The 86,197-nt window shown below is 45.1% G+C and carries 80 protein-coding genes and 1 other RNA gene; 28 read left to right on the forward strand and 53 right to left on the reverse strand.

What is annotated here, in order from left to right:
* Positions 1-25: 25 nt before the first annotated feature.
* The 3 genes from JNK13_01755 to ndk all read right to left on the reverse strand — a co-directional run bounded on the left by JNK13_01755 (position 26) and on the right by ndk (position 3,274).
* Entirely contained in the window at positions 26-1,459 is a 1,434-nt protein-coding gene (locus tag JNK13_01755) for a serine protease (GenBank protein MBL7661453.1), read from the reverse strand.
* 106 nt (positions 1,460-1,565) lie between these two features.
* Positions 1,566-2,651, reverse strand: coding sequence for a 23S rRNA (adenine(2503)-C(2))-methyltransferase RlmN (rlmN, locus tag JNK13_01760; protein ID MBL7661454.1), 1,086 nt, complete (start codon positions 2,649-2,651; stop codon positions 1,566-1,568).
* A gap of 212 nt (positions 2,652-2,863) precedes the next feature.
* Complete coding sequence (gene ndk, locus JNK13_01765) at positions 2,864-3,274, reverse strand: nucleoside-diphosphate kinase (GenBank protein ID MBL7661455.1); 411 nt, start codon at positions 3,272-3,274, stop codon at positions 2,864-2,866.
* 345 nt (positions 3,275-3,619) lie between these two features.
* Here ndk and JNK13_01770 point away from each other — a divergent pair, with 345 nt between their 5' ends.
* Entirely contained in the window at positions 3,620-5,464 is a 1,845-nt protein-coding gene (locus tag JNK13_01770) for a DUF3413 domain-containing protein (protein MBL7661456.1), read from the forward strand.
* 132 nt (positions 5,465-5,596) lie between these two features.
* Here JNK13_01770 and JNK13_01775 read toward each other — a convergent pair whose 3' ends face one another.
* Positions 5,597-6,118, reverse strand: coding sequence for a hypothetical protein (locus JNK13_01775; GenBank protein MBL7661457.1), 522 nt, complete (start codon positions 6,116-6,118; stop codon positions 5,597-5,599).
* A 197-nt stretch (positions 6,119-6,315) separates the two neighbouring features.
* On the opposite strand from JNK13_01775, the gene JNK13_01780 reads away from it, so the two are divergent.
* Positions 6,316-7,371: a hypothetical protein gene (locus JNK13_01780; GenBank protein MBL7661458.1), complete on the forward strand. Its 1,056-nt coding sequence runs from the start codon at positions 6,316-6,318 to the stop codon at positions 7,369-7,371.
* A gap of 151 nt (positions 7,372-7,522) precedes the next feature.
* Here JNK13_01780 and JNK13_01785 read toward each other — a convergent pair whose 3' ends face one another.
* From JNK13_01785 to JNK13_01830, 10 genes are all read right to left on the reverse strand, one after another.
* The gene (locus tag JNK13_01785; protein MBL7661459.1) at positions 7,523-8,512 is read right to left on the reverse strand and encodes a hypothetical protein; all 990 of its coding nucleotides are present in this window, start codon (positions 8,510-8,512) and stop codon (positions 7,523-7,525) included.
* A gap of 250 nt (positions 8,513-8,762) precedes the next feature.
* The gene (locus JNK13_01790; GenBank protein ID MBL7661460.1) at positions 8,763-9,080 is read right to left on the reverse strand and encodes a hypothetical protein; all 318 of its coding nucleotides are present in this window, start codon (positions 9,078-9,080) and stop codon (positions 8,763-8,765) included.
* A gap of 287 nt (positions 9,081-9,367) precedes the next feature.
* Positions 9,368-9,916: a hypothetical protein gene (locus JNK13_01795; GenBank protein ID MBL7661461.1), complete on the reverse strand. Its 549-nt coding sequence runs from the start codon at positions 9,914-9,916 to the stop codon at positions 9,368-9,370.
* A complete protein-coding gene (locus JNK13_01800; protein MBL7661462.1) occupies positions 9,913-10,548 on the reverse strand; it encodes a 1-acyl-sn-glycerol-3-phosphate acyltransferase in 636 nt (211 codons plus the stop codon). The genes JNK13_01795 and JNK13_01800 overlap by 4 nt, the downstream gene beginning before the upstream one ends.
* A 1-nt stretch (position 10,549) precedes the next feature.
* Positions 10,550-11,488 (reverse strand): phosphatidate cytidylyltransferase, encoded by a 939-nt coding sequence (locus JNK13_01805; GenBank protein MBL7661463.1) that lies wholly within the window; start codon positions 11,486-11,488, stop codon positions 10,550-10,552.
* A gap of 12 nt (positions 11,489-11,500) precedes the next feature.
* Positions 11,501-12,097 carry a CDP-alcohol phosphatidyltransferase family protein gene (locus tag JNK13_01810; GenBank protein ID MBL7661464.1) on the reverse strand — a complete coding sequence of 199 codons (597 nt, stop codon included), beginning with the start codon at positions 12,095-12,097 and terminating at the stop codon, positions 11,501-11,503.
* Positions 12,097-13,281 (reverse strand): hypothetical protein, encoded by a 1,185-nt coding sequence (locus tag JNK13_01815; protein ID MBL7661465.1) that lies wholly within the window; start codon positions 13,279-13,281, stop codon positions 12,097-12,099. Before JNK13_01815 ends, JNK13_01810 begins: the two co-directional genes overlap by 1 nt.
* Positions 13,282-13,475: 194 nt before the next feature.
* Positions 13,476-14,033 carry a TPM domain-containing protein gene (locus JNK13_01820; GenBank protein MBL7661466.1) on the reverse strand — a complete coding sequence of 186 codons (558 nt, stop codon included), beginning with the start codon at positions 14,031-14,033 and terminating at the stop codon, positions 13,476-13,478.
* A 2-nt stretch (positions 14,034-14,035) separates the two neighbouring features.
* Positions 14,036-14,869 (reverse strand): TPM domain-containing protein, encoded by an 834-nt coding sequence (locus tag JNK13_01825; protein MBL7661467.1) that lies wholly within the window; start codon positions 14,867-14,869, stop codon positions 14,036-14,038.
* A 171-nt stretch (positions 14,870-15,040) separates the two neighbouring features.
* Positions 15,041-15,625 (reverse strand): LemA family protein, encoded by a 585-nt coding sequence (locus JNK13_01830; GenBank protein MBL7661468.1) that lies wholly within the window; start codon positions 15,623-15,625, stop codon positions 15,041-15,043.
* Between the two features lie 173 nt (positions 15,626-15,798).
* Between JNK13_01830 and JNK13_01835 the strand changes: the two genes are divergently transcribed.
* Both JNK13_01835 and JNK13_01840 read left to right on the forward strand, forming a co-directional pair.
* Positions 15,799-16,068, forward strand: a complete 270-nt coding sequence (locus tag JNK13_01835; protein ID MBL7661469.1) for a DUF4160 domain-containing protein — start codon at positions 15,799-15,801, stop codon at positions 16,066-16,068.
* Between the two features lie 9 nt (positions 16,069-16,077).
* On the forward strand, positions 16,078-16,326 hold the full coding sequence (locus JNK13_01840) for a DUF2442 domain-containing protein (GenBank protein ID MBL7661470.1): 249 nt from the start codon (positions 16,078-16,080) through the stop codon (positions 16,324-16,326).
* Between the two features lie 119 nt (positions 16,327-16,445).
* Here JNK13_01840 and sucD read toward each other — a convergent pair whose 3' ends face one another.
* Genes sucD through mdh form a run of 3 tightly spaced genes read right to left on the reverse strand, consistent with a single transcriptional unit; the run spans position 16,446 to position 19,447 of the window.
* On the reverse strand, positions 16,446-17,318 hold the full coding sequence (gene sucD, locus JNK13_01845) for a succinate--CoA ligase subunit alpha (protein MBL7661471.1): 873 nt from the start codon (positions 17,316-17,318) through the stop codon (positions 16,446-16,448).
* Between the two features lie 6 nt (positions 17,319-17,324).
* Positions 17,325-18,491, reverse strand: coding sequence for an ADP-forming succinate--CoA ligase subunit beta (sucC, locus tag JNK13_01850; GenBank protein MBL7661472.1), 1,167 nt, complete (start codon positions 18,489-18,491; stop codon positions 17,325-17,327).
* A 23-nt stretch (positions 18,492-18,514) separates the two neighbouring features.
* Entirely contained in the window at positions 18,515-19,447 is a 933-nt protein-coding gene (gene mdh, locus JNK13_01855; GenBank protein MBL7661473.1) for a malate dehydrogenase, read from the reverse strand.
* Positions 19,448-19,761: 314 nt separating this feature from the next.
* On the opposite strand from mdh, the gene JNK13_01860 reads away from it, so the two are divergent.
* The 4 genes from JNK13_01860 to JNK13_01875 all read left to right on the forward strand — a co-directional run bounded on the left by JNK13_01860 (position 19,762) and on the right by JNK13_01875 (position 20,905).
* Entirely contained in the window at positions 19,762-20,001 is a 240-nt protein-coding gene (locus tag JNK13_01860) for a hypothetical protein (GenBank protein MBL7661474.1), read from the forward strand.
* Positions 19,998-20,219 (forward strand): hypothetical protein, encoded by a 222-nt coding sequence (locus tag JNK13_01865; GenBank protein MBL7661475.1) that lies wholly within the window; start codon positions 19,998-20,000, stop codon positions 20,217-20,219. The genes JNK13_01860 and JNK13_01865 overlap by 4 nt, the downstream gene beginning before the upstream one ends.
* Before the next feature lie 5 nt (positions 20,220-20,224).
* Entirely contained in the window at positions 20,225-20,479 is a 255-nt protein-coding gene (locus JNK13_01870) for a hypothetical protein (protein ID MBL7661476.1), read from the forward strand.
* A 228-nt stretch (positions 20,480-20,707) separates the two neighbouring features.
* Positions 20,708-20,905, forward strand: a complete 198-nt coding sequence (locus tag JNK13_01875; protein MBL7661477.1) for a hypothetical protein — start codon at positions 20,708-20,710, stop codon at positions 20,903-20,905.
* Positions 20,906-20,978: 73 nt separating this feature from the next.
* On the opposite strand, the gene JNK13_01880 is transcribed toward JNK13_01875, so the two are convergent.
* From JNK13_01880 to JNK13_01915, 8 genes are all read right to left on the reverse strand, one after another.
* Entirely contained in the window at positions 20,979-21,287 is a 309-nt protein-coding gene (locus JNK13_01880) for a heavy-metal-associated domain-containing protein (GenBank protein ID MBL7661478.1), read from the reverse strand.
* Between the two features lie 266 nt (positions 21,288-21,553).
* Complete coding sequence (locus tag JNK13_01885; protein ID MBL7661479.1) at positions 21,554-22,192, reverse strand: hypothetical protein; 639 nt, start codon at positions 22,190-22,192, stop codon at positions 21,554-21,556.
* Positions 22,193-22,203: 11 nt separating this feature from the next.
* The gene (locus JNK13_01890) at positions 22,204-25,365 is read right to left on the reverse strand and encodes a CusA/CzcA family heavy metal efflux RND transporter (GenBank protein MBL7661480.1); all 3,162 of its coding nucleotides are present in this window, start codon (positions 25,363-25,365) and stop codon (positions 22,204-22,206) included.
* 11 nt (positions 25,366-25,376) lie between these two features.
* The gene (locus tag JNK13_01895) at positions 25,377-26,639 is read right to left on the reverse strand and encodes an efflux RND transporter periplasmic adaptor subunit (GenBank protein ID MBL7661481.1); all 1,263 of its coding nucleotides are present in this window, start codon (positions 26,637-26,639) and stop codon (positions 25,377-25,379) included.
* A gap of 12 nt (positions 26,640-26,651) precedes the next feature.
* Positions 26,652-27,881, reverse strand: coding sequence for a TolC family protein (locus JNK13_01900; protein MBL7661482.1), 1,230 nt, complete (start codon positions 27,879-27,881; stop codon positions 26,652-26,654).
* 115 nt (positions 27,882-27,996) lie between these two features.
* A complete protein-coding gene (locus tag JNK13_01905) occupies positions 27,997-28,389 on the reverse strand; it encodes a hypothetical protein (GenBank protein ID MBL7661483.1) in 393 nt (130 codons plus the stop codon).
* Between the two features lie 80 nt (positions 28,390-28,469).
* The gene (locus JNK13_01910) at positions 28,470-29,519 is read right to left on the reverse strand and encodes a glycosyltransferase family 4 protein (GenBank protein MBL7661484.1); all 1,050 of its coding nucleotides are present in this window, start codon (positions 29,517-29,519) and stop codon (positions 28,470-28,472) included.
* Positions 29,520-29,522: 3 nt separating this feature from the next.
* A complete protein-coding gene (locus JNK13_01915) occupies positions 29,523-30,908 on the reverse strand; it encodes a class I SAM-dependent methyltransferase (GenBank protein ID MBL7661485.1) in 1,386 nt (461 codons plus the stop codon).
* A 51-nt stretch (positions 30,909-30,959) separates the two neighbouring features.
* Between JNK13_01915 and JNK13_01920 the strand changes: the two genes are divergently transcribed.
* Positions 30,960-31,349 (forward strand): hypothetical protein, encoded by a 390-nt coding sequence (locus tag JNK13_01920; GenBank protein ID MBL7661486.1) that lies wholly within the window; start codon positions 30,960-30,962, stop codon positions 31,347-31,349.
* Here the strand turns inward: JNK13_01920 and JNK13_01925 are convergent.
* From JNK13_01925 to JNK13_01935, 3 genes are all read right to left on the reverse strand, one after another.
* Positions 31,346-31,918: a hypothetical protein gene (locus JNK13_01925; protein ID MBL7661487.1), complete on the reverse strand. Its 573-nt coding sequence runs from the start codon at positions 31,916-31,918 to the stop codon at positions 31,346-31,348. The two genes, JNK13_01920 and JNK13_01925, sit on opposite strands and share 4 nt — an antisense overlap.
* 74 nt (positions 31,919-31,992) lie before the next feature.
* Positions 31,993-33,147, reverse strand: coding sequence for a tRNA epoxyqueuosine(34) reductase QueG (gene queG, locus JNK13_01930; GenBank protein ID MBL7661488.1), 1,155 nt, complete (start codon positions 33,145-33,147; stop codon positions 31,993-31,995).
* Positions 33,148-33,274: 127 nt separating this feature from the next.
* A complete protein-coding gene (locus JNK13_01935) occupies positions 33,275-34,843 on the reverse strand; it encodes a methylmalonyl-CoA mutase (GenBank protein MBL7661489.1) in 1,569 nt (522 codons plus the stop codon).
* A 170-nt stretch (positions 34,844-35,013) separates the two neighbouring features.
* On the opposite strand from JNK13_01935, the gene JNK13_01940 reads away from it, so the two are divergent.
* From JNK13_01940 to JNK13_01950, 3 genes are all read left to right on the forward strand, one after another.
* The gene (locus JNK13_01940) at positions 35,014-36,552 is read left to right on the forward strand and encodes an acyl-CoA carboxylase subunit beta (protein MBL7661490.1); all 1,539 of its coding nucleotides are present in this window, start codon (positions 35,014-35,016) and stop codon (positions 36,550-36,552) included.
* A gap of 102 nt (positions 36,553-36,654) precedes the next feature.
* A complete protein-coding gene (locus JNK13_01945; protein MBL7661491.1) occupies positions 36,655-37,950 on the forward strand; it encodes a citrate synthase in 1,296 nt (431 codons plus the stop codon).
* 149 nt (positions 37,951-38,099) lie between these two features.
* Positions 38,100-38,702, forward strand: coding sequence for a hypothetical protein (locus JNK13_01950; GenBank protein ID MBL7661492.1), 603 nt, complete (start codon positions 38,100-38,102; stop codon positions 38,700-38,702).
* 94 nt (positions 38,703-38,796) lie between these two features.
* Here JNK13_01950 and JNK13_01955 read toward each other — a convergent pair whose 3' ends face one another.
* The 5 genes from JNK13_01955 to JNK13_01975 form a co-directional block, all read right to left on the reverse strand.
* A complete protein-coding gene (locus JNK13_01955) occupies positions 38,797-39,948 on the reverse strand; it encodes an acyl-CoA dehydrogenase family protein (protein ID MBL7661493.1) in 1,152 nt (383 codons plus the stop codon).
* A 10-nt stretch (positions 39,949-39,958) separates the two neighbouring features.
* On the reverse strand, positions 39,959-41,479 hold the full coding sequence (gene zwf, locus JNK13_01960; protein MBL7661494.1) for a glucose-6-phosphate dehydrogenase: 1,521 nt from the start codon (positions 41,477-41,479) through the stop codon (positions 39,959-39,961).
* 24 nt (positions 41,480-41,503) lie between these two features.
* Positions 41,504-42,409 (reverse strand): decarboxylating 6-phosphogluconate dehydrogenase, encoded by a 906-nt coding sequence (gene gnd, locus JNK13_01965; GenBank protein ID MBL7661495.1) that lies wholly within the window; start codon positions 42,407-42,409, stop codon positions 41,504-41,506.
* A gap of 3 nt (positions 42,410-42,412) precedes the next feature.
* Positions 42,413-43,519 carry a transaldolase gene (gene tal, locus JNK13_01970; protein ID MBL7661496.1) on the reverse strand — a complete coding sequence of 369 codons (1,107 nt, stop codon included), beginning with the start codon at positions 43,517-43,519 and terminating at the stop codon, positions 42,413-42,415.
* A gap of 131 nt (positions 43,520-43,650) precedes the next feature.
* Positions 43,651-43,812: a hypothetical protein gene (locus tag JNK13_01975; GenBank protein ID MBL7661497.1), complete on the reverse strand. Its 162-nt coding sequence runs from the start codon at positions 43,810-43,812 to the stop codon at positions 43,651-43,653.
* A 191-nt stretch (positions 43,813-44,003) separates the two neighbouring features.
* Here JNK13_01975 and pepF point away from each other — a divergent pair, with 191 nt between their 5' ends.
* Entirely contained in the window at positions 44,004-45,806 is a 1,803-nt protein-coding gene (pepF, locus tag JNK13_01980) for an oligoendopeptidase F (protein MBL7661498.1), read from the forward strand.
* A gap of 501 nt (positions 45,807-46,307) precedes the next feature.
* Here pepF and JNK13_01985 read toward each other — a convergent pair.
* The 11 genes from JNK13_01985 to nusB form a co-directional block, all read right to left on the reverse strand.
* The gene (locus JNK13_01985) at positions 46,308-47,048 is read right to left on the reverse strand and encodes a hypothetical protein (protein ID MBL7661499.1); all 741 of its coding nucleotides are present in this window, start codon (positions 47,046-47,048) and stop codon (positions 46,308-46,310) included.
* A 203-nt stretch (positions 47,049-47,251) separates the two neighbouring features.
* Positions 47,252-49,078 (reverse strand): HD domain-containing protein, encoded by a 1,827-nt coding sequence (locus JNK13_01990; protein MBL7661500.1) that lies wholly within the window; start codon positions 49,076-49,078, stop codon positions 47,252-47,254.
* Positions 49,079-50,561: 1,483 nt separating this feature from the next.
* On the reverse strand, positions 50,562-51,308 hold the full coding sequence (locus JNK13_01995) for a hypothetical protein (protein MBL7661501.1): 747 nt from the start codon (positions 51,306-51,308) through the stop codon (positions 50,562-50,564).
* A gap of 459 nt (positions 51,309-51,767) precedes the next feature.
* Positions 51,768-52,166: a 30S ribosomal protein S9 gene (rpsI, locus tag JNK13_02000; protein ID MBL7661502.1), complete on the reverse strand. Its 399-nt coding sequence runs from the start codon at positions 52,164-52,166 to the stop codon at positions 51,768-51,770.
* A 26-nt stretch (positions 52,167-52,192) separates the two neighbouring features.
* Positions 52,193-52,630: a 50S ribosomal protein L13 gene (gene rplM / locus JNK13_02005; protein MBL7661503.1), complete on the reverse strand. Its 438-nt coding sequence runs from the start codon at positions 52,628-52,630 to the stop codon at positions 52,193-52,195.
* 84 nt (positions 52,631-52,714) lie between these two features.
* Positions 52,715-53,080, reverse strand: coding sequence for a hypothetical protein (locus JNK13_02010; protein MBL7661504.1), 366 nt, complete (start codon positions 53,078-53,080; stop codon positions 52,715-52,717).
* 13 nt (positions 53,081-53,093) lie between these two features.
* Positions 53,094-53,666 carry a hypothetical protein gene (locus tag JNK13_02015; GenBank protein MBL7661505.1) on the reverse strand — a complete coding sequence of 191 codons (573 nt, stop codon included), beginning with the start codon at positions 53,664-53,666 and terminating at the stop codon, positions 53,094-53,096.
* A gap of 23 nt (positions 53,667-53,689) precedes the next feature.
* Positions 53,690-54,439 carry a sigma-70 family RNA polymerase sigma factor gene (locus JNK13_02020; GenBank protein MBL7661506.1) on the reverse strand — a complete coding sequence of 250 codons (750 nt, stop codon included), beginning with the start codon at positions 54,437-54,439 and terminating at the stop codon, positions 53,690-53,692.
* Positions 54,436-57,156 carry a DNA polymerase I gene (polA, locus tag JNK13_02025; protein MBL7661507.1) on the reverse strand — a complete coding sequence of 907 codons (2,721 nt, stop codon included), beginning with the start codon at positions 57,154-57,156 and terminating at the stop codon, positions 54,436-54,438. Before polA ends, JNK13_02020 begins: the two co-directional genes overlap by 4 nt.
* Positions 57,157-57,605: 449 nt before the next feature.
* Positions 57,606-58,460 carry a hypothetical protein gene (locus JNK13_02030; GenBank protein ID MBL7661508.1) on the reverse strand — a complete coding sequence of 285 codons (855 nt, stop codon included), beginning with the start codon at positions 58,458-58,460 and terminating at the stop codon, positions 57,606-57,608.
* A 269-nt stretch (positions 58,461-58,729) separates the two neighbouring features.
* Positions 58,730-59,188 carry a transcription antitermination factor NusB gene (gene nusB, locus JNK13_02035; protein ID MBL7661509.1) on the reverse strand — a complete coding sequence of 153 codons (459 nt, stop codon included), beginning with the start codon at positions 59,186-59,188 and terminating at the stop codon, positions 58,730-58,732.
* A gap of 451 nt (positions 59,189-59,639) precedes the next feature.
* Between nusB and JNK13_02040 the strand changes: the two genes are divergently transcribed.
* The 3 genes from JNK13_02040 to JNK13_02050 are packed head-to-tail and all read left to right on the forward strand — an operon-like array spanning position 59,640 to position 61,176.
* Positions 59,640-60,086 (forward strand): hypothetical protein, encoded by a 447-nt coding sequence (locus JNK13_02040; GenBank protein MBL7661510.1) that lies wholly within the window; start codon positions 59,640-59,642, stop codon positions 60,084-60,086.
* Positions 60,077-60,532 (forward strand): pilus assembly protein, encoded by a 456-nt coding sequence (locus JNK13_02045; protein MBL7661511.1) that lies wholly within the window; start codon positions 60,077-60,079, stop codon positions 60,530-60,532. Before JNK13_02040 ends, JNK13_02045 begins: the two co-directional genes overlap by 10 nt.
* Positions 60,532-61,176 carry a hypothetical protein gene (locus JNK13_02050; GenBank protein MBL7661512.1) on the forward strand — a complete coding sequence of 215 codons (645 nt, stop codon included), beginning with the start codon at positions 60,532-60,534 and terminating at the stop codon, positions 61,174-61,176. The genes JNK13_02045 and JNK13_02050 overlap by 1 nt, the downstream gene beginning before the upstream one ends.
* Before the next feature lie 7 nt (positions 61,177-61,183).
* Here the strand turns inward: JNK13_02050 and JNK13_02055 are convergent, their stop codons facing one another.
* Positions 61,184-62,893 carry a hypothetical protein gene (locus tag JNK13_02055; GenBank protein MBL7661513.1) on the reverse strand — a complete coding sequence of 570 codons (1,710 nt, stop codon included), beginning with the start codon at positions 62,891-62,893 and terminating at the stop codon, positions 61,184-61,186.
* A 105-nt stretch (positions 62,894-62,998) separates the two neighbouring features.
* Here JNK13_02055 and JNK13_02060 point away from each other — a divergent pair, with 105 nt between their 5' ends.
* Together JNK13_02060 and rnpB are read left to right on the forward strand one after the other, a co-directional pair.
* The gene (locus tag JNK13_02060; GenBank protein ID MBL7661514.1) at positions 62,999-64,435 is read left to right on the forward strand and encodes a sugar transferase; all 1,437 of its coding nucleotides are present in this window, start codon (positions 62,999-63,001) and stop codon (positions 64,433-64,435) included.
* 228 nt (positions 64,436-64,663) lie between these two features.
* Positions 64,664-65,074: RNase P RNA component class A (gene rnpB / locus JNK13_02065), an RNA gene on the forward strand.
* 144 nt (positions 65,075-65,218) lie between these two features.
* Here rnpB and JNK13_02070 read toward each other — a convergent pair.
* On the reverse strand, positions 65,219-66,256 hold the full coding sequence (locus JNK13_02070; protein ID MBL7661515.1) for a glucokinase: 1,038 nt from the start codon (positions 66,254-66,256) through the stop codon (positions 65,219-65,221).
* 788 nt (positions 66,257-67,044) lie between these two features.
* Between JNK13_02070 and JNK13_02075 the strand changes: the two genes are divergently transcribed.
* From JNK13_02075 to JNK13_02085, 3 genes are read left to right on the forward strand one after another with little or no spacing between them, the layout of a single operon-like run.
* Positions 67,045-68,067 (forward strand): TerC family protein, encoded by a 1,023-nt coding sequence (locus JNK13_02075; GenBank protein MBL7661516.1) that lies wholly within the window; start codon positions 67,045-67,047, stop codon positions 68,065-68,067.
* Positions 68,068-68,069: 2 nt separating this feature from the next.
* A complete protein-coding gene (locus JNK13_02080; protein MBL7661517.1) occupies positions 68,070-68,531 on the forward strand; it encodes a tRNA (cytidine(34)-2'-O)-methyltransferase in 462 nt (153 codons plus the stop codon).
* Between the two features lie 31 nt (positions 68,532-68,562).
* Entirely contained in the window at positions 68,563-69,882 is a 1,320-nt protein-coding gene (locus JNK13_02085) for a sigma 54-interacting transcriptional regulator (GenBank protein ID MBL7661518.1), read from the forward strand.
* Positions 69,883-70,008: 126 nt separating this feature from the next.
* Here the strand turns inward: JNK13_02085 and JNK13_02090 are convergent, their stop codons facing one another.
* The 3 genes from JNK13_02090 to sufC are packed head-to-tail and all read right to left on the reverse strand — an operon-like array spanning position 70,009 to position 72,412.
* Positions 70,009-70,314 carry a Rieske 2Fe-2S domain-containing protein gene (locus JNK13_02090; GenBank protein ID MBL7661519.1) on the reverse strand — a complete coding sequence of 102 codons (306 nt, stop codon included), beginning with the start codon at positions 70,312-70,314 and terminating at the stop codon, positions 70,009-70,011.
* 9 nt (positions 70,315-70,323) lie between these two features.
* Positions 70,324-71,649 (reverse strand): Fe-S cluster assembly protein SufD, encoded by a 1,326-nt coding sequence (gene sufD, locus JNK13_02095; protein ID MBL7661520.1) that lies wholly within the window; start codon positions 71,647-71,649, stop codon positions 70,324-70,326.
* A 13-nt stretch (positions 71,650-71,662) separates the two neighbouring features.
* Complete coding sequence (gene sufC, locus JNK13_02100) at positions 71,663-72,412, reverse strand: Fe-S cluster assembly ATPase SufC (GenBank protein ID MBL7661521.1); 750 nt, start codon at positions 72,410-72,412, stop codon at positions 71,663-71,665.
* 746 nt (positions 72,413-73,158) lie between these two features.
* On the opposite strand from sufC, the gene JNK13_02105 reads away from it, so the two are divergent.
* Positions 73,159-76,416 (forward strand): hypothetical protein, encoded by a 3,258-nt coding sequence (locus JNK13_02105; GenBank protein ID MBL7661522.1) that lies wholly within the window; start codon positions 73,159-73,161, stop codon positions 76,414-76,416.
* Positions 76,417-77,192: 776 nt separating this feature from the next.
* On the opposite strand, the gene JNK13_02110 is transcribed toward JNK13_02105, so the two are convergent.
* The 3 genes from JNK13_02110 to JNK13_02120 form a co-directional block, all read right to left on the reverse strand.
* Entirely contained in the window at positions 77,193-77,699 is a 507-nt protein-coding gene (locus JNK13_02110) for a prepilin-type N-terminal cleavage/methylation domain-containing protein (protein MBL7661523.1), read from the reverse strand.
* Between the two features lie 154 nt (positions 77,700-77,853).
* On the reverse strand, positions 77,854-78,201 hold the full coding sequence (locus JNK13_02115) for an SCP2 sterol-binding domain-containing protein (protein MBL7661524.1): 348 nt from the start codon (positions 78,199-78,201) through the stop codon (positions 77,854-77,856).
* Between the two features lie 32 nt (positions 78,202-78,233).
* Entirely contained in the window at positions 78,234-79,232 is a 999-nt protein-coding gene (locus JNK13_02120) for a tetratricopeptide repeat protein (GenBank protein ID MBL7661525.1), read from the reverse strand.
* A gap of 204 nt (positions 79,233-79,436) precedes the next feature.
* On the opposite strand from JNK13_02120, the gene rplU reads away from it, so the two are divergent.
* From rplU to JNK13_02150, 6 genes are all read left to right on the forward strand, one after another.
* On the forward strand, positions 79,437-79,748 hold the full coding sequence (rplU, locus tag JNK13_02125) for a 50S ribosomal protein L21 (GenBank protein ID MBL7661526.1): 312 nt from the start codon (positions 79,437-79,439) through the stop codon (positions 79,746-79,748).
* Positions 79,749-79,771: 23 nt separating this feature from the next.
* On the forward strand, positions 79,772-80,029 hold the full coding sequence (rpmA, locus tag JNK13_02130; GenBank protein MBL7661527.1) for a 50S ribosomal protein L27: 258 nt from the start codon (positions 79,772-79,774) through the stop codon (positions 80,027-80,029).
* Between the two features lie 182 nt (positions 80,030-80,211).
* Complete coding sequence (gene obgE / locus JNK13_02135) at positions 80,212-81,246, forward strand: GTPase ObgE (protein MBL7661528.1); 1,035 nt, start codon at positions 80,212-80,214, stop codon at positions 81,244-81,246.
* Positions 81,247-81,383: 137 nt separating this feature from the next.
* Entirely contained in the window at positions 81,384-81,818 is a 435-nt protein-coding gene (gene rsfS / locus JNK13_02140) for a ribosome silencing factor (protein ID MBL7661529.1), read from the forward strand.
* On the forward strand, positions 81,800-83,116 hold the full coding sequence (locus JNK13_02145; GenBank protein ID MBL7661530.1) for a DUF1049 domain-containing protein: 1,317 nt from the start codon (positions 81,800-81,802) through the stop codon (positions 83,114-83,116). The genes rsfS and JNK13_02145 overlap by 19 nt, the downstream gene beginning before the upstream one ends.
* Before the next feature lie 23 nt (positions 83,117-83,139).
* Positions 83,140-84,702 carry a 2,3-bisphosphoglycerate-independent phosphoglycerate mutase gene (locus tag JNK13_02150; GenBank protein ID MBL7661531.1) on the forward strand — a complete coding sequence of 521 codons (1,563 nt, stop codon included), beginning with the start codon at positions 83,140-83,142 and terminating at the stop codon, positions 84,700-84,702.
* A gap of 422 nt (positions 84,703-85,124) precedes the next feature.
* On the opposite strand, the gene JNK13_02155 is transcribed toward JNK13_02150, so the two are convergent.
* Positions 85,125-85,349 (reverse strand): hypothetical protein, encoded by a 225-nt coding sequence (locus JNK13_02155; protein MBL7661532.1) that lies wholly within the window; start codon positions 85,347-85,349, stop codon positions 85,125-85,127.
* Positions 85,350-86,197 lie beyond the last annotated feature (848 nt).

The raw sequence follows: 86,197 nt of genomic DNA on the forward strand, positions 1-86,197 counted from the left end.
TAATTGAGTAAAATCTAAAAAGTAATCACTTCTTTTTGATCTTAATCTTTGTCTTTACTTCCGGGCTTAGATTACCAGCGTTGTCAGTTGCATGTAGCTTTAAACTATACGATCCAATCGCCCGTGGTCGAAGCTTAACTTCATAAATACCCGACCCAACATATTTGGCCGCTACGCGATTAATTTTCTTACAACCAGAACCTAATTTTCTGCACTCTGCTTTACTCATTTGATAGAGTGCTCGTCCAATCACGCGCGCAATGCCGAGCGAATAGCCCGGATCAATTGCTCGATAGCGCAGACTACATGAGCCAACCTTGCAATCAGCAGAAAGAAAAGATAGTTCAGGCGCCCTAATATCATTGATCACGACACGGTAAGACCAATCTGAATCAGCAGACACTTCACCTCCACCATTACTTGCTGTTACTCGACAAGAAATAAACTTCCCAAGAAGATTTTCGACGATAGTTAATTGTGCCTGGTTTTGGCCATCAATTTTGGCCTCTTCAGAATTTTCATCATCTTGAAACCAGCTGTAGGTAAATTGGATATTTTCGCCAGTCCATGCACCGGAATCACACGTCAAAGTTTCTCCGACATATGGGTCGCCGAATAATGTAACATCAGTTTCAAGATATGGAGCTGGTGGTGGAAATGTATAGACCCAGTCGCTGTAGGCCGCGATACGCGTATAAACACCGTAGGCAAATGAACTTGCACAACCAAATCCCCAACTTGTGATACCTGCTATTTTCCATGATCCATTGCCATCAGGCACAACCAATGGGCCTCCGGAGTCGCCATTACAGGTATCAACTCCATTTAATTCGCCTGGATCGGATAAAATTCCAGCGCAAAGATGTTTTTGCGGATTGAAAAATCGGCCAATACTATCACGACAGGTAGTATCATCTTTGATCGGAATTAGTGCTTGCTGCAGCGTATCTGGCAAAACTGGATAGTCTGGATTTTTTGTCCCCCACCCTAAAATCGTTGAAATTGTTCCAGCTGTCCATAAGGATTCATCGCCACTTTCGACCAAGGGCACTGCCGGATATGCTACAGGATTTTCAAGCTTGACTAAGGCAATATCATTAATCTTAAGATAGCTGTCATATAATGGATGCACTGAAATACCCGAAACATTCTCGATTGTTCCATTTTCATTGCTCAACGTCGTGCGTCCGACAAGAACCTGGATGTCGCTTGGCCGAGCCCACGCGACACAGTGCCCTGCTGTTACAACATATTGCGGCGCAATTAGTGCGGCCCCGCAAAAGTGCGCATAGAATGGATTTGTTCCTTTATAAGAGATACTGGCCATCCACGGATACTCACCCTCCGGAGCATTTGACCCATTGATGATAAATGCTCCCCGGTCAGCAACCGCTGCGGATGCTCCACAGAATGCAAAAAAAGCTGCAAGAATTAATCGAAAAGTCCTATTTTTTAGCATATACCCCCCTTACTGCTTGGCGATAGTTAGATGTGCTTATTGCACATCTAACTTCCCAACGCAAACGTTCCCCCTTATGTTTTTCTCAATAAACTTTAAGAGTGGTTTACTGAACTATATCTAGTTTCTTCTTCCGTGAGCTTTCCGTCACAAGCTGGCCGCAAGCGGCAGCAATATCCTGCCCTTTGGACCAACGAATCGTCGCGTTCATTCCCTTAGAAAGTAGCGTTTCTTGCCAGAGTCCAATGCGGTCTCGGTCGGGCGGATAAAAACCCAGACCTGTATTTTCGTTATAAGGAATCAAATTAATCTTTGAAGGAATATCACGCAACAATCCAGGCAAACGCTTGAGGTCTGCATCAGTGTCATTGACATCTTTCAAGAGCACATATTCAATCGTGATACGCTTGCCCGCCTTAAGCGGAAAACGCCTGAGCGCGCCGAGCAATGTCTCCAGTGGCCATTTCTTATTAATCGGAATTAATTTCTCGCGCACTTCATCAGTCGTAGCGTTGAGAGAAATCGCCAGATTTGCTGGGATATTTTCCTCCCCAAAACGATCAATTGCTGGCACAAGTCCAGAGGTAGAAATTGTTACTTTGCGTGATGAGAAATTATGCCCGAGGTTATCATTCAAAAGTCGTGCAGCTTCAAAGACATTTTCGACATTATGCAAAGGCTCGCCCATGCCCATAAAAACGATATTGGAAAAAGAATCCCTTTCCGGGTCATCCCCGCGCTCGACCACATCATCCTGCACAGCTAAAACTTGGCCAATAATTTCTGCAGCAGTCAGATTACGCGTCAGACCCATCGTTCCAGTCATGCAAAAACGGCAACCAATCGCACAACCAACCTGTGAAGAAATGCAAAGGGTGTTACGCTTTTCTTGCTTGATAAAAACACTTTCAACCTGCATGCCATCGGTAAGCTTAAACAGATATTTGCGTGAGCCATCCTTAGAAAGCAGCACTTCGGCCTTTTCCGGCCGGGAAATCAGGCACTTTTCCTTTAATTCTTCGCGAAGTTTTTTTGAAAAATCCGTCATCGCATCAAAGTCGGTAACGCGCTGACGATGAATCCATTGAATCATTTGACGCGAGCGATAAGCTGGGACTTGGAAGTTTGTCGATAAGTACTCACCGAGCTTAGCCCGCGACAAACCAGTAATGTCAGTTTTTTCAGTATTCATAGTTGCTTCAACGATACTACTATTTCTTTTTCAGCTTAGGCTTAACCCTACGCTTACGCCAAATGGGAAGGGTAAGGGAAAGTTCAAGCCTAAGCCTAAGTTTTCCTCGCAAGCCGATCTGTTGAATTAAAGAAAACGACTAACAATATAATTGCGAGCGAATTACAACAGAGAAAAAATCCCCGCAACGACGTATTTAGCCAAAATCACACTTAAAACTCTGGGAAGAAAAATTGGATTTCCTTGCGTGCGTTTTCCAAACTATCTGAACCGTGCACAGTATTGGCATCGATACTGGTCGCAAAATCCGCCCGGATTGTTCCTGGAGCTGCCTCTTTCGGGTTAGTTGCACCCATAATTTCACGGTTAAGCGCGACAGCATTTTCGCCTTCAAGCACGCTGACCACCACAGGACCAGAAGTCATAAATTCAACTAAGTCTTTAAAGAATGGACGCTCGCGGTGAATATCATAAAATGATCCCGCCAGGTCCTTAGAAAGTGTCAGCATTTTTGTAGCAGCAATTTTCAGACCGCGATCTTCAAAACGAGTAAAAATCTTACCGATCACGTTCTTTTTAACGCCATCTGGTTTAATAATTGAGAGTGTTCTTTCAGTAGCCATTTTCCTTCCTTTCTATTCTTTTTGAGGCGCATTATTATACCAGTTTGCAAAAAGATTCTGAATAAAATCACGATTTTTGCAAACCGGTATAATAGTTGTGTCGGAGACGCAACTAGCCAATTAATAGCGTTCCCCTCCATTAAAAACATGCAGATGCAAAGTTCATACATATAGAAGGACTGCGTTTTGCGTTTTGTAGCTCAGATATGATGTTTGCTACAAAATACGAATATTTACGGGGAAAGCTATAATCTTTTTTGTCATAATCGGCAAGTATGGTTCAAAAAACTCATAAATGTTAGAAACTTAACAAAAATAACGCATCGATCATTAAGCAATAACTTTATGAAATCTGTCTTTAAACCATCGCCACAAACTAGAGAGTTGATTGTCTTTGCCTTGCTCAACATGCTGGCTTTGCTGCTTATCGCTCGACGCTACAGTGCTGTTTCTAGTGAGCACACTAAGTTTAGCGCACAAGCGTTTTCATACTTAATGACAGTCGGGCATTTTTCGACTCTGAGCTTGATTGCTGTATTACCTAGTCTCGCGTTGTCTTCATTGAGGAAGATTCCCGCAGTAATCCCTTGGCTGCTCGCCCTAGCTTTGTGCTGGTTTTTAGACGTCTTTGTGATCATCGATAGCTACGCATTTCAACTTTTTCGTTTTCACCTCAATGCGGCAGTGCTGGGCATGCTCTTTGGCGACGCTTCCAGCGAGATTTTTATTTTCTCTGACAAAATGCTTTATAAATCACTACTGATTGTTCTGGCTTTATTAATTACACTACTAAGTTTTATTTGGCTGGCTCGGAAGATCGCCGCAATGCAATTCCAGCGGGGCACTAGCCGCGGCATTCTGACTTTAATTTGCCTGTCAGCAATTACACATAATTTGTTTTTTGCTTGGGCCGATGCTGTGGCTTATGCACCAGTGACAATTCAGGCTCAGCTTTATCCGCTTTATCCAGCGTTTACTGCAAGAAAGTTTCTTAAGAAACTGGGGATTAGCACCGATCTCGGTCAGCAAGATATTGTAATTACGCACACTGAAGGTAATTTACACTACCCATTAAGCCCTCTGATCTGCACGACAAATCCAACAAGATTGAATGTGATTTTTATTGTGATTGACGCTTTACGTTTTGACGTAATCAATGAAATTGCAACACCACAAATCAAAGCTTTTTCCAGCCAAACTTCAAAGTTTACTAATCATTGGAGCGGGGGCAGCGCGACGCGCACAGGAATTTTCAGTATTTTTTATGGTATTCCTGGCACATACTGGCAAGCATTTTTACGTCACCAACAAAGTCCTGTGCTGATCGATAAATTCCTTGAGCAGGGTTACCAGATGGCAATTTTTGGTAGCGCGCCTTTAAGTAGTCCCGAATTTGACCGCACAGTTTTTGCGAAAATTCAAAATTTGCGCCGCCGCTCTAGTGCTAAAACCCCGGATCAGCGCGACCAAGAAATTACTAGAGGTTTTAATAATTTCCTTGAGACGCGTAATCCAATAGAGCCCTTTATGGGATTTTTGTTTTACGACTCAACGCACTCTTTCGATTTTCCGGAAGATTCGCCGCAGGTCTTTACACCAAGCATTACCGACGTTGATTACCTAGATTTAAATCAAGACTTTGACCCGCTTCCGCTTAAAAACCGTTATCTTAACGCTGTGCATTTTGTCGATAGTGAAGTTGGGAAAGTCTTAAACAAATTACGCGAGAAAAATTTAATTAATAATTCTATTATCTTCATCACCGGTGACCACGGCGAAGAGTTTAATGATACAAAAATGAACTTTTGGCGCCACACTGGAAATTTCACTAAATTTCAAACACAAGTGCCCTTGCTGGTAGCCTGGCCAAATCAAGAAATCAAGGAGTATCCGCATTGGAGTAGTCACTACGACATCGCACCGACGCTTTTAAGCGAACTTTTTCAGTGCACTAATCCGCCGCGAGACTATGCTGTCGGTCACAACCTTTTTAGGCCTGAAAAAAGAAAATTCATGCTTGTTTCTAACTATGGAAACTCAGGAATTATTGAACCTGACCGACTGACGACGATATTTCAATTCGGCGGAATGCATATTACTGACCCGCTAATGCAACCACTTACTGAGGCCGTTTCGCGCTCAGATATTTTGCAGCAGACTTTTGAGCAGCAAAGTAGATTTTACAAGTAGGCTAGCGCGCACTCACTATCTAGTGTGCAATCAAAGGCCGCGCCGACGACGAAAAAAAAATATCCCTAAAAGGCGGGCAAGGTAGAGGAGGAAATGTGCCTACAAAACCTTGCCCAGAACGATTATCGGAAATTAGGCTTCAACCCCAACGTCATACTCTTCCATCCCTGCTTCGTGAGCCTGGATTTTTGCGCGAAGTCCTTCAACGAGGGCATCAATTTGAGCCTTCATATTAGACTCGAGCTCAGGTAGCGCTTGCGCTGCTTCGGCGATTGCCAGGCAATATGCAAGAAAAGCGCTGTGTCCTTCTCTCTGCCGCTCTCCATACGACGGCGAATGCTCGGCCCCGAGTAGAGCTTGCTGACAGCGCAGATACTCTTTATGCTTTTCAGCAACAGCTTCGGGTAATTCTTTGCCTGCCAGCAAAGTCGCGCAAATTGCAACCAGAAAGTTAACCGCATTGCGCTTCGAGGCTTGGTTTTCTTTTCGCAGCGCCTCACACTGTTCCTCTAGTTGTCCTAATTGTTTGTTCGTGAAAGCAAGAAGTTCCGCAAGTCTTATTTTGTCAGTCCAGATGTCAACAATCGCGATCAGAATTGCGAATAACAAAACACCGGATACTACGATCACTAGTAACCATTGCCACCAGTTCATTATTTACTCCAATGCCCAGGTTGGGCAGCCTAAAGTCGCAAACACACCTTAAGCCACCTAACTCATGGCACTGGGAACAAAACCTTTAACTTCTCTACCTACCCATAAGTTGATTAGAGCTTGTCTAGATATCATTTCGGGCTTAAAAAATAAAGTCATGGCTAGATGACAACCTGCGGCAATGCTAAAAACTAACGATGTTTAAACTACTCTTCACACTTCTCTGGTTAATTGCTCTCCCCTGCATACTCACAGCAACCTCCCTCTATGCGCGCATTGGCTGGACAGCAATTGCTTTTATCGGACTTTTTTTTGAAAAATTTTCCAGTCGTATGTTTGGAGCAGTTTGTGTGGCGGCAGCATTCTATGCAGGTCAAACCATGGTTCCGGCAATGCTCAATGTCGATACTTACCAGCCCAAAGTAAAAGTTGAAGACCGCTTCTTTAACTCACCAAAGGTCAAGGCACATCCGCTCTTGCCTGTAGCTGAAGCCGAGATCTCTCGTTTAGGTATGCTCTTCAGTCAGCCCTTACTTTTTGGTGGCACGCTGCAGCGCGGCTTTGATTTATTTTTAAAAACAACTGCTACGTATACAGGGTGCAATCTACAAAATATTTCCAGCCAAGGACTTGTTGAGTTGGTGCAAGATCGTTCTAGCAAGTTTGAGTACAATCACTACTACGAAATCGTCCCCACAGTAGCGCTGGACCGCTCAAAAGGCATTTTTGTCTTCAACCATGGAGCAATGGGAAATTTCAAGATTTACACCTGCCTTTTAACCGAATTAGCCGAAGAGTTAAGACAAGTTATTGTGGTGCCGAGCCGCGGAGTTGGGCCATGCGACCCTGAGGCAAGTGCAGAATTTATTTCTAAAATTGTTGATGCTGCCGCAGATCGTAACGCCATTTCTAGCGACAATCACGTCCTGATGGGTTTATCCAACGGAAATTGTGGTGTGCTTGCTGCGGCCGATCCTGATTTTTCTCGTGCTCAGTTTGCTCGTTCTAGACTGATTCTTTCTTCGCCTGTTTTACCTAAGCCATTAATTAATAACGTTAGAAATGCAGAAATCCTTGTTCTAACAGGGGAAGACGATAAGCAAACCGACTTTGAGTATGTTAAGCAAGGCGTTAACGACCTTAAAAAAGCCGGGGCAGATGTAACTTTTCATCATTTCCCCAAAGAAGATCATTTCCTGATGCTCTCTAACTGGAGAGAGTTATTGCCCATCATCAAAAATTGGTTGGAATAAGCAAGAAAGAAGAAATTTATAAATCTCAAAAAAATACTGCAAAAAAAATGCTGCGGGAAATGCTGTGAAAAAAGTAATGTAAAAAAAGTGCTGTGAGAAAGTTATCTGGGGCAGTTACGACTGTAGACTGCCCCAGATGATGTGTTAACGCTTACTTTCCCCGACCGACTTCCATGCGAACAAACAAGACAAGCCTGTCTCCGGGAGGCACCGCCCAAGGGCCGCCTACAAGTTCGTCTCCGAAATGCCTGTTGAGCCAGAAGGCGTTAGCCGGGCCAGTGCAAAGCTCGACAGCGATTCGCTGAGGATCGCCGTTGTAGACATGTGCAACTGGAACAGGCCTGCGTTTGGCCGAATCGAGTTTTTGACCAGGACCGACAAGTCCGACCCACGCCTTCATCAGGACTGAAAACGTGCAATAATCGACAACCACAGGCTTCTTGGTCAGATCTACGTTGAACGAATGATCTAGTGTTCCAACTTCAGCAAAATGCGGGAACCAGGTAACCGGATTTTCGATAGCTTGAGCTAGGCGCTTTGACAAGGGGATACTCCCCTCATAACCGTATACTCCCGTAAGCGGCATCCGAATTTCTGGGCGATATTGAGACTTGATCCGAAGATCAATCCCCCCGCGGCTGAAAGATGGGTGCCAAGCTGGTGCGTACCACCCGAGTTCATTGCCGATGTTTTCGATTTCTAGCGTCGCATAGAGGAAGTGACCACGCACTTCGTAGGTAACGGTGTAAACCGCTCGAAACGGATAGTGCGCGGTTTCGCGCATCTCGTGCCGCATCTGAACTACGGATGGAGTTTGGCTAACAATCTCCCACTCGTAGTCGATCGCCGATCCGTGAAGGGCGTGAACATCTCCATGAGAGAGCCTGTAATCGGTTCCATCTGGGGCAGGCAGTACGCCGCCTTCTTGTCTGCCGAAAAACTCGCAGCAAAAATGAGCTCCGGCATTGCGAGCAGTCGGGTCAAACTCAAAAGCATTTCCCGGCTGAATCACAGGGTCACCAAAGCCTGGCCGATGAAGAGAAACAAGAGCAGCCCCAAGCGGGCTGATTTTAACGTCGAGACCCGGCTTAAGCGGGTTTTGCTCTCCTAGCGTGAGGAGTCGCGGTGTGATTGATACCATCGTGGTTAACTTTGACTCAGTGATTTGAGTCGAGAAAGCTTATCTCTCGACTCAAATCTAACTTAAATCTACGGCTAAAATTTGGAATCAAATAAAACCTTAAAATTTCTTCTTTCTCGCTAAAGTAGTTAGCGAGAAATTAAAGACTTCTACGAAAAATTAAATGTCAAAGAACAAAAATGCAGGATACATAAATCCCAAGAAAATGAGAAGCGCGGAGCTTCTCTGAAGAACCTGAAACGACGAGATGCTAGCCCGGGTTTCCACCTCCAGCAAGAGATGTTCCAAAAAAGGCCTGCAAAATAGCATCAACAACAAGTGTGACGCGCCCGCGGAGATCACCTCCGTTTTCGTCAGCCAAAATGGCAGAATCAACTCGCCATCGAGCTTCTCCAACTCGGCCGTTCCTGATCGCATACTGAGCGCTCCCGTATCGAATCACGATGCAGTCATGTGCTTGTGGATGCGAATCTTCATGAGCAGTAACTTCGAGGTGACCAGCAAAGTCTTCCTTAAGTTCGTTGACGCAATCGATGACTTCTTTTACAAGTGCTACACACCTAGACATTTTTTTCCTCCTGGAGCCGCTTGGCCCGCTTACTTGGAAGAATTATTTCCAACTAAGCAGGTCAAGACCGATCGAGAGGAGCCGATAAAAAACCGTTCTAGCTCCGCGCTTTAGCCGGCGAATTTAGGATTACGCCGATAAAACGAGCTAGAGTTACTTCTACCCCTGATTACTTTTCATTCCAGATAAGGTCAGTGATTATATAGGAAAATCAGCGGATTTCAAGCCGCTTATGGTACGGGGTTACTTTTTCTCAAATTCCCCACAAAAACACCTTGGATTTTAACTCAGTTCTGAAAATAAACTGCGTAGAAAACGACCCAGAAAATGCAGAATACTAGCGTCTGGTGCTGGACAGAAGCGTATGGACTAAGAAAATTAGAAACTATCCTAGATACAAAAACACTCAAAATAAACCTAACAAACCTAGCCGGGACACTAACCAATAAAAACAGCAGCAAATCTAAAGGCCCCTGATGCAGAGCTCCGATATTTACAGCGTAAATTTTATAGGGCACCCCGGAAAATGCTCCCTGAAGGAGTGAAAAATATCCGAGTTCTGCAATTTGTACCTGCACTAACTGGATTAACTTAAAATCAATTGCAGGAATATTGCTCAGCAGATTAAAGGCCAAAGACTCGTCGTAAAATCCAAAGCCATACATCAGAACTCCACCGAAAGTAGCAAAGAGCGCGGCAATAAAACTTAATTTTAGTGCCAGTCTTAAATCCCTGAGTGCAACGAAACTCAGCAAAATGTCTGGCACAAGAAAAAATAGCGTCGCTTCACCAAAACCCCAGAACGCTGCCAAATAAAAAATAGGATTTATTGTCATTCCGGGAAATGTCCAATTTTAACAAGCGCACTAAACGCTGCATTTAAATCTTGCATTAATTGTTTCTTGTCCGTCCCTCCCGACAAAGCAGCGCCAATAAAAACATCGCAAAAGAAGGGCACTAAAATCGCTTCGCCTCGCGGCAAGGACTTACCCAGGCCATGCATAAAAATAGGAATGATTGGCACGTCAGGGTGCCTTGCCCCGAGATGCGCAATCCCGGTCTTAAACTCTTGTAGCTGCTCCGGCTCTCCACGTGTGCCTTCAGGAAATAAGATCGCAATCTGCCCAGCGCTAAGCGCTTGCTCAATCGGCTCGAGCGGGTCCTGCTTCACCGACCCCAGCTTACGATCAATCGGAATAATATCGATAACATTTTGCGAAAAAAATTTGAGCCATTTGTTTTTAAAGAAATAATCTGCTGCCGCAACTGGACGAACAATTTTAAGCATCCTCAGCGGAAAAAGCGACAAAAGCACAAGCGCATCTAGGTGGCTATTATGATTAGCTACAACTAAAGCCGGCCCCTTTTTGGGCAGTTTGTCCCGACCGCTGATATTCAAGCCAATTACAATCAACACAAGTGGACGAACGATCAGCAGGAAAAAAAGTATTTTTAACGCCGCCCGCATGTTAATAATAAAGATATCTTATATAGTGGAAAAATAGCGGCGCAGTATAAGTCAAACTGTCAATTCGATCTAAGATGCCACCATGTCCAGGCAGCAAGGTCCCGCTGTCCTTAATCCCTAAGTCGCGCTTAATCGCAGAGATTGTTACATCACCAATAAAACCAAAACCAGCAATGATTAATCCTGCGATAGCGCCTTCACTAGGAGAGAGTGGCGTTAGAAACGTACTCAGCACAGTCGCTAAAACAGTTGTCGTCAATACTCCCCCACTAAAGCCTTCCCAAGTCTTCTTAGGACTGACTTTGGGGATAATTGGGGTTTTGCCAAACATTTTCCCGGAAACGTATTGAGCCACGTCATTTAATTGCGTGAGCACGACTAGGAATAAAACCAACCCTGCTCCGCCAACTTGCCCCGCGCCATCAGGCGGCAAAACCAAAAGAAAACCAACGTGGCTGATACAATAAACTGTGACCATCAGGCCCCAGTGCAAAGTTGCCATGGCATTTAGATATCCACTTGTCTCACCAATTGTCACAGCACGAAAAGGTAAAAATAAAAACACGTAGACGGGAATAAAAATTGCAAACATCCCATACCATTCGATCCCAATGAAATAATATTGAATCGGGATTGCTAGATATGCCCAAAAAAGCACGCGATGGTCCGCGCGGCGAGTTGGGATCAACGAGAGGTATTCTTTAAGCGCTAAAAAACTAATCAGTGCAAAAAATACGATAGAAATCGTTTTATTGAGCGCGATCGCAACACTAAAGACCGCAACCATTATCCACCAAGTTTTAATTCGTGAAGCTAGTTCGTGGTAGTCTTTTTCTGGGTTTTGCTTGGTGAGAAAATAGGTAATTGCAGAGCTTATAATTAAGACTGCAAAAATCCCAATTAAAGAATATTTCACTACTGGGTCAATGGCACTAAGCATTAACGGTCCCTTTTATTGTAAAGACTTTTTAGCGCGATTCCAAATCGTAAGCACCAAGAGAACAATTCCTACAATAAAAATCAGATTTAACCAAAAGTGCCCCAGGCCTTGAGTAACGAAAATTGCAGTTAGCCCGTACAAAAATGCTCGATCGCTTTTCCCCAACGGACCATCGTAGCGCCGCAGATCGCCAACAACTTGGCCTAGAATTCCAACAAACTCAGTTAATATTGCTAGAATCACGCTCGTGATCACTAACGGTTGCCAAAGGCCAGACACAACCACAAACGGTAAGTATAAAGCACTATCCGAAATTACGTCCCCTACTTCGTTCAAGATGCCGCCGAGTTTTGACTGCATCTGATGCTCACGAGCAAGCATGCCATCAATGGCATTAAGTGCCATGCGTATAAAAAGCACTATCGGTAAAAGCCAAAAAATTCCGGGGTATTTCCCGCCAAGAAGATAAGCTAATAGACCTGTAAAAATACTAATCACAAGCGCCAGGAGTGTAACTTGGTTTGCTGTCCAGCCGCGTTGAGCCAGAGTATTTGCAAGTGGTCTAAGTAGGCCCTGGAACTTCGGCTTGAAATCGTAAATTGACCCCATTAGTTACTGATCATCACCTCAGATGGATTGCCAAACGCCAAGTTACGTAACTCCTGTAAACGGCGTTGAGACTTTGCATCCAGATTCAAACCTGCGCTTCCCGAATATTGAAACTCGAGATAGCTTTGATACATTAGGAATGCGCGTTCCGCTTCGCGAGTATGTGGAAATTCTCTGATCGTTTGTTCCAAATAAAGCTCGCGAAAGGCATCAAAGGTTTTAATCGGCAAATGGAAGTAGGCAAGTGCTAAAAGATAAGTCGCTTGACGACGACTTCTCAGATCCGCATTACCAGGTTGAAGCTTCCCAGCGCTAGCTTTAACTGCGCGGTCGATTAAAAGCTCTTGATGTAATAGTGAGCTGGCATAAAGAGTCTTAATCAAATTCTCCTCATCAATTGTCAGTAGTTGCTGACCAGCAACTGGTTTTAATAAAGTCCGGGCACGCTCTAGGTTTGCGCCGCGGGCACTTATTCCAGCAAAATTATTAAGATCAACAATCCATCTTTCAACAAGTTTACGGTCGTCACTTGTTAGCTGCGCGGCTAGCAAAAACTGAGTTAATTTCTCTGCAGCACTAGTATAGGTATTCTTCACGCGCACTTGAATTACTAACCATAGCTTTATCGCCTGCAGCGCATGATGTGAAGTCTCAACCGCCTTCGCTTCGCCTACTGCTAGAGTGATTAAACTTTCTGAGGCTTGGTCAAATTGGCGAGTTGCAAATAGAAACTCGGCTTGCGCCATTTGCGCCTCGAAATCCTGCCCTAATTGGACAGGTAGTTTACCAACGAAATCAACCGGTACTTCATAGCGTGAGTGACAGGCCACGCAATTTGCGGTCAATCCACGTAGTTTCCAATTCGCATACTCTTTATCACCCTTGGCAAAACTATCACGGATATCTTTAATCATTTCTCGATGAGTCTGTAATGTTACGCGAAAGCCTGGCTCAAACATCGTCAGTGGGGCAGCAATCTCAACCTTATGAAAATCATTACTTAGCTGCTCAAGCAGCGCCGAAATTTTCGCAGTATTCTTCTGATCCAAAAAAGCATCCGGGGACCAAACGTAAGGATAAAGTTTACGCGCAACGGCATAGACGTCGCGCATTTCCCCCTGCAAAGTAGTTGGCGCCGCATGTTCATTTGGCTTACGACAGGCAAAGATTACAAGAACTGTCAAAACTAATAGGAGAATTCTTAGATGGAGTTTTCTGTTCATAGCTAGAGTCAGTAAAATTTTTATGCTGAATTATGGAAGCTCCGATGAAGAGAACTTCCTTAAGTCCATAGATTCCCCTAGATAGAGCGCCCGCGCAAGTAGATTAAAACATTCTAGTCCTACAATCTAGCATAGAAAACTCAACTACACCTAAATCAACGTTTAAAAATGGGCTGATCTGATAGTTCATTGATAGAACGTTTTACAGTCCCTGAATCGTTCGGAAAATGTTCAGCCAGAATTTTGCTGACTGAGTTAAGGCACTCAATAATCCCTTGAGTAAAATCACCAGACTGAAAAGTTGTCTTCGTTAGCTCGCAAATTTCGTGCCATTGTTGGTCATTAACTTTTGTAGCAATGCCACGGTCAGCAAGAATCTCGAGGGATCGATCGGCCAAATTAATGTATATGAGGACGCCAGCGTTTGTCTCGGTATCCCAAACTCGTAGCGAGCTAAACAGCATCTCGGCTTTTTCGCGAACCGTAATCCCACGTAAGAAATCTAACAGATCAAGTGCCGCTTCTACACAAATGCAAATCTCCCCGGTATGTTGTCTTTCAGAAAGAGAAATCGACTCGGCAATTCTTGCCCGGTTACTTTCAGGAAATATTTGATTTAATTCCCAGTAACCGAAGAAAAAGCATTTCAAGAAATGCACTTTAAAGAATTTCGAGAAAACTTCTGTGAAGAATTTAGAAAGTTCGGCTTGCATAGTTACCACCTGCCCGAGGCACCTCCTCCACCAAAACTCCCTCCTCCCCCACTAAAGCCGCCACCCCCTGAACTCCAACCTCCACCTGAACTTGTTGAATACCTGCCAGTCCCCCAAGTCCGGTTATTCTCCAGGGAGGAAAAAATGAAAACTATCAGGCCGGCAATACACGCTGTAAGAAAAGAGAGCGCAAACAATGAAAGCACGCATGTGACAAGCGCAGCAATTGTCGCGCCACGTTTGCGGCCCAGTGAATATTTGAGGATCGAAGCTAAAAACAAGCCAAGAACTACAAAGACCGGGAATAAGTCTACCAATGTTGAATCGTATTGGGGCAGAGGGAGTTTCTCGCCAGCAATGGCTTTCTGCATCGCCCAAACACCTTCCGTTATACCTTGTCCGAATTCGCCAGCTTGAAATCGGGGAGTGATAATTTCCGAGATGATGCGTTTACAAATTGCATCCGGAAGTGCCCCTTCAAGGCCGTAACCAACTTCAATCCGCATACTACGGTCTTGCTTAGCAACAATCAGAATCACGCCATCATTGATTTTTTCACGACCAATTTTCCAAGTTTCTGCAAGTCGGATCCCAAAACTTTCGATTGCCTCGCCTGCTGTAGTCGGAAGAATTAAGACAGCAATCTGCGATCCTTTTTCTTTTTCAAACTGAGCAAGACCATTCTCGAGCACTGCTTTCTCAGGGCCAGTCAGCGTCGAGCTTAAGTCGACAACACGCCCAGTCAGTTCGGGAATTTCAATCAGTGCAAAGGCAGAGAGTGGTAGCGTGAAGCAAAGTGTGGCAAGAAACAATTTACAGATTAAACTACGAATCATTTCCTTTTCGCTTTATTTAGAACACGTCAGGGAAGTTTTGATTATGTTCGAGGTTGAGACGAGTTCGAGGAACGGGAATTGCGAGCAGCAGAGTTTATTGTAATAAATGAGCAGCGCAGCAATGTCCCGTTCTGAAGAAATCGGCCAAGATCGGACATAAGCAGAGCTTCCTTAAAATGAAACCTTCGGCGGCACACTTACCGCTTTTTCATTTTCAACTGCAAAATTTTCTTTAGTCGAGTAACCAAAAATCTTTGCGGTTAAGTTTGATGGGAATTTGCGCACCAAAACGTTATAGGACTTGACGGCTTCGATATAACGCAAGCGCGCTACAGCAACGCGGTTTTCTGTACCTTCAAGTTGTGCCTGTAAATCTCTAAATACTCCGTCTGCTTTAAGCTGCGGATAATTTTCAGAAACGGCAATCAAACGCGAAAGCGCCGAAGATAATTCACCTTGAGCTGCTTGGAATTTCTGCATGGCAGCAGCATCGCCAATTGAATCAGCATTAACTTGAATGCCCCCTACTTTGGCACGTGCATTAGTGATTGATTCCAAAACCTCTTTTTCGTGATCGGCATAACCCTTCACGACATTAACGAGATTCGGAATCAAATCAGCGCGGCGCTGATATTGATTGAGAATTTCACTCCAGGCTGACTTTATTTCTTCGTCAAATAATTGGAAGCGGTTGTATCCACAGCCGGCTGTGGATACGATTAGGAATAACATTACTAATCTAATAATATTTTTCATAAAGAAAGCCTCCGAGAAAAGAATCACCTGAAAACAATTACGACAGATACAGATCGAGAAATCTGGCAAAATTATACATCAATAAGCAACAACTCCCGATAAGTGGCCGATAATTATGATGTAATTCAAAATTTTTCTAACCAGAAACCCAAAATAACTAAAGAGGATAATTTATGCCAGTCATTTCAATGTTTTACGGCCTGATTGTTACGATGTATTTTTTAGATACCAAAAAGCACAATTTGCCCCACATACATGTACGCTATCAAAATTACGAGGCAGTGTATGGTATTGAAACATCAGAGTTGCTCGAAGGTTCCCTACCAATTAATAAAGAACGGATTTTATTAGCTTGGATTGAGCTGCACCGTGACGAACTATTGGCAAATTGGAGTTTAGCCATTGAGGCGCTACCACTGTTCAAAATCGACCCATTAAAGTAAAATACCTACATGAACCCAAGAGTTGTATCAGTCAAAGCAAATGATGATTATACCTTAGTATTGGTCTTTACTAACGGAGAAACTCGTATTTTTGACGCAGCTAATTTGTTAGATACTGGTGTATTTAAGGCACTAAAAGATATAACCCAATTCAGGCAAGCAGCTGTTGCTTATGGAACAGTAATCTGGCCCGGTGAGATTGATTTGTGCCCAGATACCCTTTACGAAGACAGTAAACTATTAGCGACTCTAGGCTGAGTGCCCAAATAAATACATATCCGTTGAGGTTCAACAAAAATCTCCCGCGACGACTTGTCCGCCGTAGTCGGCGAAACTGCGTAGGCGGAAGAAATTTGGCCAAGAACGGACTTAAATACTTAGCGATTGAGCAACTCCCGCATAGCCACCCCAATCGTCGCCGGGGATCGCGTTGTTGCCACACCGGCTTTTTCCAGAGCTTTGAACTTTCCTTCGGCAGTTCCCGAACCACCGCTGATGATTGCACCAGCATGGCCCATGCGTCGCCCCTCAGGAGCTGTCGCTCCACCGATAAAACCAACAACAGGCTTTTTCACGTGAGACTTAATATATTCCGCGGCCTCTTCTTCAGCAGTTCCACCAATCTCACCAATCATCACGATCGCATCAGTGTCGCGATCTTCATTGAAAAGCTTCAAGCAATCGATAAAGTTTGTGCCATTTAATGGATCGCCACCAATACCAATACAAGTCGATTGACCAATCCCGAGCGAAGTCAATTGATCAACAGCTTCATAGGTGAGTGTTCCTGACCTGGAAACAACACCGACTCGACCAGGCAAGTGAATGTGGCCGGGCATGATACCAATCTTACAGGCGCCAGGTGTAATAATTCCTGGACAGTTTGGACCGATCAGGCGCGTGTTAGAATTTTTAAGATAGGTTTTGACTTGGAGCATGTCACGCACGGGAATACCTTCAGTGATACAGACAACAAGCGGTACTCCAGCATCGCAAGCTTCAAGAATTGCATCTGCGGCGAAAGGAGGAGGGACATAGATCACGCTGGCGTTGGCCCCTGTGGCCTTAACAGCATCCTTAACTGAATCAAATACAGGGATGCCTTCTGCCGTTTCGCCACCTTTGCCGGGACTTACCCCCGCAACCATTTGCGTGCCGTACTCTTTACAGGCCTTGGTATGAAACATGCCGGTTTTGCCGGTCATGCCTTGTGTTAGTACTTTTGTATTTTTATCAACTAAAACAGCCATTTTCTTTTATCCTTTCGCAACCTCAGCAACAATCTTCTTTGCCGCATCCGCCATATCGTCAGCTGGAATGATTTTTAATCCTGAATCAGCAAGCATTTTTTTGCCAATATCAACGTTTGTACCCTTGAGGCGCACTACCAGTGGAACTTTAATCGAGAGTTCCTTGGCCGCTTCAATAATACCCCCGGCAATTACATCGCAGCGCATAATGCCGCCAAAAATATTGACTAAAATGCCTTTGACACTTGAGTCGCTAAGAATCAGCTTAAAAGCTTCGGTCACCATTTCCTTAGTTGCACCACCACCGACATCGAGGAAGTTAGCTGGTGAACCGCCAGCCTGCTTGATGATGTCCATGGTTGCCATCGCTAAGCCTGCGCCATTTACCATACAACCGATGTTGCCATCTAAAGCGATATAGTTAATGCCTAGTTCGCCGGCGCGGATTTCACGCTCATCGATTTCATCATAATCGAGGCGATCAAAGCCATCCTTTTGGCGATACAAAGCGTTATCGTCGAGTGCCATTTTAGCATCAAGACAAATGAAATTTCCTTCCGTAGTTTCAATCAAGGGATTAATTTCTAGCATCGAACAATCAAGCTCGAGAAATGCACGATAGAGGTTTTTTACAACCGGCGTTAATTTCTTTTGCAAATCCTTATCAAGCTTTAAGAACTGACCAATCGAGCGGATATGGAAATCCTGTAGGCCCGTTTCGGGAAGCACGTTCACTGTCAAAACTTTTTCTGGATTTTTGTGGGCGATTTCCTCAATCTCCATTCCGCCTTCGGCGCTGATGATAAATGAAACACAAGTACTTTCACGGTTCATAATCAAACTGAGATAAAACTCACGTTTGATATCCGAAGCTTTTTCGACCCAAACCTTGCGCACTAAGCGACCTTGTGGACCAGTTTGTGGAGAGACTAGAGTCATGCCGATAATTTTTTCACCTAAACTGAAAGCCTCGTTAGGAGTTTTGGCAAGTTTAACACCGCCACCCTTTCCACGACCACCAGCGTGAATTTGGGCTTTGACCACAGTCAGTCCGCCACCTAAATTAACCGCCGCCTTTTTAACTTCTCGCGGCGTATAACAAAGAAATCCTGGATTAACTGGTAATCCAAATTTTCCTAAAAAATCCTTGGCTTGATACTCATGTAAATTCATTGATTAGTACCTTAATTAATCACTTACTTATTTAAACTTGCTACAAGATCACGCACATGCGAGGCGCTCACAGCTAGTTCTTGCTTTTCTTTTTCAGTCATTTCGATTTCAACGACTTTCTCTACGCCCTTCGCGCCGATAATTGTGGGAACGCCCATGTAGAGATCCTTAAACCCGTATTCGCCACGGAGATAAGCTGCGCAAGGGATCACTTTCTTTTGGTCGAAAAGATAGCTCTCGGCCATTTCGATCGCTGAAATTGCTGGCGAGTAGAAGGCTGAGCCAGTCTTGAGTAGCGCTACAACTTCGCCACCCGATCCACGCACGCGTTTCTCGATAGCATCGAGACGATCTCCAGGAATCAGCTGCGCAACTGGAACGCCATTAACAGTAGTGTAGGATCGGATCGGCACCATATCATCGCCATGTCCGCCAAGCACGAAAGCTGAAACCGATGTCGGAGAAATTTTTAATTCTTCGGCAATATGCGCACGATAACGCGCTGAATCAAGAACGCCAGCCATACCCACAACGCGCTCATGTGGGAAGCCAGTTTCCTTTTGGCAAAGAGTTACCATCACGTCTAGCGGGTTAGAGACAACAATTACAAAAGCGTTAGCGGCGTATTGTTTAACGCCTTGCGCTACGGTTTTCATGATGCCCGCATTTGTCGCAATTAAATCATCGCGGCTCATTCCAGGCTTACGTGGAATTCCCGCTGTAATGATCACGACGTCTGCGCCTTCGATATCTTTATAATCTGTGGTGCCTTTGACTGCTACAGAAGTGCCAAGCACTGGTGCTGCATGCGTGAGATCGAGCGCTTTCCCGGCGGCAACTCCATCGGCAACGTCAAACATCACAACGTCCCCAAGTCCACGCTCGAGGGCAAATAAAGCAAGTGTTCCACCAATATTTCCAGCACCGATCAGGGCAATTTTACGACGTGTTTTCATAATTATTTTGCAGTCTCCAATTAACGTACAACGCCGGTTTGTATACAGAATTAGATCTGGCCGCAACTGTAGAGATAAATAGTCCGTAATTGCTTAATTTAAAAATCTTGAGTAATAATGAGCCCCTTTCGGGTAGTAGGGGATTATTAATAGGTTTTGAAACTGTTTTCAAAAGTTAATTTATTAACTTTTAGAAAACACTTCATCGCACCGTAGTCCCAATTTTTAATTGGGCGAAGGCGGATAAGCCTTGCGAATCTGTTGGTTCAAGTTGCTCGCCATGATGCGGGCAAGTTCAACCAACAGGTGAAGTTATGGGGAAATTTAATCCAGAAGAAAGCCGTCTCTATCGGCAGTTCCGCACGGGCGGACTCGTTCTCGTCATTTGTGCAGTGCTAATTGGCATGCTTGGCATGAGTCCGATCGCCCAGCGACTTGATGCCTCAGTCTTTGGAATGCTGGCACTGCTATGCCTTTTTGGCGGGGTGATGCTGATCTTGATCGGCCTCGGGCTTTTCCTCCTGACAATACTCAAGGGGAGCAAAAGACTGTGAAGTGCATCAGTTTAGCGCTACTCGTTGCTCTAACATTGAGCGCAATCGTTGCAACAAAGCTCAATCTTAACACGGTCGCAGAGTCTCTCTTGCTACTCTCTGCCTTGGGCTGGATTATCGTTTTGGCGATTTTTCATGCTCAGGCCAAAACCAAATTTTGGGAGGAAAACGCTGCGCGGCTGTTCCCTAACAGCTCCAAAGGCATTCCCAAAGACTAAACACTATGAACGATCAAGGAACGCAAGAAAACTTAAAGGCAGAGTCCGGTCACATTCCTGGCTGGCTTTTACTTTTGCTCGTCGTGGTGATGTTGTTGTGCTACCTTGATGGATCGATCTTGAACCTGGTCGATCCAAGCAATGCTCCACATCAATCAACAGGGGAAAAATTGATCGAGTCATTCGAGGCTGGAGCTAATCGATTTTCCCGAGACCCAAGTCTTGATGGCATCAGCCCAGAAGAAGCAGGTGAAAAGTAACTGCGACTACGACCATGCTTGGGCCTAAGGTTGATCAAAATCCCCTACGGCCCTCTTTGAAAATTTTCTATAAACATCTTGAATGACCTGTTGCATTAATTTATAATCGTGAACTCGGGCAGTAGAGAGAATTAACCGGTTTTACGAAGGATGATATCCTCGAGGTAATGATTTAAGTCGGCGGCGCTTTACTGTTGCCAGCTTAAATCATTGCCTCGAGGTAAACTCATGAAACGTAGCATCAAACTCGAAATCGCAGCAGCTGTAGTTCTATTTTTGGGCTTTGCTACAACAGTTGTTGCCCATCACTATCACGCCCCGTACGCGATCCAGCAGGCTTGCGGCAAGTTCGCCTTGCTCTGTATGATTTCTGCGGGAATCTTGTTCGGCATCTTTGCAGAAAAATTTCGCATAGCGGAAGACTAAACGCAAAGGTCTAAGTTGGCAAAGGTTGCAAGCAATTCTCTCTACTGCCAACTTCCTTCCCCAGAGAACAATGTTACTTACTATTAGGCGCAGCTTTTGTTGTCCGAGCAATTGAATCCACCTCGTACCCTGCGTCTGTGACATATTTTTTAATTTGCTCATCGGAAAGCGTCTGACCGTCTTTGATTTCAAGGTGCATATTCTTCTTTTCTAAACTGACTTCAACTTTAGAAACTTGGGGCATATCAGAGAATGTCTTGGTCAGTCCTTGCGAGCAAAATGAGCAGACCATGCCATTGACGCCGACCTCAATTGTCTCGGCCAAAGCTTGAGTAGCGCCTAAAAACAATAAACATGTGGTAAGAATTATTTTGTGTTTCATGGTTTATACCTCGTTATCTAAGTTAACAGATTGCCGCGGTCGCATGAAATAAAATTTCATGCTCCCTCGCAATGACTGACGGCCCCGTTCGCCATCTCTGAATACGGTTGAGATTGAGTCGATGTCGAGGAACGGACCTTAATACAGAGCAAGAAGCGCGCTTTATTGTAATAAATGAGCAGCGCAGCAATCTCCCTGACGACTTGTGCGCCGTAGTCGGCAAAGCCGCATAGGCGGAAGAGATCGGCCAATCTCGGCCGTATTCCCTAGAAATGCACCATCAAAGTCCCCATAACCTTACCTCGTGTCGTAACTCCCAATTCCCAAAAAACGTTAGATTTAAAAAATCTCAACAGTGGGCCGCCTTCGATTTCGTCCTCACTATCTGGTTTATAATTTATTTCGGCAAGTATCCAGGAATTTAACTCGTCAAATTCTGCGAGATATGGAGCAGCTCCCAGACGCAGCTTAAGACGATGTACATCGAGACTTCCTTCACTTTGTAGTTCGTTGATTTCAAAAGCCGAATAAAGTCTGCGACTCTCGGCATCAAGTTGTAGACCAGCAAAGCTTGCGAGCTTAATGTCACCATCAAAATCAGCAAGTCCGGCACCGGCCATCAGATAGAAGTTAGCTTGATAGTCAGGGGCATTTTCCCGGTAAATTAGAAAGTTAAAATGTGGATAGATAAAATTTACGTCTCGGTCGGCGATTTCCACCCGCGATACTCCTAGGCCAACTGACTGCCGAGCGGAAAATGAATAATGCAGCATCAAGTCGTTACGACCAGGTGAGATATAATCCATTACGGCAATGCCCCCCTTGAAGGTAACCGGGTGCGCCTTAACGTATTGAGGCAGCAAAAAAATAGTCAATACAAACAAATTTTTTAAAGCACTTCTCATGCAGAAAGTTTCTATGTTCGATTAATTTTAAGAATGCCAAACAATTTGCATAAAGCAGGCAGCACCAGCAATGTCAATAAGGTAGAGGTAATCACCCCTCCGATTACCACCGTAGCCAGTGGCCTTTGCACTTCAGCGCCTGCGCCGGTTGCTAAGGCCATTGGCAAAAATCCTAACGCTGCCACTAATGCTGTCATTAAAACTGGACGAAGTCTGGAAAGCGATCCTTGGGTAATTGCCACAACGAGATCCTCTCCGCGGTCAAATAAATTACGAATCACGGTTAACATCACCAAACCATTCAAGACTGCTACCCCTGACAAGGCAATAAAGCCTACTGCGGCTGAGACAGACAGCGGTATACCACGCAAGAGCAAGGCAAAAACTCCCCCAGACAGTGCTAGCGGAACTCCAGAAAATACCAAAAGCGCCATGCGCAAACTAGCAAATGAATAATAAAGTAATAGCAAGATTAAGCACAACGTAATTGGAACAACGATTGATAAGCGCTTTTGCGCTGAGATCATTTGCTCAAATTGACCGCCCCAGACCAGCCAGTAACCTACAGGCAGTTTCAGTTTAGCGTTTAATAGCTCCTGTCCTGACGCAACAAAACTCCCTAAATCACGCTCCCGGACATTTGCGGTCACGACAACGCGACGTTTTCCATTCTCTCGACTAATCTGATTTGGCCCAGTAGTGAATTTAATTTCAGCAACACTGGAAAGCGGCACAAAAGATCGGAGCGGCTGATCTTCATGGTCAATCGAGACTGCTTGATCACTCTGCCAAACTTCAGGAGGAAGCGGGATGGGCAGCCGCGACAAGGCATCAATATTTGAACGAAGATTCTCCGGCAGGCGAACAATGATTTGGAACCTTTGGTCACCTTGATATAACTCGCCAGCAACTTGTCCACCAATTGCAGCACTGATGGTATCTTGCGCCTGTTTCATATCAATTCCGAAACGGGCTAAACGTTGGCGACTAAGCTCAATGCTGATCATCGGCAGCCCAGTTACTTGCTCAATCTTCACATCCTGGGCACCGGGAACACTTTCAAGTAGCTGCGCGACCTGCGTGCCGCTCTGCAAAAGTTCCTCGAGATCCTCACCAAAAACCTTCACCGCAATGTCACTACGCACTCCGGCAATGAGCTCGTTCATGCGCATTTGAATTGGTTGGGTAAACTCGTAGTTATTACCAGGAATCTCCGCGACAACTTGCTCGACTTGTTCAACAAGCTCAGTTTTCGACTTAGCTGGATTGGGCCATTCACGGCGTGGTTTCATGATCACAAATCCATCTGCCACGCTCGGTGGCATTGGGTCTGTCGCAATTTCAGCCGTGCCGATTTTAGTAAATGTATGCGAAACTTCGGGTATGGTGCGAATGCGTTCTTCTAGAATCTTCTGCATTTCAATCGCTTGCGTCAGCGAAGTGCCCGGAATACGCAGCGCATGCAAGGCCACATCACCTTCATCTAAGCTCGGAATGAACTCGGTGCCCAGACGTGATGCCACAAGTAAGCTAATCAAAAATAAGGCGGCGGCAACGATGATTACTCTGAGGGGCCGAGCAAGGGCATGCGTTAATACTCGGGCATAAACCTCGGAGATTTTCGAGATCAGTTTACCCTGCTGATGTTCGGGTGCTTTTTTAATAAAAATCGCAACTGCCGCAGGAATAAAAGTTAAGGAGAGCAACATTGCCCCAAATAAGGCAATCATCACCGTAATCGCCATGGGGTGAAACATTTTTCCCTCAACTCCAGTCAAGGCTAGAATTGGTAAATAGACAATCATGATAATCAGCTCACCAAACATCGTCGCCTGTCGAACCTCGATTGAAGCTTCGTAGGTTACGCGCATACGTTCAGTCAAACTTAAAGCTCTCCCGAGCTGACGCTGCATTTGCGACAAACGCGTCATGCAGTTTTCTACGATAATTAATGAGCCATCAACGATTAATCCGAAATCTAGCGCCCCAAGACTCATTAAATTGGCGCTAACTTTAGAGTTGACCATGCCGGTAATCGTAAACAGCATCGACAAGGGTATGACTAAGGCAACAATTAGCGCGGCTTGAATATTGCCCAGAAATACAAAGAGTACCGCAATGACAAAAGCTGCACCCTCGAATAAATTCTTCTTTACTGTATCAATTGTCTTATCAACCAGCGTGGTGCGATCGTAGACAGCTTTAATTGTCATACCTTGGGGTAGCGATCTGACAATTGACTTAATTCGCTCTGAAACTTTAGTTGAAACAGTGCGGCTATTTTCACCGATCAGCATAAAAACGGTTCCGAGCACTACTTCTTGTCCGTTCTCTGTGGCTGCACCCGTCCTTAATTCTTGACCAAGGTCAACAGTTGCGATGTCCCGCACAAAGACCGGGCGACCTTCACGCGTAGTTACCACTAATGCTTCGATATCCTCGATTGAAGTGATCTGACCAGGTGCTCTGACTAAATATTGCTGGCCATTTTTCTCGATATACCCAGCACCGACGTTAAGGCTGTTCTCGCTAATCGTCTGCACTAAATCATTCAGGGTCAAGCCTAGTGAGAGTATTTTCTCGACACTTGGAGTGACATGGAATTGCTTTTCGTAGCCACCAATCGAATTTACGTCAACAACTCCTGCAACCGTTCGTAGCTGTGGTTTAACAATCCAGTCTTGAGCGGTTCTTAACTCTGTTGGCGAATGCTCTGGCGTTAGTGGATCCTCATCATTCTCCACAGTGTACATGTAAATTTCACCCAGACCTGTAGCAATTGGCCCGAGTAGCGGATTAACCCCACTGGGAAGTTTTTCTCTAACTTCCTGAAGTTTTTCCGCAATCAACTGCCGTGCAAAGTAAATGTCAGTCTGATCTTTAAACACTACAGTGATTTGCGATAAGCCGTAGCGGGAAAGTGATCGCGTATAATCTAACCTAGGCAGCCCTGCCAGTGCTGTTTCGATCGGAAAAGTCAGCCGCGTCTCAACTTCAAATGGCGTGTAGCCTGGAGCCTCTGTATTTACCTGGACTTGAACATTCGTAATATCGGGCACAGCGTCGATAGGCAATTGCTGATATTTATATGCTCCTAATACGGCCATGCCTAGAGTTGCGACAAGCACAAGCCAGCGCTGAGCAATAGAAAATCTAATAATCCGCTCAAACATAAAGCTCTTTCCTAGTGGTCGTGACTAGCCTGAGACTTTTCGATCTCAGCTTTAACAATAAAGCTATTCGTGCTGACATAACGATCCCTGGCATTAAGCCCAGCAAGGATTTCCACAAATTGTAAATCTTTCCTGCCTGTTTTGACCGGCATTGCTTGAAAGACCTCACCGTCAGTTAGAAAGACAACATCCCAATCGCGAAATTTTTGCAGTGCTTCGCGCTTAACTGCAACTGGAACGTCCTTAAGGTCACTACTCAGAGTCCCCGAAATAAAAAGACCCGGACGTAGGAGCCGATCGTGATTGTCAATCACCGCACGAATTAACTTTGACTGTGTAGCCACATCTGTAAAGGGAGAGACATAGCTGACTCGGGCATTTATCGGGGGCAGGTCTTCTCCGGCATGAATTGAAATTTGCTGTCCCGGCTCAATCGTTGAGAAATCATCACGATAGACCTGGAAGTCCGCCCAAATCTCCGACAAATCAGCAATCACGAAAAGCTCCTTACCTTCCGAGACAAATTCGCCGAGCGTTGCATGGCGCTTAACAACTTGCCCCTTAATCAGTGAGCGAATTTCATAAACTTGCAGTGATTGATTGCTTTCAACAAGTGCAAGCACTTCATCCTTCTCCACTGTGTCGCCTAAGCGTTTTCTAATCTCTTTAATCACCCCAGGAAAACGCGGCATAATATGCGCTACGCGATCTTCATTCGGCAATAATCTACCAAAGACTTCTGTCGTAGTATTAATTTTCTCGCTTTGAGCCTGGTCGATTGATAATTTAGCCGCTGCCAACTCTCGCTCTGAAAATTCAGCGCGCCCTTCATAGCTTGTATACTCCCAGTCGTAGTGCTGACCGGAGTAATTTGCCTCGACTTTGACAACAAACGAGTGTGGTTCCTCAACCACCCGATCTGCAGTCAGATAGTTATCTCTCGCAGTGAATTCAAATTTCTCTGGCGCGCGTAGAAAACGTTCTAAAGTTACTTTAGCCGTTACTAGCTTAGGATCGATTGGCTGTTGATCGTGATAGGCATAAATTCGATACTGCGGCGGAACTTGATCTTCAAAAATTGCTATCTCCAAGGCGAAATCAGCTAATTCGAGCAGGCGCCCTCCATGAGGTCCCTTTGCTAGTTCTGCTTTGTCCGTATCATGATCGTGAGCATGCCCGTGCTCGTCTCCATGATCATGACCGCCTCCGGCTAATGCGCTAGGAATAAAAACTGCCCAGAACAAGACTAAAACTGTGCGATAAAATAATTTCATAAATCCAGACCTCTAAATCTCTTTCCCAGTCATAATCGAAAGCTCTACGCGCTCAGACAAAGACTTGATGACCAGTTGAAGATACATATCTTGCGCTGCGCGAAGTTCAATTAAATTTTGCAATACCTGTTGCGGGTTTCCTTGCCCCGCCCTTAATTCATCAGTAGCTGCTTTGAGCGCAGCTTCTAGTGCCGGCAGCACTTTTTCTTTGTATAGTTTTGCTTGCTGAGTGGAAGCTTCGAGTGCCCTGAACACCAAGCTGACTTCTGCGTGGAAATTACCTTGATCAATCTGCTGAACTTCTGACTCGTGGAATTCCTCTTCGGCTTTGCTCTTTAACTTCGCTGCTTGATTGCGATCAAAAATCGGCAGATCTATTTGCAAGCCGAAATTAATGCGGTCGTCACCGTCAGCTGTATGTTCAAAGGCAATTTTTGGCGCAAACTTTGGGAAAGCATCAAGCGCAGCAAGTTCGCGCTGGGTAGCTGCAATTTTAAGCCGAAGTTTTTTCGCATCAGCCAGCGGAAGGTTTGCAGTGTCTAGACCGCCATCTAGATCGGGAAGTGGCGGCAGGTTGATGGATTTTAACAATCTTGTTTTATAATCAACGCCACTGCGCTTGATCAGTTCTGCTTTGGCGCGGTTACGATCTGCTGTGATGCCAATTAATTCAGCGTTTTGTTTTTCAATTTCGGCTAGGAATAATTGGGAAATCGAGCCAGGAAGGAGGCCTTGCAGATTGGCACGTTGAATAATCTCCGCAAGGCTTCGCGTGCGAGCAACTAAGTCCTGTGCGAGTTTTTCCTTTTCTTGCAGGGCCCAAGCTTTGGCATAAATCAGTTGAAGATTTCCGCTAAACTCTAATAGTTCAAGCTTATTACTGAGCACTGTAGATTTTTCAATTAACTCACTGAGTCGCTGGCGAACTCCAAATGATGACAAGCGTAAGGGCTGAGTCAGGCTAATTTCATATTCATCATCAAGATTATTTTCCTGAGTAGTATATTGACGAAATTCTCCAGCCAGCTCAGGGTTACTAAGCGTTTTTAACTGAACTGCTTCAGCTTTTGTGGCTGCACTTTGCGCTGCGATTGCCTTGACAAAAGTACTGCTTTCAAGGGCTGTTTCAAGAACTTCTTCGTAAGCAATCTCTGCTGGTGCGCCTAGCGCTGCTTGGGCCGTAAAATCCAATAATAAGAGCATGCCGAAAATCGACAAGTGAATAAATGCTGCCTTTTTCATATTTTTTCCGTGCTAGAAACAATAAGAACTACATAATTTAGTTCTCAAACGCTTTCCGAAAATTTTGTCAGCTTGGAGCAAGCGCGTAAGAACGAGCGGGTATGCCAACCCAGAGTTAGATCGATTGCGGGGGAGAATTGGGACTAATCAGGCTGATTAATAAATGATCATGTTCGCGTTTGTATGAAACAACCAAACGCTTGAACGCTGGTGAAGTATCTCGGGTGATTCCTTGCAAGATTTCTTGTAGGAATTGCGTGCCCGCAAATAATAGCTGTGACTCAAGCTGCTTAGCACTTTTCAAGCCATAGCTGATTGCAATATCAGACACTTCACATGCAGTGCCAGAGTCATGCGGATCTTCAACCGGCTCGGCTGAATTCTCTTGGTGGTGGTGATGAGTACGGTTATGGGTCTCTTCAATTACATAACACCCAGCGAGGCAATCACTGATGGCAAAAAGCCAAATTACTAAAACAAAAAGTTTAATAAATTTATTTGAGCGCATCTTCGTATGATCATCAGTCTACAACTTCAATCAACTGTTAACAAGAAATGAATTAACAATCTAGATTTATTCAGCAATTGCTAGTAGCTCAATAATTTCTCAATAATATGCTGCCAAGTGCTATTGAAAGCTTGGCCGGAAGTCTTCGCGCCTTCACAAAGTTTAGTATATAAACTTGCGTCACTGACCAGGCGGTTAATTCCTCGTGAAATTCCCTCTTCAGTTGGGTCACAGACCAGTCCATTTTCCTCGTGACGTACAAATTCTAAAACGCCACCACTATCGAGCGCCGTAATCACGGGCTTGCCACTCGCCAATGTTTCTAAAGTGACATAACCATAATCTTCATCATACGGTGCATAGTAGACAGCATAGGACCGGGCATAAAGCTCCAGAAGTTCTTGATCGGAAACCCGCCCCAGAAAATCAACACGACTTTGCATGTTATAAAGATCGAGTAAATCTTGAAAATGCTGTTCAATCCCCGGTTCATCTGGCGTGCCCACGATCTTAAGTCGTAGCTTATCTTGCACCCTCGAGAGGGATTTAATCATCAGGTCCACGCGCTTAATACTACAGAGTCTGCCAACTGAAAGAATATAACCTTCTTCGGGTGCATTCTGATAACGACCAGCAAGCGGTAACGGGGGCAAAAGCGGCGCACTTTCGATATTTAAGTAGCGCTTAAGGCGCTTACTCACATTCGTAGAAATCGTATAGCGATTCTTACACTCTTCAAGCGCTCTCGTATCTGCTTCCATGAGCATTTGTCGCAAGGCTTCATCGCGAGCCTCGGAACAAAAATCCCCAAAGCGCGTCTGATAAAGATCATACATTTGCCGATGCTGATGAATCAGCCACAAGCTTTTGCGTGGATGCTTGACGACATAGGACGGAAACTTAGTTGGGATTACGAGATCAACTTCTTTCCCACCAAAGCTGCGTAGATCAAGCGAGCGCCAGAGTGCCACACTTTTCAAGAGATCTTCCTTAGGGTCAGCAAAAAATGGCAGTTGCACTAGCTCCGTATTATGGCCCGCAGCCTTCAGTGCCTTAACCAGCCCATCAACGAGCACTTCCGCACCACCACGCGAAAAAGGAACTTGCACTGCTGTAACGATAATATTCATCAGTTATTTTTTAACTACAATTGCAAAATCTTGAAAACCGTAGAGCTGCTTGTTTAAACGGCGCAGGTTTTCGTTCAATTGATCAATTGCTTCCATAAAACGCGCTGGCAAATATTCTTCGAGGATTAATTCTTTAAGCATTGCCTCTTTGGGGTAAGGCGAACTGTAGAGAATTTGTTCGGGATTAAAACCTTTAATCTCTGCCATGAACTTCAAAGTTTCAGGGTGCAGTGGCCAAATATGTGTCGGGTCGCGGAAAAAATTCGAGGCCAAGGCAGTAAAGGACTCTGGATTAATTGTTTCCAGAATTAAGCGCGCTCCAGGCTTTAACTTCGCGTGCGCAAGTTCAAAAAACTTTTCTAACACTTTTCGCGGTAGGTGTTCGACTAATTGTGCAGCAAAAATTCCACCTGCAGAGTTGTTGGGTAGCTGTTCCAAGAACTTGATGCAATCCAGCGTAACTACATTTAAGCCCTTGGTTTTACAGATTTCTGTCATCGCTGGATTGAGATCGATGCCAATTGCCGGAATACCGCTGGCCTTAAGTAACTCTAAAAATTCCCCGCGCCCACAGCCAAATTCAAGAACTTCAGCGGTAGCGTTACTAAAAAAATGTAAATATTCGCGCATCCTCTCGCGAATTAGATGCTCTGAACCGCGATAACGATCTTCAAGCACAAGATATTCTAAGTCAGACGGCTCAAAGCTTGTCGGCTGATCTTGACCTTGCTGAAGCATTGCAGCTGGAGTCTCGGAAGTATTTATTTTAGCACGTGCAATCATCAGCGTTGTGCGTTCGAGGGCATGTAATTCATCCCGTAAGCCTTCAATCCGGTCTTCAAAAACACGCAGGCTTTCCGTACGCACCAGCTCACGGCCAAGTGAGCGCATCTCTCCATGCAGCCGCTCCAAATCTTCACGCAGTAGCTGGTTCACGTCACGATCAATTTTCTGAATAATTCTGGTCCAGACATCGGTATCCCGAGCATCGATATAGCGCGCAGTTTGATTGAGAAAGCGTACTAGATTCGACTGGAATTTACGCTCGCGCTCAAAATACTCTCCCAGCACAGTGTTCCAGATCATATTAACGAAAAATTTCTTGAACTTTACAATCAGCCGACCAATGATTGGTCGATGCGATGAAATTTCTGACGGCACGGCCCAGTCATGCCAATGCGAATTGAGGTAATTTAACTCTTCACTTAAGATTACTGGATTATTCGCAGCCCGATTCTGCGACAATTGAATTGTTGGTGCAGCTGTTGGAAGTTGCTCTAAATCGCGCTTAATTTTTTCACGAATCTCTGCCATTAATGCTTCTACATTAACCGACGGTGTCGTGGGTTTCCGATCTTGCTCAGTATTATCTTTAACAGCTGCTTGCATAGGCCCACACTAATAAGCTATAAAACGGTCAATTTCAATATCGCCAAGCTTATGGATAATCTTTCCAGTAAAACCCTCGAGATCGCACGTAGAAACTTAGCTACGAGGCTAGCCCAGCACCCGTCATACACGAACCAGGAGATTCAAAGGGTGACAGAGCTTGAGCACAAAAGTTTGTCCGGAAACGCCGCGCTGACGAGCGACGCGATTGACTTGCTACGAGCACTATCGAATCACGCTCAAGTTACAATTAAACCTGAAAATGATTTCAAATCTCACCGTAAATTGATTGGACCGCTAATCAGTTTCGCAAAAAAACTAAGCTTTCCACTGGTCAATTGCCACGTAAAAAAGAGCCTGACTACGCAGCAAGAGTTCAACCAAACCGTGGTTGAAGCTCTAGCAAAAATAGTTTCCAACCAAACTAGCGACAAGCGCTAGAAAGAAGTTAGTAAGTTCAACAATTTACCGTCAGCAGCCACTTGTTGCAGTGCTTGACTCATAGAAATCTGCAAGGCTTCGCGCACTTGAGCGTCCTCAATTTTTGGATTCTTAACGTTAGAAGAGCCACGATATGTGCCAATATACATTGCCTTGTTAGTTGGGTCTAAGATTGTGAGCTTAATTTCCGCAGCACTACTCACCGTGCGCATTGCCATTCCCGAACTTAATTCGGCAGTCCAATTCACAAGCTCAGCACGAATTACAATCGGCGCACCCTCAGTAACAGAAAAACCTTTATCGCTTAAGACGCGCTTTAAGGCCTGCTCAACTACCTGAGTGGCGCTACCCTCTGCTGTCACTTCAGAAGATCCACGCAACATTAAGACTGGACTTGTGCGCGCATCGCCCACTTGCTCAAGATAGACTTCGTTGTCTTGGAGCGACGAATCACGCGTGACACTTATCCCTGCAATCTCTGGCAAGGCAATCTTCTGGCCAATGCGTGCAGAACCGCAAGCACTAAAAATTAATAGTAAGGTAATTGTTAGAATTAAACGAAAACGCATAAAGTCTCCATCGCACAAGGCTAGTTTTAAGAGTCTGTCGCGAAACTAAATTTCGCGACAGCCCCCTGAAAAAACTAGCATGACTCAGTTTCTGGCGAAAGGGTCTGAAGTAACTGCTCGACCCGTTGTTTTTTGGACCGTTCTAAGCTGGGAAGTAGCTGATTCAGTGTCAACCGCGCTTGCTGGCAAATTAGCTGATCATTTTCAATGCTGACTAACTTTAAAATGTCATCTGTAGCATCAAGATAATTTGTGTTTGCAACTACAGCTAGTGCATTGCGAATTAAGCCACTGCGCTTGGTGCGAAGTAATGGCGTATCTTTAAACTTAGCATTAAACTCTGCGGCACTCTCCAAGGCTAAAACCTCCTTCAGCGAGAGATACGGCCCAGTTCCAAATTCAGGTTTGAGCTCTTTAAGCATGATCTCTTGCTCAGTGTGATTAAATGGGCACACTTCTTGGCAAACATCACAGCCGAAAATCCAGTCTCCGATGGCCCGGGATTCCCACTCCAGAAAAGCACTCCGCTTCTCGATCGTCAGATAAGAGATACACTTTCGCGCATCAAGCCTCCCGTCTTTTTGAATTGCCGTTGTCGGACAACTTTCGATGCAGCTTTGGCATCTTCCACAACCAGCTCCAGGCTCCGCCGACACTGGCAACTTCAGATTGCTTGTCGATGCTGCAATCTCAACTTCACGATCAAGTAAGATTTCACCGAGCAAAGCAAAGGACCCAATCCCTGGGCGAATCAGCAAAGTATGTCGACCAATAAATCCAAGCTTTGAGGTCTGTGCGATAACTCGTTCTAGGAGTGGCACTGCATCAGTAAAAACTCGGCCAGAAAGCCCTGGAAATTCTCGCTGCATATCGCCAAGTAGCGTAACGAGCTTTTCACGTAAACACAGGTGATAGTCTTTGCCCCAAGCATAGCGCGCAACACGCCCAAACCCAGGACGTGAAGGAAATTCCTGAATACTATTATAGGGCACGAAACAGGATAGAATTGAACGGATGCCAGGCAAGTAGCGATTTAACTCGGTTGCTAAGCTTGGGTCGCGCGCGAGATATTGCATTTCGCCGGCATAACCGCGCGCTTGAAATTCTTCGAGATAGGAGCGATTTAGCGACAATGCCTCTTGAGCGGAATCGACCGCAACGATTCCAGAGATCTGGAGGCCACGACTCGCCGCAAGGGTTTTGATGTTGGTTTCAGGAATGATTCTCATACCACACATGGCGTATCTGAAAACGCGATTTGGCTTAGGCTTGAACTTATACTTCCCCTTAAGCTTTTTTAAAAAAGGTTAAGGGAAAGGGAAAGGGAAAGTTCAAGCCTAAGTTTGAAAAAAACAACTAATACTCGCCCCAAAGCTCGCGAAAAATGTTAGATATTTCCCCCAAGGTCACACCACAACTAACAGCCTCAATAATTTCGGGCATAACATTTTGATTCTGACTTGCAGCCTGTTTGAGCTGGGCAAGCTTGCTTGCAACAAGCTGCTGGTCACGCTTAGCCTTAAAGGCCTGAACACGCTCACGCTGATCTTGCTCAAGCTTGGCATCAACCTTAAATACCGGCACCTTGGCAGCTGCAGAGTTTTCATTGAATTTATTTAGGGCAACTACAATTCGCTCGTGGCTATCGATTTTCTTCTGATACTCGTATGCGCTACGCTCAATTTCTTGCTGTGGGTAGTTTTCTTCGATTGCCTGAAGCATCCCTCCCCGAGCTTCAATCGCTTCGAGAATAAGCTTTGTTTCTCGCTCAATTGTATCAGTTAAATTCTCAATGCAATAACTTCCACCAAAGGGATCAACCGTATTCGTTAGACCTGACTCGTAAGCAATTACCTGCTGAGTGCGCAAGGCCAAACGTGCCGCGTCTTCAGTTGGCAGACCCAAAGCTTCGTCATAAGAATTCGTATGGAGCGATTGCGCACCGCCCAAAACTGCAGCTAATGCTTCAATACTCGTACGCACGGCGTTGACAAGTGGCTCCTGTGGCACAAGTGAAGACCCCGCAGTTTGCACATGAAAACGCAACATCTGCGACTTGGGATCTTTAGCACCAAAGCGTTCCTTCATGATCTTTGCCCAAATGCGCCGCGCGGCACGAAATTTTGCAATCTCTTCAAGAAAATCAATCTGGCAGTTAAAGAAAAAAGCAAGCCGCGGGGCAAAGGCGTCGATGCTGATACCGCGCTGAAGCGCTTGCTCGACGTAAACAATCGCATCAGCGAAAGTAAAAGCAAGTTCTTGTGGGGCAGTCGACCCCGCCTCGCGGATATGATAGCCCGAAATACTAATTGTGTTCCATTGTGGAACTTCCTTGCTGCAAAATTCGATAATATCAGTAACAAGTTTTAATGCCGGTCGCGGTGGGTAAATATAGGTGCCGCGGGCAATGTATTCTTTAAGAATATCATTCTGCACTGTGCCGGAAACCTGGTCCCAACTAATTCCTTGTTGGCGCGCTAGTGCCAAATAAAAACCAAGCAAAATCGCAGCAGTCGAATTAATCGTCATGCTCGTTGAGACTTGAGAGAGATTAATTCCGGCAAACAATGTTTGCATGTCTTCAAGTGTTGAGATTGAAACGCCAACCTTTCCGACCTCCCCCTTGACGATCGCTTGGTCAGCATCGCGCCCCATTTGCGTGGGCAAATCAAAGGCAACACTTAATCCTGTCGTGCCCTGTGAAAGTAAATAGTGATAGCGTTTGTTTGTTTCTTGGGCAGTGCCAAACCCTGCATATTGACGCATCGTCCAGAATCGACTGCGATACATTGTCGAGTGAATTCCACGGGTATAGGGGAATTCACCTGGTCGCCCAATTTCCGGGCTTAATTTTGATGGCGCATAAACAGCTGCAAGCTCAATGCCGGAAATTGTTTGCTTAGTATCTTGCTGTTCTTTTTTCATTGCTATTAGAGAATCTTGAACTTTGGCTTGAGCTTGAGCTTACCTCTATTCCCATAAAATAACCAATAGATTTTGTTACTCAGATTAAGGTAAAGGATAAGCTTATATTCAAGTTCAAGCCTAAGCCTATCAGCACAACACGCTTGAATGCTATATCGCTGAGATAAGAAATGACGAATAAAAATACAAAACTTAATGAATTTTACGATCGTGAAGCAGCGGCAAAAATTGGCGGCGGCCAAGCTCGCATCGACAAGCAACATGCCAACCAAAAACTAACTGCCCGCGAACGCATCGAGCAGCTCCTCGATTCGGGGAGCTTCGCTGAATTAGATCGCTTCGTAACTGCCCGGCAAGGTGAAGAAAAAATTTACGGCGACGGAGTTGTCGCGGGAAGTGGCACAATTGACGGAAGAAGCGTTTTTATCTTTGCCCAAGACTTCACCGTTTTTGGCGGTTCACTCTCCGAAGCAAACGCCAAAAAAATTGTAAAGATCATGGACCTTGCTGCAGAAGTAGGCGCTCCGGTGATTGGCTTAAATGACAGTGGCGGTGCGCGTATTCAAGAAGGCGTTGAAAGTCTCGCGGGCTACGCCGATATTTTCCTGAGAAATGTTTTATATTCCGGAGTAATCCCCCAAATTTCTCTGATTCTTGGTCCCTGTGCGGGTGGCGCCGTTTACTCACCGGCTCTAACTGATTTTATTTTCATGACCGACAAAATCGGGCACATGTTTATCACTGGGCCAGACGTAATCAAAGCCGTAAATAAAGAAGAAGTCACCAAAGAAGAACTTGGTGGAGCAAGAACTCACAACGAGGTCAGCGGTGTTGCCCATTTTTTCGCCGAGAATGAAGCAGATTGTTTTGCACAAACACGCAGGCTCTTAAGCTTCTTGCCGACTTCTAATCAAGCCAAAGCCCCACTCGTCACAACAGCTGACAGTGACGACAGAGAAGACCCCGCGTTAAATACAATTGTTCCGGAGAACCCTGCACAGCCTTACGACATCAAAGAAATCATTACGCGCGTAGTCGACAAGGCAGATTTTTTTGAAGTCCAAGAGAGCTATGCCAAGAATATCAGCGTTGGTTTTGCACGCCTCGGCGGACAAAGCGTGGGAATCGTGGCTAATCAACCCAAGCAACTTGCTGGATGCTTAGATATTAATGCAAGCGTTAAGGCTGCGCGCTTTGTGCGCTTTTGTGACTGCTTCAACATTCCAGTTGTAACTTTCGTTGATGTGCCTGGATTTCTCCCCGGCACAAGACAAGAATTTGGCGGGATTATCCGTCATGGCTCAAAACTCTTATACGCCTATGCCGAAGCCACTGTTCCCAAACTGACAGTAATCACACGCAAAGCCTATGGGGGTGCTTACGACGTGATGAGTTCCAAGCACTTACGAGGAGACCTTAACTTTGCCTTTCCAACTGCAGAAATTGCCGTAATGGGGGCTGAGGGGGCAGTCAATATTGTTTATAAGAATGAGATTGCCCAAGCTGTAAACCCCGAAGAAAAACGCAAAGAACTAATCAATGAATACCGCGGAAAGTTCTTAAATCCGTGGGAAAGTGCAGCACTTGGCTACGTTGATGATGTGATCGAGCCAAAAAAGCTTAGATCAAAGTTGATTTGGGGCCTTAAACTCTTGGCGGCAAAACAGCAATCAAATCCGCAGAAAAAGCACGGGAATATACCACTTTAGCATTAAATTGTTAATTGCTTAATCGTCTCTGCGAAACAGCCTTTACTACAGATTTATGAGGGGCTATACCCTTTGATCATCGATTATTACGACAGGAGAAAAATGTCATCTGATTTCGCTGAATTAAAGCTTCCCGACGGTAAAACAATTCAACTCCCAGTGATCGTAGGCAGCGAAAACGAGAAAGCTGTCGATATCACTCGCCTCAGGCAAGATACTGGCTACATAACTTTTGATAGCGGCTACGGAAACACCGGGTCGTGCAAAAGTGCTATCACTTACATTGATGGTGATGCTGGAATTTTACGCTACCGCGGTTATCCCATCGAGGAATTGGCTGAAAAGTCATCCTTCATCGAGACAAGTTATTTACTGATCTACGGAGAGCTTCCCACTAAAACACAACTCGAGTCTTTTTCTCGTTCTTTAAGTCTACACACTTTAATTCATGAAGACATGAAGCGCTTCTATGATGGATTTCCTCGTGACGCGCACCCAATGGCAATTTTGTCTTCTGTAGTCGCTGCAACATATACCTTCTATCAAGACTGGGAAGATCCGAAAGATCCACGCCAGCAAGAATTGAATATCATCCGCATCCTGGCAAAATTGCCAACGATGACAGCTTTTGCTTATAAGAAATCCCTGGGCCAGCCTTTTATCTATCCGCAAAATCGCTTGTCCTACTGCTCAAACTTCTTGAACATGATGTTTGCAACCCCGGCCGAGGAATATTTTGTCGATCCAGAAATTGAGCGTGCGCTAGATTTGCTATTTATTCTCCATGCTGACCATGAACAGAACTGCTCAACCTCAACAGTGCGCCTCGTGGGCAGCAGTCTCTCCAACCTTTTCTCCAGCATCTCTGCTGGAATTGGTGCCCTCTGGGGGCCGCTGCACGGTGGCGCTAACCAGGAAGTCATCGAAATGCTCGAACAAATTGTTCGCGATAAAATCGATGTGAGAAAGTTTGTCGAAATGGCAAAATCAAAGGACAGTAAAGCGCGCTTGATGGGCTTTGGCCATCGTGTTTACAAAAACTACGATCCGCGGGCAAAAATCCTTAAAGAGACTTGCGCCAAAGTTTTACAAAAACTTCCACTGAAAGACCCCCTTTTCCAAGTCGCGCAAGAGCTTGAAGAAATTGCGCTGAAGGATCCATATTTTGTTGAACGCAAACTTTATCCGAATGTGGACTTTTATAGTGGTATAATTTACCGCGCCCTAGGAATCCCGATTAAGAGTTTTACAGCGATGTTTGCCCTGGGGCGATTGCCAGGCTGGATTGCGCAGTGGCGCGAAATGCATCTTGGTGGTGAGACTAAGATTGGTCGTCCACGCCAAATTTATACCGGAGAAGCCAAGCGTAGTTATACGCCACTTGAAAAACGGGGATAATTCTCGAAAGCGCTGAACCAAACTTTGATTTTCGAAAGACTTACTGAGCTAGTTGAATTAAAAGCTGAGTCAGAGATCTTAGAAAAACTCAGAAAAATATTTAATAAAATTCATGATTAACGATTGCGCCAATAAAAAAGGAGATTGCTATGGAAATCGAAAAACTGTTTAGTTACGCAGAACAAGCTCTCGGACCAGAAATTAGTTCCGTGCTTTCCGCACAAGGTATTGCTAATTCCAACTCTTCACGCGCTACTGCTGAAACAGTGGTGAACAGTCTTTTTCAGCAATTACAAAACGGCAATGCCAAGCCCTTTGCGGAAATGCTTTCTGGCATGGAAACAAGTCAAAATCATGAAGTCGTGCAAAATTTAAGCCCGACAATCAGTAATGATCTAGCAACTAAATTAAATATCGATAGCCGCACCGCGCAACGGATCGCGATGGTCGCCTTGCCAATTGTGCTCAACATGTTCAACAAGCGCGCCTCGGGACTACATTCTCAAGGCGGCGATTTTGGTTCAAGCTTCGGTAAAATTTTCGGCAGCATGGTCGGTAAGCAACTTGGCCAAATGGCTGGTGGCCAACCGCAGCGTAGTGGCTTACCGCTAGGCAGTATCTTGTCCAAAATGATTTCTGTATTTTTTGGTGGAACTAAGTCAGCTGTCCCCGCCAACCGAATCGGCAATCAACCGAGCTCAGCAAACATGGAAGCTGTGGTCTGGGAGATGCTTAAGAAGGTGATGCACTAGGCGTAGTTTAAGCTTAGGCTTGAACTTCCCCTTCCGTCTTCCTAGGATAAGTAAAAGTCTAAGTTCAAGCCTAAGTAAATAGCTGATAATCTGCTTACGACCCCTTCGGCAGTCCAAGCACGCGCTCGGCGATAATCCCACGCTGAATTTCAGAAGTGCCCGCGGCAATGGTTCGTCCCCGCGAATAGAGATAGCGGTGCTCCGCGCTTAAGGCTTGATCCCCAATCCCTAGCACACCAGCTGAGCCGAGAATTTCTAGTGCAAATTTTGAAATCTCTTGAAAGTTTTCACTCCAGAAAAGCTTATCCAGAGACCCCTCAGGCCCTGGATTTTTCCCGGAAGAATATTCCACTAAGTGACTTAGCGCCAGGGTGCGCACAGCCATATTGTTAGCAATCAAGCGACCGAGGCGGTCAAGTTCAAGCGCTGTCGCTCCACGGGCGTTCAACACTTCTACAATCTCTGCTAAAGCTTTTTCTGATTGCAGGTGCCGCGCGAAAGTCAAAATTACGCGCTCATACATTAAAGTCGATATTGCGATTTTCCAGCCATCGCCGGGCTTTCCCACAATCATCTCACCAGGCACTTTAACATCTTCAAAGAAAACTTCATTAAACTCTTGGTCACCTGAAATCTGTGTAAGTGGGCGCACGCTAATGCCTGGTGTTTTCATGTCAACCAAGAAATAGGTCAGCCCTTTGTGTTTCGGAACTGTTTGATCGCTACGCGCTAAGACAAAACAAAACTGTGCATACTGAGCAAAACTCGTCCAAACTTTTTGTCCTGAAATCGACCAATTTGAACCCTGCTGGACTGCCTGCGTTTTGAGTGAAGCTAAGTCACTGCCAGCCTGAGGTTCACTAAAGCCTTGGCACCAGATTTCTTCAGCTAAGAGAATTTTCTGTAAAAATCTCTGTTGCTGCTCGGCCGACCCATGCTCAATTAATACCGGGCCAACCATGGTTAGGCCGAAAAGATTAATCAGCTGCGGGGCATCAGCCTTACCCAGCTCTTCTTGAATTACAGCCTCTTCGACTAAACTTAATCCGCGTCCGCCATATTGCTCAGGCCAGTGCACTGCGACCCAACGTGCCTCGGCTAATTTACGTTGCCAAGCGCGAGAGACTTCAACAAATTCCGAAAGATCTGCGTGCTGACTTAAAGCTGGAGGTCGGTTACTTTTTAACCAAGTTTTAATTTCGCTGCGGATTTTTTCAGCGCGATCGCTTAAAGTAATTTCAATCATACTTCTACTCTTAAGATTTATACCAGCCACGCCCAATACGACGTAGCAAAAGTTCATCGGCCATACTCGGTCCAGCACTACCAGCTTCATAACCGTAAACAGGTGGCATGCGTAGTTTACTTGTTTTCCAAGCTTCAAGAATTGGTGCTACTACCGCCCAAGCCTGCTCAATTTCGTCGTTACGAGTAAATAGTGTCGGGTCTCCCTTCATCGCATCAAGTAGGAGGCGCTCATAGGCTTCAGGTGGTTCCACTCCAAATGATTTTCCATAACTAAATTCCATGTCCACGCCCTGCAGCTTGACACTCGGTCCTGGAGGTTTACAGTTAACACGAAGAAAAATCCCCTCATCTGGCTGAATTTGGAAGGTGAGCACATTTGAAGCTACTTGATCGATACCAAACTTTTCAAAAAATAAGTGTGGCGCTTCGCGAAAAAAAACAGAAATTTCTGTGACCCTTTCACTCAAGCGCTTGCCAGCTCGCAGGTAAAACGGCACGCCGTTCCAACGCCAATTATCAATTGCAAATTCAATGCCGACGTAGGTTTCAGTTTCTGATTTTTTATCAACTCCGGCTTCTCCGAGATATCCCGCTACAGCTTCATTACCAATTTTGCCGGCGAGATAACGCCCCCGCACAACTTTATTGGCTACATCTTCCGGCGAAAATTTACGAATCGATCTTAAGACTTTAACCTTTTCATCACGCACTGCGTTAGCTTCAAAGCTCACTGGTGGTTCAAGCGCCACTAAGCAAAGTAGCTGCAAAGCATGGTTTTGCACCATATCACGTAAGATTCCGGATTTATCGAAGTAGCCCGCACGCGTGCCGACGCCAATTGTTTCCGCAACTGTAATCTCTACATGGCTCACATATTTATGATTCCAGAGCGGCTCAAAAATACCGTTGGCGAAGCGGAATACTAAAATATTTTGCACCGTTTCTTTGCCAAGGTAATGATCGATGCGGTAGATTTGTTCTTCGCGCATCGCATTCAGCAGCTCTTGGTTCAGTTTTTTTGCCGATTCCAAATCATGGCCAAAAGGCTTTTCTACAATCACACGTGACTGCTTCCAGGCATCTGGATTTGTAGCGATAGCTTCGCCGCTCAAGAGTCCAACTTCCGATAAATACTTCGCTGCAGGGCCAAAAAACTCAGGTGCAGTTGCTAAATAAAAAACAACGTCACGTGAAGTCGACCCAAACTGAGTCAAGGCCTGACGCAGTTTCTCGTAGCTTTCCTTGGCACCGAGATCCCCAGAAACGTAGGCAATCTTACTGGTAAATTTGCTCCAAAGCGCTGGATCAATTGGTCGGCGGCGCGAATATGTATCAACAGCCTCACGTAAGAATTCAATAAATTCTTCGCGAGTAAATTCTCTTCGAGAAAAACCAACTAAAGCAAAATCGTCGGGCAAGAGACCGTCGAGTGCCAGATTGTAAAGCGCCGGCACGAGTTTACGTTGCGCCAAATCGCCAGTTGCACCAGCAATCACTAAAGTTGTGGGACTGACTGTTTTGGGCTGCATGCTGTTTTTCCTGATTTTTCAAGGCTACTGATCGGCACCGGACTTTACCGCATGTCCGCCAAATTGCTTACGTAAAATTGCCAGCACACGGTCAGAAAAGGTGTTTTCACGACGCGAGCGAAAGCGATTCATTAAGGACATTGTAATCACGGGAGTTGGAACGCTGAGCCGAATCCCTTCCTCAACTGTCCAGCGCCCTTCCCCAGAATCTTCAACAAAACCCTTGACCGTTTCCAGTCGTGGGTCGCTCTTAAAGGCATCGCCGAGTAATTCAAGCAACCATGAACGCACCACACTGCCATGCTGCCAGAGTCCTGCAACCTTTCCGAGATCAAGATTGAATTGACTTTCCTTTAAAAGCTCAAAGCCTTCGGCATAAGCCTGCATCAAGCCATACTCAATGCCGTTGTGGATCATTTTCGTATAGTGCCCTGCTCCACTTGCACCGACATGCAAAAGCCCGCCTTCCTGAGCCAAACTCTTAAACGCAGGTTCAACTTGGGCATAGGCTTCCTTTTCTCCGCCAACCATCAAGCAATAGCCTTTTTCTAAACCCCAAATTCCGCCACTGGTCCCAACATCAAGCATTTGCATGCCGTAGCGTGCCACCTTTTGCGCGCGTAAAACGCTATCTGAGTAACGACTATTTCCGCCATCAATTAAAATATCTCCGGCAGCACAAAGTGGCACGATATCGTTAATCATCTCGTCGACAATTTTCCCTGCAGGAACCATCAGCCAAATCACGCGTGGCGCGCTCAATTTGGAAACTAAATCTTCCAAAGAATTAGCAGCAGTCATGCCTTCTTTAGCCAGTACGGCACTGACCTCACTTGAGACATCAAAACCAACAACTTGGTGTCCTGCCTTAATCAAGCGGCGCGTCATATTGCCGCCCATTTTCCCTAAACCGATAAATCCAATTTGCATAAATTATAAACTAGCCATTTTATTGTTGATTGTTGTGTTCAATGAATGAAAAGAATCGCTAAAAAGCTTTACGCCCTCGACCTGCAATTTTGTTAATAAGGGTGCTACCTCGACGCCAACTTCCTTAAGTAGCGCAGGGAAGTCTGAAACTTCCGAGAGCTCTTGCTCGATTGTAGCAGCAACTTTCCCGTGGTCGATGAAAGCTTTTAAGGTCGCAAGTGGCATGGTGTTAACCGTGTCTTGGCCAATTAACTGATCTACGTAAAGCGTATCTGGATATGCTGGATTTTTAGTGCCGGTCGATGCCCAGAGTGGTCGCTGGACCGCAGCCCCTTTTGCACTGAGTGCAGAAAATTCTTTTGCTGTGAAAAGCTTCTGATATTCAGCGTAGGCAGCACGAGAATTATAAACACCAAATTTACCCTTAAGCTCAGCCGCTTGAGGAAACTTCAGCGCGGCAGTATCAAGCGCTGCATCGACAATCGTATCAACACGGCTCACAAAGAAACTCGCAACGGAACGAATTGAATCGATCGGAAGTCCTTTAGCTGCACGTTCAGTCAACGCCGCAATGTAAGTTTTAGCCACGGCAACGTAATTTTCAACCGAGAATAGTAGAGTTACGTTAACGTTAATCCCGTCAAGCAAAAGTGCTTTGATTGCCGGAATTCCTTCAGATGTTCCAGGCACTTTAATCATAATGTTAGGGCGACCCAGTTCTTTGAATAAACGCTTACCTTCTGTAATCGTTCCGGCCGTATCAGTCGCCAGTAATGGTGAAACTTCAATACTGACAAATCCGTCAGTGCCGTGGGTGCGTTCAAAAACAGGCAAGAAAAAATCAGCGGCTCGACCGACATCTTCAACCGCAAGTCGTTCGAAGGCCTGTGCGGAATTTAAGCCTTGCGACTTAGCAGTTTTGATTGTCGCGTCATAAAGGGCGCTTGAGCTAATTGCCTTGTCAAAAATTGTTGGGTTTGAGGTCATCCCCAAAATTCCCCACTCGTCGATCATTTTCTTGAGTTCGCCAGTCTCGAGCATGTCGCGGCTGAGATTATCGTACCAGACACTTTGTCCGAGTTTGTGTAATTGTTTGAGCTTATCTGACATGTAACCGTATCCTTTGGCTTGAACTTATCTTTAACCTTCTGAATGAATGAAGGATAAAGAACTACAAGAGTTTAGGACAAGGATCAGGATCAGGTAAAGGGCAAGAGCAAGTTCAAGTGCAAGGCACGAACTTACTTATTCTCGTCTTTCTTTTGGTCTTTTTCCATTTCACGCAGTAATTCAATCGACTGCTTGATTAGACCAAGCTCAAAAGCCATCGAAGATGGGCCAAAACGATTAGTAAATGTTGGACGACGCTTTCTTTTGCGGCGGTTGGATTTCAGAGTTTCCACTGTCAATTCCCTGCTTACTAGTTCTACTACTTATTTGATGCCTAAACCACAGACCGGCATTCAAGTTTTTTGTTAAAACCAATATCTCTAATTAACAACCTACACCATTTATGCTACGAGTTGTGAAAAGTGTAACCTCTTATTTTTACATTATTTTTTGATTTTTAAGGTCAATAATTTCAAATACTTACATGAAGCAAGAAAACACCCTCAAAACTAGACAGGATCAGCTCGATTCAGACACATGGGATGCGTCCTCAATTTATAAAAATATTGAAGCCTGGGAAAAGGATTTTAATGAAATTGCGGCCAAGCTACCGCTACTCGAGCAGGCCAAGGGCAAAATCAAAGTTTCTGCAAAATCCTGCCGAGAGGTTTTAGACCTCTTCTACGAGACCTATCGCAAAGCAGAACTTGTTTATACTTACACCAAGTGCTTGATCGACGTTGATACGACAAACCAAGCATCCTCGGCCTTAAGCCAACGTGCCATGCAGCTCTTTACGAGAATTAGCGCGGCAACAAGTTTCCTTAGACCTGAAATCATGGATTTGCCTGAGGCAACAGCTCAGTCTTACCTCGAAGACAAAAGCTTGGAATCTTACCAACGAGTCCTGGCTGAGATCTTACGTTTTCGTCCGCATGTATTAACCGACAAGGAAGAGAAACTTTTAGCCCTCGGCAGCGAAGCCTTGAGCGGAGCAGAACGAATTTTTTCAAAATTGACAAACGCCGATTTTGATTTCGGGACAATTGCTTGGCAAGGTCAAGCGCTGCCGCTCTCGCATTCCACATTTTCTTTGTATTTAAAAGATCAAAATCAAGAATTAAGAAAACTTGCGCATCAAAGCTATTATGGCGTTTATCGCGCGCACGAGAATTCAATTACCGAAATGCTTGTAGCCTCGATTGAACGTGACGTTTTTCATGCTCGTGCCAGGAATTACTCTTCTGCCCGCGAAGCTTCGCTCTTTAGCGACAATATCAAGCCAGAAGTTTATGATAATTTAGTTACTTCAGTTTCGACCGGAATTGCCTGCTTACATCGCTACTATCAATTCCGTAAGCAAACGCTCGGGCTCAAAACGCAAAATATTTATGACACCTACGTGCCAATTGTCGAAAAAGTCGAAACCAATATCGCTTTTGATGAGGGCATTGAGATTCTGCTGAGCGCTTTAAGGCCTTTAGGCGAAGATTATGTCTCGGTCTTGTCGACAGGCTTGAAAGAAGCGCGTTGGTGCGACCGTTACGAGAATAAAGGAAAAATTAGCGGAGCCTATTCAGGCGGCTGCCACGACACCTATCCCTTTATTTTAATGAATTATAAAGCCACTGACATCCGTGATTTGTTTACGCTGGCACATGAAGCCGGTCACTCAATGCATTCCTACTATGCCCGAAAAAATCAAGCATATCAGGATAGCGATTACACAATTTTTGTAGCTGAAGTCGCTTCGACCTTCAATGAGCAGTTACTCTTTAGGGAGCTAAAAAAACGCTACGCCCACAAACCTGAGATGCTCAAGTTTCTCACTAACCAGCAAATTGACGACATCAAGGCGACTTTCTTTAGGCAAACAATGTTTGCCGAATTTGAGCGCGATACGCACGCGACCATGGAACGGCATGAACCATTAACGCTTGAGGTGTTACGCAAGATTTATCGCAAGTTACTTGAGAAATATTTTGGTCCGAGTGTGACAATTTCGGAGTTAGACGAGCTTGAATTTTTACGCATCCCGCACTTTTATCATGCCTTTTATGTCTACAAATATGCGACGGGAATTTCTGCGGCGATTGCGCTTTCGCAAAAAGTCATGCAAGGCGATGTTGTAGCGCGTGATCGCTACCTAAGTTTCCTTAAAACTGGTGGAGCAAAATATCCGCTAGAAGTGCTGAGTGAAGCTGGTGTAGATATGACTAAGTCTGACGCTGTAAATGCCACGATTGCTCGCTTTGATGAGCTCTTGATCGAGCTAGAAAGCAGCTAACTGACAGTTTGAGCTAAGTGGAATGATCTGTTGACTTAGTTATTCACCCGTCATTGCGAACGAAGTAAAGCAATCTGTTCACCGATATATTATACCAGTTTGCAAAAAGATTTTGGATCAAACACAGGGTTTTTGCAAACTGGTATATAAGTTGTGTCGTAGACGCAACCAGCCAACAAATCGCGTTTCCCCTTTATAAACAAGCCCGTGCAAAGCTTATGCACTCAAAGGCAATGTTTTTTATAACTCAGCTGCGTTTGCTATATATTCAAAATATTTAGGGGAAACGCTATAATATTTTTTCGTAATCAGTGAACAGATTGCTTCCTCGCCTGCGGCTCCTCGCAATGACAGCTGATTTGCAAAGTGAGCAAAAAGGCGATCGCAATGTCACGCAGTGCAAATAAATTGACGCAACCGCTGATAAAACTTTCAAGCTCCTGAACTGGTGCTTGAAACCTTGAAAAACATCCGTGTCACGGGTGAAATACAAGATTAGACCTAGGCCATAGTCCGCGGATCCGTGAGTTCTTGATCAGCGGGTTCTCGATCCCTAGGTGCCTCATTCTGGTCGACTTTGGGAAATGTTACCTGGACATTAAAGCCCGGACGCATTTCCTTCAAGGCTTGCGCATGGTCTGCCGCAGAATGCGAACTACCTAGAAACGCCGTGCCGATGATTGCAACAACGAGCTCAGAATTTTGATCTTGAATGAATCGCGCTTGAATCACACGATACTCAATCTTATCCCGATCTACGGATTTCAACGTGACGATTTTCTCGTAATAACGCATGCCATTGCTTACCTGACCATCCATTGTCCCGTTACTGACATCGATGATTTTCAGATCCTTTCGAATCTGGCGGTAAGCCCCAATGAACGCAGCAAAGTAAGTCAGAGCGCCATCTTTGAAGGAGCTACTGCCAAAATCAAGCTCCGAGTAATTGACTGTGATTGTCCCAGATCCACTGCGTCGAGCTAAATCCCCAAAGGCGGGATCGCTCAGCCGATCTTGTTCCTGCTGATAGGAGCGCCGGATCGTGCCCCAATCACTAGCAAATCGACCCTCGACGACGATTCCGGCTGGCGATTCGAATGTGTAATTGCGATCGAACAGGGCCACTCGCTCGATCGTTATTATCAGTAGGCTCGTGAGTATGGCTACCAAAGGCCAATACCAGAGCGGTCGTCCTCGATATGTTGATGATGGTGGGTTAGTCCCCAGAGATTCTTCTTGCATTTCAAAACCTTCCTTATTTTATTTTGCACCAGTTCAGTGCTGGAGCTTAGCTTACACAAAGCAAAACTTGAGCACTGAGATGAAAGCGAAATACCCAAAGAAAAGGTTTTGAAAGAACTGCAAAAGACTATAACGAAGAAAATATAGAAATAAAAGTGGAGGTTGGTAGCACCAAATAACAACCTCCTGAGACCTTGAGTTACTTAAGCAACGTGCTCAGTGAAAATCTTCCACCGCACAAAACTGCTGACACCTTCACGATCCGCTCGAGGAGTGCTTCTGACTTTTTCTCCGGATTTAACTCCGTCGAGTTTAGACATAAAGCGTTCTCTCTGGAATCCACTCTTTGTGAGATCGGTAACCACAAAGTCAAACGTCAATGCATCACCATGGGCGACAATCCGCGTTCCATAGATCGCTTGATGTCCCTGCCAGTGCTCAATTTGGCCATCTCCCATGGCAATGATGTCTTCTTCAAGTTTGCTAAATGGAGTGCCGGCCGTGTTTTGATTGGCACGACGCCAGTCAATGTCCATTCCATCTGCGATGCGTAAAAGCGCGCAAACAAAAGCGGCCTTAAGATCCTTTGGAAAGGGCATACCCCCTCCATGATAGAGGCAAATTTCGGCCAGTTGTCCGACTTCCTCATCAGTGAGGAGCCCCTCAAACTTGCCGTTCTTGGCCATTTCCAGAATCATGTCATGTGAATACTCGTAGTGGTGCTTACGAGCGTCCTCGGGCGACTTATTCTTCATGCCATGACCGATGTCGTGCAGAGCTCCAGCAAGACGTAACAGCAAGAGCGCTCGATCGTCGAGGTACTTGAAGTTACCACCTTTCCTTCCAAAGAAAAGCGAAGCCAAGGACTCGACAATCTTGAGGACCCTGATCACGTGACGTTGAGTGTGTTCGGTCATGTACCAGGGCGCATGAACGCGCGTCATGATGCCAAGCCCAAAACTCACCATATCCTTAGCAGTAAGTTCCGCCTCTTCCGGAATCGGCTGAGCGAGTTTACGAGCGATTTCTCGCATCAGCTCACTCTGATCTTGACCTTCTTCGAGTCGAAGCGTGACTGCATCCTGCTGACCGCGCAATTCATATTCCGACAAGCGCCAGCGCGGAGGCTGAGCATCTTTCTTCCAATGACGAAGCACAACGAGCTTTGTTACCCCGTTTTGCATTGCGCCGATCGCATAGTGGCAGTCATGCTTTTCCGCCAAGGCTTCCAGTTGCCGGTAACCCCAATTGGAATAGAGCGGTTCCTGACAAATCAGCACTCGGTATTCGCCAGCAACGACCTCGATCGCCGATTGCTTGACGATGTCCGGAAGCGGATTTGTTTCGGCAAGACCAAGCAGCCACTTCCAAGCGTCCTTATCCCTACGACGAGTATCGTTCGCGATGCAGACTAGTGCATTGAGAGGTGCTTCTCGCACGACAACGTCAAGGCCATGAGCAATACGGACCTCTGATGACTTGGCGTCTCTGTGGTAATTATCGCGGTCACAAATGGCCCCGATTCTTCCCCAACGCCGAGCATGTTTGTCGACTTGTCCATTCGACCCCCAAGCACCGGTAAAGCAAAGCGCAGGATTTGAGACAATCACAACCTTTGCCCCAGCCTCAACAAGCGGAGCCCAATTGATTTTCGTGCCCCGGTGATGGTCGATGATTTCAACCAAAGTACCTGTGCGCGTGAGTGCTTTGACTTTAGCCTGCACTTGTTCGACAAGCCCCTGGTCGGAGGACGGTAACGGTGTTTCGAGGATGATGATCCTACGAGTTCTGCCCGGATCAACTTGAAGTGCAAGGAAGGTGTCACGCCAGAAACTTTTGGGGTTCCCAGTTTGTTCTTCGCTGCAAACAACGTCTACGCGTTCCTTTGCCGCAAGAAGTTGCCGAAAGGTAATCGCCCCCATTGCAACACCATGAGCATCGGGACGCACGAAAAGAATCGTCTCTCGCCGATGGAATGGCAAGCTGCCATTTTGCTTTCGCTCCCGTGGAGCGCGTGTAGTTTTTTTCATTTTTTCACCTGTTCTCAGAACCGAAAACAAGTTGGGCGAATTGTTATTATTTGCGGTTAAGAGAACAGGTGAACTGGAAATGAAAAAGAAATTAAAAAAACCTAAATGTGCTACCAACTTCCTTCGCGAATTTTAGAGCCCAAATAATCCGCTCTTCCGCGAAGGAAAGGTATAAACTTCTACCCGTAATAGCCTATAAAAATCAGGCCATAATTTAGCATAATTTTAGTGCTTTTTCAAAGCGTGCCTTTTTAAGGGTTTTATGTTTAGTTTCAGGTGAAAAAATTAATACGGGTAAAGAATTAAATTACAGTCTCGTAGAGACGTTCGATTTGACTCTGTAAGACTGTAACTTACGATAATTCAGGTTTTATATTCGTTGAAGGCTTTGCGTTTAAGGAAACTTTCGTCACCTGATATGTATTTAGTTTACCATTAGCTTTGAATTTTTAATCTGAGAGTTCAAAGCTGACGGTGACTGAACTAACGAGAAGCGTAACGCTCGGTGATGTAAAAAAAATCACCGAGTTTGCCCATACGCATCGTAGCCAGGAACGTGCCTCACTCTTTCAGCCTTCGAGAGCATAGGGGCAATTTTGTCAGCCATAGATGAGGAATATACCAATAGACTTGGTCTCATCTGTTGTCCCAGGCTTCAGCTTACCTCTCCACTGAAGTCTGGATTCTTTTTATTAACTGCGAGAGGAACTCATCCTCTCTCCTCCACTACTACCACCTCCCCTTGCTGTTGCACCCCCACTTCTAGCGAGTGGGAGGTTGGTAGACTAAACTGACGAATTTCTGACCGCAATTCAACACCTAAAGGCCACGCAAAGATGGTCACGGTTAGTCAAGCAAACAAATAGGTGGGGGGCATCTCCCGACGGCTAGCTGCTCCTAACTAGCATGTCTCCCACCATTTTTTCCGTCTTCTATCCTTGCAGTGAGCCCTCCGTAGCTCTCTTGCCATCTGCCTTTCCTCGTCGAGTTCACTTGACTTTTGAGACGTGGCAGAACACGGCCCGTGGGTAGAGAAGCCATCTTACAGCTTCACTGGAGTGCTTTCCTCCGCTACCCCGGGTTCGTTTAAGGTTTATAAATTTTTCCTCCCTAGCCCTTTTTAACCGTCAAAGGGCAGTGTAAAGCCCGGAAGTAGCAGTGCTGGCTAAGTCACCTAGTCCAGATCACGAGGATCCCGCGGCAAACAGATCCTCAGCTACTCTCCGGGCCCGTTGAAAAAATTATGGTTATAAAATCGTACGTTACAGTCGCTTCCCTATTGACCATATCGCACTTGTAATTTTTTTTGCACCTCGTGTCGTTGGATTGCGAAAAGATTGAAGCTTAGGCTTGAACTTTTACTTAACCTTATCCTGCCCCTTCCTTTTTCAATTAGGGGTGGACTCTATTCGGGACAGGACAAGATCAAATTCAAATAGGGAGAAGGATAAGGTTAAGTTCATGCCTAAGCCTAAGTCCCGATCTAAATCACTTCTTCAAGCAGCTTGAGATAATCTGCATCAGACTCAGGCAATTTTGTCTCAACGAGGAATTTGCCATTCTTTTGAATTACTCCTGCGCCGCGCAAAATCCAACCTGGAGTTTTATCGGTGATCAATCCGCGCTCGCGGGCAAGTGACTCACGTTCTTCAAGTAAGAGGCGGCCAATTTCAGCGTTAATCTCTTGAGGAGATTTCCCTTCACGTTTTAAGCGATCACTGAGTAAGGCACCGGTCAAATTACGCATCGCAACTTTGCGCTGCCAAATAAAATAGTCGGCAACATGCTCCCGCGAGGGTAATTCTAGAAGCTTGGTATGAAAAAGCACGCAGAGCCCCAGGGCTTGTGCAAAATTCAAAGCCGCAGCACTAGCTAAGCCCGAGACTAGGCGGCCACGTTTACGCGGATTCAAGCTCTCGTTTAAATCAAAAAGTAGCGAGATTTCGTCGCCGTGAATGAAAGAGTAATTGATTTTATAGCCAACATCGTAAAGCGCTTTGGCGGTTTCAACTAAGGCATCAAATACTCGCTTGTCGTAAGGGTAGTCGATATCGGCTTTATCCCAGGCAGCGCCGTAACGCCTTCCATCCATGCGAATGATTAGATGCGTATCAGGGAAAACTAAAGTATCGCCGTAGTTTTCAAAGCGTTCAAACAGGCGTTGGTATTCGGCTAACGTCTTTGGCCCATCTTGATCGGCTTTTGCATCGCGTTTACGTTTTTCTGTCATGGAATTGATCTCGATTATTTATTAACCTTTAAAGCACAGCTAACAACTAGCTCCGAGTTGCAGATCTTTCGGCTGGGCCGTAGTAAAACAAAGCTTTACTACGTGCTCGCTCAAGATGACAAGCAATTGATATTGGTGCAGTTTTGAGACGAAAACAAGGCGCAAAAATTTTTTAGGGCCGACTTTATTACAATAAACGTAAGATTTTTAGCCCAAAGACGAGGCGCGGGAATTTTTGAGGCTTTCCAATGTATGTAAATACATGAAAGACGAGAAAATTTCCCGTAACGACGTATTTGGCAAAAAGCGTAGATAAAAAGCTTAACAAACGCTAATAAACGTAAGATTTTTCGCCCAAAGACGAGGCGCGGGAATTTTTGAGGCTTTCCAATGTATGTAAATACATGAAAGACGAGAAAATTTCCCGCAACGAAGTATTTGGCAAAAAGCTTACGTTTATTAGCGTTTGGAGAATTGCGTAGACTTACGAGCCTTATGCCGACCTGGCTTTTTACGCTCGACCTTACGCGCATCACGAGTAAGAAAGCCTGCTTTCTTCAAGGTAGCTCGTAATTCGGGCTCAACCTTAAGTAATGCACGGGCAATGCCAAGACGCACAGCACCAGCCTGTCCCGAAGCTCCGCCACCAGAAACATTAACTTTAAACTCGTAGCTATTTAAGCGCTCGGTAAGTTCAAGTGGTTGACGGATGATTAATTGAGAAGTCTTACGTGGAAAGAACTGTGTAAATTCGCGGCCGTTGACGACGATTTTACCTTCTTTGCTTTTCTTGATGTAAACGCGAGCTGTTGCTGATTTACGTCTGCCAGTGCCTGTGATGTTTTGAACGCGTGCCATGTAACTGCTTATCTCTCCGGTAAAAATTACTTAGTAGTAGAAATGATTTTTGGTTGCTGCGCAGTGTGCGGATGCTCAGCTCCCGCATAGACTTTAAGCTTCTTGATTTGTCTTTTGCCTTGTGCGGTTTTTGGCAACATTCCCTTCACGGCATCAATAATGATGCGGTCAGGATGACTGCTCAAGCGCGTGCGTGCGGTTTCAGATTTCATGTTACCAACAAAGCCAGTGTGCTTGTGGTAAATTTTCTGATCAAGCTTATTACCGGTGAAGCGTGCCTTTTCAGCATTGATCACGACAACAAAGTCGCCAGAGTCTTGATAGCCAGCAAAATAGCTTTTGTCTTTGCCACGTAGTGTCGTTGCAATTTTAGAAGCTAGTCGACCAACTACTTGATTTGTTGCATCGAATAAAACCCAGCCGCGATTCTTAATAACTTCTTGTTCAGTAAAAAACTTAGTCATAAAGTGACCTTAAAATAAAATTCTTCAATAAACTCAGGATCTAACCGAGTTAGAAATCAGCCTGAGGGAGGGTAAGCGTATAGCTTAAGCGGCGGTTAGGTGCAATAAGCTGGAGATTTTTTCAGTAACTTGCTGTTCTGAAAGGCTTTTTCGGGAATTAGTATCGAGCAATTTAGCGCTTTGGTCAGCAATTTCTGCATATCCCTCAGAAATTAGCTTTTGCGCTAAAGCTAATGCTTCACTACGCACCTCGCGCAGTGCCCGTTGTAGGGCTAAATTATTTCCAGGATTTTCGCCCGCTTCGCTCAGTGCCAATAACGCCACGTGAGCAGATTTCCAATTAATAAAACTAAAAATCAAACTTTGTCTGGCCTGTTTTGCCTTGAGACTTGATTCGCAAAACGCAGCAAATTCATTTAATGCATTAATTTCAGTTTGTAGTTCTGACATGCAAAGCTCTTAACTATTTATTCTTGCTCTTACTATTATTACGTGCCGAGACAAACCGCAACGCTTCTTCGGGTCGGCTTTGGTCAATTTCTATTCCACCGACTCTGAGCATTTGAGAGTTCCCCTGAAAATTGCGCATCATTTCGGTTTTCACTGAACGTTCCAAAAATTCTCGATACTGGCGAATTTCCTGTTTGTCGCGTTCAACAGTATTACCAACCAGCACAAGACCAGAGTTAGCTGAAATGGTTTGCTGCACAGGCGACTGCTGACTGGATTGCTGATTAGTGGCAACTTGCAATTGCGCTGAACCAGTTCCGCTCACGCTAAAACGCCCTAAGGCAAAGGCAAAAAGTGCTACCGAGCCCAGCGCAAGACCAGCACGTAAGGGGGAAAAATTCTGCGCTGTAGCAGCACCAGAAAATAGCCCGGCAAACCACAGGCGTAAATTTGCGATGCGGCGTCTTTTGGCGGCAATAGTTTCGACTTCGGCTTGAATCGAACTCCAGACAGAAGGCAAGCCTTCGATACCAGCGCTAAGATGGCTGCGGAGTTGCTGTTTTGCTTGAGGTGATAATTCGTCCATAACAATCTACTTTCGCTTAATAGTTAATCTTCACTTTCCTCTTCAGCAGTTTGACCTTCAGGTCTAAATTCGCCGAGCGCGGCTTGGAGTTTTTTGCGGGCATGATGCAAACGACTCATTACCGTACCCTTATTTACTTTAGTGACTTCACTAATCTCTTCATAGGAAAGCCCTTCGAGCTCCCGCAATACAATCACTGCTCTATGTTCTGGACTCAACTCAGCCAGAGCAAGTTCAAAAGACTTTCTAAATTCGCCACTCTGCGCCTTGTGCTCAGTCAAGGCAGTTCCTGACTGCAATTGTGGGGCCTCAGAGAATTCGCGCTCCTCACCAACCAGTGTTTCGACGTGTCGAAAGCGCTTTCTCTTCTCATCAATGGCAACATTATATGTAACGCGGTAAATCCATGTATAAAAACTGGATTGCCCTTTAAATGAGCTAAGATTGCGAAATGCCTTGAGAAATGCCTCTTGAACAATGTCACGAGCGTCTTCGCGGTTGCGCATAATTCCAAAGGCTAAGCTTAAAAGTTTTGCCTCATAGCGCTCAACTAGCCTTTGATAAGCATCGACTTCGCCCAAAAGTGCGCGTTCAACAAGCCGCTCAGAAACACGGTCATCGATTCCAGCCCCAGATTCGTTTGCCGATTCCTTAGCGGACGACTTTAGGGATTGGCGCGCAGTGTGCGCCTTAGCGTCGAGTGGTTCAGATTTTGTGCTTAAAGCCATAGGATTTGCTACCACTCCTGAAATGCCAGCTGAAGTTATCTTCATAGCTCGCCCCAGTGCATGCCAATTTCTGCATCAACTCTAAGTGGCACTGTTAGTTCTACAGCATTTTCCATAGTTGTTTCAACTAATGTTTTGATCTCTGGTGCAAGATCTTCTCGGGCCTCAACGAGAATTTCGTCATGAACTTGAAGCACGATTCTGGCCTTGTCAGCATAAGGTCCAAGCTTCGTATGCAGGTCAATCATTGCGCGCTTCATAATTTCTGCCGCGCTGCCTTGAATTGCAGTATTAATCAGGGCGCGCTCTGCATAACCAGGGTCTCTTCCCTGACCTTCGACATCCTTAAGATAACGTCTGCGTCCAAACATTGTCTCGACGTAACCGGTTTGATTGAGTCCGACTGATAAGGCATCAAAATACTTACGCACGTTGGGATAACGTCCAAAATATCCCTCAATGTAAGACTCCGCTTCTGCGCGAGAGATTTTCAAATCGCGTGCTAAACGCGGCGCGCCAATTCCGTAGACAATTCCAAAGTTAATCGTCTTTGCCAGGCGGCGGTAGTGGTCGCGCTCCCCACCCTGCATGGCAATGGGTCCAAAGATGTCCTCGGCCGTGCGTGTATGAATATCTGCTCCGGCCTGGAAAGCCTTAATCAAATTTTTATCTTCGGCAAGATGCGCCAACACGCGAAGCTCAATCTGTGAATAGTCTGCACCAATTAATTTATACCCCTGCTCAGGAATAAAAGCTTGGCGGATGCGTCGTCCCTGTTCGCTGCGAATCGGAATATTCTGTAGATTAGGGTCACTCGAACTTAAGCGACCTGTGGCCGTAACTGTTTGATTAAAACTCGTATGCACTCGCCCGGTGCGGGTATTGATCAACTGCGGCAGAGCATCAATATAAGTTGAGACGAGCTTAAAAAGGGTGCGGTACTGTAAAATTTCCTGAACGATCGGGTAATCTGCGGCAAGTTTTTCCAAAACTCCGGCATCAGTTGAAAAGCCACTTTGCGTTTTTTTAACACCTTTGGTGGGAATCGCTAAACGCGTGAAGAGCACTTCACTTAACTGCTTCGGCGAGTTTAAGTTAAACTGCTCCCCGCCTGCTAATTCATAAATACGTGCCTCGAGCAGTGTCAGTTCTTGGGAGAATTCAGCCTTAAGACCGGCTAAAACATCGGAGCTAATTTTAATACCTGCAAACTCAATTGCTGCCAGTACAGGCACAAGGGGCATTTCGATTTTCTCAAAAAGTTTTTTGGCGTGTGCGTTTTGATCTAAAAGTTTAGCGAATTCAACTGTGAGGCGATGCGTTTTCTCGGCATCGTCACAGGCGTAATCTTTAACCTTCTCGACAGGAATTGCTTCGAGCGAATCGGCTTCCCCGACTAACTCTTCGTAGGTTGTCATCTGCTCGCGTAAAATTTCACGAGCTAAGGACTTAAGTCCATGCTGACGCCCTTCACAGCGCAGTGCATAAGATGCGAGCAGTGAATCAAAAAATTCCCCGGAAACAACAATTCCTTGTGCAGCTAAGATTTGTAAATCAAATTTAAGATTATGGCCTGACTTTCTAATGTTTTTGTTGGCAAAAATCGGCGCGAAAGATTGTTTAAATTCTTCGAGATTAATTCCAGCTGAGCCGAGATCGGATCCGAGCGCAACATAAAAAGCCGCACCAGGCTGCCAAGCAAAAGATACTCCCAGTAATTTACAGCTATGTGGGTCGAGGCTTGATGTTTCAGTGTCAAAGGCAAATTCTTTGACTTGTGCCAGTGTTTCAACAAAACCCTGCAAATTTTCGCGTGTAATTAAGCGATAGTCACGCGCCACATGTTCCGTGGCTTTATTCCCAGAGCTCAGTTGAGCATGGCCTAAAACTTTTTCGACTAAGCGGTCGCTAAATTCCAAATCAGCAAAAAGGCTGGCACAAGCTTCAGTATTTGGCCCGGGCCAAAGAAATTCGTCGAGATTTGTGGTGGTCGCAAACGGCATCACGTCTGATTTGAGAAGAATTAAGCTCTGGCTTAGACGGATTTTATCTTGGGAGGATTCAAAGCTTTCGCGGACTTTTTTTGCACCGCGTAGCCCCGGAATTTCCTCAATCTTTTGCGGATCTTTCAGTGCAGTTTCAATGGAGTTTAGTGCGTTTAGCAATTGCGCTGCAGTTTTCTGTCCAATCCCTTGAACTCCTGGAACGTTGTCGGAGCTGTCGCCCAATAAGGTTAGATAATCAACGATTTGATCAGGTCGCACGCCAAATTTCTCGTTCACTACTTTTGGCGTAAAATGTACTTCGCGCATTGCGTCATAAACTTCGATGCGTTCAGTTACGAGTTGGGTGAGATCTTTATCGCCACTGACGATCACAATCTTTTCAGCAGCTTCCCCGCAGGGGGCTTTGACGATTGTCGCGATAATATCGTCAGCTTCAACTCCAGGAAGTTTTAAGGCTTGAATGCCTAGGGCTGTTACGATTTTTTCAAAGTAGGGCATCTGGGCGATCAGTTCCGGTGGGCGTTCGGTGCGATTGGCTTTGTAGTCGCTATACATTTCGTGGCGAAATGTTTTGTGTTCGGTATCAAAGGCAACGGCGATGTGTTCTGCTCCGACTTCCTCAATTAATTTGAGGATCATTTTCGTAAAACCGTAGAGTGCGTTTGTGGGCAAGCCTTGACTGGTAGTCAAAGGAGCGATGGCATAGAACGCGCGAAAGATATAACCGGAACCATCGACGATATAGAGTGTACTCATAGCGCAGAGGATATTGGCATGGGTCTCTTAAAAATGGAAAGCTGGTATTTATTGATGAGATCACGGTGAACAGATTGCCACGGCTACTTCGTAGCCTCGCAATGACAGTCAGCTTCACCAGTCATTGCGAGGAGTATTTAGGCCAAGCCTAAATACGACGCGGCAATCTGTTCACTGGCAAACAAAGAATGACTATTACAAAAAGCAAGCTTACCGCTTTCTTTTTGCCTACACGATCTAGTCCTTTGATGGACTAGGTCTAACTATTATTCCTTTCTCGCGCGCTGTGACTGGTCGTCCTTACCGGCGACGATAAAAATTACAAAAAGCAAGCTTACCGCTTTCTTTTTGCCTACTTTTTCTTTCTCGCGAAAGAAAAAGTAGGTGGAAGAAATTGCTGCTGGTCTTCCACTGCCAGTTAAACCTGTGTTGGGTAGTTTCTTATTTTTTCATTTTGTCTTTTCCTTTTTCTTGCCACCTTTTTTTGCCGGATAGCCGCGTCCGCCGCCTTCTTCGAAGAGTCCATCCAGGAAGCTTGACGCTGCGGCAGGTGGCGCTTGAGTAGATGGTGGCTCTGGGCTTGGAGCTTCAACAACTGCACAAGGAGCAGGAGTTGGTTCTTCAGAGTCGGCACCAGTGTTTGCTGGTTTAACCGCATCTTGTGGTGGCGATACAGGAGGACGTCCTGCTGGTTCCCTAAAAGTGACTCCCACATCGGGTCCAGTTTTCATCTTGCCCGCTGCAACGTTTAATTTCTCGACGTGGTCGACAAGTTCTTGCTGAGCTTTTTCCGCTTCTGCAAGATCTGTAAACCACGACCACTTGGTTGGAAAACCTGTAGACATGACCCAGTAGGTCGGTATCTTCTCTTCCCCTTCAGGATCAAGCGGATCGGGAACATTTATTATCTGCATGCAGCAAACCTCAAAACCTGGGATTATCGCAGCAGGGAGTCGATGCAGAATTGGGCGACCTTTTTCGCTCCGGTTCGGAATTCCTTTTGCGATTTCCCCTAAGAAGATCATTCGCAAACCTTTTTTCAGATCTGCGCCGTTTGTTCCCTCGGCATAAAAACCTCCTTGAAGAGCAAGGCTGACTTTGATTTGTCGGCCGTCCTCGTGCAGGAAGTCGCCATCTGCTAAATCGCGAAACTGGGCTAGGTTTGCCTCCAGCACGTCAGCTTTAATGTGCATATAGCTGGTCCAATGGCCTCGCTCCTCAGACCACTTTGCTTTTTCTTGAATCAGTGCGAGCAAATCAAAACTGCCTTCGGCAGAATTCATTTCATTTTGATTGTTAGACATTTGTCATCACATCTCCTGAATACGGCTTGAGCGCCAATCAAGAGAGGTGATGGATAAGAAACTACTCGAAGATAATACCTTGAAAGAACCGAGAGGGAGTATATTCTAAAACAGTGATATTTTCAAATTGAATCGGACGTTAAAGTCTGTCTCATTCTTAGGCTTAGGCTTGAACTTAACCTTACCCTTAAATAGAGCCTACACAGAATTGAAAAAGGCAAAGGGGAAGGAGAAGTATAGATTCAAGCCTAAGCTTACAACCCCTTACCCTAGCGTCCTGTTGTTCCAGTCGCTGGAATCGAATCGTCAACAGTTTCGGTTCGCCGAGAAAGACGCGCTGCGGTCTGATCAAGCACGCCATTGACGAAATTTGGGGAATGTTCAGATCCGTATCGCTTAGCGATTTCAATCGCTTCGTCAATCGAGATCTGCGGAGAAATGTCATTACAATAAAGCATTTCGTAGGTCGCAATCCGCAAAATATTACGATCCACGCGCGACATCCGGTTTAAACTCCAATGTTCGCTAGAACAAGAAATTTCCGTGTCAATTGCGGTGATATTTTTAAGGATGCCTAAGCCAAGAGATTTTGAGTATTCGAGGGCTTGAGCTGGGACTTCGAAATGAGAGAGATAGAGGTCGTAACATTCTGGACTATAATCCGCGAGGGCGTCACACATAAAAAGCCCTTGTAATACAACTCCACGAGCTTGCCTTCTTAAACCCATAACTACTTACCTCGAGACTGCCAACGTAATGTTACTACTAACCACCAGCTAAACTCTTATTGAGTTCGCTGCGCGCCTGAAAGTACCCAAACAAAAATAAACTAAACAGTTTAGAGCATTACACATGCTGCATAGACTGTTATGCATATTAAAGAACAATCGCCGCACTAACTTTCATGGAAAATCAGCCGCGACGGTGAAACATCGAGTATTAACCAAATAATCTAATGTTTTCAAGTCTATACGCATGCAAATATATTGTCAGTATTTTCAGCTAGTTAGATGTGTCCGATTCTGAATGATCTCTATCATCACAAATATTTACAGTTAAAGATAACGCTTAGCTAAAACCCTTTAATAACAACTATTAGAAACCAAGGTTAACTGATTTCGCTGCTAGCGCTAATTTTAGCCAAAACTGCGAAGAGAAATAAATTTTGTAGGTTGTGTCATGAAAGGTGCACGTAAACTTCTCACAGAGTCTGGCCATGCCGCGCTAGAAATGGCCGTAACGATGCCATTTTGGTTTATCATGATTGTCGGGTTATCGAACTTAGGCTTTATTATCCGTGAAACTCAATTAATTTCAGATAGCACCCGTCATGGGGCCCGTACAGCAGCAAGTTTTGCCAATTCGGGCATGAGCTGCATAGATATAAAAGAAGAAGCAGGTAAATTTGCCAAAAACTACCTGCAGCAGAGTGGGATTGATTCGGCCGACTGGGCAATTAAACCCGAAATTAAAACAGTGACTGGATTTAATCCTTCAATTAATGTTCTTGAAATCAGCATTAAACCAGCAGGACAAACAAACTGTCTTATATGCGCACAAAACTTTCTTTCACTAATCGACTTCAAGACGTCGAGCTCATTTGCTCTAGAAGGCACTTGCTCATAGACAAAAGCGCTGAGCGTGGCGCTACAATCTTAGAGTTTGCCCTCATTTGTCTAGTGCTCTTCGGTTTTGTCGGCTTCATCCTTGATGCCGGGATAATTATTTTTAACTACACGCTGTTGGGGAACACAACTGCAACAACCGTGCGTGCCGTAGCCGTAACTGACGGTCTACTTGTAAATTCGCCAACCATGCTTAAAGACGCTCTGGAGACAAAGGCAGATCAATATCTAAGAGATTCTTTTGGCATTACTTCATCCAATGTAAGTTTTAACGCCACAGCGTGTCGTGACTCGAATAACCGTTGCATTTTAAGACTGGCAGGTACATGGCAAACTCACTGTATTTGGTGCATTTTACTGGGTGGAAGTTTTAATGTGAAAACTTCCAGTGATTCAGTTTTTGAGGATCGTTGCTTACCGCCTTCGTTCTGCGGAGGTAGCTGTTGATGGCAAGATCAATGAATAATCAAACCGGGGTAACGATTTTATTTCTAGTTGTAATCGTCACTGCCTTAATCGGCATGGTTGGCCTGGTGATCGATAGCGCGCGTTTGACGCTCGTTGCTAAGCAGCTGCAAAATGCTGCCGACTCAGCAGCGCTGGCAGCCGCTAACCGCCTGGATAAATCTGTGACTGGATTTCGCGCGTCCAAGCAGGTCTGCAAAGCTGCCCTATCGCAAGCAAATATTATCAACGTCACGAATCCTGTAGACACAAATTTTGCTTTTGATGATGGCGTCCATACTCCACTGGATCTTCCACCTGATCAGTGCCAAGAAGGAACAACAGGTAATTTGAAAATTCGAATAGTCCGTGGAATTTATTGTTATCAACTAGACGCATCAGGGACCTTGCAACCTTTCTACCAAGAAGCTGATACGAGTGGAGCAAATGACCTGGATTACTGTAAAGTAAACCACGTAAGAGTCATCGCTGAAATTACGGATTTCCCGACATCATTTGCGAGAATTTTTGGAATTGAGCGAATTTCTAAAGTTGTGCGCACAGCAGATGCCACAGTCCGCGACATCCCTGAAACATGCGGCAAACCGCTTTGTAGCGACTTGCCGCTAACTTGCCCGTCACCCTAAAGACATTCTAAGGCTTATAAAAGCGATCTAGGTCGAGTACAAAGTATGGACCTTGGGCAACAACAGCTTGACCGCGAAGCATCATCACGCGTGAACCAAACTCACGCATCCGTGGATAAACGCGCTCGATGATCTTACCAAAAGGTTTAAAATATTTAGGCGGTCGATTACGCAAATCTCGCTTATCAACAATTAAGTACTTCACTCCAAATTTACGATTTAATAATCTCAATGGTTCATCATCGATTGCAAAATACGCATAGATCAATACCTCCATGCGGATGCGCATTTGTAGAATATAATCTTCTTGTAAAACTTGGTGTGTTTCATAGGAGAGAAAAACAGGCAGCTTACTGCGCATCGGAACGTTATTAATAATCGACTTTGGCCAGCCAGCGACAAGCGAGTCCTTGGGCTGACGCGCAAGGAAAGCATAAATCCGCTCGGCCCCTTTTAAGTTCTTATTGTAGCCAAAGTTATTTGGATACAAATCAGGCGCAAGTGGATAAATGATTGCAATAAAAACAATCGCAACCAAGCCCTGACGCAGGTCTAAGGGCAGAAGAAGAAATTTATCGCGCGCGCATGCCGAAACAAGCAACATCAGAGCTGCTGGGTAAAAGGCAGCAAATAAAACTGGGAATCCATAGGTCGGATAACGCGCCGGCCAAAGCAAAAGTGGTTCAGACCAAATCGCAGCAATATGGCAAATGACAAGTGCCAAAATAAACGGAACAAAAGATCCCAGACGCGCAAGTCCAGCAACTTTTCCAGAAATACCAAGCAGCAAACTAACCACACCGGTAAGCAGAAAAATCGAACTTAGAATAAAGCCCGTCGCCGCTCCCTTACTTGTGCGATCATGGTATAAGCCGAAAAATAAGTTTGCTGTATGGGCTTGAGCCATGGAAAGCGTTGAACGGTATGGTGGATTTTCACCTCGACCATAGCGCCCTCCTTTGCCAAGCTCAGGAAACGTTTCTGACTGTTTGTAGCCGATTTTGCGTCCGTATTGTTCTTGGCGCATCAAACTCGGAGCGATAATCAGCCCCGAGACGATGACCAACAAGAATAGAAATTTAAAATTGAGTTGATTTAAGCCAAATCTATGACTTAAGCCGCCGAGGCGCTCAGGAAAAAACATCGCCACTACGGTAGTGACAAAACCGAGCACACCCACAACTGGATAGCACATCAAGCCAAAGACAGTCGCAATAATCATTGTCAGCTGCGACCTGGAAACGAGTCCATAGATCAGGAGTCCGAGTAATGGATAGCCAAGACTACGCGGGGTTCCGCCAATCATGCGGTTCAGAAAAACATCAGTCGCTAGAATCGTAATTGCGGTGAGAAAGGCTGCGTACTTTCCTGCAAGCTTATAAGCGCTGGTGGATAGAGTAGCAATCAACAAAAGCAAACCCAAGTAGGGCAAGATGCGGCTAATTGTGTCGACGGACAGAAAGGGATTGAGAAAACGATAGATTGCTTGTAGCCCCAGTGGCAATGTGACATCCGAATAATACTGGGTGATCAAATCATTAGAGAATAAATTCTCGTCTTCGATTCGGTATAAGGGTGGAATTTGCGCACGCGCGTCGTCATTAACGGTCATGCGCTGATCAATTAATTCTGCATGCTGCTCAATCTTTGGAATTAACCACAAGGCTAAACCAGTAAGGCAGAGTAATAATAAAAATTTTTCCAAGAAGTTACGCATGCTAGTTCTCTTTAGAGCTCCAATCTGATACGGGGTGTTCTTGTGATTTTAGCTGGAAACAGCTATCTTGGGATACCTGTAAAATCGCAGTTTTAAGAAGAAAGAATGTTAAAGAATCACTGGAAGTTAGTTTCGTGGCTGGAACGTGTTGGGGATAATATCCTGATCGTAGCCGCATTTTTCTTCTGCTACTATTGGCGCGATCTGATCATCACCAAACTTGGATATTTACTTCCGGCCGTGACACCCGACGGCAGGCCACTTGGAGTCCTGGCTGATTATCTGATTATCTTAGGTGTAGGATTACCCGTCTACAATGCGTCGCTTTCAATTCTCGGCGCATACCGAAGCATGCGCTACAGTTCTTCTTTTACGCTCTTAATTAAAGCGCTGATTAGCTCGGTCGTAGTCTTTTTAGTAATCTCAGCTTCGCTCTACATGCTTAAACTCGATCTGAGTCGTAGTTTTGTTGGACTGTTTTGCTTTATTTCTGGAGTGCTACTGGGCATCGAGCGCTTATTTGTGCTCAGACTGCTACGCATTGCAAGATCAAGTGGCAGGAATTTTCGTAACCTTTTAGTCGTGGGAACTGGAACAGAAGCTTTAAAGGTTCGTCAGGAACTATCGCGTTTACCCGAGTTAGGCGTGAGAATTGTTGGTTTCGTTGCACTCGACTCTGTAACGCAGTCAAATCTCGAAATCATTGCCAATCCAGCTACCTTCGAGGACACACTTAAGGCAAAATCAATTGACGAAGTTTTTTTCACAGACGTTCATGCAAATTTTGCAACGATTCAGCAACTTGCCCAAATTGCTGTTGAGGAGGGAATTCGTGTTACTTTTGCGGCCGATCTCTTTAGTCTCGGACTTGCTAAGTCAGATACCAGTTATTTCGCGGGAATGCCGCTGATTCACTTCAATTCATCACCATACGACGATGGGCGATTAATCGTTAAACGCGTGGTCGATGTAACTTTTTCCGTCGCTTTATTAGCACTGCTTGCCCCGCTTTTGATTACTACCGCTCTAGCAATTAAGTTTAACAGTCCGGGCGCGATTTTATACCGACAAAAACGAGTCGGGCTGAATGGTAGATTGTTTACACTTTATAAATTCCGCTCCATGGTTGACGGCGCAGAAGCAGAAATTAAAGACCTAGCTCAGCATAACGAAATGACCGGTCCAGTATTTAAATTAAAGAACGACCCACGAGTGACAAGTCTGGGGCGGCTACTCCGGCGCTTTTCGATTGATGAATTGCCGCAACTTTGGAATGTCGTTAAGGGCGACATGAGTTTAGTTGGTCCGCGTCCGCCATTACCTGAAGAAGTTTCTTTATATCGTAGAAAGTATCGCCGCCGCCTCAGTATGCGTCCGGGATTAACTTGCACTTGGCAAGTCAGCGGCCGGAGTGACATTAAAGATTTTGAAGAATGGGTTAAGCTTGATTTAGAGTATATTGACCAATGGTCACTGACTAAGGATTTTATTCTTCTGATCAAAACGATCCCTGCCGTAATGCTTGGCACCGGCGCGCGCTAAACGTTTTCATGACTTAGGCTTGAACTTAAACTTCCACTTATCCCTCTACGTCCCGTCCTGAATAGAGTCCGCCCCTAATTGAAAAAGGGGAAGGTTAAGGAGAAGTATAAGTATAAGTTCAAGCCTAAGCCTAAGAATCTTAGCTCCCAAGAGCCTAAGAACCTGAGTTCCCAAGAATTTATCAAGATTTGAAGTAGTCTATCGATTCATGGCATAATAACTATTGCCCAGAGAGAGCAGATAGTCGCTGCGGCACTGAAGTGACATATCACCGCAAGGTGACTAACTAAAGTGCTGTGGAGGAAAGTCGGGACACCATAGAGCAGGTTGGCACGGGTCAAAGAATGCGTAAGCACTCTGAGGTCCTGCCTGGGGTGACCCAGAGATAGTGCAACAGAAAGTAAACCGCCCGCTGTATGCAAATACGGTTGGTAAGGGTGAAACGGTGAGGTAAGAGCTCACCAGAAGTGGTGGTAACATCACTTGCTATGTAAACCTCAGCCAGTGCAAGGCCGAATAAGGGGGTTGATGTCAAAAGCATCAGCAGCTGCTCGTTGAAGCCCCCGGGTTGCGCCGCTTAGATGAATGACTATCCGTCTGCAAAGATGACAGAATCCCGCTTATCGCTATCTTTGGGTTTTTCTATTCAAATATCGCACAGTCTGCAGGTCACTCAAATCGCTTTCACTCTTCTGATTCGACGTGAAAATGAAAAAGTCGGGCGGGTGTGTCTTTGGTGAAACCTTAGAAACAGACCAACCGACTTCTTGTCGCCTCAGATAATCAGCGATCGAGTAAGGGGACAATCATCGTTACCGCGTATTGAGCTGCTCCGTAAAGACCGCAGTGTTCGTTTTGAACAAGAAACACTCCAACATTTCCAGCAAGCTCAGCGCGCAGCACACTCCATTGGTCGAACATACTGGCAAAGACCTGTGTCGGGCCATCTTGTCCATAGACTCTTGCATGGAAAAGGGGGTTGACATTCTTACGTGCAACCCCTCCCGAGATGAAGACATTGCGAAGATTTCGCCAATCATCGCCGAGCACAGGTGCTAGGTTATGACAGGCAAGTACGAGCATTTCAGCCATGATGCTAAACGGCTCGTAGTTTGCACTCTGCAGAATCTTCTTCACTACCTCCTCTGGTTCTAATTCTTCGCCCGCGAAGAACGACCAAAGGTAAGTCAGTCCCCTACCCGCCACAATGTCTTCGTAGCGCGGACATTCCACGCCAAATCGCTCACGCAAATGACGCAAAATATCTGGCCAGATTTTCTGAAGGTCAGGCGTTCTTGGGCTTGCAACTGGGGTGTTACCAAGTTCTGTCCGGAGTATCTCTCCTCCGGGCCGAATACATGCACCCCCGAGTCCGGTTCCAGGACCGACTACAAGTGAAGCGCCAACTTGAACTTTGTCAGGGCCATGGAATGGCATTAACGAATCAACGACGTTTGGATCCCTGACGCCCCAGGCCTCCATTTCAAAGTCGTTACGAATTGCCCAAGACTTGATACCAGCTTGATTCACTAAGCCATACAAATCCAGCCTCTGATCGGGAAATTCGGGATGATGGATTAAAGTTCCATCTATCACACCTGCAGTCCCGATACTCAGAACGAATCGTTCACAACCTTGCGCGCTAAGTTCCTCCCTACAGCATGCCACTAGTGTTTCAATGATGTTGAGATTCGTTGCTCCCTCAAAAACTGTCGTCACCCGAACTGGGCTACCCTCTTCGCTGATTATCGACCCAGCGACACGAAAATTCGTGCCACCAATATCAGCGGCAATAATGCCGGTTTTGTTGATTTCATTCACCTCTTTTTAGATTTGAGGCAATGTGTCATGACCTCGAAGGACTTTCTCAGCTGAGTTAGCCGAGAAGATAAAACCTTTTTCAGACACACCACACCACCGTAGAAAATAGCGAAATTTCTGGCGCTACTTGCAACGCGTGATGCAGTTTTTAACTACTCGTAATTAAAATTTTAAAGACCAAGCCAGACATGTTGTGGCGAGTTTCGGGAATATAGAACGACTAGGAGAAAAGATAAAGTTTAGGAACTAGCGATGAAGAATTGTGTTATTGCGAGGAGCAGAAGGCGACCCGTTCGACTTTACTCCTCTCGGCCTGAGCCCTCGAGTCGAAGGCAGGCCAGGCTCCGCAATCCGTTAACATAGATCTCACCTGTCATTGCGAGGAGCCGCAGGCGACGAAGCAATCTGTTAACTTAGCACGAGCAAATATAATTTAACGGTGAACAGATTGCCGCAGTCGAACAAACAAGTTTGTTCTCCTTCGCAATGACACGAAACACAAACAGATTGCCATCCTTCAACTGAGTTTTTCTGAGCGATCCTAACGGGCTCTGGACATGCGACTGCTGCCGCAGTCTCTGAATGACACTAAACGCAAACAGATTGCCGACTGGCATGCCAAAAAACACAATTGTCTAAGCTTTTATTGCTGGAGACATCGTCGTGAGCGTTCGACTCTCCCTAACGGGTTCGCTCAAGATGACATGATTTTTAGTCATCAACTCATAATCATAGCATTTGAATATCCTCTTTCCAGTTAACGGCTGGATATGCCATCTTTAGCGACCATGAACACCATCGATACGACCCAAGGCTTAATTCTCTTTCCTTTTGACCAGTATTGGCACCTTTACGGCATGTTTCTTTTCGTGATCCTCGGTGTGCTGCTGCTTGACTTAGGAGTCTTTCATAAAAAATCTCATGAAGTAACTTTCAGCGAAGCTTTGGGTTGGAGTGTGATTTGGATTCTTTTTTCACTAGGAATTAATGCGGTTCTTTATTTCTACGCACAAAGTGAATTTCAAAATAATCCTGCCCTGGCTGGGCTAGACCATCAAGCGCTAGCGAAACAGACAGCACTTGAGTTTTTAACTGGCTATATCGTGGAACTCTCGCTTTCGGTCGACAATATTTTTGTCTTCGTCGTAATCCTAAATTATTTCGCCGTTCCTAAACACCTACAACACCGAGTTTTATTTTTCGGAATTCTTGGGGCGATTATTTTCAGACTGCTTTTCGTAGTTTTAGGGTCATACTTAATGCAATTTCATTGGGTCGAAATTGTCTTCGGGGCATTACTGATTGTCACCGGGATTAAAGTGATGCGCTCTGGAGACGAGCCGATGAATCCTGACCGTAACATTGTCTTAAAATTGGTGCGTAAGTTCCTACCCGTAGCCAGGGATTTTCATGGGTCTAAATTCATTGTGCGCGACGATGGACGAGTGCGCGCCACGCCTTTATTTGTATGCCTAATCTTTCTCGAGTTTTCCGACATTGTATTTGCGATTGATTCAGTTCCAGCAATTTTTGCAATTACCCGCGAACCACTGATTGTTTTTTCGTCAAATATTTGCGCAATTCTTGGCCTCAGATCGATGTATTTCTTACTCGCTGGCGTTGTCGATAAATTCCATTTCTTAAAGTATGGACTCGGCATTGTTTTGATGTTTGTCGGGTTGAAAATGACTTTCTTACATGATTATTTTGGCGGCAAATTCCCGATTCAATGGTCCTTGAGCTTTATTGCACTCACCATTGGCTCATCGATTTTGCTGTCTTTTATCTTTCCAGCAAACAAAAAACATTAGTGATGTTTCAAATCGTCCTGGTCGAACCGCAAATTCCGCAGAACACTGGAAGTATTGCACGGATGACTGCCGCTACGGGCTGCATTTTGCACCTAATCGAACCAACTAAATTTCAAATCACCGATAAAAATGTAAAGCGTGCGGGACTGGATTATTGGCCAGAAGTTAAACTTAAAATCCACAAAGATTGGCAAGCTTTTCTCGTTGCGGAAAGTCCTCAAGTCGATCAGCTATGGTTTTTCACGACCAAAGGACAAGCCCCCTACTACAAGGCTAATTTCAAGGCCGGCGATTTCTTAGTCTTTGGCAGCGAGACTCAGGGACTAAGCCCCTGGTTTCATCAAAACTATACTGACCGTCGCTTAGTTATTCCCATGGATAATCCCAACATTAGAAGCTTAAATCTTGCGACAAGTGCTGGAATAGTGCTCTATGAAGCCAGGCGACAGGTGGCCATGCGCTAACCTTACGCCAGCATTACTTAAGGGGTTTTTTATGTTTGGAAGATCTAAAGACGAAGCAATCAAAGAACCATTAATCAATTCTACAGCTGCAAATGAATTTGTGGTTGTCAGCAAAAACCCCGTCACTAATGCAGCTTTTCTCGCCGCATTAACCTCGGCTATTAATCCGCTTAAAGTAGTTTGTGAATCTAAAATCTCTGCTGCCTATTGTGTGCTGGCGTTATTCCTCGACACAGCAAGCTTGACAGATCTCTTTGAGCGCGTGCTCAAAGAACGCGAAACAAGAAAAAATAATCCAGCAGTAGCCAATACCCCTTCCCTAATTATCGCACTAAACTTGTCACAACTTTCTGCTATCGGCACTTGGCTTGAAACAATGGCCGTAGCCACTAAGCTTCAAGGCGTTAGGCTAGTAATTGGCGAGAGCGAGGCAGAAATTCTCGAGCAAATCACAGACAAGCTGACCCCAACTGACGACCCAAATTTTATTAAAATGCCCGTTACCCCCGAGGTCGAAAATACTACTTACAAATACTTTTATACCTTTAGTCCTGACCTAAGAAAGCTTACGCGCACAATGCACGAACTTGCGCAGAATAATATCACCCGCGTTTATTTACTTGGCGGACCTGGTGCTGGGAAAACTTCACTAGCCTATTACTATTGGTGCTGTCGCAAAAAAGGCAATTTCGTAGCCGTCAACCTCAACTCTGAAAGCACTGGTGATAAGAGCGCAATGAAATCACTACTCTGTGGACATGTCACTGGAGCGTTTCCCGGCACCGGGTCGCGTGAAGGCGCACTAGCTTTTGCCAAAGACGGCGTCTGCTTTTTAGATGAAAGTCATGGTGTTACGGGAACCGTAATGCAAGTCTTAATGGAAGTCTTAGATAGCGGACAATTTCTTCCCTACGGCGCAACAGTGAAGCGCTCACTCGAGTGCGCAGTGATTTTTGCAAGTAATCGCAGCTGGGAAACTTTACGCTCTATGATTCAGCTCGATGAACATGCCCGCCTTGGGGCAACGCTTTTGACGCTCAGCGACTTAAGCGTGCGGCGCGAGGATATGCTTGCTGTGATTGCAACAAGCCTAGCAAAATTTAAAAAACAGTATACAACCTGGAGAGCCGCCGAGGGCTTAACACCTGCAGCTTGGGAAGCCATCAAGGCCTGTCCGTGGCGCGGCAATACGCGAACGCTAATCCGCGTGCTTGAAACTGCTTCGGTGAGTTTTTGCTTGGAAAACACTGGCGACAATTTACTGGACGCAAAGCATATCCAGGAAGGAATTGACCTTTGGGAACCGGCTGACCATGAAAGCTTGAAGGTTTATGTGAGTCATAAGTCGTAGCACGAATGCTGAATGTCTTTACCTTAGGCTTGAACTTCTACTTCTACTTAACCTTGCCCCTTTTTCTAGGGAAAGGAGAAGGATAAGATTAAGTATAAGTTCAAGCCTAAGGTAAAAAATACCCCCTTACTCCAACTCGACGTAAACCAAGTCATCAATAATTTTTGTGGAATAAGTTTTAATACCTTTTACAGCTGGCATACAAAGTGCCTTGCCAGTGCAAACATCAAATTTCGCACCATGAGCCTTACACGTTACGACCGTGCCTTCAAGCGCCCCGCTATGGAGTTTTACTTCCATATGGCTACACTGATTTTCAAAAGCATAGACTTTGTCGCCAACGCGGCAAAGCACTAAATCCTCATCCTCGCTTTCGAAGCGTATGAGCTTACCCTCTTCCAAAGCAGAGAATTTAATTGTGGGCTGTAGCATCCGACAACCTTAAGTAATTTTACTGAGTTTAGCATCAACTAAGGCATGCATACGATCCAAAACCGTCTGCGGCATGCCATTTTTTACGGCTAAGTCAAACAAATCTTCAAAAAATCCACGCACTAACAGTTTACGGGCTTGCAGTTCAGTTAATCCACGTGAACGCATATAAAAAATTTCGTTCGTAGCATCATGGCCAGTACTTGAGCCGTGACTACATTTCACATCATCTGCTGAAATTTCAAGTCCCGGAATTGAATCTGCTTTAGCTTTCGAGCTTAACAATAAATTACGGTTGGTCTGATAGGCGTCAGTTTTTTGCGCACCAGGATCTACAATAATTGTACCAGCAAAAATCGAACGAGATTTTCCACCAAGCGCACCTTTAAATAAGAGGTTCGAGCGAGCTTGCGGCGCTTTGTGGCGCTGGCCGGTATGGACATCGAAATGTTGCTTGCCATCTGAGAGATAAAGTCCGAGCATTTCGGCATTAGCACCTGGCCCTTCGATCCAACAATCGTAATCAAAGCGCGCAACTTTGGCACCAGTATTAATTTGGAAACCATAGAAATTTGCATCGCGTCCTAGCCATACACGGGTGCGACCGCAAATTTTTACATTTGTCGGCAAATCCTGCACTTCGATGTAGCGTAGCGTGGCCCCATCAGCGACAAAAATATCCGTGACAGGCATTAAAAATGGATCAACTGCCTGGCGATCTGCTGTCTGTCGGTCAGTTTGTGTCGCAGCAAAATCCTGAACAATTGTCGCCTGTGAAGTTTTACTAACGCTGATGATTGTATGTGGGAACAGCGAATTTGCCTGCTGCAGCTGAGCCTGATTGTGCGTTGAAGAATACGGCGTGCGGTGTTCAATTGCAGTGACGCCACGAGCTTGGCCTTGAACCTGGATTAAGTTGCGAGTTGTGCAAAATGTCCGGTGCAAAGCAAATGTTGCTGCTAATTGCGAATTGGCTTCGCGCTCGCAGGCGCGCTTAATGAAACTGTCTAATTCTGCACCTGAATTAATGAGCTTAATGTGTGCGGGATCGGCATTACTAATCGTTAAAGATTTTGCGATTTGTTCAGCACTAATTGTAAAATTATCAAAGGGAAAAAGTTCGGGTCCCGTATAGCGCCAGATTTCATCTTGCGCTGTTGGCCAATGAAGTTTCGTTAAAGCTTCTAATTCCTTGAGGCGCCTGAGCTTTTGCTCGGCAGTTTCTTGCAAATTGTCAGCAAGCTGCTGCGCGGTCTGGGCAAGCTGTTCTAAGAAAGTTTTACGATCGAGCGCTTCGCGCATGATTTTTATTCCAGCTTCTGTTGCAAGCGACATAATGATCCTTAAATTACGCTGCTAGATATGCGTCATAGCCCTGGGCTTCAAGCTCGTGAGCTAGTGTCTTTGGCCCAGATTTAACAATCCGTCCATCAACCATCACGTGAATGAAATCTGGCTGAACGTAGTCGAGTAAGCGTTGGTAGTGCGTAATCATTAAAAAGCTACGCTCTGCCGTGCGATGCGTATTGATTCCATGGGCAACAATTTTTAGCGCGTCGATATCAAGACCCGAATCGGTCTCGTCAAGCACTGCAAGTTTAGGTTCAAGTAATGAAAGTTGTAGAATTTCATTACGCTTTTTTTCGCCACCACTAAAGCCGACGTTAACAAAACGCTTGGAGAAGGCATGGTCCATTTCAAGTTGGTCCATTTTTTCTTTGAGCAGCTGAGCAAATTTGAGCACAGGAATTTCTTCAGAGCGATGCGCATTTAGCGCGGTGCGTAAAAAGTTGGCGATGGAAACGCCGGGGATTTCTTGCGGATATTGGAAGGCTAAAAAGATTCCAGCGCGTGAACGCTGATCGACTTCCATTTCTAGGACATTTTTTCCTTCGAAAAGGACTTGCCCAGCTGTCACTTCATAATCAGGGTGACCGCTGATAATTTTCGAAAGCGTTGACTTGCCTGAACCATTTGGCCCCATGATCGCGTGGCATTCACCAGCATTGACCGTCAGACTCAAGCCTTTGATGATTTCCCTTTGTCCTTCAACAAGTCGGGCCTTGAGGTCTTTTATTTCCAATAATGGAGTTCCCATTGATTTATCCTTCAGCTAATTTCCAGTAAAATGGTTTGTTTATGCGGTCGATAAACTATAATATCTTATTCAAGTATGCAAGGACTGATAGTTTTGCAGTGATAGGCGTTAAACCCAGCCTCATTCATTTTTGACAAAAAATGAATGAGGCTGGGCTAGGGCCATCTTGGAGTAGCCAAGAGGACCAGCAAAGACGAATAAACCCTAAACCCCGAAAGTATGGGTTTTGATTGCGTTCAAGCACCAGCTCTTGCTCTAAAGCCACACGCTTAGGCTTGCTTAAAAAGTTGCTCATGCGGCTGAATTTAATATTTAACGAACGCTAGATACTCCCTAGCTTCGGCTGGGTTTGTTTTTCTTCTACGGCGCAACATGGCTGCTCCAAGATTGCGTTCGCCCTGCGCGAATGATTTTTTTCAAAAATTATTCGCGCAGGGTTTATTACGGTCGAATCCATTGAGTTCGGGTGCCAAACCTTCAATGGTTCGCGGGCCTTCAAGCTTCAAGTAAAAAAGCAAAGTGCAGGGAATATTCTAAAAGCCCTCTACTGTCATAACTCGCTTCTAACAGGTTGTTTTAGTCGATTCTAGAAAATAAAATATCAAAGAAATCTGCGCAAAGTCTAAAGTATTTTCAACGCCTATCCCAATTTAATGTATAATACCTAATATCAGGTTTAGAAATGAATTAAGTCGAGAGCCTAGACTCCCGATAATATATTCATAATATTGGCGTTTTAGGTTTTAATGCGGTTTAATCTTCGGTTTACAATTTGTACTCTATTCTTAACGCTCGTTCCAACTACGGCACTAGCCCAAACTTTTAACCTCGTCGAAAAAAACATAAAATTTCAATGCACTGCTCGAAGTTCAAATTATCCGCTGAAAAGAATTAGCGATTCTAGAGAATTTCCTGCAAAAAAATACTTCTCCAGTTCAACACGAAAAAACCCTGCGGCTCGTTTGAAAAAACTTGGAAAACTCAAGCGAGCAAATAGCAAACAACGTCGCGAACGAAAACTACTTAAATTATTCAATAGCGAATGCAAAAAAGGTCCAAAGCCAGAAATTAACTACACAGTCGAACGAACAAACCCTGCCCAATACTTCGTAAAAATCACTGTCGCAACAGCAATTCCTGTTGACTTTGCAACTACCATAGAACCACCAATCAGTGGACAAATTACCAAACTTGAGCAAACTGAATTTATATTTTCAGCTACTTCAGCCCTACATCAACAGCTTGAATTACGTGGCCATTTGCAATCCAATAACGCTAAGCGCCTAACTCCACTGAGTATCAGCATCCCCGCGCAAACAACGCTTCCTGCCCCGCAGATAGAGATCAGTCCAAATCAGCGATTAACAATTCCTAAGCCTACAGCCCTTAACTCACAAACAAAGAATATTAATTTTGACGCGGTCTGTTATTATTGTTCCACAGAAAATATTATTCTTACCTCAAATAACCAAAATTTCTCCGTCGAGATTCAAGATATTCAACGCCAAGCGCTGATTAGCTCAATTGACCAGAACTATCACTCCAACTTAAGGATTACTGCCCAAATCACCCCTAAACAAAACCTTTCCGGCAACCATCAGCTGACTTTCAGTGCAATGAGCAACGATCAACCAATTGCCGTCAGTGGACAATACGAGATACGCATTCTACCTGATAGCGAAGCTTATCCCACTGCGATTTTTGTCGAACCAAATACTGGTTCAGACTTAAATTCAGGCAGTCCAACTCAACCAGTTTCTCGATTAAGTCGCGCGCTAACTTTAGCCTACGATCGCTTTGTGAATAATCCTAACCAAGAAATTAAAATCTTTATCACCGGGAAAAGTTACTTTGACACTGGTGGCATCACTTTAGACCAGTCAAAAATTCCTAGCCAAGGCCGACTTGAAATCCTCGCATTGGATGGTACTAAACCTGAGCTCATTGCTGGTCGGCCTATTAACTCACGTGACTGGCAAAACCTTGGCAATCATCAATGGCAACATTGCAACCTCGGCAACATTCCTGCAGATGATGGCGTTTCGGATCGTTTCGCGCTCTACATTAATAATCGAGCGCTAGTTCCCGCGCGTTTTCCGAATCAAGGTTTTATAAAAGTTACAAAAGTAACGACCCCAGCTCCAACACCGGCAAACCCGAATCCGCAGATCCGCTTTGAATTTGACGCCTCACAACTTCCTCAGCAAATTAGCTCAGCTCAAGTGAATATCACCTATTTTGCTGGGGGCTATAAATACTTTGCTAAACGTGACCGCGCGACCCTAAGCGGTAATACGATTGTGCTAAATAATTCCGTTTCTACCGATCTAATCGTTGGTAATGATTTTTATATCGAGAATCACGCATCTTTACTGGATGGCTCTGTTACTGCTCCTGATGGAATCACCACAAATGAGTTTTTCTTTGACGGTTCTTGTGTCAGAATTATCGACCCAACATTTGACCCACAAGTGCACGGAACATTCATCGCAACAAACACAAACCGCTCTGTTTTAAACATCAGTAACACTATAGCTAACCCCGGACAATTACATCTTGAGGGCTTAAGTTTTAAAGGCGGAATTAACGCCATCTTTGAATTAATCTCTTCTGACGCCAAGCAGTGTGGCGATGCATCAAGCAATGCCCTCTTATTACTCGATAATTCCGCCCGGGATATTAGCGTCGTCAATAACGCTTTTGGTCCAAGCTTGAACGACGCATTATTGATCAAGCGTTTTTCCAATAATATTTTAGTCCATGGGAATATTTTTACAGATTTTTCCGGTAGCGCAATTATTGCCGAAGGCCGGCCATTGATATCGGAAGCAGGAATTTATACTAGCGCAACAGTATCCGACATTGAGATCTCAGAGAATGTTATTAACGAGCCCAATCCCTATTGCATCAATGGCCTCTCAATCCAACTCAACCAAGTCGCCAATGTTAAAGTTTCAGAGAATGCAATTTTTGGTATCCGCAGACGCGCTATTTCAATCCTCGGAACTCGCTACGGCTATCTCGGCCCAGCATGGTGTAATTATATACTACAGCCATCTCCATTAAGTCGCTGCGCTGGTGACCCCACGATCGAGAAGTTACCGTGGCTTGATGCTCAGCAGTATATCGCCACTAAAAATATCTTGATCGAACGAAACTATATTCGCGGCATTCTAGCACCATCTCAAGACTCCGGGATGATCATGGCCTGGGGACTGCCCTACGATATTAACGGTGGACATAGCATCTCAATCAACGAAAATGTAATTATCAACGAAACGCAGGCCACCAAAGAAGACCACGTTGTTGGAGTATATTTCGATGACGGGGCAAATGGCTACTTGTTACAAAATAACATCATTTTTTCTGAGCAGGGCAGTTTTTATGGAGTGATAGCGAAAGGCTATTCAGGCTCCTTATATGGCAATCTGATTATCAACGCTGAAGAATCTAAAAATTCCATGCTGGCCGCGACAGAGTTTGCAGCTATTGCTGAGGCCGATAAAGCCCATATGCTTGAATTTAATCGCGAGCTAGCTAGAAATCTAACGATCATCGGCAACGGTTTCTTTCAAACTGAGTCGACAAACGAAGGCACAGCAAGTAACCGCCTGGCAGATTTCTATCATTTCTTTACTTGGGACCCCAGTATCGCAACGCAATACGGCTATTCAATCCTTGAGAGTTCTGGAAATATTTTCCACCAAACGCAAAAATCTTTTAATACTTCCGCTATGGCCGTATCCGGGTCAGGCAACTCATTTTCACTACCTGCTTGGTCGGCAAAAATTTGGAGCAACGGCAGAACATACGATCAGGACCTAATCATAGCAAACCCGGACCTACCACCCACTACGGAAATGCTGGCAGGTAAATTATTGCCTAGAAATCAAGAAGTTAGGCTCAAATTCGCTAGCCTCGAAGAGCTAAAGGTCGGTTCAGATAGTGCTTGTCAGCGTTATGGAGAACTGTGCTTAAAGGCAACTATCTTTAAAGTAGATTAACGCTTTAGTGAAAAGTTGAACCTAAAGCTTAATAATTTCTAGTAAATGCCTTCAAATCAGCGACTGAAAGCTATGATTGTGACTAAAATCATGCTACAATCGTGCGTGTTGCGTGTTAGTTCATAACTCACGCTCTAATCAGTTTTAGAAATATGGGTAGAAGATTATGCTCACGCTTCAAGCGGTATCCCCATCAATATCGCCCGAAGGGTGAGTAGTAACGCAATTATGGTTTTTAAACCTTTGGATTTCGGTTCTTCGTTAAAGAACTTTCAAAGTTTTCTAGCGAAGATATCGATCTTCAAAGGAGGCATTTTATGCCAAGAACGACAGGATCTATCATACCCTACGATGTCCCCGGTTTGGAGCATTTAGTCCCGGTCATGAGATTCGCGCGGTCCAAGAGGAGGGTATATATCTACCGTAAGTGTGCCAGAAAATACTGCAAAAAGTTAAATCAAGACTGCGGCCCGACAAACGCGAAGGCGTTTTGGTTCACTCAAAAACGAATACAAGGGACTCGGCATATCGTGGTTATCTTGTATCAGCCGTTAGCACGAGAGTCGATTATTTCGAGCATGCTCCCAACGACTGTGAGTTTCTAAGCACTTAACCAAAAAAACCAATCGTCATCAAACCAAAGAAGAGACGGTTGGGCGAGTCTCGCTAAAGGTTCATAACTTGCGTTACTACCACTCTTCTTAATTCAGCTTTTTAGATCTATAACGACAACTTAAAGTCTCACAAATCCATCGGCTTCAAGTGTAACAGTTAATCTACCAGGCAAACACCGTCACTAGTAACTCATCACAGTGCGCCCCATACTGACCAGCAGGATTAGCTAGCATGTAGCCCTGATCTGACATGTATAAGTATCCTTTGTACTGATCACACTGAGGAGGAAAATTTGCGCGCATTTTATCGTGAGCACCAACAGCAACAAACGCGTCTTCTGGTAATGACAGTCCACTGATTGGATCCGCTCCACCAGCAGAACCAGAGCTGTAGAGCAAAACATCCGCGTTTGTGTTTAAGCCATAATTTAGCAGATCTTGATATGCGGGATTCTGACTCTGGTAAGCTGAATACCGATAATGGTCAGCATAATAAACTTCCTGGGCAGAGATCACATTGCGCAAGTTAGAGACAACCATGGCATTGCGAGCTTTAATGCGATAACCTTCTATTTCTGGGATGACAATGCTGGCAAGGATACCAATACAAGCAACGCAAATCATCAGTTCGACTAATGTAAAGCCAGCGTTTTTTTCTCGATTTACCATACTAGTGCCAATAATTAACTGAGCTTTTGAACTCTCTCTTGAGAAGTATATCGACCTATTCTCAAGAAACGTTGAGGGTAAAGGCCTAGAGGAAACCATTAGATCTTGCTGTTATCATCGAAAGGATCGCTTAATACGAGAATCTGCCGAGTGCCTAGTGAATCGTAGGCGAAAAGTCTTGATTCGCCAAGCGCAGTGCTTCGAGTAGAAAAACAAAGCGTAGGGAATATTCCAGTGGCCCCTTAAGGCGTAAATCTCCAGCTTTAAAAGCAACTTGCGGATTTAAACTGCCTCGAACAAGGCTTGAAAAAACCTGGTCGGACTTAATTGTCACAACGCAATCGGCCCGCGTGGTGCGATCTAAAACTTCTCCAGATTTAAGCACAGTCCAAGCCCCAACTCCTTCAACCTCAAGTAAGAAGCTTGCGCCAAAGTCCCGCGCAACAGCCGGATCGACCGCACAATATTGTTTCAAATTAACAACTAATTCGTGAGTTAACATTGGCCCTAATTAAATCTTGATCAATTATCAGCTTATGCTGCTTGAACTTTCTCCGCATGAAAGTCACGCGTAGTATAACGCGAAGCACGTTCCCGGAAAAGCTCCGCAGAATCATGATCACCGCTACGCTCTAGGGCATCAACGAGGAGTTCTAAATAGATTGGATTTTGCCAAAAACTCAGTTTGCAAGCCGTTTCAGCCAAGGCCACAGCCCAGCTCGGCTCATAAATTCTCTCGTCTCTGAGGTAGCTTTGCGCAAGCAATGCCGGCGGCTCAGGATGATTAGGATCGATCGACATTGCACGCTCTGCAAGCTTTCGCGCCTGAGGGAAACGCCCCGAATCTAAATACCACTCGGCCTTAAGCAACAGCGCCTCGTAAGGGAAATCTTCGCCAGCTAAAACGCGCGAAAGCAATTTCTCACCTTGCTCCTTCTGGCCGTGTTGCAATTCATACGAAGCAATCGCCGTCTCGAGTAAGGCCGCTTGCGTATCGCGCACATCAATTTTGGCGCGCAAAGCGTAAAGCCGCTCACGCAAAATTGCAATGTGCTTTGCTGGTCCGCCGCAGGCAAGTAGTGCCCGAGTATAGAGGTAGTTCGTACGCACATCGTGAGGAAACACTTTCAGGCAACGGGCAATAGTTAAAACTGCATCTGTCTTACGACCAAGCAAAAGTTCAATTTCTGCAAGCAGCAAATAAACGTCGCGAATGCGCACTTCTTTTTCAACTAAAATACGTAACTCTTTTTCAGCTTCTGCCAAATGTCCGATTCTGTACAAACAATAGCAAAAGTCGAGGCGCGCATAATCTGCGGCGCGGTGTTCGGGATGACGTGCTAAGCCATGACGGTAAAAATCAATTGCTGATCCGAAATTACCAGAGCGAAAGTGCCCCGCTGCACGAAGCCAACTAATGATTGGTAAACTCTTCCACGTTTTCCACCAGAGGATCAGTAAGTTCGGGCTCAACGCACGTAGCGTTGCGGTGAAGGAATCAGCACGTTTTGTCGAAGACTGAAGTAAATGCATTAATTTTCCGCTCTCGTTACTTTTCACTAATACACGTTATTCAAATTTAATTACAAAGCGCTGCATTAAGGTGTTGATTTTTCTAGGTTTTCGACTATTTTCGACAGATTAATACAAGATTTTACTGCCATATCACAGCCACAGGCTTGATTCAGACCCCGGTCCCATGTAGAAAGAGCAGCTCATTTGTAAGGGATTTAAACTATGTTTGCAGTAATTCGCACAGGCGGAAAACAATATTGTATCAAAGCTGGAGACAGCCTCTCGATTGAAAAGCTCCCCGGTGAAGTCGGCGAGACTATTACAATTTCTGATGTGCTCCTTCTTAAAGATGGTAACACTATTAAAGTTGGTCGGCCAACGATTGCCGGTGCGTCAGTTACTTTTCAAATCACCGCACAAACCAAAGGTAAGAAGTTAATCGTTTTCAAAAAAATTCGTCGCAAAGGTAAGCAACTTAAAAAAGGACACAGACAAAAACTTACACGTGTTCAAGCTGCTGCAATTAAGGCGTAAACTGTTAATTATTTAGGTGCAATATGGCTCATAAGAAAGCGGGTGGATCATCAAGAAATGGACGTGACTCTCAAGGGCAGCGTCGCGGCATCAAGCGTTTTGGTGGAGAAGTGATCAAGGCTGGCAATATCATCGTTCGTCAGCTCGGCACGCAATTTCATCCTGGTAAAAATGTCGGCTGCGGCAGAGACTACACGCTCTACGCCTTAGTCGACGGCAAATTGTCTTTTGAAACTAAGACGCGCGGGAAACAATACGCTCACGTCACTCCGCTAGCTTAGAGTATTGATTACGCTTAACTCATTTATAAACTTAGGCTTGAACCTAAGCTATCTCTTACCCATAACTTTGTCTGTGCCGGCCCTGAAGAGATTCCACAGGTAACTGAAAAACTGGAAGCGCAAGAATAAGTTGAGTATCAGTTCAAGCCTAAGCGTAATTCAATCATTAACAATCTGCTATGATCCAGTTTATCGACGAAGTTAAAATCGAAGCAATCGGCGGTAACGGCGGTCCAGGCTGCGTCGGATGGCGCCGGGAAAAATTCGTACCACAAGGCGGCCCTGATGGTGGAGATGGGGGCAGTGGCGGCGCGGTAATTCTTAAAGTTGACCCGGGGCTAAATACGCTAATCGATTTTAGTTTCGCACCAATCTTAAATGCAAAAGACGGAGAGCAAGGTGGCACGGGTAATAAAAATGGCCAGGACGGAGCAGATTTAATTCGTGCCGTTCCAGTCGGAACTCAAGTCTTCTACCAAGGCCAACTTATCGCTGATTTAAAGCAGCCCAATTCGTACTGGATTGCCGCACGCGGCGGTCATGGTGGGAAAGGCAATACTTTTTTCAAATCCTCAACCAATCGTTCTCCCGACTATGCGCAACCAGGCCAGTCTGGAGACCGAGTCAAACTCAGGCTCGTTTTAAAGTCTGTAGCTGACGTTGGTTTGGTTGGCTTTCCCAACGTTGGGAAATCTACATTTATTTCTAAGGTTTCGCGCTCCTCTCCCAAAATTGCTGATTACCCTTTCACTACTTTAACACCAAATCTTGGCGTTGTGATGTATGATTCAGGTGAGCGCATTGTGATTGCAGATATTCCAGGGTTAATCCCTGGTGCGCATGAAGGCAAAGGCTTAGGACTTGGATTTTTAAAACACGTTGAACGCACGGCGATTCTTTTGCACTTTATCGACGGGGTACAGCATTCATACCTGTCAAGCCAAACACCAGAGGAGCGCGCGCTTGAGCAATTTTATGCAATCGAAGATGAACTTAGGCTTTTCTCCGAAGAACTCCTCGGTCGACCAAGAATTGTCGTTTTTGCTAAATCTGATCTAGTTGAAAATCGTAGTGCCTTTGACTGCTGTCGAGCAGAAATTGCAGCGCGTGGGCATAAGGTATTTTTAATTTCTAGCGCCACCGGTGAAGGGCTCCCTGAAGTGCTTGAAGCACTTCGCATCGAGGTCAGTAAGCTACGCAATAGAGCCTCAATCTGAGTCCTGCCTGGCATGAAAAAATTACGTTGCAAATGGGTCGGAATATCTGGTAAAATAGCAGTTATTGAGTGTAAGGAGACTACAAACTTAGTGCGATTTTACAGATCTAGCGGTTCAATCTTCGGGGGTCATAAGATTTGAAAGTAGCGTTACGACCCCGACCTAGTATTCCATCAATCGAACTTGCAAAAAATATCGCGCAAACAGCGCTGGATCAAAAGGGACTTGATGTTGCCCTGATTAACCTCAGTGGCTTAGCAAGTTACACAGACTACATTATCGTGATTAGCGGAACATCAGACCGTCATGTGCAGGGTATTGCCGATAAAATCGAACGCAATAGCCGGGAATTTGGCGAATACCCCAGTTCAAAAACTGGAATTGAGGCTTCAGAGTGGGTAGTCATGGACTATGGAGATGTAGTAGTTCATATTTTCTACGAACCACTTCGTAGCTTGTATGGAATTGACCGGATGTGGGAGCATGCTCCCCGCATTGGCTTGAGTGCTGAGTACGAAGTGGTCAGGAAGAGCCTTAGAACCGGGATGTTTGCATGTCTAGAAGGATCGTAATTTTTTTCTTCATTGTCGCGCTACTTTTAGCCGCAAGTTTTCTTTTTTATTTAAATCCCGATCAAGTAATTCTTAACTATGGTGGCAAAGCACCGATTAAAGCTCCAATGGCGATGGTGCTGATCAGCGCATTTCTCTTTGGTGGTTTTATTGTTGGTTTGGTTGCAGTCTTTTTGGGGATTAAACATCAATTAGAACTTTGGCGGCTGGAACGAAAGCGCAAACAAGAGCAAGCGCTCGGAAAGTTGCTCACCGCAGTGCGCGAACAACATGCCCTAGGTAATCACTTACAAGCCGCTCAAATGGCTGAAAAAATTGTAGCACAAGACCCAGAATTTGAAGCTGCCTGGTTAGAGCTATCGAGCATTGTCAAAACAATGTCGGGAGATACTGAAGCTCTACGAATTTTAGAGCGCGCACGTTTAAAGTTACGCAGTAGCGTTCCAATTTTACTGCGTGCTGCTGAGATCTATGAGCAGGCAGGAAACTACATTGGAGCATACGATAATTTGCGGATTGTGCTTGAACGCTTCCCCACAAACCGCGGGGCTTTGATGCGCATTATCCATGCCGCAGAAGCTTTACGTAAAATCCCTGAAGCTATTAACTTCCAGAAGACTTTAATTAAACAGCTTTCTGGCATTGATTACGTAAATGGCTTGAGACATTTAAATCAGCTTGAGCTTTTAGCAATCAAAGCCAAACACAATTGGCAATTCCCCGATCAACCAAGTGCTGGGTTAATTGAAGACTTAAAAGCATTTTCCCAGCGCGTCAGAGATCTCGATCTGGCCTGGGCCGAATATGGGCTAGCCGAAGAAGCGCGCGGCTCAGATCCAAACCAAATTTCTAAACTCTACGCTAAAGCATTTCATCATTCAGAAAACATCAAACATTTAGCTGCAATTGTCCGGCTGTGGCTTAAAGCTCACGATCCATCCAAGGGCATTAATGCGGTAAAAACTCTGATTGCCGGAATGCGTAATACGAAAACTGAAGCACAAATTTTCCTAGCAAATGTGCTTGCAAACTTCGGTATGACCGATGAAGCCGTAAAAATGGCTGAGGAAATTATCGTGCCTGCAAATGATCCAAGCCAAGAGCAAACACTAGGACTTTTAAAAGCTCGGCTTGCCTTAAAACTGGGTAGCACAGATGCGACCACACGGTTTAGTGAATATTTAAAGCTTAACCCAGCTTCAATTCCTGGGGATGAGATTTTTAGTCGCGAAAAAGCCTTTACTACGCCACTAATTCAAGCCACTGACGCCCCTGCGCCAAGTTTGTCAGTCTCTTAGATCCGTTCTATAAATAGTTTCCAATGAACAATACTCCGCTTTTATTGATGATCCTTGACGGCTACGCGTTAAACCCAAATCAGCGTGGCAACGCGGTTGCAGCCGCACGGCGCCCAACTTTATCTCAACTTGAAAAAACCGCCCCAACCACGACACTCATTACCTGTGGTGAGCGCGTAGGCTTACCGGAAGGACAAATGGGAAATTCTGAAGTCGGTCATTTGAACCTCGGCGCAGGGCGTGTGGTTGAGCAAGAACTGACCAAGATCAATCGACTCACCAGAACAAAGGCATTCTCAGCAATTCCAGAATTTAAAAGCTTAATCGAGCATTGCAAAAAAAATCCGGGCGCAGCCTTACACTTTATCGGCTTAACCAGTAGTGGCGGAGTGCATAGCTCGCTTGATCACTTACTTGCGATGCTCAGCGCTGCTGCTGAATTTGGCTTAAGTCAGCTCTACATTCATGCGATTACTGACGGCCGCGACAAGCCGCCACAATCAGCGGGTGAAGATTTTCAAAAACTAGAAACGCATCTGCAACAGTTAAAAGATCAATACCCTACTCTCGATGTCCGAATTGTTAGCGTGATTGGGCGCTACTTTGCCATGGATCGCGACAAACGTTGGGAGCGCACTGAAAAATCCTATCGATTATCAGTTACAGGTCAGGGAGAAAAAATTGCCAGCGCCAGCGCAGCACTACAACGTGCATACGCGAGTCAACAGACGGATGAATTTATTGAGCCCTTTGCCATCGTTGACGCCCAAGGCACAGTAACAACAGTTAATCCTCAGGATGCAGTAATCTTCTGGAATTTCCGCACAGACCGTATGCGCCAACTCGTTGCTGCATACTATGACCCAGGCTTCAGCGGGTTTGAACGTGACTTTTGCATACCCAGTGCACAGCTTAGAACTTTAACAGTTTATGATGAGCATTTCCCTATTGAAGCTTTGGTTAAGCCGCTGAGCATTAAGAATCATCTGGGCGAGGTTCTAGCGCAGAACAACTTACGCCAACTCCGGCTTGCTGAGACTGAGAAGTATCCCCATGTAACTTATTTTTTTAACGGCGGAATTGAAGAACCTTATCGTGGTGAAAGCCGTGTGCTTGTTCAATCACCACGGGACGTTGCAACTTACGATCTTAAGCCTGAGATGAGTGCCTATGAGGTCACAGATAAACTGGTGACAGCAATCCAAAATCGCACTTTCGATGTGGGAATTATTAATTATGCAAACTGTGACATGGTCGGTCACACGGGCAATTTAGCTGCGGCGATAAAAGCAGTGGAAACGGTCGATAGCTGTTTGGCCAAAGTGCTTACAGCCTTGGAACAAGTAAGTGGCAATGCGATTATTACTGCTGACCACGGCAATGCCGACCAGATGATTGATTATGAAACTGGAGAACCGCATACCTTTCACACGCTTTATCCAGTGCCTGTATATTTAACTGGGCCAGTAGCGAAAACTTTCAAATTACGAGCTGGTGGCTCGCTTTGCGATATTGCCCCAACGATGCTTGCCCTACTTGGCATTCCGCAGCCAGACGAAATGACCGGCAAGAGTTTGATTGAGTAGCAACTGAGGCTTGAACCCGGGTTTAACCTTTCTCTTCTCTACTTCTACATCGTCACCTGCATGATGCAAGTTGCAAAAACAATCTCAGTAAAAACAATAGAATCAGCCAAGCATCGTGATAGTGAGGTGCACAACAATTTAATCGCTTGTATCGGGTTACTTTTTTAATTGCCTACTGGAATACAAAAATACACCTCCGACTACATTATCGTCCAGATTCTTATATTTGTTGCGTGCGATTAGAAAAATTTATGGCTTTGCCGCTGCTTGGGATTATGCGCTTTTGCTTAGGAAAGTAACCCCGTACCAGAGATTACCAGAGATTAAAAGTAAAACCACGACTTTCCATGCGATTTGTCCACTGGGTCATTGAGTGGATGGAGACACTAGGTCAAGCATCGGTTCTTTCGAACGTGCGTCTTTTAATCAATGCTTTCAATTGCGACTAAATATATTCTTTGATTATTTGGATCCATGCCTAATTCTTGCTCCTCCACTCTAACCCGTGTTCCCGGCTCGAATTCCCACTCTTCATCTTCGGGGTCATATATATCATGTCCGATTAATTGATACACATTCGCACTAATTTGCACTGCCTCAACGGGGCGATATGTTGGACTGCCTTCATTTAAAAGTTGAACATATATTTGTTTTTTTACCACATGAAATCCTATATCTTTATTTAATCTTAGGTATAAAGTCATCACGAGATATTTGGAGTAATTCTTTTGTAGTGTCGTCTCCTACCACAAATTTGCCTGTTTTTTGGTTTACATAACGAGTCGCAGGATTACCTGGGTTTAAAAAAGTTGCCCCGCATCAGTTTGAAATAAAAAATTTAGTCGGCTCTATCATCTATACTCAATAATAATTCAGACACATCTAAATGACATGGCAGAATCCAATAACCTGGCAACAATTCATCAATCAATATTTGAGCGATTCGAATGATGTATATATCAATCCCACCCCACTCTAGCTTCCAAGTATATGTATTTGAAAGTGTTTCAACATTGAGCTCGATCAATTCCAACGTACTACCAATTTTTTGGCGAGTTTCGCGTACGTCCTTGATTGAGCTTAGATTTAGCGTCTTACACATTATTCTTATGAATTCTTCATATGACCCTGGAGTATCAAAAAAAGAGTAGGGATTGTCTATCCGAAATGAATACTTGCTCACTTGATATGCTGCCTCAAATAACTATTTTTTATTTCGTCCATATCTACTAGGCCCAGTCGTAACAAATTCCTGCATTGTATTTGGATTATATCCGACATGCACTCCCTTATCAGGACCTTCAATAACTTTTATATTTTAACTTTTGGTACGGGGTTACTTTCCACTGCCCTACCCAAGCTTCAAGATTACACTTCCAACTACATTATCGTCCAGATTTATCGATTTGTTGCGTGCGATTAGAAAAATTTATGGCTTTGCCGCTGCTTGGGATTATGCGCTTTTGCTTAGGAAAGTAACCCCGTACCAGAGATT

The sequence above is a fragment of the bacterium genome (assembly GCA_016786595.1).
Taxonomy (GTDB): domain Bacteria; phylum Bdellovibrionota_C; class UBA2361; order SZUA-149; family JAEUWB01; genus JAEUWB01.

Excerpts from the sequence above, each read along its gene's own strand:
- JNK13_02030 (MBL7661508.1), bottom strand. The coding sequence starts at position 58,460 with ATGTCTAACAATCAAAATGAAATGAATTCTGCCGAAGGCAGTTTTGAT.
- JNK13_02040 (MBL7661510.1), top strand. The coding sequence starts at position 59,640 with ATGAAAGGTGCACGTAAACTTCTCACAGAGTCTGGCCATGCCGCGCTA.
- rpmA (MBL7661527.1), top strand. The coding sequence starts at position 79,772 with ATGGCTCATAAGAAAGCGGGTGGATCATCAAGAAATGGACGTGACTCT.
- rlmN (MBL7661454.1), bottom strand. The coding sequence starts at position 2,651 with ATGAATACTGAAAAAACTGACATTACTGGTTTGTCGCGGGCTAAGCTC.
- JNK13_01985 (MBL7661499.1), bottom strand. The coding sequence starts at position 47,048 with ATGCAAGAAGAATCTCTGGGGACTAACCCACCATCATCAACATATCGA.
- pepF (MBL7661498.1), top strand. The coding sequence starts at position 44,004 with ATGAAGCAAGAAAACACCCTCAAAACTAGACAGGATCAGCTCGATTCA.
- sufD (MBL7661520.1), bottom strand. The coding sequence starts at position 71,649 with ATGTCGCTTGCAACAGAAGCTGGAATAAAAATCATGCGCGAAGCGCTC.
- gnd (MBL7661495.1), bottom strand. The coding sequence starts at position 42,409 with ATGCAAATTGGATTTATCGGTTTAGGGAAAATGGGCGGCAATATGACG.
- JNK13_01925 (MBL7661487.1), bottom strand. The coding sequence starts at position 31,918 with ATGCGTTTTCGTTTAATTCTAACAATTACCTTACTATTAATTTTTAGT.
- JNK13_02055 (MBL7661513.1), bottom strand. The coding sequence starts at position 62,893 with ATGCGTAACTTCTTGGAAAAATTTTTATTATTACTCTGCCTTACTGGT.
- JNK13_01780 (MBL7661458.1), top strand. The coding sequence starts at position 6,316 with ATGTTTAAACTACTCTTCACACTTCTCTGGTTAATTGCTCTCCCCTGC.
- polA (MBL7661507.1), bottom strand. The coding sequence starts at position 57,156 with ATGAGTACACTCTATATCGTCGATGGTTCCGGTTATATCTTTCGCGCG.
- JNK13_01785 (MBL7661459.1), bottom strand. The coding sequence starts at position 8,512 with ATGGTATCAATCACACCGCGACTCCTCACGCTAGGAGAGCAAAACCCG.
- JNK13_01805 (MBL7661463.1), bottom strand. The coding sequence starts at position 11,488 with ATGCTTAGTGCCATTGACCCAGTAGTGAAATATTCTTTAATTGGGATT.
- mdh (MBL7661473.1), bottom strand. The coding sequence starts at position 19,447 with ATGAAAACACGTCGTAAAATTGCCCTGATCGGTGCTGGAAATATTGGT.
- JNK13_02090 (MBL7661519.1), bottom strand. The coding sequence starts at position 70,314 with ATGCTACAGCCCACAATTAAATTCTCTGCTTTGGAAGAGGGTAAGCTC.
- rpsI (MBL7661502.1), bottom strand. The coding sequence starts at position 52,166 with ATGGCACGCGTTCAAAACATCACAGGCACTGGCAGACGTAAATCAGCA.
- JNK13_01795 (MBL7661461.1), bottom strand. The coding sequence starts at position 9,916 with ATGACAATAAATCCTATTTTTTATTTGGCAGCGTTCTGGGGTTTTGGT.
- JNK13_01955 (MBL7661493.1), bottom strand. The coding sequence starts at position 39,948 with ATGATTGAAATTACTTTAAGCGATCGCGCTGAAAAAATCCGCAGCGAA.
- JNK13_02010 (MBL7661504.1), bottom strand. The coding sequence starts at position 53,080 with ATGTCAGAACTACAAACTGAAATTAATGCATTAAATGAATTTGCTGCG.
- JNK13_01920 (MBL7661486.1), top strand. The coding sequence starts at position 30,960 with ATGGATAATCTTTCCAGTAAAACCCTCGAGATCGCACGTAGAAACTTA.
- JNK13_02080 (MBL7661517.1), top strand. The coding sequence starts at position 68,070 with ATGTTTCAAATCGTCCTGGTCGAACCGCAAATTCCGCAGAACACTGGA.
- JNK13_01820 (MBL7661466.1), bottom strand. The coding sequence starts at position 14,033 with ATGCAAGCCGAACTTTCTAAATTCTTCACAGAAGTTTTCTCGAAATTC.
- JNK13_01800 (MBL7661462.1), bottom strand. The coding sequence starts at position 10,548 with ATGCGGGCGGCGTTAAAAATACTTTTTTTCCTGCTGATCGTTCGTCCA.
- zwf (MBL7661494.1), bottom strand. The coding sequence starts at position 41,479 with ATGCAGCCCAAAACAGTCAGTCCCACAACTTTAGTGATTGCTGGTGCA.
- JNK13_01770 (MBL7661456.1), top strand. The coding sequence starts at position 3,620 with ATGAAATCTGTCTTTAAACCATCGCCACAAACTAGAGAGTTGATTGTC.
- JNK13_02020 (MBL7661506.1), bottom strand. The coding sequence starts at position 54,439 with ATGAAGATAACTTCAGCTGGCATTTCAGGAGTGGTAGCAAATCCTATG.
- nusB (MBL7661509.1), bottom strand. The coding sequence starts at position 59,188 with ATGGGTTTAAGAAGGCAAGCTCGTGGAGTTGTATTACAAGGGCTTTTT.
- JNK13_01840 (MBL7661470.1), top strand. The coding sequence starts at position 16,078 with ATGAACCCAAGAGTTGTATCAGTCAAAGCAAATGATGATTATACCTTA.
- JNK13_02115 (MBL7661524.1), bottom strand. The coding sequence starts at position 78,201 with ATGTTAACTCACGAATTAGTTGTTAATTTGAAACAATATTGTGCGGTC.
- JNK13_02075 (MBL7661516.1), top strand. The coding sequence starts at position 67,045 with ATGAACACCATCGATACGACCCAAGGCTTAATTCTCTTTCCTTTTGAC.
- JNK13_01810 (MBL7661464.1), bottom strand. The coding sequence starts at position 12,097 with ATGGGGTCAATTTACGATTTCAAGCCGAAGTTCCAGGGCCTACTTAGA.
- tal (MBL7661496.1), bottom strand. The coding sequence starts at position 43,519 with ATGTCAGATAAGCTCAAACAATTACACAAACTCGGACAAAGTGTCTGG.
- JNK13_01935 (MBL7661489.1), bottom strand. The coding sequence starts at position 34,843 with ATGAAAAAAGAACAGCAAGATACTAAGCAAACAATTTCCGGCATTGAG.
- JNK13_01950 (MBL7661492.1), top strand. The coding sequence starts at position 38,100 with ATGGAAATCGAAAAACTGTTTAGTTACGCAGAACAAGCTCTCGGACCA.
- JNK13_01790 (MBL7661460.1), bottom strand. The coding sequence starts at position 9,080 with ATGTCTAGGTGTGTAGCACTTGTAAAAGAAGTCATCGATTGCGTCAAC.
- ndk (MBL7661455.1), bottom strand. The coding sequence starts at position 3,274 with ATGGCTACTGAAAGAACACTCTCAATTATTAAACCAGATGGCGTTAAA.
- JNK13_01830 (MBL7661468.1), bottom strand. The coding sequence starts at position 15,625 with ATGAAAAATATTATTAGATTAGTAATGTTATTCCTAATCGTATCCACA.
- JNK13_01875 (MBL7661477.1), top strand. The coding sequence starts at position 20,708 with ATGAAACGTAGCATCAAACTCGAAATCGCAGCAGCTGTAGTTCTATTT.
- JNK13_01910 (MBL7661484.1), bottom strand. The coding sequence starts at position 29,519 with ATGAATATTATCGTTACAGCAGTGCAAGTTCCTTTTTCGCGTGGTGGT.
- JNK13_01825 (MBL7661467.1), bottom strand. The coding sequence starts at position 14,869 with ATGATTCGTAGTTTAATCTGTAAATTGTTTCTTGCCACACTTTGCTTC.
- JNK13_01755 (MBL7661453.1), bottom strand. The coding sequence starts at position 1,459 with ATGCTAAAAAATAGGACTTTTCGATTAATTCTTGCAGCTTTTTTTGCA.
- sucD (MBL7661471.1), bottom strand. The coding sequence starts at position 17,318 with ATGGCTGTTTTAGTTGATAAAAATACAAAAGTACTAACACAAGGCATG.
- JNK13_02015 (MBL7661505.1), bottom strand. The coding sequence starts at position 53,666 with ATGGACGAATTATCACCTCAAGCAAAACAGCAACTCCGCAGCCATCTT.
- sucC (MBL7661472.1), bottom strand. The coding sequence starts at position 18,491 with ATGAATTTACATGAGTATCAAGCCAAGGATTTTTTAGGAAAATTTGGA.
- JNK13_01900 (MBL7661482.1), bottom strand. The coding sequence starts at position 27,881 with ATGAAAAAGGCAGCATTTATTCACTTGTCGATTTTCGGCATGCTCTTA.
- JNK13_01945 (MBL7661491.1), top strand. The coding sequence starts at position 36,655 with ATGTCATCTGATTTCGCTGAATTAAAGCTTCCCGACGGTAAAACAATT.
- rplM (MBL7661503.1), bottom strand. The coding sequence starts at position 52,630 with ATGACTAAGTTTTTTACTGAACAAGAAGTTATTAAGAATCGCGGCTGG.
- JNK13_02105 (MBL7661522.1), top strand. The coding sequence starts at position 73,159 with ATGCGGTTTAATCTTCGGTTTACAATTTGTACTCTATTCTTAACGCTC.
- JNK13_01885 (MBL7661479.1), bottom strand. The coding sequence starts at position 22,192 with ATGAGAAGTGCTTTAAAAAATTTGTTTGTATTGACTATTTTTTTGCTG.
- sufC (MBL7661521.1), bottom strand. The coding sequence starts at position 72,412 with ATGGGAACTCCATTATTGGAAATAAAAGACCTCAAGGCCCGACTTGTT.
- JNK13_01905 (MBL7661483.1), bottom strand. The coding sequence starts at position 28,389 with ATGCGCTCAAATAAATTTATTAAACTTTTTGTTTTAGTAATTTGGCTT.
- JNK13_02120 (MBL7661525.1), bottom strand. The coding sequence starts at position 79,232 with ATGCATTTACTTCAGTCTTCGACAAAACGTGCTGATTCCTTCACCGCA.
- JNK13_02085 (MBL7661518.1), top strand. The coding sequence starts at position 68,563 with ATGTTTGGAAGATCTAAAGACGAAGCAATCAAAGAACCATTAATCAAT.
- JNK13_01775 (MBL7661457.1), bottom strand. The coding sequence starts at position 6,118 with ATGAACTGGTGGCAATGGTTACTAGTGATCGTAGTATCCGGTGTTTTG.
- JNK13_01860 (MBL7661474.1), top strand. The coding sequence starts at position 19,762 with ATGGGGAAATTTAATCCAGAAGAAAGCCGTCTCTATCGGCAGTTCCGC.
- JNK13_01990 (MBL7661500.1), bottom strand. The coding sequence starts at position 49,078 with ATGAAAAAAACTACACGCGCTCCACGGGAGCGAAAGCAAAATGGCAGC.
- JNK13_02150 (MBL7661531.1), top strand. The coding sequence starts at position 83,140 with ATGAACAATACTCCGCTTTTATTGATGATCCTTGACGGCTACGCGTTA.
- queG (MBL7661488.1), bottom strand. The coding sequence starts at position 33,147 with ATGAGAATCATTCCTGAAACCAACATCAAAACCCTTGCGGCGAGTCGT.
- JNK13_01995 (MBL7661501.1), bottom strand. The coding sequence starts at position 51,308 with ATGACAGAAAAACGTAAACGCGATGCAAAAGCCGATCAAGATGGGCCA.
- rplU (MBL7661526.1), top strand. The coding sequence starts at position 79,437 with ATGTTTGCAGTAATTCGCACAGGCGGAAAACAATATTGTATCAAAGCT.
- JNK13_01940 (MBL7661490.1), top strand. The coding sequence starts at position 35,014 with ATGACGAATAAAAATACAAAACTTAATGAATTTTACGATCGTGAAGCA.
- JNK13_01895 (MBL7661481.1), bottom strand. The coding sequence starts at position 26,639 with ATGAAATTATTTTATCGCACAGTTTTAGTCTTGTTCTGGGCAGTTTTT.
- JNK13_01835 (MBL7661469.1), top strand. The coding sequence starts at position 15,799 with ATGCCAGTCATTTCAATGTTTTACGGCCTGATTGTTACGATGTATTTT.
- JNK13_02060 (MBL7661514.1), top strand. The coding sequence starts at position 62,999 with ATGTTAAAGAATCACTGGAAGTTAGTTTCGTGGCTGGAACGTGTTGGG.
- JNK13_01890 (MBL7661480.1), bottom strand. The coding sequence starts at position 25,365 with ATGTTTGAGCGGATTATTAGATTTTCTATTGCTCAGCGCTGGCTTGTG.
- JNK13_02145 (MBL7661530.1), top strand. The coding sequence starts at position 81,800 with ATGTCTAGAAGGATCGTAATTTTTTTCTTCATTGTCGCGCTACTTTTA.
- JNK13_01915 (MBL7661485.1), bottom strand. The coding sequence starts at position 30,908 with ATGCAAGCAGCTGTTAAAGATAATACTGAGCAAGATCGGAAACCCACG.
- JNK13_02110 (MBL7661523.1), bottom strand. The coding sequence starts at position 77,699 with ATGGTAAATCGAGAAAAAAACGCTGGCTTTACATTAGTCGAACTGATG.
- JNK13_01880 (MBL7661478.1), bottom strand. The coding sequence starts at position 21,287 with ATGAAACACAAAATAATTCTTACCACATGTTTATTGTTTTTAGGCGCT.
- JNK13_02050 (MBL7661512.1), top strand. The coding sequence starts at position 60,532 with ATGGCAAGATCAATGAATAATCAAACCGGGGTAACGATTTTATTTCTA.
- JNK13_01870 (MBL7661476.1), top strand. The coding sequence starts at position 20,225 with ATGAACGATCAAGGAACGCAAGAAAACTTAAAGGCAGAGTCCGGTCAC.